The 115343-nt window shown below is 37.6% G+C and carries 107 protein-coding genes, 1 tRNA gene and 1 riboswitch (2 of these 109 running past the window's edge); of the genes, 53 read left to right on the plus strand and 55 right to left on the minus strand.

The genetic code is table 11. The features are described 5' to 3' along the window. On the plus strand, window positions 1–21 hold the 3' portion of the coding sequence (locus tag ABS768_RS08035; RefSeq protein ID WP_408074449.1) for a bifunctional alpha,alpha-trehalose-phosphate synthase (UDP-forming)/trehalose-phosphatase. It extends 2169 nt beyond the left edge of the window; only the last 21 of its 2190 coding nucleotides appear in the window; the start codon falls outside the window, past its left edge; its stop codon occupies window positions 19–21. 96 nt (window positions 22–117) lie between these two features. Continuing rightward, complete coding sequence (locus tag ABS768_RS08040; protein WP_408074450.1) at window positions 118–939, plus strand: alpha/beta hydrolase; 822 nt, start codon at window positions 118–120, stop codon at window positions 937–939. A 69-nt stretch (window positions 940–1008) separates the two neighbouring features. Here the strand turns inward: ABS768_RS08040 and sucC are convergent, their stop codons facing one another. Continuing rightward, window positions 1009–2202, minus strand: a complete 1194-nt coding sequence (gene sucC, locus ABS768_RS08045) for an ADP-forming succinate--CoA ligase subunit beta (protein ID WP_330443090.1) — start codon at window positions 2200–2202, stop codon at window positions 1009–1011. Between the two features lie 148 nt (window positions 2203–2350). On the opposite strand from sucC, the gene ABS768_RS08050 reads away from it, so the two are divergent. The 7 genes from ABS768_RS08050 (at window position 2351) to ABS768_RS08080 (ending at window position 7971) form a co-directional block, all read left to right on the plus strand. Beyond that, on the plus strand, window positions 2351–2635 hold the full coding sequence (locus ABS768_RS08050; RefSeq protein WP_408074451.1) for a hypothetical protein: 285 nt from the start codon (window positions 2351–2353) through the stop codon (window positions 2633–2635). Between the two features lie 414 nt (window positions 2636–3049). Continuing rightward, window positions 3050–4276, plus strand: a complete 1227-nt coding sequence (gene lysA, locus ABS768_RS08055; RefSeq protein WP_408074452.1) for a diaminopimelate decarboxylase — start codon at window positions 3050–3052, stop codon at window positions 4274–4276. Between the two features lie 106 nt (window positions 4277–4382). Continuing rightward, window positions 4383–4661: a hypothetical protein gene (locus ABS768_RS08060; protein WP_408074453.1), complete on the plus strand. Its 279-nt coding sequence runs from the start codon at window positions 4383–4385 to the stop codon at window positions 4659–4661. 183 nt (window positions 4662–4844) lie between these two features. Next, window positions 4845–6260, plus strand: a complete 1416-nt coding sequence (locus ABS768_RS08065; RefSeq protein WP_408074454.1) for an alkaline phosphatase — start codon at window positions 4845–4847, stop codon at window positions 6258–6260. Window positions 6261–6446: 186 nt separating this feature from the next. Further along, window positions 6447–6914, plus strand: a complete 468-nt coding sequence (locus ABS768_RS08070; RefSeq protein ID WP_408074455.1) for a hypothetical protein — start codon at window positions 6447–6449, stop codon at window positions 6912–6914. After that, complete coding sequence (locus tag ABS768_RS08075) at window positions 6911–7534, plus strand: YiiX family permuted papain-like enzyme (RefSeq protein WP_408074456.1); 624 nt, start codon at window positions 6911–6913, stop codon at window positions 7532–7534. The genes ABS768_RS08070 and ABS768_RS08075 overlap by 4 nt, the downstream gene beginning before the upstream one ends. A 2-nt stretch (window positions 7535–7536) precedes the next feature. Beyond that, window positions 7537–7971 (plus strand): hypothetical protein, encoded by a 435-nt coding sequence (locus ABS768_RS08080; RefSeq protein WP_408074457.1) that lies wholly within the window; start codon window positions 7537–7539, stop codon window positions 7969–7971. Window positions 7972–7990: 19 nt separating this feature from the next. Here the strand turns inward: ABS768_RS08080 and ABS768_RS08085 are convergent, their stop codons facing one another. From ABS768_RS08085 to ABS768_RS08105, 4 genes are read right to left on the minus strand one after another with little or no spacing between them, the layout of a single operon-like run. Next, window positions 7991–8929: an NAD(P)H-dependent flavin oxidoreductase gene (locus ABS768_RS08085; protein ID WP_408074458.1), complete on the minus strand. Its 939-nt coding sequence runs from the start codon at window positions 8927–8929 to the stop codon at window positions 7991–7993. Between the two features lie 30 nt (window positions 8930–8959). Then, window positions 8960–9454: a DUF6438 domain-containing protein gene (locus ABS768_RS17885; protein ID WP_456264635.1), complete on the minus strand. Its 495-nt coding sequence runs from the start codon at window positions 9452–9454 to the stop codon at window positions 8960–8962. Further along, the gene (locus tag ABS768_RS08100; protein ID WP_408074589.1) at window positions 9381–9896 is read right to left on the minus strand and encodes a hypothetical protein; all 516 of its coding nucleotides are present in this window, start codon (window positions 9894–9896) and stop codon (window positions 9381–9383) included. Before ABS768_RS08100 ends, ABS768_RS17885 begins: the two co-directional genes overlap by 74 nt. 10 nt (window positions 9897–9906) lie before the next feature. Beyond that, window positions 9907–11514, minus strand: a complete 1608-nt coding sequence (locus ABS768_RS08105; protein ID WP_408074459.1) for a S8 family serine peptidase — start codon at window positions 11512–11514, stop codon at window positions 9907–9909. Between the two features lie 152 nt (window positions 11515–11666). Between ABS768_RS08105 and ABS768_RS08110 the strand changes: the two genes are divergently transcribed. The 4 genes from ABS768_RS08110 (at window position 11667) to ABS768_RS08125 (ending at window position 16157) form a co-directional block, all read left to right on the plus strand. Beyond that, complete coding sequence (locus tag ABS768_RS08110) at window positions 11667–12527, plus strand: EamA family transporter (RefSeq protein ID WP_408074460.1); 861 nt, start codon at window positions 11667–11669, stop codon at window positions 12525–12527. 119 nt (window positions 12528–12646) lie between these two features. Continuing rightward, a riboswitch (SAM riboswitch) is annotated at window positions 12647–12756 on the plus strand. Between the two features lie 149 nt (window positions 12757–12905). Then, window positions 12906–14084: a trans-sulfuration enzyme family protein gene (locus tag ABS768_RS08115; RefSeq protein WP_408074461.1), complete on the plus strand. Its 1179-nt coding sequence runs from the start codon at window positions 12906–12908 to the stop codon at window positions 14082–14084. A gap of 30 nt (window positions 14085–14114) precedes the next feature. After that, entirely contained in the window at window positions 14115–15353 is a 1239-nt protein-coding gene (locus ABS768_RS08120) for a homoserine dehydrogenase (RefSeq protein WP_408074462.1), read from the plus strand. A 213-nt stretch (window positions 15354–15566) separates the two neighbouring features. After that, a complete protein-coding gene (locus ABS768_RS08125) occupies window positions 15567–16157 on the plus strand; it encodes an LURP-one-related/scramblase family protein (RefSeq protein WP_408074463.1) in 591 nt (196 codons plus the stop codon). A 41-nt stretch (window positions 16158–16198) separates the two neighbouring features. Here ABS768_RS08125 and ABS768_RS08130 read toward each other — a convergent pair whose 3' ends face one another. After that, a complete protein-coding gene (locus tag ABS768_RS08130; protein WP_408074464.1) occupies window positions 16199–16801 on the minus strand; it encodes a DUF1684 domain-containing protein in 603 nt (200 codons plus the stop codon). A gap of 113 nt (window positions 16802–16914) precedes the next feature. On the opposite strand from ABS768_RS08130, the gene ABS768_RS08135 reads away from it, so the two are divergent. The 6 genes from ABS768_RS08135 (at window position 16915) to ABS768_RS08160 (ending at window position 24341) form a co-directional block, all read left to right on the plus strand. Further along, the gene (locus ABS768_RS08135) at window positions 16915–18138 is read left to right on the plus strand and encodes an MDR family MFS transporter (RefSeq protein ID WP_408074465.1); all 1224 of its coding nucleotides are present in this window, start codon (window positions 16915–16917) and stop codon (window positions 18136–18138) included. A 118-nt stretch (window positions 18139–18256) separates the two neighbouring features. After that, on the plus strand, window positions 18257–18616 hold the full coding sequence (locus tag ABS768_RS08140; protein WP_035132235.1) for a BlaI/MecI/CopY family transcriptional regulator: 360 nt from the start codon (window positions 18257–18259) through the stop codon (window positions 18614–18616). Window position 18617: 1 nt separating this feature from the next. Then, window positions 18618–19892 (plus strand): M56 family metallopeptidase, encoded by a 1275-nt coding sequence (locus tag ABS768_RS08145; RefSeq protein WP_408074466.1) that lies wholly within the window; start codon window positions 18618–18620, stop codon window positions 19890–19892. Between the two features lie 35 nt (window positions 19893–19927). Continuing rightward, window positions 19928–22021, plus strand: a complete 2094-nt coding sequence (locus tag ABS768_RS08150; RefSeq protein WP_408074467.1) for a M56 family metallopeptidase — start codon at window positions 19928–19930, stop codon at window positions 22019–22021. A 94-nt stretch (window positions 22022–22115) separates the two neighbouring features. Next, complete coding sequence (locus tag ABS768_RS08155) at window positions 22116–24104, plus strand: M56 family metallopeptidase (protein ID WP_408074468.1); 1989 nt, start codon at window positions 22116–22118, stop codon at window positions 24102–24104. Window positions 24105–24200: 96 nt separating this feature from the next. After that, window positions 24201–24341 carry a hypothetical protein gene (locus ABS768_RS08160; protein WP_035131948.1) on the plus strand — a complete coding sequence of 47 codons (141 nt, stop codon included), beginning with the start codon at window positions 24201–24203 and terminating at the stop codon, window positions 24339–24341. Here the strand turns inward: ABS768_RS08160 and ABS768_RS08165 are convergent. Continuing rightward, a complete protein-coding gene (locus tag ABS768_RS08165; protein ID WP_408074469.1) occupies window positions 24338–24850 on the minus strand; it encodes an adenine phosphoribosyltransferase in 513 nt (170 codons plus the stop codon). The genes ABS768_RS08160 and ABS768_RS08165 overlap by 4 nt on opposite strands. A gap of 115 nt (window positions 24851–24965) precedes the next feature. Here ABS768_RS08165 and ABS768_RS08170 point away from each other — a divergent pair. After that, window positions 24966–25039 (plus strand) — tRNA-Arg (locus ABS768_RS08170). A gap of 36 nt (window positions 25040–25075) precedes the next feature. Here the strand turns inward: ABS768_RS08170 and ABS768_RS08175 are convergent. After that, the gene (locus tag ABS768_RS08175) at window positions 25076–26098 is read right to left on the minus strand and encodes an LLM class flavin-dependent oxidoreductase (protein WP_408074470.1); all 1023 of its coding nucleotides are present in this window, start codon (window positions 26096–26098) and stop codon (window positions 25076–25078) included. Between the two features lie 69 nt (window positions 26099–26167). Then, complete coding sequence (locus ABS768_RS08180; protein WP_408074471.1) at window positions 26168–26521, minus strand: winged helix-turn-helix transcriptional regulator; 354 nt, start codon at window positions 26519–26521, stop codon at window positions 26168–26170. Window positions 26522–26625: 104 nt separating this feature from the next. On the opposite strand from ABS768_RS08180, the gene ABS768_RS08185 reads away from it, so the two are divergent. Then, window positions 26626–27369, plus strand: a complete 744-nt coding sequence (locus tag ABS768_RS08185) for an SDR family oxidoreductase (RefSeq protein WP_408074472.1) — start codon at window positions 26626–26628, stop codon at window positions 27367–27369. A gap of 81 nt (window positions 27370–27450) precedes the next feature. On the opposite strand, the gene ABS768_RS08190 is transcribed toward ABS768_RS08185, so the two are convergent. From ABS768_RS08190 to ABS768_RS08235, 10 genes are all read right to left on the minus strand, one after another. Continuing rightward, window positions 27451–28611: a hypothetical protein gene (locus ABS768_RS08190; RefSeq protein WP_408074473.1), complete on the minus strand. Its 1161-nt coding sequence runs from the start codon at window positions 28609–28611 to the stop codon at window positions 27451–27453. 21 nt (window positions 28612–28632) lie between these two features. Beyond that, on the minus strand, window positions 28633–30150 hold the full coding sequence (locus ABS768_RS08195) for a carboxypeptidase-like regulatory domain-containing protein (RefSeq protein ID WP_408074474.1): 1518 nt from the start codon (window positions 30148–30150) through the stop codon (window positions 28633–28635). Window positions 30151–30281: 131 nt separating this feature from the next. After that, a complete protein-coding gene (locus tag ABS768_RS08200; protein WP_408074475.1) occupies window positions 30282–33299 on the minus strand; it encodes a BspA family leucine-rich repeat surface protein in 3018 nt (1005 codons plus the stop codon). Between the two features lie 123 nt (window positions 33300–33422). Beyond that, window positions 33423–34865 (minus strand): sodium:solute symporter family protein, encoded by a 1443-nt coding sequence (locus tag ABS768_RS08205; RefSeq protein WP_408074476.1) that lies wholly within the window; start codon window positions 34863–34865, stop codon window positions 33423–33425. Between the two features lie 340 nt (window positions 34866–35205). Further along, window positions 35206–36273, minus strand: a complete 1068-nt coding sequence (locus tag ABS768_RS08210) for a DUF481 domain-containing protein (RefSeq protein ID WP_408074477.1) — start codon at window positions 36271–36273, stop codon at window positions 35206–35208. A gap of 32 nt (window positions 36274–36305) precedes the next feature. After that, window positions 36306–37256 carry a DUF6515 family protein gene (locus tag ABS768_RS08215; RefSeq protein WP_408074478.1) on the minus strand — a complete coding sequence of 317 codons (951 nt, stop codon included), beginning with the start codon at window positions 37254–37256 and terminating at the stop codon, window positions 36306–36308. Window positions 37257–37276: 20 nt separating this feature from the next. Further along, window positions 37277–38005, minus strand: coding sequence for a DUF2092 domain-containing protein (locus ABS768_RS08220; RefSeq protein WP_408074479.1), 729 nt, complete (start codon window positions 38003–38005; stop codon window positions 37277–37279). A 128-nt stretch (window positions 38006–38133) separates the two neighbouring features. After that, the gene (locus ABS768_RS08225) at window positions 38134–38589 is read right to left on the minus strand and encodes a DoxX family protein (protein WP_408074480.1); all 456 of its coding nucleotides are present in this window, start codon (window positions 38587–38589) and stop codon (window positions 38134–38136) included. Window positions 38590–38654: 65 nt separating this feature from the next. After that, the gene (locus tag ABS768_RS08230; RefSeq protein WP_408074481.1) at window positions 38655–39236 is read right to left on the minus strand and encodes a Crp/Fnr family transcriptional regulator; all 582 of its coding nucleotides are present in this window, start codon (window positions 39234–39236) and stop codon (window positions 38655–38657) included. Window positions 39237–39267: 31 nt separating this feature from the next. After that, window positions 39268–39708: a hypothetical protein gene (locus tag ABS768_RS08235; protein WP_408074482.1), complete on the minus strand. Its 441-nt coding sequence runs from the start codon at window positions 39706–39708 to the stop codon at window positions 39268–39270. A gap of 123 nt (window positions 39709–39831) precedes the next feature. Here ABS768_RS08235 and ABS768_RS08240 point away from each other — a divergent pair, with 123 nt between their 5' ends. After that, on the plus strand, window positions 39832–40404 hold the full coding sequence (locus tag ABS768_RS08240) for a pentapeptide repeat-containing protein (RefSeq protein WP_408074483.1): 573 nt from the start codon (window positions 39832–39834) through the stop codon (window positions 40402–40404). A gap of 117 nt (window positions 40405–40521) precedes the next feature. Here the strand turns inward: ABS768_RS08240 and ABS768_RS08245 are convergent, their stop codons facing one another. Both ABS768_RS08245 and glyA read right to left on the minus strand, forming a co-directional pair. Further along, window positions 40522–40956, minus strand: coding sequence for a hypothetical protein (locus ABS768_RS08245; protein ID WP_408074484.1), 435 nt, complete (start codon window positions 40954–40956; stop codon window positions 40522–40524). Window positions 40957–41150: 194 nt separating this feature from the next. After that, window positions 41151–42425: a serine hydroxymethyltransferase gene (glyA, locus tag ABS768_RS08250; protein ID WP_408074485.1), complete on the minus strand. Its 1275-nt coding sequence runs from the start codon at window positions 42423–42425 to the stop codon at window positions 41151–41153. A gap of 112 nt (window positions 42426–42537) precedes the next feature. On the opposite strand from glyA, the gene fahA reads away from it, so the two are divergent. From fahA to ABS768_RS08300, 10 genes are all read left to right on the plus strand, one after another. Then, the gene (gene fahA / locus ABS768_RS08255) at window positions 42538–43824 is read left to right on the plus strand and encodes a fumarylacetoacetase (protein WP_408074486.1); all 1287 of its coding nucleotides are present in this window, start codon (window positions 42538–42540) and stop codon (window positions 43822–43824) included. Window positions 43825–44360: 536 nt separating this feature from the next. Beyond that, window positions 44361–44984, plus strand: coding sequence for a GNAT family N-acetyltransferase (locus ABS768_RS08260; RefSeq protein ID WP_408074487.1), 624 nt, complete (start codon window positions 44361–44363; stop codon window positions 44982–44984). Further along, entirely contained in the window at window positions 44984–46177 is a 1194-nt protein-coding gene (locus tag ABS768_RS08265) for an argininosuccinate synthase (protein WP_408074488.1), read from the plus strand. The genes ABS768_RS08260 and ABS768_RS08265 overlap by 1 nt, the downstream gene beginning before the upstream one ends. Continuing rightward, entirely contained in the window at window positions 46170–47147 is a 978-nt protein-coding gene (gene argC, locus ABS768_RS08270; RefSeq protein WP_408074489.1) for an N-acetyl-gamma-glutamyl-phosphate reductase, read from the plus strand. Before ABS768_RS08265 ends, argC begins: the two co-directional genes overlap by 8 nt. Window positions 47148–47170: 23 nt before the next feature. Continuing rightward, on the plus strand, window positions 47171–48304 hold the full coding sequence (locus ABS768_RS08275; protein ID WP_408074490.1) for an aspartate aminotransferase family protein: 1134 nt from the start codon (window positions 47171–47173) through the stop codon (window positions 48302–48304). A gap of 23 nt (window positions 48305–48327) precedes the next feature. Continuing rightward, a complete protein-coding gene (locus ABS768_RS08280) occupies window positions 48328–49278 on the plus strand; it encodes an N-acetylornithine carbamoyltransferase (protein ID WP_408074491.1) in 951 nt (316 codons plus the stop codon). Beyond that, a complete protein-coding gene (gene argB / locus ABS768_RS08285; RefSeq protein WP_408074492.1) occupies window positions 49268–50053 on the plus strand; it encodes an acetylglutamate kinase in 786 nt (261 codons plus the stop codon). The genes ABS768_RS08280 and argB overlap by 11 nt, the downstream gene beginning before the upstream one ends. A gap of 11 nt (window positions 50054–50064) precedes the next feature. Continuing rightward, window positions 50065–51189: a M20 family metallo-hydrolase gene (locus tag ABS768_RS08290; protein ID WP_408074493.1), complete on the plus strand. Its 1125-nt coding sequence runs from the start codon at window positions 50065–50067 to the stop codon at window positions 51187–51189. Further along, the gene (gene argH / locus ABS768_RS08295) at window positions 51189–52469 is read left to right on the plus strand and encodes an argininosuccinate lyase (protein WP_408074494.1); all 1281 of its coding nucleotides are present in this window, start codon (window positions 51189–51191) and stop codon (window positions 52467–52469) included. Before ABS768_RS08290 ends, argH begins: the two co-directional genes overlap by 1 nt. A gap of 299 nt (window positions 52470–52768) precedes the next feature. Next, window positions 52769–53050: a transposase gene (locus tag ABS768_RS08300; RefSeq protein ID WP_408074495.1), complete on the plus strand. Its 282-nt coding sequence runs from the start codon at window positions 52769–52771 to the stop codon at window positions 53048–53050. Between the two features lie 29 nt (window positions 53051–53079). On the opposite strand, the gene ytxJ is transcribed toward ABS768_RS08300, so the two are convergent. Beyond that, window positions 53080–53472: a bacillithiol system redox-active protein YtxJ gene (ytxJ, locus tag ABS768_RS08305; protein WP_408074496.1), complete on the minus strand. Its 393-nt coding sequence runs from the start codon at window positions 53470–53472 to the stop codon at window positions 53080–53082. A gap of 128 nt (window positions 53473–53600) precedes the next feature. Between ytxJ and clpB the strand changes: the two genes are divergently transcribed. Further along, window positions 53601–56198: an ATP-dependent chaperone ClpB gene (gene clpB / locus ABS768_RS08310; protein ID WP_408074497.1), complete on the plus strand. Its 2598-nt coding sequence runs from the start codon at window positions 53601–53603 to the stop codon at window positions 56196–56198. Between the two features lie 74 nt (window positions 56199–56272). Here clpB and can read toward each other — a convergent pair whose 3' ends face one another. The 4 genes from can to ABS768_RS08330 form a co-directional block, all read right to left on the minus strand. Continuing rightward, entirely contained in the window at window positions 56273–56908 is a 636-nt protein-coding gene (gene can, locus ABS768_RS08315) for a carbonate dehydratase (RefSeq protein WP_157481970.1), read from the minus strand. A gap of 40 nt (window positions 56909–56948) precedes the next feature. Further along, on the minus strand, window positions 56949–58544 hold the full coding sequence (locus ABS768_RS08320; RefSeq protein ID WP_408074498.1) for a SulP family inorganic anion transporter: 1596 nt from the start codon (window positions 58542–58544) through the stop codon (window positions 56949–56951). Between the two features lie 100 nt (window positions 58545–58644). Continuing rightward, window positions 58645–58929, minus strand: a complete 285-nt coding sequence (locus ABS768_RS08325) for a hypothetical protein (RefSeq protein ID WP_408074499.1) — start codon at window positions 58927–58929, stop codon at window positions 58645–58647. 58 nt (window positions 58930–58987) lie between these two features. Next, complete coding sequence (locus tag ABS768_RS08330) at window positions 58988–59491, minus strand: Dps family protein (protein WP_408074500.1); 504 nt, start codon at window positions 59489–59491, stop codon at window positions 58988–58990. Between the two features lie 133 nt (window positions 59492–59624). Here ABS768_RS08330 and ABS768_RS08335 point away from each other — a divergent pair, with 133 nt between their 5' ends. Then, window positions 59625–60569: a LysR substrate-binding domain-containing protein gene (locus tag ABS768_RS08335; RefSeq protein WP_408074501.1), complete on the plus strand. Its 945-nt coding sequence runs from the start codon at window positions 59625–59627 to the stop codon at window positions 60567–60569. A 52-nt stretch (window positions 60570–60621) separates the two neighbouring features. Here ABS768_RS08335 and ABS768_RS08340 read toward each other — a convergent pair whose 3' ends face one another. The 4 genes from ABS768_RS08340 to ABS768_RS08355 all read right to left on the minus strand — a co-directional run bounded on the left by ABS768_RS08340 (window position 60622) and on the right by ABS768_RS08355 (window position 62671). Continuing rightward, window positions 60622–60819 (minus strand): hypothetical protein, encoded by a 198-nt coding sequence (locus ABS768_RS08340; protein WP_408074502.1) that lies wholly within the window; start codon window positions 60817–60819, stop codon window positions 60622–60624. Between the two features lie 146 nt (window positions 60820–60965). Next, window positions 60966–61628 carry a tRNA (5-methylaminomethyl-2-thiouridine)(34)-methyltransferase MnmD gene (mnmD, locus tag ABS768_RS08345; protein WP_408074503.1) on the minus strand — a complete coding sequence of 221 codons (663 nt, stop codon included), beginning with the start codon at window positions 61626–61628 and terminating at the stop codon, window positions 60966–60968. Then, complete coding sequence (locus ABS768_RS08350; protein WP_408074504.1) at window positions 61629–62090, minus strand: hypothetical protein; 462 nt, start codon at window positions 62088–62090, stop codon at window positions 61629–61631. Then, window positions 62090–62671, minus strand: coding sequence for a DUF4920 domain-containing protein (locus ABS768_RS08355; RefSeq protein ID WP_408074505.1), 582 nt, complete (start codon window positions 62669–62671; stop codon window positions 62090–62092). Before ABS768_RS08355 ends, ABS768_RS08350 begins: the two co-directional genes overlap by 1 nt. Before the next feature lie 195 nt (window positions 62672–62866). Here ABS768_RS08355 and ABS768_RS08360 point away from each other — a divergent pair, with 195 nt between their 5' ends. After that, the gene (locus ABS768_RS08360; protein WP_408074506.1) at window positions 62867–63925 is read left to right on the plus strand and encodes a branched-chain amino acid aminotransferase; all 1059 of its coding nucleotides are present in this window, start codon (window positions 62867–62869) and stop codon (window positions 63923–63925) included. 93 nt (window positions 63926–64018) lie between these two features. Here the strand turns inward: ABS768_RS08360 and ABS768_RS08365 are convergent, their stop codons facing one another. Then, window positions 64019–64402 (minus strand): pyrophosphohydrolase domain-containing protein, encoded by a 384-nt coding sequence (locus tag ABS768_RS08365; RefSeq protein ID WP_408074507.1) that lies wholly within the window; start codon window positions 64400–64402, stop codon window positions 64019–64021. A 372-nt stretch (window positions 64403–64774) separates the two neighbouring features. On the opposite strand from ABS768_RS08365, the gene ABS768_RS08370 reads away from it, so the two are divergent. The 8 genes from ABS768_RS08370 (at window position 64775) to ABS768_RS08405 (ending at window position 72943) form a co-directional block, all read left to right on the plus strand. Further along, window positions 64775–65320 (plus strand): hypothetical protein, encoded by a 546-nt coding sequence (locus ABS768_RS08370; protein WP_408074508.1) that lies wholly within the window; start codon window positions 64775–64777, stop codon window positions 65318–65320. Between the two features lie 40 nt (window positions 65321–65360). After that, complete coding sequence (locus ABS768_RS08375; protein ID WP_408074509.1) at window positions 65361–67103, plus strand: tetratricopeptide repeat-containing sensor histidine kinase; 1743 nt, start codon at window positions 65361–65363, stop codon at window positions 67101–67103. Beyond that, entirely contained in the window at window positions 67100–67714 is a 615-nt protein-coding gene (locus ABS768_RS08380; protein ID WP_330443024.1) for a response regulator transcription factor, read from the plus strand. The genes ABS768_RS08375 and ABS768_RS08380 overlap by 4 nt, the downstream gene beginning before the upstream one ends. A gap of 133 nt (window positions 67715–67847) precedes the next feature. Continuing rightward, complete coding sequence (locus tag ABS768_RS08385; protein WP_408074510.1) at window positions 67848–68162, plus strand: hypothetical protein; 315 nt, start codon at window positions 67848–67850, stop codon at window positions 68160–68162. A gap of 176 nt (window positions 68163–68338) precedes the next feature. Continuing rightward, window positions 68339–68935 (plus strand): penicillin-binding protein activator LpoB, encoded by a 597-nt coding sequence (locus ABS768_RS08390; protein ID WP_408074511.1) that lies wholly within the window; start codon window positions 68339–68341, stop codon window positions 68933–68935. Between the two features lie 31 nt (window positions 68936–68966). After that, entirely contained in the window at window positions 68967–71198 is a 2232-nt protein-coding gene (locus ABS768_RS08395) for a COG3014 family protein (protein ID WP_408074512.1), read from the plus strand. Between the two features lie 12 nt (window positions 71199–71210). Further along, window positions 71211–71588 (plus strand): hypothetical protein, encoded by a 378-nt coding sequence (locus tag ABS768_RS08400; RefSeq protein WP_408074513.1) that lies wholly within the window; start codon window positions 71211–71213, stop codon window positions 71586–71588. A 128-nt stretch (window positions 71589–71716) separates the two neighbouring features. After that, window positions 71717–72943 (plus strand): GyrI-like domain-containing protein, encoded by a 1227-nt coding sequence (locus ABS768_RS08405; protein WP_408074514.1) that lies wholly within the window; start codon window positions 71717–71719, stop codon window positions 72941–72943. A gap of 76 nt (window positions 72944–73019) precedes the next feature. Here the strand turns inward: ABS768_RS08405 and ABS768_RS08410 are convergent, their stop codons facing one another. The 12 genes from ABS768_RS08410 to guaA all read right to left on the minus strand — a co-directional run bounded on the left by ABS768_RS08410 (window position 73020) and on the right by guaA (window position 85785). Next, window positions 73020–73736, minus strand: coding sequence for a tRNA threonylcarbamoyladenosine dehydratase (locus ABS768_RS08410; RefSeq protein ID WP_035131872.1), 717 nt, complete (start codon window positions 73734–73736; stop codon window positions 73020–73022). After that, entirely contained in the window at window positions 73729–74373 is a 645-nt protein-coding gene (locus ABS768_RS08415) for a TatD family hydrolase (RefSeq protein ID WP_408074515.1), read from the minus strand. Before ABS768_RS08415 ends, ABS768_RS08410 begins: the two co-directional genes overlap by 8 nt. 3 nt (window positions 74374–74376) lie before the next feature. Continuing rightward, complete coding sequence (locus ABS768_RS08420) at window positions 74377–74877, minus strand: hypothetical protein (RefSeq protein ID WP_408074516.1); 501 nt, start codon at window positions 74875–74877, stop codon at window positions 74377–74379. An 81-nt stretch (window positions 74878–74958) separates the two neighbouring features. Further along, a complete protein-coding gene (mnmA, locus tag ABS768_RS08425) occupies window positions 74959–76146 on the minus strand; it encodes a tRNA 2-thiouridine(34) synthase MnmA (RefSeq protein WP_408074517.1) in 1188 nt (395 codons plus the stop codon). A gap of 51 nt (window positions 76147–76197) precedes the next feature. Beyond that, complete coding sequence (locus tag ABS768_RS08430) at window positions 76198–76896, minus strand: toxin-antitoxin system YwqK family antitoxin (RefSeq protein ID WP_408074518.1); 699 nt, start codon at window positions 76894–76896, stop codon at window positions 76198–76200. Between the two features lie 105 nt (window positions 76897–77001). Next, window positions 77002–78906, minus strand: coding sequence for a membrane protein insertase YidC (gene yidC / locus ABS768_RS08435; protein ID WP_408074519.1), 1905 nt, complete (start codon window positions 78904–78906; stop codon window positions 77002–77004). A gap of 58 nt (window positions 78907–78964) precedes the next feature. Continuing rightward, window positions 78965–80578 carry a CTP synthase gene (locus ABS768_RS08440; protein ID WP_408074520.1) on the minus strand — a complete coding sequence of 538 codons (1614 nt, stop codon included), beginning with the start codon at window positions 80576–80578 and terminating at the stop codon, window positions 78965–78967. A gap of 180 nt (window positions 80579–80758) precedes the next feature. After that, window positions 80759–80989: a DUF3820 family protein gene (locus ABS768_RS08445; protein ID WP_157481995.1), complete on the minus strand. Its 231-nt coding sequence runs from the start codon at window positions 80987–80989 to the stop codon at window positions 80759–80761. A gap of 215 nt (window positions 80990–81204) precedes the next feature. Next, a complete protein-coding gene (locus ABS768_RS08450) occupies window positions 81205–81603 on the minus strand; it encodes an OsmC family protein (RefSeq protein ID WP_408074521.1) in 399 nt (132 codons plus the stop codon). 2 nt (window positions 81604–81605) lie between these two features. Then, window positions 81606–83537 (minus strand): LysM peptidoglycan-binding domain-containing protein, encoded by a 1932-nt coding sequence (locus ABS768_RS08455; RefSeq protein ID WP_408074522.1) that lies wholly within the window; start codon window positions 83535–83537, stop codon window positions 81606–81608. Between the two features lie 121 nt (window positions 83538–83658). After that, window positions 83659–84096, minus strand: coding sequence for a hypothetical protein (locus ABS768_RS08460; protein ID WP_408074523.1), 438 nt, complete (start codon window positions 84094–84096; stop codon window positions 83659–83661). A 159-nt stretch (window positions 84097–84255) separates the two neighbouring features. Continuing rightward, window positions 84256–85785 (minus strand): glutamine-hydrolyzing GMP synthase, encoded by a 1530-nt coding sequence (gene guaA, locus ABS768_RS08465; protein ID WP_408074524.1) that lies wholly within the window; start codon window positions 85783–85785, stop codon window positions 84256–84258. Between the two features lie 298 nt (window positions 85786–86083). Here guaA and ABS768_RS08470 point away from each other — a divergent pair, with 298 nt between their 5' ends. From ABS768_RS08470 to ABS768_RS08495, 6 genes are all read left to right on the plus strand, one after another. Beyond that, complete coding sequence (locus ABS768_RS08470) at window positions 86084–86854, plus strand: glycine-rich domain-containing protein (RefSeq protein WP_408074525.1); 771 nt, start codon at window positions 86084–86086, stop codon at window positions 86852–86854. Window positions 86855–86921: 67 nt separating this feature from the next. Next, complete coding sequence (locus tag ABS768_RS08475; RefSeq protein ID WP_408074526.1) at window positions 86922–87596, plus strand: DUF4919 domain-containing protein; 675 nt, start codon at window positions 86922–86924, stop codon at window positions 87594–87596. 11 nt (window positions 87597–87607) lie between these two features. Further along, on the plus strand, window positions 87608–88081 hold the full coding sequence (locus ABS768_RS08480) for an SRPBCC family protein (RefSeq protein WP_408074527.1): 474 nt from the start codon (window positions 87608–87610) through the stop codon (window positions 88079–88081). Between the two features lie 141 nt (window positions 88082–88222). Beyond that, window positions 88223–89233, plus strand: a complete 1011-nt coding sequence (locus ABS768_RS08485; protein WP_408074528.1) for a DHH family phosphoesterase — start codon at window positions 88223–88225, stop codon at window positions 89231–89233. A gap of 10 nt (window positions 89234–89243) precedes the next feature. After that, on the plus strand, window positions 89244–89801 hold the full coding sequence (gene gldI / locus ABS768_RS08490; RefSeq protein ID WP_408074529.1) for a gliding motility-associated peptidyl-prolyl isomerase GldI: 558 nt from the start codon (window positions 89244–89246) through the stop codon (window positions 89799–89801). 13 nt (window positions 89802–89814) lie between these two features. After that, on the plus strand, window positions 89815–90924 hold the full coding sequence (locus ABS768_RS08495) for a peptidylprolyl isomerase (protein ID WP_408074530.1): 1110 nt from the start codon (window positions 89815–89817) through the stop codon (window positions 90922–90924). A 63-nt stretch (window positions 90925–90987) separates the two neighbouring features. On the opposite strand, the gene ABS768_RS08500 is transcribed toward ABS768_RS08495, so the two are convergent. Then, window positions 90988–91419 carry a hypothetical protein gene (locus tag ABS768_RS08500; protein ID WP_408074531.1) on the minus strand — a complete coding sequence of 144 codons (432 nt, stop codon included), beginning with the start codon at window positions 91417–91419 and terminating at the stop codon, window positions 90988–90990. A gap of 182 nt (window positions 91420–91601) precedes the next feature. Between ABS768_RS08500 and ABS768_RS08505 the strand changes: the two genes are divergently transcribed. Continuing rightward, complete coding sequence (locus ABS768_RS08505) at window positions 91602–95156, plus strand: choice-of-anchor Q domain-containing protein (RefSeq protein WP_408074532.1); 3555 nt, start codon at window positions 91602–91604, stop codon at window positions 95154–95156. Between the two features lie 174 nt (window positions 95157–95330). On the opposite strand, the gene ABS768_RS08510 is transcribed toward ABS768_RS08505, so the two are convergent. The 6 genes from ABS768_RS08510 to ABS768_RS08535 form a co-directional block, all read right to left on the minus strand. Continuing rightward, window positions 95331–96062, minus strand: coding sequence for a YqjF family protein (locus tag ABS768_RS08510; protein WP_408074533.1), 732 nt, complete (start codon window positions 96060–96062; stop codon window positions 95331–95333). Between the two features lie 180 nt (window positions 96063–96242). Continuing rightward, the gene (locus ABS768_RS08515) at window positions 96243–97421 is read right to left on the minus strand and encodes an AIR synthase related protein (RefSeq protein ID WP_035136023.1); all 1179 of its coding nucleotides are present in this window, start codon (window positions 97419–97421) and stop codon (window positions 96243–96245) included. A gap of 492 nt (window positions 97422–97913) precedes the next feature. Continuing rightward, entirely contained in the window at window positions 97914–98810 is an 897-nt protein-coding gene (locus ABS768_RS08520) for an OmpA family protein (RefSeq protein ID WP_408074534.1), read from the minus strand. Window positions 98811–98864: 54 nt separating this feature from the next. Then, entirely contained in the window at window positions 98865–99647 is a 783-nt protein-coding gene (locus ABS768_RS08525) for an OmpA family protein (protein ID WP_408074535.1), read from the minus strand. A gap of 2 nt (window positions 99648–99649) precedes the next feature. Continuing rightward, on the minus strand, window positions 99650–100438 hold the full coding sequence (locus tag ABS768_RS08530; protein ID WP_408074536.1) for an OmpA family protein: 789 nt from the start codon (window positions 100436–100438) through the stop codon (window positions 99650–99652). A 95-nt stretch (window positions 100439–100533) separates the two neighbouring features. Further along, window positions 100534–102723: a glutamine synthetase III family protein gene (locus tag ABS768_RS08535; RefSeq protein ID WP_408074537.1), complete on the minus strand. Its 2190-nt coding sequence runs from the start codon at window positions 102721–102723 to the stop codon at window positions 100534–100536. A 356-nt stretch (window positions 102724–103079) separates the two neighbouring features. Here ABS768_RS08535 and ABS768_RS08540 point away from each other — a divergent pair, with 356 nt between their 5' ends. Both ABS768_RS08540 and ABS768_RS08545 read left to right on the plus strand, forming a co-directional pair. Beyond that, on the plus strand, window positions 103080–103340 hold the full coding sequence (locus ABS768_RS08540) for a hypothetical protein (RefSeq protein WP_408074538.1): 261 nt from the start codon (window positions 103080–103082) through the stop codon (window positions 103338–103340). Between the two features lie 114 nt (window positions 103341–103454). After that, window positions 103455–105806, plus strand: coding sequence for a glycosyltransferase (locus ABS768_RS08545; RefSeq protein ID WP_408074539.1), 2352 nt, complete (start codon window positions 103455–103457; stop codon window positions 105804–105806). Between the two features lie 69 nt (window positions 105807–105875). On the opposite strand, the gene ABS768_RS08550 is transcribed toward ABS768_RS08545, so the two are convergent. Both ABS768_RS08550 and ABS768_RS08555 read right to left on the minus strand, forming a co-directional pair. Beyond that, a complete protein-coding gene (locus ABS768_RS08550; protein WP_408074540.1) occupies window positions 105876–107603 on the minus strand; it encodes a T9SS type A sorting domain-containing protein in 1728 nt (575 codons plus the stop codon). Between the two features lie 107 nt (window positions 107604–107710). Beyond that, entirely contained in the window at window positions 107711–108244 is a 534-nt protein-coding gene (locus ABS768_RS08555; RefSeq protein ID WP_408074541.1) for a hypothetical protein, read from the minus strand. Between the two features lie 105 nt (window positions 108245–108349). On the opposite strand from ABS768_RS08555, the gene ABS768_RS08560 reads away from it, so the two are divergent. Continuing rightward, window positions 108350–108901 (plus strand): DUF1543 domain-containing protein, encoded by a 552-nt coding sequence (locus ABS768_RS08560; protein ID WP_408074542.1) that lies wholly within the window; start codon window positions 108350–108352, stop codon window positions 108899–108901. Between the two features lies 1 nt (window position 108902). On the opposite strand, the gene ABS768_RS08565 is transcribed toward ABS768_RS08560, so the two are convergent. The 3 genes from ABS768_RS08565 to ABS768_RS08575 form a co-directional block, all read right to left on the minus strand. Continuing rightward, on the minus strand, window positions 108903–110696 hold the full coding sequence (locus ABS768_RS08565) for a tetratricopeptide repeat-containing sensor histidine kinase (protein ID WP_408074543.1): 1794 nt from the start codon (window positions 110694–110696) through the stop codon (window positions 108903–108905). A 378-nt stretch (window positions 110697–111074) separates the two neighbouring features. Further along, window positions 111075–112994, minus strand: a complete 1920-nt coding sequence (locus ABS768_RS08570; RefSeq protein WP_408074544.1) for an AAA family ATPase — start codon at window positions 112992–112994, stop codon at window positions 111075–111077. Between the two features lie 105 nt (window positions 112995–113099). Next, a protein-coding gene (locus tag ABS768_RS08575) for a methylmalonyl-CoA mutase family protein (RefSeq protein ID WP_408074545.1) crosses the window boundary here: on the minus strand, window positions 113100–115343 show its 3' portion. It continues 1185 nt past the right edge of the window; 2244 of the gene's 3429 nt are visible here — the last part of the coding sequence; its start codon lies off the right edge, out of view — the gene reads right to left on this strand; the stop codon is at window positions 113100–113102.

The raw sequence follows: 115343 nt of genomic DNA on the forward strand, positions 1-115343 counted from the left end.
AATGCTGTAAAATTAAAATAGTCACAATAAAAGAAGTAAGATATAATCCCGGCTTTACGTCGGGATTTTTTTATATTTGGACTAGCCATCTTTTAATAATATCTAACATCATTTTCAATGAAAAAACAACTTTTCTTCTTTCTGTTTTTACTTACTGTTACAGTGAGTAAAGCACAAACAGAATACGTTACCAAAACCAACATTCAATATTACGACCAGGCAACAAACAAGTCAGATTCCTATATCGCCGAACGTTGTGTACTGGACATATACTTTCCTAAAGATACCAAGAACTTTGCTACTATAGTATGGTTTCATGGTGGAGGGATAACTCAGGGGAATAAAGAAATACCTGAATACCTTAAAAACAAAGGGTATTGCATTGTTGGGGTTAACTATCGCTTAAGCCCTAATGTAAAAGCGCCTGCTTATATTGAGGATAGCGCTGCTGCAGTAGCATGGGTATACAACAATATTGAAAAATATGGCGGAGACCCATCACTTGTTTTCCTATCGGGTCACTCTGCCGGAGGTTATTTAGTAAGCATGGTTGGATTGGACCAGAAGTACCTTGCGAAATATGATATCGATTCTAACAGAATCGCCGGACTTATTCCGTTTAGCGGGCAGTGTATTACTCACTTTACCGTAAGAAAAGAAAGGGGCATTCCTGAAAAGCAACCGTTTGTAGACGAGTATGCACCATTGTTCCATGTACGAGCCGATGCTCCTCCGTTACTTTTAATTACGGGCGACAGGGAAATGGAAATGCTGGGACGCTATGAGGAAAATGCCTATATGGCACGAATGATGAAAATAGCAGGCCATAAAGATACCCGCCTTTATGAACTGGAAGGTTATGGACACAATATGACAGAACCTGCTTTCCCTCTACTGGTTAAGGAAGTTAACCGAATTATAGAACTTAAAAAGAAATAAAGGGTAACAAATAAAAAATCCCTCGCATTGCGAGGGATTTTTATATATAAAACCTATTGGTTTATCTTATTAGCTTAAAGCATTTTTAACCTGATCTGCAGCTTCCTGGAATAGGGTAGCAGAAAGGATTGGCATACCTGAGTTATCAATAAGTTCTTTAGCGATATCTGCATTAGTACCCTGTAAACGTACAATGATAGGCACATTGATAGAGTCACCCATGTTTTTGTAAGCGTCAACAACACCCTGAGCTACACGGTCACAACGAACGATACCACCAAAGATGTTGATAAGGATAGCTTTTACGTTTGGATCACGAAGGATGATACGGAAAGCAGTCTCAACACGTTTAGCATCTGCAGTACCACCTACGTCAAGGAAGTTAGCCGGCTCAAAACCTGCATACTTAATAAGGTCCATAGTAGCCATTGCAAGACCAGCACCGTTTACCATACAACCTACAGTACCGTCAAGGTCAACATAGTTAAGTCCTACTTCTTTCGCTTCAACCTCAATTGGATTTTCTTCGCGAACGTCACGCATATCTGCATATTCTTTTTGTCTGTAAAGTGCGTTGTCATCAAGAACAACTTTAGCATCTACAGCAAGAATTTTGTTATCTGAAGTTTTAAGTACAGGGTTGATTTCAAAAAGAGATGAATCACTTTGTACATAAGCAGTATAAAGAGAGTCAACAAATTTCACCATTTCTTTGAATGCATTACCTGAAAGACCAAGGTTAAACGCAATTCTTCTTGCCTGGAATCCCTGTAAGCCTACTGCAGGATCAATTTCTTCAGTAAAGATAAGGTGAGGAGTTTTTTCTGCAACCTCTTCGATATCCATACCACCTTCAGTAGAATACATAATCATGTTACGTCCTTTACCTCTGTTTAGAAGTACAGACATATAGAACTCTGAAGTTTCACTTTCTCCGGGATAGTAAACATCTTCAGCGATAAGTACCTTATGAACTTTTTTACCTGTTGGAGGAGTTTGAGGTGTGATAAGGTCCATACCTATAATCTGTCCTGCAATCTCTTCTACCTGCTGAAGGTTTTTTGCAAGCTTAACACCACCACCTTTACCGCGGCCACCTGCGTGGATCTGTGCTTTTACCACATACCATTCTGTTCCGGTTTCAGCAGTTATTTCTTTAGCGGCAGCAACAGCCTCCACAGCATTGTTAGCTACAATACCGCGCTGTACACGTACGCCGTGGCTTGCCAGTATTTGTTTTCCCTGATATTCGTGTAAATTCATAATTAATGCATTTATCTTATTAAAAGTGGAACAAAAATAGAAAATTCAATCCAATGACCGAAAGTATTTTTAATTTTTTATCCAATCCTTAATACTGGGTCACGCAACCCTTTTTAGGTTTAATCATCTAATAGTAAAACCATTGCCTATGAAAACCATAAAATTACTATTATTACTAGGTATTACAGGGTTAACATTAAGCTGTAATAACGACGACGACAATAGTCCTGTTGATAACAGTTTTTACGACAGTTGGTCACTTGTTAAAGTAAGCGGCGGATTTGCCGGAACCAATGAAGAGTTCGAACCGGGAACCATTGTTTGGCACTTTAATGAGAATGGTACGGTTACCGTTACTAATAATAATACTGATGAGGAGGCCAATGATTATTTTGAATCAGGCAATTACAGCTTTCAGTTTATGGTTACCTAATCTACTACATTTGGGTGTGAAACATCACTTATTATTAATGATAATGATATGGGGTGCTTTACTATGCAAAACAACACTATTACTCTTGATGAGACATATATAGACGGCTATCTGGCAACGTTAGTAAGGCAATAAACCCCACCTCTATTTAATCAGAATCATATTTTATGTAGTTAACCAAAATATCATTTTTAATTGTTACCCAGTTCCGGGCAAATCCATAAGCTACTATACGTCACTGCCGCTTAAAGGATGAGCCCGGTATTTTTTTACCGTGATTTAAATCGTTATAGCAAAATATAAAAGTTATATTTTTAACTTTTTGTTATATTTTGTTAGTATACTCTAATTAATTGACTGGAATTGAATTTGTAAATAATTTTGCTACCGAAACAAGTATATCCAAGAAAAAGAATGGAAGCAAATAATTTATTACAGTTAGCCGAAGAGTTTGGGAGTCCTTTATATGTGTATGACGGCGCTAAAATCCAAACGCAGTATTATCGTTTAGAAAATGCATTTTCAAAGGTAAAAAATTTAAGAATCAATTACGCCGTAAAAGCGTTATCAAACATCTCTATATTAAAATTGCTTAAACAGATGGGCTCCGGCCTTGATACCGTTTCCATACAGGAAGTGCAACTCGGTATTATGGCCGGCTTTACGCCCGAAAGCATTATTTACACCCCTAACGGTGTATCTATGGAAGAGATTGAAGAAGTAGCTGCCCTGGGCGTACAAATAAATATAGACAACCTGTCCATACTGGAACAGTTTGGCGCAAAACACCCTAATACACCGGTATGTATCCGTATCAACCCTCACGTAATGGCGGGTGGTAACAGTAACATATCTGTAGGGCATATAGACAGTAAATTTGGTATTTCAATACACCAAATGCCTCACCTTTTAAGGATTGTGGAAAATACAGGTATGAACATTAACGGTATACACATGCATACCGGATCTGACATACTTGATATTGAAGTATTCCTTTATGCTGCAGAGATACTGTTTAAAGCAGCACTTAACTTTAAAAACCTTGAGTTCCTTGATTTTGGAAGCGGGTTTAAAGTACCTTACAAAAAAGATGATATTCAAACCAATGTAGAAGAACTTGGTAAAAAACTGAGCAAGCGTTTCAACGCTTTCTGTCAGGAATATGGTAAAGACCTTACCCTTGCTTTCGAACCGGGTAAATTCCTGGTAAGCGAAGCAGGCTACTTCCTTGCAAAAGTAAACGTGGTAAAACAAACCACCTCTACTGTATTTGCAGGGATTGACACAGGTTTTAACCACCTTATACGCCCTATGTTCTACGGTTCGCACCATCACATTGAAAATATAAGTAACCCTAAAGGAAAAGACCGTTTTTATTCGGTTGTAGGATATATATGTGAAACCGATACGTTTGCAAGTAACAGAAAGATTGCTGAAATAAAAGAAGGCGATGTGCTTTGTTTCAGGAATTCGGGGGCATACTGCTTCTCTATGGCTTCAAATTACAACTCAAGGGTTCGTCCGGCAGAGGTATTATGGTATGAAGGAAAAGGCCACCTTATCAGAAAAAGAGAAACTTTTGAAGATATAATCCGTAATCAGGTAGTTATGGATTTCAAAAACGAACCTATTACGGTTTAGTTAGGTTATATATACTTGTTATTGTTTCAGGGCCGGGGCTGTAAAGCTTCGGTCTTTTGTTTTTTAAAGGTGGTTTTTTATATATTTGAAATACAAACCTTGACTAATGAAGCCACATCTTAAAACAATAATAAAAGGTACCCTATTATCCATTCTCGTTTTCTTTTCGATTTCATTTATTATAATATTACCTCAACTCAATCCTTTATCTGAAACCAACGGGTTTAATATCAAAATAGGATTTCCCTTTGTGTACTACTATCAGTTTTGGGCAGGGCATGATTTTTTGAACTGGGAATGGAAAATAAGAAACCTTATATTAGACTGTCTTATTACATGGGTAACCGTTACCGGAATTTATTATTTCATTAAAAAAGGTAATTAAGTTTAACCAGACCAAAATGTTAAACCTAATTCTGTTCCTAAAAACTTATGTAACTTTGTCAGGCAGTTACTTAAACTTTACTACAGTTTTCCTTAAAGTTTAAATAACATTGCTCTTTAACCCCTTATTGGTATAGTTGTGTAAATTTGGCAGATTCCTATTTACGATTAACAAAATAAAAAAATGAACAGGAGAAAATTTTTCAGGAACGGCTCGCTTTTCACCATAGGCACTGCTGTCCTTAATCCTTTTGAAGGTACTGCACAGGTACTTGACATCAATAATTTAGATAAAAACAAAAAGGCTAAAAACATTATATTCATGGTTAGTGACGGTATGAGTACCGGTACGCTAAACATGGCCGATTTATACCTTAACCGCAAAAACGGTAAAGGATCAAACTGGTTACAGCTTTATAAAGACCAGCGCATTAGCAGGGCACTTATGGATACGGCTTCGGCCAGTTCTATTGTGACCGACTCTGCTGCGGCTAGTTCATCGTGGGGTGGAGGTGCAAGGGTAAACAACGGTTCCCTTAACGTAGGCCCTAACGGAGAAAGAAATATGCCTATATGGCAAAAGTTCAAAAAGGCAGGTAAAATGGCGGGCTGTGTTACTACAGTGCCAATTACACACGCTACTCCGGCAGGATTTTGTGTAAACAGCGACAGCCGTAACGCACAGGCCGAAATTGCAGAAGAGTACCTAAAACTGGGCTTTGATGTAATGATGGGTGGTGGTAATAATTACTTTAGTGCCGATAAAAGAAAAGATAAAAAAGACATTTATGCCGATTATAAAGCTAAAGGATGGCAGGTTGCCCGTACCCGTAGCGAAATGATGGCTGCAGGCAATGACAAACCAATATTAGGTGTTTTTGCTGATGACGGACTTCCATATACTATAGACCGCAGAAGCAGTAAAGAACTTACCGACAACACTCCTACCCTTGCTGAAATGGCTCAAAAAGCTATAGACCGCATGAAGGGACACAAAAACGGATTTGTACTTCAAATTGAAGCCGGTAAGGTAGACTGGGGTGCACACGCTAACGATATTGGTGCGCTTTTATACGACCAGACTGCTTTTGACGATGCTATTAAAGCTGTGATTGATTTTGCCGAAAAAGATGGTAACACCCTTGTTGTTATCACTACAGATCATGGTAATGCCAACCCGGGTATTATTTACGGTAAAGAAGCAAACAGTAACTTTGACAGCATCCAGAACTATACCCAGACAAACGAATGGATACTTAACAGCATTCACAGTGACTCAAGTGTAGACCAAGTGAGGGAAATAATAAAACATGCCAACGGCAGGACTATCTCTCAGGAAGAGGCTAAAACCATACTGGGCTATTATAACGGACTTGAAAAAGAAGACGGACTATACAACTACAAACACTTACCGTTCAAGGCTTTTGCAGAGATGCAAAAAGAACACAACTCTGTTGGATGGATTAGCATGAATCACTCTGCCGATTATGTGGAGCTGGCAATGTTTGGTCCGGGTAGTGAGTTGCTTAAACCGTTTGTTAAAAATATCGACCTGCATTACCTTATGCTGGAAGCAGCCGAAGTGGAAAACAAATTCTAGCACGGCACAAAACTATATTTAAAAAGAGGTTGTCTCAAATGTCATTTTGAGCGAAACGAAGTGGAGTCGAAAAATCTGCTGAAAAACAGAGATTCTTCCTTCGTCAGAATGACACTATTCCTGTAAAGGATTAATTTGAGACAACCTCTTTTTTTATATATTGCAGCATTGTAAACAACCACACCAATGAATAAATATCTTAAAGAAATACTATGGTTAATTATTTTATTAGTACCATGTGTGTTTCTCTACTCTTCTACAGATTCAACAATAGATATAAATGTGGGCGATACTTATTTTGTAATGGATCGTTTTTCACTAATTTTCCTTTTTATTGCGATACCGGGATTTCTTATTTACGGAATAAGAACCTTAATCAATAAATTCAGGGACAAGTTTATAAATATTGTATTTATATTATTTACTATACTAGTTGCCTTACTATGGATTGAAGCAATTATTATAAATGATAAACTTAGTTCATCAGGCGGATGGACTTTATACCCTCCTCTTAGTGCTCAACCTAAAAAAATTGAACACGAAGAATATTATTTTATAGCTAACCATACGATTATGATTACCTTAGAAGTAATACTAATTGTAATAGCATTATTCACTGCTTACAAAACAGGTAAAAACAAAAAATTATCATGAAAAAACTTTTCCTGTTACTGTTGATTTTTGTTTTAATCAGTTGTAAAAATGAGACTAATAGCTCCCCTGTTAATACAACTGAATTACATAATGGCGACATTATCTTTCAAACCTCATTATCGTCACAAAGCCAGGCAATACAACTGGCTACAAAATCAATTTACTCTCACTGTGGTATAATCTATAAGGATAACGGAGCCTTTTATGTGTTTGAAGCCATACAACCTGTACAAAAAACACCTTTAAACAAATGGATAGCCAGAGGTAAGGATAATTTTTACATTGTAAAAAGATTAAAGGAATTTAAGGACGGACTCCCAGAAGAGAAGTTAACGCTTATGAAAACAGCCGGAGAGACAATGAACGGAAAAAACTACGATCTTTACTTTGAATGGAGTGATGACAGGATTTACTGTTCTGAACTGATTTGGAAAATATACAAAAAGGCTGGAGTGGAACTTAGTGCTCCCGAAGAATTAAAAGATTTTGACCTTACCAACCCAGCGGTAAAACAGAAACTAAAAGAACGCTATGGAAGCAACATACCATTGCATGAAAAGGTAGTTTCACCCACCGCATTGTTTAACAGTAGCTTATTATATACTGTAAATACCAATTAAGAATGAGAAAAACAGTTATAACTACATTAATTTTATTTTTGGTGACATTTAGCCTCTTTTTTGTATGGGTAGCCCTTACCCCTGCTGATTTTGCCATGAGTGTAATTCCGGGATGGCATACAACCATATTACCTCCTCATTTTTTCCTTTCGTTTTTTATAACACCCTGGTTGCTGTTCACAGCATTAATTTACCTGTGGGCTTTTATAAAAAAATGGCCGCTTAACAGGCTATTGATCATAATCCATGTACTACTCAGCATTCCGCTACTTATAGTGTTTTTATATAAAACCGATGTAGACCTTAACTTATCTGCTGAAAATACGGCTTTAGTTTTTAAAGCTTTTTTCCTGGCTACAGTTGCCTTTGTTATAGCACAGATATTTTTTATGCTACAGCTTATTACAACCTATAAAAAATTAAAAGCCCGACACTAACTGCCGGGCTTTTATATTCTTATAGACTTACAGCTTCCTGTTTTGCCTTTTTAAAATCGGTTATAATTTCCTCTAAAATTGTTGCTGCGGGTTTTACCTCATGTATAAGTCCGGCAATTTGCCCAATTTCAAGTTCACCCTCTTCAAGGTCACCTTCAAACATCCCTTTTTTGGCACGTGCCCTACCCAGTAATGTTTTAAGCTCGTCTACTGTTGGGGCTTTGGTATATAAATCCATCACATCATGGAAAAACTTGTTCTTTATCAGCCTTACCGGAGCAAGTTCCTTAAGGGTAAGATGCGTATCGCCATCCTGTGCATTTACTATTGCCTGCTTGAAGTTATCATGCGACGACGACTCAACCGAAGCTGCAAAACGGCTACCCACCTGTACAGCATCGGCACCAAGTACCATAGCGGCAAGCATACCTCTACCTGTTGCGATACCACCTGCTGCTATAAGCGGAATTTGTAATTTTTCTTTCACCATAGGAATAAGCGTAAATGTAGTAGTCTCTTCCCTACCGTTGTGTCCGCCTGCTTCAAAGCCTTCGGCAACAACAGCATCTACCCCTGCTTCCTGAGCCTTTAGGGCAAACTTTACGCTACTTACTACATGTACCACGGTAATACCGCGCTCTTTTAACCATGCTGTCCATGTTTTAGGATTCCCGGCAGATGTAAATACGATTTTCACCCCCTCATCAACAATGATATTCATTATCTCCTCGATGTTTGGATATAGCATTGGTACATTTACACCAAAAGGTTTATTGGTTGCTTTTTTACATTTTTGTATGTGTTCACGCAGTACCTCTGGGTACATAGACCCCGCTCCAAGAAGGCCAAGCCCTCCTGCATTACTTACTGCACTTGCCAGTTTATAGCCACTGGCCCAAATCATTCCTGCCTGTATTACAGGGTATTCTATATTAAATAATTGAGTTATTCTGTTCATGTAAAATGAATATTTTTTTAAACTTTAAAACTACAAATTTTCAGACAAACGGCTTAAAAAATCGAACTTCTCTCTTACATCCATATTTATCATTACATCTGTACTGTTAGTATCTATATTAAACTTTTTTGCAATATCAGCAGGAACCTCAAACTCTTTCATATCATGCAACTGTCCTATTCTTATTAAAGGGAGGTAAGCCCACGCTAACTCATTAGGCCCCTGAGCCCCACAATCCCTAACAGTCTTTACTATTTTATTGTTTTTTATAAAATAAATACAAACACACTGCATACCATCTGTTACGTTATGTGCATAAGACTCCTCCAAGTTCATGTAATCTGCCCTTTTGAACCTTTCCTGAATACGGTTAAACCCTTCCTTACTAATTTTTGAATTGTTTAGTCCTAAATGTTTTACACTGTACCTGCCGCTAAATAACACATCTCCATTATTTTTTACAAGAAGCGTAACAACAGGACTGATACCAAAACACGGCGATGAATATAAAAAAAACAGCGTCAAAATCAGGAATCGTATCTGTTTTATATGTCTTTTTTACAAAAGTCCCTCCGTACCTATGTGTAGCATCTGTAGCTATTTTAAGTGTATCGGGAGTAAGTTTTTTTACTTTACAAAAACTCCATTTTTGGGTTGCCGGATTAAAAAGCCTCAAGCTGTCGTTTGATAAAGTATATTTAGACTCAGTACCAAAATAAATATAATATGCATTTGACCCGTATTTGGAATTTTCAGCACTTATAAAATGGGGTTTCTCACTATGAAATCCATATTTATCTTCAAAAATACTGTCAGTAAAAAACTCAAAACCTCTATTGTTAGCAAACTGGTTTGTAGTATCTATCGAGCTCCAAGTACCCAAAATAATATTTTGGGGCGTAAGTGTTTTTTCTTTTTGACAGGAAACTGATAAAATTGCAAATAAGAATAGTAAGGCGTATCTCATAAGTAAGGGTTTATTGCTTTATCAGCCTTCCGGTTTTGGATTTATCAGAAGATGACACCACATAGTTATATACTCCAAACGATAAACCACGTAACGATATTACTTGATTAGCAATGACTTCGTGCTGTAAAACAACCTGTCCTAAACTGTTATAAACTGTAACCGAAGCCTCATTCACATCATCCGGAAGAGCTATATAAAATACATCTTTTGTAGGGTTAGGGTATACTACAAAATCTTTTTTGGAAAGCTCCTGTACAGACAGTTCGTTTAATGCCAAAGCAAAATTAGGTATCCCATAACCGTAGTCATAATCCGGATTATCAAACCTGTCTGCTGAGCCCTTTATAAGATCCATAATCTCAGTATTGGTTTTATCAGGTAATGCCTGCCATAAACAGGCTACTAAACCTGCTGTGATAGGACTTGCAAACGATGTCCCGTTACCAAAACTTATCTCACCATCGGTTTTAGAGTAAATAGCAGCCACCCCCATTGCCATAACATCGGGCTTCAGCCTTCCGTCAAACGTTGGGCCTATACTGCTAAAGCTACCTCTTTGCTCTTCATAATTAACCGCACCAACGGTAAGTACATTGGCTGCATCGGCAGGAACCTCAACATAAGGTTTTTCGGTACTGCCTGTATTTCCGGCAGCATTTACACAAATCATACCACGAGTAAAAGCAATATTAGCTCCACGTGTTATAAATGCGGTTTGACCATCAAGGTCATCATACGTATAATCGTAATTGGGATTATCAAAATCATAATACCCCAGTGAGGTATTAATTACATCTACTCCAAGGCTGTCGGCCATTTCGGCTGCCTCTACCCAGTAAGATTCCTCCACAGGATTTTCAGATGTGGTATCTTCCGTTACAAAAAGGTAGTAAGAAGCATCAGGTGCTGTACCTACAAGCGCTCCTTCAACATAACCTCCCATGGTAGAAAGCACAAAGGTTCCGTGCTGATTACCGGTATAAAAGTCATCTGTCCCGGCAACAAAATTATATCCTCCCAAAATACGATTGTTATTCAACAGGTTTTGAAATGGCTGTGCTGTATTAACTCCAGGGAATCCAGAATCCAGTACTGCTATTATCATACCTTCTCCGGTATAGTCCTGCTGATGTAGTACCTGACCGTTAAGCATTTGTATCTGGGTAGTACTCATGCCATAATCAAAATCAGCCTGAACATCCAGTGTCTTGTTTACCTGCTGCTGCCTTGAGGCTATTGCAGGCCTTCCGGGGTTGTTAAGTGATTTATCGGCATACTCTATACTATTAACAAATTCCAGTGAAGTTAGTGCAGTTATATCATTTAGCTCCCCCCTTACATGCAGTGCATTAAGCCATTTTGACTTTGCCATTACCGTTATTCCGGTAGCAGATGTTACTGCATTTATATATTCCTGATGGATGGGAACATCAAGCTCATCAAGCTCAATACCCTGTGCTGTCCTGCGATCTAATGCACGTTGAGATAGCATTTCAAGCGGATTTTCAAAGTAATAATCTGCATCAGGTTTATCGGTAAAATACACCCAGGCATCCTCCTGAGCACTACATACTGCAGTAAATATAAGTAACAGTAATAGGAACTGCTTTTTCATTTTTTTAAAATTTTAACCATTCTTCCTAAAAGAATATACGCCCTGTAGGAGTTTATGGTTTATTCTTAATACGATTTCATAGCGGAATCAAATATACAAAAGATGCCTGCAAAAACTGAAAAGATAGTACTTTTGCCAAAATTCTTTTAACAATGTTATACCTCATTTTAAGTATTATATGCAGCGTTACCGTTGGTGTACTGTTTAAAACTGCAAAAAAATACCCTGTAAACATTAGCCAGATTGTAGCCTGGAACTATGTGTTTGCCGTAGGACTGTGCTATCAGTTTTTTAAACCCGATATGAGTACTGTAGATAGTAATGCCACATGGTATATTTATATTCCGCTAGCGGTACTGCTACCCTCTATATTTATATTTTTGGCACTATCTATTAAGCACATGGGGATTGTAAAAACCGATGCTGCCCAACGTCTGTCACTATTTATACCGATACTGGCAGCCTACTTTATTTTTAAGGAGAGTTTTACTACTTATAAAATTATAGGCCTGCTTGTAGGTTTCCCTGCTATAGCTTTGATACTTTCCAAAAAAGATGATAATAATGCCTCAAAGTGGTTTTATCCGGCTATCGTATTACTGGGGTTTGGCGTTATAGATATACTGTTTAAACAGATAGTCCTGCACAATACCATGCCTTACACCACATCGCTTTTTATAGTATTTTGCGGAGCTTTAGCAGTGGCATGGCTGTATGTATTTTTTAAACTGATTGTGAGTAAAGAAAAACTAGGTCTTATAAATTTGGCTTTCGGTGCACTGGTTGGGATTTTCAACTTCTGTAATATTCTTTTTTACCTAAAAGCGCATAAGGTATTTTCTGAAAATCCGTCGACTGTTTTTGCCGGAATGAATATGGGTGTAATTGTACTGGGCAGCCTTGTGGGGATTTTATTTTTTAAAGAAAAGATGTCAAAACTTAATTATGCGGGACTCATTTTAGCACTTTTTGCAATTATTTTTATAACACTGTCTCAGGTTCAGGCTCACTAAAAGCAAAAAAACACCAAATTCAAATGTTTGATTTTCAGTTAAATAAAAAATATTTTAAATTTTGTTTGGAAATTAAAATGATTGTACTTTAAATTTGCAGCAAGTTCTTTAGAAAATAATTCTTATCCAGAAAGACCGAGGGATTTGACCCTATGACGTCTTGGCAACCTGTTCATTAATTTGAATAAGGTGCCACATTCAACCACATGCAAATGTGGAAAGATAAGTTTAGAAATACGTAGATAATACTTCAATATATTATGTGCCTTTCTGACTTATCGGAAAGGCATTTTTTGTTTATGCACTTTCCGATAGACTGGTTTAGAATGTTTTTTAACAGGATTAAAAAAATTGTCAAATATTCTAAACAGCAAAAAAATGAGAGAGCAAACTTTAATTCTAAACAGCATTCCGGTAGATGAACTAACAGGATCAATCGCTACCCCAATTTACCAAACTTCAACATTTGTACAGGACGCACCGGGCGTTCACAAAGGTTACGACTATTCTCGCAGTAACAACCCTACGCGTAAGGTTCTTGAAGACTGTATTGCAGCACTTGAAAACGGTCACGGTGGTTTTGCTTTTGCAAGCGGACTGGCAGCTATCGACTCGGTTATAAAACTTCTTGAAGCAGGAGACGAGGTTATAGCAGTAGATGATATTTATGGAGGAGCTTTCCGCCTGTTCACTCACGTGTACCAAAAATTCGGGATCAAAATTAACTATGTAGATTCTACAAACGCTCAAAACGTAGCCGATGCGGTAACCGAGAAAACAAAACTCATCTGGATTGAGTCGCCTACAAACCCTACCCTTAAAGTATCGGATATACGTACTATCGCAAAAACAGCAAAAGAAAACAACATACTACTTTGCGTAGATAATACTTTTGCATCGCCGGTTTCTCAAAAACCTATCGATCTGGGTGCAGATATCGTTATTCACAGTGCAACTAAATACATTGCAGGTCACAGTGACCTGATTGCGGGTCTTGTGGTAACTTCTACACAGGAACTAAGCGAGAAAATCAAATTTATACAAAATGCATCGGGTGCTATTTTAGGACCATTTGACAGCTGGTTAGTAATCCGCGGTATTGAAACGCTTACCCTTAGAGTAAGACAACATGCTGAAAACGCTCAGAAAATTGCTGAGTACTTACAGGAAGAAAAACTAATCAAAAATGTTTACTACCCTGGCCTTAAAACACACCACAACCACGAGATTGCTAAAAGTCAGCAAAAATACTTTGGAGGCGTAGTCGCTTTTGACCTTGTAATTGATGATAAAGAACTGGCTTCACAAATAGTATCGGGCACTAAACTGTTTAAACTGGCTGAAAGTCTTGGAGGAATTAAGAGCCTTTGCTGCCTGCCATGTGAAATGACACACAAGTCTATCCCTGCAGAAAAGAGATACAGCTCCGGTGTTACCGATAGCCTTATACGTCTTTCGGTAGGTCTTGAAGATGCTGATGATCTTATTGAAGACTTAAAACAGGCTATTGCTACTGCTGTTAAGGCTAATGCGGATAAAGTTAGCGTAACAGCTTAATTAAACATCTTATAAAAGAAGAAATACAAAATGTCAAGAAAAAATTTAAATATAGGATTATTCGGTTTTGGTTGTGTAGGCTACGGCTTATATGAAGTGTTGGAAAAAACTCCGGGACTGAAAGCAAACATCAAAAACATTTGTGTTAAGGACAAAAACAAAGCTCGTCAAATAAGTGCCGAAAACTTTACCTATGACAAAAACGACATTCTTAACGACGAAGACATCAATGTAGTGGTAGAACTTATAGATGATGCCGATGCTGCTTTTGAAATTGTAGCAGCTGCCCTTAAAAAAGGGAAAGCTGTGGTATCTGCCAACAAAAAGATGGTTGCCGAACATTTTACCGAACTACTGGAACTACAGCGTGAATACAACGTGCCGCTTTTATATGAAGCTGCCTGCTGTGCCAGTATGCCCATAATCAGAAACCTTGAGGAGTACTATGACAACGATCTTTTAGAATCTATAGAAGGGATTGTTAACGGCTCTACCAACTATATACTTACCAAAACTTTTGCAGAAAACCTTTCGTATGAGTCTGCCCTTAAACAGGCTCAGGACAACGGTTATGCCGAAAGTAACCCTATTCTTGACACTGGGGGCTTTGATGCCAAGTACAAATTGCTAATATTATTAGCACATTCATTTGGTTACATTGCAAATCCTAACGACATATATAATATAGGTATAGATAACATTGGCGAACTGGAGCTTAAATATGCCCGTGAAAAAGGACTTAAAATTAAGCTGGTTGCTCAGGCATTCAAAACACCACAGGGTACCCTTTCGGCTTTTGTTATCCCTAAATTCGTAGGTAGCGATGACCGTTTGTTTACTGTAGACGATGTATTTAACGGAGTGCTAACCAAAACCAGCTTTGCCGATACCCATTTCTTTGTGGGGCGTGGTGCAGGTGCACATCCTACAGCCTCTGCTGTGCTGTCAGACATCTCTGCATTAAGCTACGATTACCGTTACGAATACAAAAAAATATACCAGGAAGAAAACCTGTTGCTTAGCAATGAGGTTACGCTTAAGGTACTGCTTCGCCATAAAAAAGAAGAGGCAGAAAGCTTAAAAGAATATTTTGACACTATTGAGGAGTCATATGCAAATCATGATTCCGGATACATAACAGGGAATATTTCCCTTGAAAATGTAAAAGCCCTGCACAGCGATAATCCTGCCGAAAGGTCTTTTATCTTATTAAATATTGAAAAAGAAAAAGAAACTCTTGCTCATGAATCTTTAATCGAAGCTAATTAATTAGTAGTTCTGATTATGTTTAGTTGAAAAGCCGTATCTGTTCCCGATACGGCTTTTCTGATTTAACCCTTTTCTTACCTCAAATAATAAGTTTTTACTTATTTTCGCCACGGCTGTTTTTACAGCAAACCAATCTTAAAGTGGAGTCCGGGAACCACTAAACAAACGGGGCATAATCCTGAAACGCCTTATAAGTAGGGACAATTTATTTTTATGAACTCAAACTTTTTTGAAACAAACAGTTACTTTATCGACGAGAAAGTAAACTTTTTTAAATTTGAAAACTGCTACCGGATTTATAATGAACAGGGAGCAAACATTGGTAGTGTAAAGCAAAAACTAAGTACCGGTCAAAAATTTTTAAGACTATTACTTAAAAAGCCTATGCTACCATTTTTACTGGAAATCAGAGATTCTGAAGACAGGCTTCAGGCATCAATATCAAGAGGGTGGACTTTTTGGATGTCTAAAATAACAATAACCAACCCACACGGTAAAGTAGTAGGAACTGTAAAGCAAAAGTTTAAATTTTTTAAACCTACCTTCAATATTTTTGACGCTTCAGATTCCCAAATCGCAAAAATAAATGGCGACTGGAAAGCCTGGAACTTCCATATTACTGATCCTGGTGAAAACCAAATTGGTGCCATTAACAAAAAATGGAATGGTGCTATGAAAGAAATTTTCACATCGGCAGATAAATACAATGTAACCATACATCCTGAATTTGCTCAAAACGATAACAAAGTAGCTATACTTGCCGGAGCAATTACAATTGATATGGTGCTTAAAGAAAGTAAATAAATACCATAAAAAAATCCTGAGCAATGCTCAGGATTTTTTTATTAATGCTTTTTATACTCCTTTACCCCTGCCTTAATTTCAACCAGTATATCATTTTGTTCCGGCGGTACCGGGCATGAAAAACTATGGTTATAGGCACAGTACGGATTATAGGCTGTATTAAAATCTATAGTAAGCGTATTTCCTGCAGGAATTTTAAGATCTACATACCTGCCTCCTCCATAACTTCCGTTACCCGATGTCAAATCAGTAAACGGCAGGAAAAGATAATCATTATACTCTTCCATTTTCATCATATCCATACTCTGAAAAACGTCCAGCTTTACCTCTTTCCCTTTTAGTGTAAAATGCAGTTCGCCATACTTCCTGTAACGTGGTTTCCTGCTCGTAGTGGTTTGCATATAAAAAGGTTTTTCATTTGGTGTTACAACCAGTTTGGCCTCTACACAAAAATCAGTATCTATAGGATAAAAATCCAGCGATTTAAACGTCTTGATATCTTCTTTAGTAAGCGGAGACTCATCTGGGTTAGCATACTCCTTATTCATCTTTTCCTGAAAAGCCAAGGCGTTTTCCTTTGAGCACTCCTGTGCTTTTGCCATAAAGCTTAGTAGTAATATTCCGTAAATTATTATATTCCTCATTATCTTATTATTGGTTTTATACAAAAGTAACCAATAACTTAAAATATTTTTATCGGGCAGTTAATATTAAGGACTCATTCCTTTGTATATTTGTGCTAAATCATCCCATTTACATGTTTCTTAAAGCCTTTAAGCGCTATATCAATAACTTCAAAGGGTTTTCCCGGGAGATATGGATACTAACGCTAATTACGTTTATTAATCGCGCCGGTACTATGGTACTGCCTTTCCTCTCTAAATACCTTAAAGAAGACCTGTGCTTTTCATACGGTCAGGTAGGTTGGATAATGGTGTGTTTTGGAGTGGGATCTATGCTGGGATCATGGATTGGTGGTAAACTGTCAGACAGGATAGGCTTTTATAAAGTAATGGTATATAGCCTTTTTACAACGGGGCTTTTATTTTTCGGTTTACAGTATGTAACTTCCTTTGTTGGGTTGTGTTTTGCAATGTTTGGTATTATGGTAATTGCCGATACCTTTAGGCCTGCCATGTTTGTATCTCTTAATACCTACGCCAAGCCCGAAAACCGTACACGTGCACTGGCATTGGTAAGGCTTGCCATCAACCTTGGTTTTGCTGCAGGACCTGCCCTGGGCGGACTCATAATCACAAATATTGGCTACAAGGGATTGTTTTGGGCCGATGGGGCTTCGTGTATAATCTCTATATTACTATTCTATATACTGGTTAAGGAGAAGAAAAAAGTAAAAGAACAGGAATCGCTTGTAAAAGAAGATATAACAAAACACGTATCAGTTTTTAACGATGGTACTTTCCTTTTGTTCCTGTTTACCAGTTTTGCAACAGCACTTATATTTTTCCAGATGTTTACTACCCTACCGCTTTACCACGGGGAAGTATACAACCTAACCGAATTTGAAACAGGACTTATTATGTCGTTTAACGGTACTATGGTATTTACCTTAGAGATGCCATTGGTGGGGTATATTGAAAGGAAAAACATATCTAAAATCAAAGTACTTTTATGGGGGTCAGTCTTTTTTGCCCTTGCCTTCTTTACCCTTTTAATTAATGTTTGGATAGGAGTACTCTTATTAAGTGTAATATTCATTACACTTGGAGAGATGCTGTGCTTCCCGTTTGCCAATTCGTTTGCTATGAGCCGTGCTCCCCGTGGTCACGAAGGGCGTTACATGGCACTATATACCATGACATTTAGTGTAGCCCATATATTCAGCTCCAAAGTAGGAATGCTTAATATTTCTTTATTTGGTTATAATACCAACTGGGCTGTTATGGGATTTTTAGGCCTGCTCTCTGCAGGGGCTATTCTACTAGTACAAAAGCGTTTAAAAGAAGAGTCACACGCTTAGCATAAACTTTTAAGGTATCTTTACACAATAAAAAACTATCGTTTTAGTTATATAACTATAAAAATAGTTGGTAAACTAGAAAAATAGTTTTAGCTTTGGATTATTAATTAAAGATGCCATGCAAAAATTAACTAATAAAGAAGAAGAAGTAATGCAGATTTTATGGAAGCTGGAAAAAGCTTTTGTGAAAGATGTACTCTTAGAGGTAAAAGAAAGTAAACCTCATTACAATACCGTTTCCACCATAATAAGAAACCTGGAGGAAAAAGGTTATGTAGATCATATTGCCTATGGTAACACCTACCAGTACTACCCTACTGTATCTAAAGAAGATTACCGCACAGGCTATATGAGTAATGCTATTAAAAACTACTTTAATAACTCATATAAGGGTATGGTATCTTTCTTTGCCAAAGAAGAAAAGATAAGCGCTGAAGAGCTACGCGAAATACTGAAAATGATAGAGAAAGAAGAGTAACATGGAACAGTTTTTTGTATATATGGCCAAAGCTTCAGGATTAATCGCCCTGTTTTATGCTGCGTATCATATTTTTTTACGAAAAGAAACTTTCTTTGTTTCCAACCGCTGGTTTTTACTCTCGGGCTTAGGTACGGCATTAGCACTGCCATTGGTGTTCTTTAAAAAAATTGTCTGGACAAATACTCCCCACTTACAGGAAGTAAATGTTATCGATGCTAATCAGTTACAACAGCTACAGGAAGCCCCATTTGCACTAACAAATTCAATAACCTTTAGCTGGCCTAATCTGGTTTTTGGAGTATACATTGCGGGAGTACTGTTTTTAACCATAAAGCTACTATTTAACATCATACAGTTAAAACAGGTAATTAAAAATCAATCTGTTGTAAAAGAAGGTCAATATACGCTAATAGACACCCAAAAGGTTAATGCACCATTTTCATTCTTTAATTATATAGTATACAACTCGGCCGTTTTGCAACCCAGTGAACTGGAAAGCATCATCTGCCATGAAAAAGTCCACAGCAGGCAATACCACTCGACAGATATGCTTATCGGTCAGTTAACAGCCATATTCTTTTGGTTCAACCCCATTGCATGGCTGTATAAAAGTTCGATCTCTCAAAATCTCGAGTTTATTGCCGATGCTGTTGCTACAAAACAAATAAACGACAGCACGGTTTACCAAAAAACATTACTGAAGGTTACACTTCAGTTACAATACATATCAATCACTAATAATTTTTATCAATCACTAATTAAAAAACGAATCGTTATGATGAACAAAAACAAATCCCGAAAAGCAAATGCAGTTAAATACTCATTAGTAATCCCTGCACTTGCAGCATTCATGCTACTTTTTCAGGTAAAAACCATTGCACAAAGTAAAGCTGTAAACAACGTTAGCAGCATTACGACTACTATACCGGCTACAGAAGCAGCTAAGGTTTTAATTTATGACATGTATGGTAAACAATGGTATGCCAACCAAACTGACGGTCAAAATAACATAACCGTTATTATTGATGGACGCAAAGTAAAAAACAACGATACAAACCTTAAACAAGGTATAGATATCGTAGCAGTAAATGTTTTAAAAGAAAAAAACACATTAGAGATAACTACTAAAAAAGCCAGTAAAAATGAAGCTTCGGGAAAAAGCTTCACTATTACTATAGACACTATGCCTGAGCTTAAATTTATGAGCTTTAACAAGTATAACGTAGAGCAACTAAAAAGCCTGGTTACACAGGAACTTAAAGAATTAAAATAAGAAACTCCCTAAAGTAAAATCCAAACAGGAATAACATGGAACAGTTTTTTACATATATGATAAAGGCTTCGGGATTAATCGCCCTGTTTTATGCCGCCTACCATATTTTTTTACGAAAAGAAACTTTCTTTGTTTCCAACCGCTGGTTTTTACTCTCGGGTTTAGGTACGGCATTAGCACTGCCATTTGTGTTCTTTAAAAAAGTTGTTTGGATAGACCCCGTCCCGCAACAGGAAGTACAAGTAATAGATGTTAGCCAGTTATTACAACTACAGGATAAAACACAACAGCTAGCACCTTCCTCTGTAAGCTTTAGCTTGCCTAATGTTATTTTGGGAATATATATGGCGGCTGTATCATTTTTAATCATAAGATTATTGTTGAATTTTTTATCGCTAAGACGGATAATAAAAAACCAGACCATAATAAAAGAAGGCCGGTACAAACTTATTGATACACCACGGGTAAATGCACCGTTCTCCTTCTTTAATTATATAGTATACAATTCGGCAGTATTGCAACCTAACGAACTGGAAAGCATTATTTCCCATGAAAAAGTCCACAGCAGGCAATACCATTCGGCAGATATGCTTATCGGTCAGTTAACAGCCATATTCTTTTGGTTCAATCCTTTTGCCTGGCTGTATAAAAGTTCGATTTCTCAAAATCTTGAGTTTATTGCCGATGCTGTTGCCACAAAACAAATAAGCGACAGCATGGCTTATCAAAAAACAATGCTGAAAATTACGCTTCAGCCGGAATACATATCAATCACCAATCATTTTTATCAATCACTAATCAAAAAACGAATCGTTATGTTAAACAAAAAGAAATCAGGAAAGGTAAACAGCTGGAAATATACTATAGTACTCCCTGTACTTATAGCCTTTATGATGCTATTCCAGATAAGGGTTATTGCACAGGAAAAAAGTACCGATAAGGCTGTGGAAGAAGTAAGCTATGAAAAGTTTAAAATGGCTCTTGAAATTACAAAAGATGCCACAGATAAAGAACTTGAAAAGGTAAAAGACCTGTTTAAAAAAGAGTTTGATGCAGAAGTTACCTTTAGCAACATAACCCGAAACAGTAACAATGAGATTACCGCAATTAAGGTTACAGTTAATAATGGTAGTCAGTCAAAAGTATACCAAACAAATAGCACGCAGCCTATAAACCGCTTTGAAATTGCTATAGAGAGTGACGAAAACACCGGCAATAAAATTGCGTTTAACACGCTGCCTGTAAACGATCAATACCAAAACTATGTTAACAGCTACTATCAGGACGAACCCGATATGATGGTTCCGCCTGCTCCTCCGGCACCACCTGCCCCTATAGCTCCAAATTCAATGATTGCTCCACCTGCCCCACCTGCTGCTCCGGGAATAAGTTATGGTAATCCTTCTTCACAAAACGGACTACAAATTATAAACAGTACCAATAAAGATGTACTGGTTATAGTAAACGGTGTAAAACAGCAAAAAGGCAGCACAGTAACCATACCACAGGGGCAAATTGTTAGTAATATAAATGTTATTACCGGCAAAGAAGCTAAAAAGAAATACGGGAGGGAAGCTAAAGACGGCGTACTGGAAGTAACTACACAAACAGGCGGAAGCTATGTTGTAAAAATGCCAAAAGGGGTTATACTGGACATGGACATGATTCAGGATTTCAACATAGACCCTATTAGCATGATGGATATTGAAGCTGTTGCCCAACTTGACGGCGAAATGGCCAAACGAGTAGAAGAACAGATGAAGCGCGTTGAGGAAATGAGTGAAGCTAACAGAAGTAGAATGAAAGTCGAAATTGAGAGAGGCATTGTTCAGCTACAAAGAGGTGAAGCTCAAATGGCCCGTGACAAAGAGAGGATTGAAAGAAGAATGATTCAAATAGAGGAAAGAAAAGAAGAACTAAAAGAAAGGCTTGAAAACCGTAGGGAACGCATTATAGAGAGAAATGGTGACATTGATAAAATGAAAGCTGAACAAAGAAAACAGATAGCGGAGGAAAGAAAGCAAATGCAGGAAATAAGAAAAGAAATGGAAGAATCCCGCAAAGAGATACAGGAAGCCAGAAAACTAATGCAGGAAGAACTCGAGAAAATAAATAATGAAAAAGAATAAATCTTTATTGTTAAAGTTAGTTAAGCAACAGTAATGATGGGGAATACAGTTTAGCTCTGTATTCCCTAAAAAACCAATCTAAAAAAAGACTGCCATGGAGAACCTTACCATCTATATGCTGAAAGCATCAGGGATAATTGCATTATTCTATATTGCCTATATACTGTTTTTAAAAAAAGAAACCTTTTTTACAGCTAACAGGTGGTTTTTACTCTCCGGACTCTTTACTGCTGTATTTTTACCCTTGCTTACCATTACAAAAACGGTAACTGTAGAGCGTACTTATACTCCTTCTCAAATACTATTAACTCCAACAGAAAATTATACCCCAGCAGTAGTCGAAGAAACTTTTAACATTAACTGGTATTATGTACTGGCAGGAATATATATACTCATATCAACCATATTGCTAATTCGTTTAGTGATAGATTTATTCAGGATAAAAACGATAATAAAAGGCAGCAACGGCAAAAAGGAAAAACAATATACCATTATAGATACCACTGGTATTACACTACCCTTCTCCTTTTTCAGCTATATTGTTTATAATTCGAGTGCAGTTAAACAAGACGAATTAAACAATATCCTGAAACACGAAAAGGTACACAGTAGCCAGAAACATTCGGCAGATATTATAATAGGTCAGTTGTTTAGCATACTATTTTGGTTTAATCCGTTTATGTGGTTGTACAAAAAAACAATATCACAAAACCTTGAGTTTATTGCCGATGCCGAAGCCTGTAAACAGGTGGCCGATAGGAAAACTTATCAGAAAACACTACTTAAATTTACTCTAAATGAGGAATATATGGGAATAACCAATCATTTTTATCAACCATTAATCAAAAAACGTATCATGATGTTAAACACGCCTTCATCTAAAAAAATAAATACATTTAAGTATGCCTTCATATTACCATTTATGTTTGCCTTTGTTTTTCTTTTCCAGATAAAAACAGAAGCCCAAATCAAAGAAACAGAAAACCAAACTGTTCAACCCGAATCGCAAAACAAGATTCATGCATTAGAAATAACTAAAAATACTAGTGATGAAACCCTTAAGGAAGGAATCAAAAAACTGGAAAAAGCTACCGGATGTACTTTTACATTGAATGCACTCGACAGAAATGACAACGGCGAAATTTCCAATATAGCTTTAACTATTACCGGAGCGGCTAACGTTAAGTCATGGAGTACTTCAAAGAATACGGGGCTAGATCCTTTTTTACTTACTGTTGAGAAAAATGACAAAGGGGAATATTTTGTTGAAATGGAAAAAATACACTACGGTTCTGCCGGTGAAACTCAAATAGGTATCCCTCAACAACACAATAGCCCTAAAACCGGTAAAAATGCCGTTATTATAAATACAGCAACCGATACCGTAAGCCAAAACGGAGTGCGTAAATTTACTTACTATACTACAACTGTAGACACTGCTTTTTACGACAGGAATACCTCACAAGATATAAATACATCAATATCCCAAAGAGTAAGTGACAACCAAACGGGGAGAATACGTAAATATATTACCGTACAACAAACCGAAACTAACCATAATATGGTTAATGCACATGATGCCTTAATATTTATTGATGGTAAAGAAGCTACCACCGAAATGGTTAAAAATCTTAAGCACGACAACATTGCAGCAATAAATGTAAGTAAGGATATAGATAAAAATATAGCCAAATATGGTGAAAAGGGCCGAAATGGCGTTATTATGGTTACTACCACTAAAGAGAAACCTAAAACAGTGACTATTACTACATCAGGCACGGAGGAAGAATCTAACATTAATGCAATTTCGAAAGAACAGCAAAACAGTGCATTAGTGGTAATTAATAAAAATGCAAGTGATAAAACTCTTGAGGACTACAAAGATGTACTACAAAGAATGGGAGTAACCGTAAAGTATAAAACAGTAAGAAGAAATAAGGCAGGTGAAATTGTTAAACTGAAAGTAAGTATTACCGACGATAAGAAAGAGACTTCAAAATCGCTAACATGTCAGGATTCAAACGGTATATCAAACATTGCCATAGGTAAACAAAACGGTGAAGTAAAAGCATTTATTCAATAAGAAACCACACAAAAAGAGAAATCATATATTTTACTTAAAAGACTGTCAATCAAAACAGTCTTTTTTTATATTTGATACAACCAAAATCAGCTCACCATGTTTAAACTACTGGCAAAACTCAACAAATGGCTGTTACCCAATTACAGCAAACAACAACTTGATCTCAGCAAAGCTACCAAGTTTCAAAAAGCAATAATTGCCTGGAAATACTACGTTACCATACACGCACTGGATTAATATACCAATGGCGAATAAATATCATATTTGCTTATTTTATTCCTCCCGTTAAGGAACGACAGTTCCATCAAAAAGTTACACTGTACAATTTCGCCCCCCAGTTTTTCTACCAGTTCGCAAACCGCTGCAGCAGTACCTCCTGTAGCCAGTACGTCATCATGTATAAGCACCCTGTCCCCTTTCTTAATTCCGTCAACATGCACTTCAAGGGTATCCATACCATATTCCAACTCATAAGATGACGAAATGGTTTCATAAGGCAGCTTGTTAGGCTTTCTTACAGGTACAAACCCTGCATTAAGCTCATAAGCCAGTAAAGTAGCAAAAAAGAAACCACGACTCTCCACCCCTATTACCTTATCAATGTTTTTATCTTTAAGGCTGTTTAGTAATAATTGCACGCATTCCTTAACCGCATTGGGGTTTCCTAAAAGCGGAGTTATATCTTTAAACCCTATTCCCGGTTTCGGAAAATCCTGAATGTCACGTATATAGTTTTCTAATGCCATTTTTTTTCAATTTTATATTCATTTGGGTTTGCAAGTTAATCAATAATCCCTATATTTGCACCCGCAAAGAACGATAAGCCAATTGCTTTATTTTTGGCACATCGGGAAGCAAAAAGGCCTCGTGGCGCAACTGAATAGCGCATCTGATTACGGCTCAGAAGGTTACAGGTTTGAATCCTGTCGAGGTCACAAAAAAAGCCCATACATTGTATGGGCTTTTTTATTTTATACTATTACTTTATTTCGCTCGTCCATTATCTCAGACAATATCTCATAAGATTTAACCCTGTCATTATAGTCATAAAAGTTAGACACAACCATAAGTTCATCCACTCCTGTTTCATTAAGGAACTTATCTACCTGTTTTGCAACGGCTTCTTTCCTTCCTACAAAAGAGTATTTAAGCATTTCACGTACCGCTGGGTTATGCTGAATCATCATCAGTTCATCTGTCATTTCCATTGGTGGCTGTAATGGTTCCCTTTTCCCTGTAAGTATTCCTAAAAACATCCTGATTAGTGAAGTAAAGTTTCTTTCGGCTTCATCATCGGTATCGGCTGCAATTACATTAACTCCTGCAAGAGTGTAAGGTTTATCGAGGTATTCAGATGGTTGGAACTCTTTCCTGTAAATATGCAGTGCTTCTTCCAGCAGACCTGTAGCAAAATGACTTGCAAAAGCATACGGCAGACCCATTTTTGCAGCAAGATGTGCACTATCCAAGCTGGAGCCTAAAATATACAACGGTACATTAACCCCTTCGGCTACAACAGCACGCACCTGCTCCCACTCACTCTCTGTTGAGAAATACTGTTGTATTTTCTCTATTTCAGACGGGAAACTATTAACCGACTGCATTCTGTCACTCCTAATGGCATGAGCCGTTACCTGGTCGGTACCCGGTGCTCTTCCTAACCCTAAGTCAATACGGTTAGGGTACAGCCTGCCCAGTGTACCAAACTGTTCTGCTACAATAAGCGGTGAATGGTTAGGCAGCATAATACCACCCGAACCTACCCGTATCGTTTTAGTATTTCCTGCTATATGCCCTATTAGTATTGAAGTGGCAACACTGGCTACATGTACCATATTATGGTGTTCTGCCAGCCATAGCCTTTTGTACCCCATTTCTTCGGCTTTTTGTGCCAAAGCAACACTGTTTTTAAATGTTTGTTCTATAGTAACCCCTTTCGATACAATGGCTAGTTCAAGTATCGAATAGGCAATTTTTTTATTTATTGTTTCCATAATTTATCATGCATCTCTGCAACTATTCTTTTTAATATCGTTTTGACTCAACATTCTTAGTGAGCTTAACTAAACAATATTACTTTCTCCAATTATTACCTGCCTGTGTTTTGCCCCCCATGCAGCAAGGTCATGAATAAGGCTTTTAAGGGACTGCCCATAATCTGTAAGGTTGTATTGTACCGATATTGGTTGGGTATCTAAAACAGTACGTTTAACAAGCTTATTTAGTTCCAACTCCTTTAACTCCTTACTTAATTGCTTGTTAGATATACCGTTAAGATCATTCAGTATATCTGAAAAGCGCCTTTTATTGTAATAACACATGGTAGATATAATGGATATTTTCCATTTCCCTCCTAACACATCCATAGTATCGTGAATGGCCATGATTTCTTTTTTGTGGCAAATATTTTCTGTCATAAGTTACCTGGTTACTCTAAAGTTACTGTTACTTTTAGTTACAAAGTTACAATAATAAATTAATACAGTTTACTTTTGTACTGTTAATAATTAAAAATCAAAAAATGAGTTTAGTAAACAAGAACGTAGTAATAACCGGCGGAAGTACCGGGATAGGTTTAGCAACTGCAAAAGCATTTATCAATGCAGGAGCAAACGTACTAATAACAAGCAGAAGTGCCGAGAACCTGCAGAAGGCTTCGGACGAAATCAATAACCCCAATTTAAAGACTTTAGTGTCAGACACCTCAAACCTTGAGGGTATCTCGGTTTTAGAAAAGTTTGTTGCAGAAAGCGGCAAGAAACTGGATGTACTTTATTTAAATGCAGCAATTGCCACATTCGGACCAATTGCAGAAACAACCGAGGCCGATTTTGATGCACAGTTTAACACTAATGTAAAAGGGCATTATTTTACATTACAGAAATTAATGCCACATCTGGCAAATGGTTCATCTGTTATATTTACTTCATCAATAGTAGCAACAGCAGCCTGTATAGGAACCAGTGTATATTCTGCTACAAAAGGAGCTATCAACAAAATTGCCCAAATTGCAGCAAACGAACTGGCTGAAAGAAAAATACGCGTGAACCTTGTTAGTCCGGGGCCAATACAAACTCCGGGGCTTGACAGTGTGGCAAATGCCGAAGCTAAAGAAAACCTGGCAGGATCTACCGCACTGCAACGATTAGGTAATGCCGACGAAATTGCAAAAACTGTAGTATTCTTATCTTCTGATGATGCCAGTTTTATAAGTGGTACAGAGATTACTGTTGACGGTGGTGCTATTACATATATGCTGAAATAATAACGCATTTAATTTCACAAAAATAAAGCCCATATATTGTATGGGCTTTACTTTATACTGATATGATATTCTTTTATAATTCTAAGAACGCACAAAAGCCTTGAGTTTAAATTTTATATCCTTTACTTCGTTTCCCTGTTTTATTTTAAGAAGTAAATTATCATTAACTTTAAGCGAATCCAAAAACTCATCAAGATCAATATCTTTAACAGGAATATTGTTTACCTGCAGGACCAAGTCATTCATTCTAATTCCTTTTCTGTAAGGTTCGGTATCTGTAACAATACCACTTACAATCCAATATTCACCTTTGTTTAAAAAAGAGATACCACGAAATAGTTTGTTGTCGTTTTTATTGAAGTTTTTATTAGGCTTTACCCATACTTTTTCCTTTTGATGATCAAAAATTATATTAAAATCATCCAGCAAATCGTTACCTATAACCCCCATGTAATCAGGGCTTGCTAACATTCCAAGAGAGTCTCTTGAAACTGTTGCAATAATGTTCTTAATTTTAAAATTACCTAATTCGACAGCTTTGAGAGGTAAAAAACATCCTTTTGTGTCGCCCCCGAAACCTCCTTTAGCTAAAACCTCTTTTTTATCAGTCGCATTATAAACCCCATCGGTCATATATACATGACTATTCAAAATAGTTTGGGTACAACCGGTATCAAGCAGAAACTTTCCCTTAATCTTTTTTTTATTTTTAAGCGTTATTGTTAAAGGAATATAAATACGATTGTCTTTAAACTCTGCATCTACAGGTTTATAACCTTTAACCGAATCGGTAAATATGATTTTTTGTGAAACATAATCTAACATATATGGCTTTTGCTCAAAAGTATTAAGCCCCGAGATACCATCTACCGGTTCACCTAACAAACCTTTAAAATCGTACATTATTGTTAAAGTAGCATAACGATATTCATTATTAGCAAATTCAAAATCAATAGTATCGGTTATTACCTGACCTGTTGATGTTGAATTACCTATGCCTTCTATTTTAATATCTTTAGTTGAAGTACCAAGACCGTTTTCTTGAAAAAAAAGAGAATCAACGCATATTCCATATACTCCTGTATCAAATATAAAATTACCGTATACTTTATCCTGCACCTTAACATCAAGGTACAAGTGACCATTGTATCTAAGAGGTATTGAGTTTGAAGATACTACTTTTTTTGAGCAGGAAACAAGAAAGAAAAATGATAAAAAAGAAAAGAAAAAATATTTATTCATAACTCGGTTGATGTAAAATAATTACTGTGTAACATTTTTAAATTGTTTCATCTCTTCAAGAGGTTCTATCGATGTAAATTCCTTCCATATATCCGGACTGTAACCATCTACCGTTTCATATTCAAAATCCTTTTCTTCAAGAGCATCAAACTCTGCTTCGGTTATAGCCGATTTTGATACAAAACAAAACTCCTGCCTGTTTAAAACATTCATTTCAACCTTTACCTCAAATTCAATTTTTTCCTTGCCTCCGTTAGTTATCTCAATAAACTTTAAAGGTCTGTTAATGTAAACATATTCTCCCGATTCTTTTGAAGCGTATTTTAGGTAATAACCTCCTTCTTCACTTTCTTTAAAAACAAGGGTACCCCTACTTACATTTTCAAGCTGTTTTATACCTAAAATAAACTTTAGGTTTATCCCACCAAGTTTCCTGCCATCGGCAAGCCCATAATCAGCTCTTATTACTGCATAATCCTTTTCGGCTATATATAAGGTTCCGTTATATTTGGCACGGCGTTTTCCCGGCCTGAATTTTATTATAAATACCCTTCCGTTATCTCCGTCTTCTGTTACTCCGACAAAACTGTACTTATATATCTCATTATTCTTTACAAAATCAAGATTACTACTGTACTGCAAGCTGCTTCCCGACCTGAAAATACTAATCTCTGAGGTTACATCCTTCAGGTTATTTTTCTCTTTCGTAACATCATCAGTATCAAAACTATTATGGGAAACAATCGTATCACGAGTACCAAACCATCCGCTTTTTATTCTGTAATACTTTTCGGGATCAAGGTGGGTAAATAAAATTTTTGCTCCGGTTTCCAGCATATCGTTTAATGATATAGGGTTGCTGTTATCCCTTAGTTTTACTGCTTTTATAACCTGATCTCTGGTAAGAAACCCTATTTTACCCTTTACCATTTTTTTTGTCATATAATGGTCAATAAGTACATCGGCAAATTCTTTGGGTGGATTCGCTTTAATTGTAGATATAAACGTCTCCAGCTCTTTATTAGCCTCTTTAATCTCCTCTTTACTGTATTTGGTAGACTGGCTTATTTTAGCTTCAGCCTTTGCTGGGGTTATTGCAGCCGAACTTCTGTAAAAAAATGTTGTTTTATTATTACTGCCGTAAAATTTATAATTGTTTTTTAAATTATTTTTAACCGATGCCATAATACTGTCGGCATTCATACTGGCTTTAGATATATAAACCGTTTCCAGTTTAAACGCACCGGGTTTTAACCTCACAGTACCATCATTGTTTTTTAAATCTCTAACTGTTAAATACTGTGTGTAATACCCTAAGAAGGAAACAGTAAGCATAGTCGCATCATCTGCATTTTTTTCAGGAACAGTAAATCCGCCCTCGGTATTACTCATTATGCTATTGGAATCGTTTATCTGTACATCGGCAAAAGAGAGTGGTGCACCTGTTTCTGAATCTATAATCCTGCCCGAAACACTTTGGGCTACAGCAACCTGAAATCCTACAAGGCATAACAGGGCTGTTAATGCATTTTTCATCATTTTAATTAAGTGTGGTTTGTTAATTGGTTTTCGCTTAAACTAACGCTGTACAAAGAGTTTTTGTTGTAGGCATTTAATAAAAAAGCTCCTGATTTCTTCAGAAGCTTTTTATTTTATCTATTTAAATACTTTTATTTTTTTACAAGTCTATAATCTGCCTTACCACTATTAGTTTGTACTGTAACCAGATAGATTCCCGAACTTAAGTCAGAGATATCCATACTCTCAAGGTTCTGGTTAAACGACACTAATTCACGTCCCTCTAAGTTGTATATAACAACTTCTTCTGGTAACACATTGTTTTCTGCCTTAATATAAAGAACATCATTAGCCGGATTTGGATATAGTACTAAACTTTTGTTTAGAATATTATCGCTAATACCAAGCAACTCTATTATTTGTGTAGTAACACTATTGGTTACGATAGGCAGGTTATAATCAAAATAAATATTCACTTCATTACTATGAATAATATCGCCTACCTCAAGTCCGGCAACAGGTTTTATCTTGTAAGCGATAAAACCGTTACTTCCTGCTTCATCTTCCCCCTCAAAAGGCAGATTTATATTTTCAAAAATAAATTCAACATGGTTATCATCAGTTATTTCTATTCTGTAATCATGACTTGAACTTACAGGTCTAAACGTACTCCAGTCTACATCGTCACTAAGCATATCTTCAACTCTTATGTTTATTGCACTTGCTGTCCCTGTATTTTGGAACCTGATGATATAATCCAGATATTCTGTAGCCTGTTCAATGTAAATCTCACTACCCTGAACCACTTTCTTATCATTAGGATCAAAAGAGTTAACTACTATCTGTTCAAATCCAAAAGTATTATCCTGCGGAGTGTAATCATTTTCATTTGGAGTTACCGTAGCGGTAAAGTTTAATATATCATCCCCGTTAACCGTAGGAGGTGTAAATGTTTCCATAGTAATATCAATTACCCTGCTTTCAAAAGGCTGGAAATCACTTAAGTCGAAAGTTAATACGTTATCTGAATTTGATGATGCAGCAGGAACAGCACTAACAAAAGACTGCATTGCATCATCATAAGTAAAGCTTACTGTTACTGCAGGAATGGATTGTATCCCTAAATTTTCAATAACCAACTGATATTCTGCTTCAAATCCGGGGCGGGCTTCGTTTACAGGTAATATTAAAACACTTAAGTCTTCAATAACCTCATTTGAACTCACGCAGAAACCAATTTCTTCTGTATTACCAAACCCCGTAAAGCTTACTACAGATGTTTCAGGTACTATGGTATAGTAATCCGGTACTCCAAGTACTTCTACTTCATATGTTGTTTCTGCATAAGTTTTAAGCTCATAACTCCCGTCAATTTCTACTGTTGTAGCATAACTAAACACATCATTATTAGCCCTAACTAAAAAATTAGCCATTGCAGTATCATTACTGTCACAGCCATTATTATCTTCATCAAATAAAACAGTTCCGTTTATAGTATTCCCCTGACATTCTTCACCTAAAGCATCTTCAAAAATCATCCATCCTAAATCATTTATAAGATAATCTCTAACATCCGTATCACAATAATAAAGATCATGTGATGTTAAAAACTGATTTTCTATCTGTAATTGAGCAAACTTATACAGTAAAGCATCATAATTTTCTGTACTAATGGCTGTACTGGAAACTAAACCATAAAAATTAAAAGCCACACTTGTAAAATCCCAAGCGGAAAGATCCTGATTAAATGAAGATGCTTGTGTAAACATACCTGAAAAATCTACAACGTTCGAAACATCCCAATTATTTAATGGTTGGTCAAATGAACTGGAAACATAAAACATATAAGCCATATTAGTAACACTAGAAACGTCCCAGTTATTTAATGGCTGATTAAATGAAGTTGCAAAATAAAACATTTCTTCCATAGTAGTAACATTGGAAACATCCCAGTTTTCAAGTGGCTGATTAAATAAATTTGCAGTTTTAAACATAAAAGACATATCTGTAACACTAGATACGTCCCAGCTATTTAATGGCTGATTAAACATATCACAGCTCAAAAACATGTTAGACATATTAGTAACATTAGATACATCCCAATTATCTATTGACTGATTGAAATTAGTACCTCTAAACATAAAAGACATATCCGTTACATTAGAAACATCCCAGTTATCTAATGGCTGATCAAATGCTGTATTATATTCAAACATATGAGACATACTTATAACATTAGAAACATCCCAATTGTTTAATGGTTGGTTAAACGAACCATTCCTAAACATATTAGACATATTTGTAACACTGGACACATCCCAGTTGTTTAATGATTGATTAAATGGACAAGCTGCAAACATAAAAGACATATCTGTAACACCAGATACGTCCCAGCTATTTAATTGCTGATTAAACATATTACAGCTCCAAAACATATTAGACATATCTGCTACATTAGAAACATCCCAGTTATCTAATGGCTGATTAAATGTAACGCAGCCGTTAAACATGTCTTTCATAGTAGTGACACCAGAAACATCCCAGTTATTTAAAGGAGAATTAAAATAGATTACACCAGAAAACATTCCTTCCATATTAGTAACATTAGATACGTCCCAAGTATCAAAAAGAATACTGGAAAAAGAAGCTTCTCTGAACATATTTTTCATATTGATTATATTAGAAACATCCCAGTTATCCAAATCAAGAATACCAAAACTAATATTAACCCCATAAAACATCCCCTCTGTACTTGTTACCTGGCTCAAATTTGGTGCATCTGTAGCAGATAAATTAAAACCAACACAACCATTAAAGGTATTTTCCATACTAGTCCAAGGTATATCCCCCCATTGCTGTATTTCAATCAGTTTTTCGGCCTCATCAACACTTAACGTTGAAAAATCAAGTCTTCCAAGAGTACCGGATATGGTAACCGTATATGGGTTTAATACCTCTGACTCCTCATAGGTATGAGTACACGGACCTGTTTGATTAGTTAATATTGTTCCATCACCAAAATCAACAGTATAATTATTATTTGCATCATAAACAGCCGGAATAGTTATACTCCAGTTATAAAGTGGTTGCCATACCGTAACAAATGGCTCCTGAGCATAAATAAAAGACGTTAAAAAAAATAAAAGTAAAGTAAGGTAGTTTTTTTTCATAATTTAAAGATTGGTTTATACCTTGCAATATAACACTTTACATATAAGTTTTAACATTTTGACTTACAAAAAAAGTCCCGCTTTATAAGCAGGACTTTTAATCAATTTAAATTCTAATTTATACTACGCTACCACACCTTTTGGCTTATCGGTATATTGTATTAGTACAAATGATATGAACGAAGCGGCGATACCAAAAAAGTTAGCATCAAGCCCCAATGGCAATTTTACCTGGGTGATAATAAGGATTAGTGTTGTAAGTCCGCCCACAACCATAGCCACTACAGCAGCCCTTGCTGATGGCTTTTTGAGTAATAACGTACCCAAAACAGGCACTAATAACCCCGATACCATAAAGGCATACGAGTACAACATTAGTTCCAGTACATTTTGCATATTGGTCGCCAGTATAATGGCTAATGCCCCTATTATTAAAGTAATAATTTGAGAGTATTTTATGTGTCCGAACTTTCTGGTACCTTTAAAGTATTCTAAAATATCGGTAGTAAAGTTACCCGAAGCAGCCATCAAACAGCTATCGGCAGTAGACATAATAGCCGAGAAGTAAGCCGAAAGCATAAGCCCCATCAATCCTACCGGTAATATTGTTCTTAAAAATAATGGTAACCCAAGCTCGGCATCCAGTTGTGTACCGGGTGCATAACCTATGGCAGTAAACAATCCCTGCTCATAACCTACCCTTGCAAAAAGCCCCAGGGCTATTCCCATAAAAGCCATAATAGGCCATTCAAACAAGCCCGCAATAAACCATGCTTTTTTAGCCGTTTTTACATCTCTGCAGGCAAAAATACGTTGGTACAAAGTCATCCCCACAAACCATATAGGTACAATGGTAATAAGCCAGTTAAAAAACTGTACGAATGAAAGGTTGGATAACGACATAAATTCTGCCGGAACGGTTTTACTAATAGCTTCCCATCCGCCTATATAAGCATACCCTACCGGAATACCAATAAATATGAGTCCGCCCATAAGTATTATCCACTGAATGGTATCGGTATAAATTACAGCCTTAATACCTCCTACAGCCGTATAAACTACAGCAATTACCCCCATTATAAGTACTGCCATATTAATGGATACCGAAGGAAATGTTGCCTCTACCAACTTGGCTCCTGCCAATATTTGTGAACTGGTAAAGCCTACATAGCCTATAAGGGAAATAAACCCGGCTATAAGAGCCACTTTACCGTTATAATGATGTGCCAGTGACTGAGGAAATGTAAGGAATTTGTTCTCCCTTGCCACAGGATATATTTTAGGAATTAATAATACTGCACTTAACCATGCCCCCAAGAGTCCTGTAAAAAGCATCCAGCTACCCGATAGCCCCATCATGAAACCAAGACCTCCCAAGCCTATGGAGAAACCTCCGCCTACATCGGTCGCTACTACCGAAAGTCCTATATGACCTGCCGACATGTTTCTGCCTCCTACATAATAATCATCTTTAGATTTGTTACGCCCCATAAAATAGAAGCCAACACCCAGCATTACTATCAGGTAAACTATAAATATTATTAAATCAACAATGTGTATTTCCATTATTTAAAAAAATTTTAGCGTATTTATACATGAGGATATATACATATTCCCATTATTAGTTTTACTTATATATGCTAATAGCCTTTTTTGTAATAAGCCCCAATTACCACACAGATACTAAATTTTGGTAATACAGATAAGGGCTGAAAGGCATGAAGAATGCGATATGCAATTCTAAAAAGCGATTGAATGTCAGCAAATATAATAATTTAGGCTCGCCTAAAAAAATATAACCCAAAACTCCCCATAGTAAAGCCTCCTGCAGTTTGTTTTTAAAACGGGTTATAAAAAAACAATCCCCTGCTTATAGACAGGGGATTGTTAAAAAAACTAACACAAATTATAGTTCCCAGCCAAATGTAGCCTGGAGAACATAATCTTCCTTGTTGGCACCTTCCGGCGGCCTTCTGTCGTAATTATATGTAAACCCGAATTTAATAAAAAACTCAAGAGGCAAATCATATTTCAGGTCGAGTTTTATATCACTCCTAACCCTGTGTTTCTCTGTTAAACTGGGATAAACCACTGCATTGGTTAACAGGCTGAAATCTTTAATATCAAACATATTAAGCTCAATGCCACTAAATGCCTCGGCACTATTCCTGTCAGAATTCAGTATAGGTTCATACCTCTCATTATTCCACGCAACACCTATTACTCCGCCAAAGTACAGCTTGTTAGTATGTACAAAATATTTACCAAAACCCAGTTTGGTAGTTAGCCTCAAATCCAACTGCTGCTCATCGTTTTGAAGCAGTTCACCCGAAAGGTTTAGAAAATAATCGCGTTTTAAAAATACCCTTAGTCCAAGGCTGGCGTCTGTTCGGCTAATATCATTACTATTATCCTGCTTTGTTTTGATAGCATTATAACTCCCCTGCATACTCCAGTAGTTTGCCGTATAACCTAAGGTACTCCTCATAGTAAACTGCTTGAAGTTGTTACTCTGAGTTAGGTTTACCCCTATAGATAAAGAGGCATCAAGCCTGGAAATAAAGCCCTGTTTAATGGATTTCACATACACAATATCATGTACCGATGTATAGATGTATTTCTTTTCGGTTACATCATACAACACTACCCTGCCCCCGTTTATAGAGTCGGTTTGCAGCATACTGTTTAACCTGTCTCCGTTCCTGAGGGTTATAAGAAATGTTTGCTTACTGTTCAGTTGCTTAATATCAAGCCATTTGACATTAAAATCACTATCACTGTAGTCTGTTTCAATAATAAGGACACCTTTGTCCATCTCTTTAATCTCTCCGATAAGCCTATCCTTATTTTTAAGGATAATGGTATCGTTCTTCTGGGCGTGAGCATTAAAACAACAACATAGGCATACCACCCAGAAAAGGGTAATATGAAAACGTGGGGTTATATTGCTAAGCCAATTTTTAGTGTGGGTCATCAGCTTAAATTATGTGGGGTATAAATATAAGATTATTCTTGCTTTACTTCTACTACTTCATACATGTTCTTTCCGTCAACCTGTACCGGTTGGTAGTAGGTCTCACCATATTTTACATAGGTTTGGTCGCCAACTCTGGTTTCTTCTGCTCCTTCGGGCAGGTTTTCGACAACAGTTCCGGCTGTAGGGGGCACAACCGTATAACCTCCGTCTGACTTTTCATAATAGGTACCTCCGTAGTAATAATTATTTGTGGTTTCGTTAACCGTTACTGTTTGAGACCCTTCGGGTAATACCTTTATGGTTGCTCCTACAGGTGCCTGTACTACAGTATAACCTCCGTTGCTTTCTACATAATAAACTCCCTGGTCATAGTGGTATTTTTGATTCTCTATAGATATTATTATTGCAGTAGTGGCTAGGCTTGCAACAAAATATCCCCAAGGATGCCATACAGGTCCCCAGTAAAACGGACGGAACGGATGGTAATAATAGGGATGATAACAATAAAAACCTCTGCCTCCGTATCGATAAGGGGGCCTTGTATAAGCTACTCTGTTTGATCTTACAACAGTATGCATGCTATTATCAATATTAATATTCACATCACCTCTTTTGTTGTTAGAAACATTTACCTTATTATGTCCGCCTCTGCTTGGTGTGGTATGGTGATTAGAAGTAGAATTCCTGTTGTTTGATTTTCTACTTCCTCCATTTATAGTAGGTCTTGAATTATTATGAGACGGAGCCTGCCTTGTATTTTGTTGTCTGGATGGGACTTGCCTTGTAGCCTGCTTTGTTCTTGAAGGAGCCTGTCGCGAAGGGGCTTGCCTTGCTGGTGCACTTCTGTGTGCTGGTGCAGCTCTTCCGTTCCCTCCTCTATGAGGCAAACGCTGTGCAATGCTTTCAACAGGAAGCATTAACACACAAGCTAAAAAAGCACCCAGTAAATATCGTATTGGTAATTTATTAGTCGTTTCCATAAGTAAGGATTTTAGGTTGGTTACTCATCTTGCATTGGTAAAATAGCAATCTGGCCGGCATCGGGAGGCGGAATAAAATCAAAAAGCACATCGGGCAAATCAGGATTAAGATTCCATTCAGAAAAAGTGGCGTTGTACTGAGGGGTGCCTTCCCGGTCCTTGTAAGTAATGGAAAACTTTATAGGGAGTGTATAGGCATCATTAGATACCCATACCTGAAAATTCATCTTATCATTATCTGCCATTAAATGGAAACATTCTTTCCCGTTAATATACTTACTGCCCAGGTAAACAAACACAGGGAAGTTTTCGAGTATATCATCGGTTATGGCAGGAAAGAAAAAATCGGCTGCAGGAAATTCAATCCCGTAGTCGTTATGAATTTTTTCTATGGCTGTTAGTGTAGAATCGGGAGCAGCAATAACCGAATAGTTATTCTCCCTGTAGGAATAGTAAACCAAATGTTCACCATTATACCAATACCCTTTGTGGGATTTGTCTCCCCTTGCCTGAACCAAAAGCCGGTCTGGCCCTTTTAGGTATACCTGGTATGAAGTAAATCTTTTTTCCAGTCCGTACTGTCCTGTTTCATCCATCGAGGCTTCCATCTTAAAACTGCAGGAAGTCAAGTCACCAATCACATCGCTCATCCTATCTGTAACAAGAACGGCTATCGAATCCACTTTTGTGTTTTGAGCAAACATTACAAAAGGGATAAATAATGCTAAAAGCAGGTATTTATTTATCATGGTTTGGGTTTGAAATTCCTATTAAATATACTTATTTATTAAGCATTTAACACAAATACCTATACGTTTAACAAAATTTTAAACAGAATTAAAACAAATAATAAATCAAACCATTCGTAATCAAAATACTACATTTTCCTTATAGAAAACACATAAACCCATACAATTAAAAATACCTGTAACGGAACCCTAAACCACAAATAAGTTATGCCTTTACCAGTATAATTTGCCTCCATTAGGTTTACATTATGCAGGGATGCATAAATATTTGCCGGAAGTATAAGAATGAAAAACAGTATTATAATAATACCCGTAGTTTTCCTGTAGGCAGGAAATAATAAAAGTACACCAAATATAAACTCTGCCACTCCTGTTATGTATACTAAAGCCTCCCTGTAAGGCACTACTGAAGGGAGCATCATCGCCATTCCTTTAGTAAACAAAAAGTGTCCTACACCTGTAAAGCACAACATACAACACATAGCCAGATTACCGCTAAAGCGCCATTTAAAATCTCTTTTGGTAAGCTTACTTATCAGGATACCGGCAATAAAAGTCGTAAAAAGTACTATTAATACATCCATATAACTGTCCGTTTTTTGATTAATACAAAATTGGGACTGTTATAGATGATAAAAAATGATGTATGTTAGTTTCGTGCGTATTGTTTTCTAATCCTACTAAGGCTTTCGGGTTGTATCCCTAAATAGGAAGAAAGATGCTTTACAGAAATAGCAGCCACAAGCTCAGGGTTTCTTTCCATAAGTCTTACATAGCGCTCTTCCGCAGTTAGTGAAAGTAATTCCATTTCCTTTTCAAGCCTGTGAGCATACTGCATCTCTGCCATTTTCCTACCTACCGTGGCACCATGAAATGATTTTTGGTAAAACATTTCTAAATCCCTGTAAGGTATAACTACCACTTCGGCATCTTCTAAAAGCTCAATAGTAACTATACTTGCCGCACCAGTTATAAGGGAATAAAAGGCCGTAACAAATTCACCCGAAAAGTGAAAAGCCACAGTAAACTCCTTCCCTTCTTTTAAAAAGTAGTTACGGGTTGTTCCTTTTTCCAAAAAGTAAATATAGTGTTCCAGTTCTCCTTCCTTAATTAAGGTATCTCCTTTTTTATAGGTTTTGTAGGTAAGTATTTGGGCAAACATATCCCAGTCTGCCTCAGGTAACTGGTGCAGACTGAAAACGGTTTGTTGTAGTTTTTTAAGAGAATCCATATTTCCCGATTAGGGAACCTAAGATACATATTTATCTTACTTTGTAGGCATTCATTACGTTAACCTCATAACTGTTCTTATCTAAAAACAGTTGCAGTGTAGAACCATCGGGAGAGAACCATGCCATATTAACCCTTGCTTTACCTTTCATTATAAGTTCATTTAAATCTTTAGAACTTTTATTTGCTGTTCCTTCAGCACCAACACTTTTGTAAACATCAGGTCTTCCTACATCAAGATCATTTTCAATAAGCATACGCTGTACTAAAGCTACTGCCTGGTCAAGTCCCTGTTCGGTTTGTTCAAATTTCATGGTCGCATCAAAGGTATTCCCTATTCTTAACCACTTATTATAATCTGCTTTAGCAGATGAATAATCTCCTTTAACACTAAGTCCGCTGGCACCAAAAGTTTGAGACTGCATCGTTAATGCTCCTAATAAAAAAATGAATGTTACTACAATCTTTTTCATGTTTTTAGTTTTAATTATTTATTAGTTCCTACTAAGTTAGCTAATCTAACATTCATTTTGTTTTAACAAAATCACAAAATAAGCCCCGTTAATAGTTAACTTGCCGCCTTTAATACAAAAAATATGTCTGCAAACTATATACTCGACACACAAATAAACAATACAGTATTTGGCCCTGATGATATTATGTACAAGGATTACGAACGCTGTACTTTTACTAACTGCGACTTCACACAGTGTAATTACCTTGGGGTAGCATTTACCGACTGCGAATTTGTAAACTGTAACTTTACCGAAGCAAAAATCAACTATGTATCATTTAGGGATGTGATGTTTACAGGATGTAACTTTACAGGAGTAAATTTTGCCATGGTAGACACCCTGCTCTTTAAATTTGAATTTAAAAAATGTATACTGGATTATACCAAGTTTTATACCCTTAAAATGAGGGGAACGGTATTTACCGGATGCCAGATTATAGCATCTGACTTTATGAATGCCGATATTACCGACGTAATATTTGATAATTGTAACCTTCACAAAACCGTATTTCTGGATACAATTGCCAATAAAACCGATTTTTCAACCAGTTACAACTACACTATCGATCCCGAAAAGAATAAACTTAAAAAGGCAATATTTTCAGAGTCAGGACTTAAGGGGTTACTAACGAAACACGAAATAATAATTAAATAAAATAAAGCAGATTTTTGTAGTGTTAATCGAATTTTAGCAATACATTTGCCGCTCATTGCTGGTCATGTTATGGGCCAACAATTTAAAGACCCAGGGGCTTCCACCCACGGGTCTTTTTTATTTATAGGCATTTAAAACATTAACCTCATAGTTACACGCACCCAACAAAAGCTGTAATACTGATCCGTCGTCAAGCACCCACCCCTCATTAATACGGGAATTTCCTGCCTGTACCGAGTAATGAATTTTATCCGGATTCTTACGGTCTAAATCCTTTCCTTCAAAACTGTTAAAAATATCAGGGTTCTCAATAAAGCGTCCGTTCTCATTAAGCATTCTGTTTACCATTGCTAATGCTTTTGTTATGCCTTCGGGAGTCTGGTTAAAGCGCATTGTAATATTTGCTGTAGTTCCCTGCCGTAACCAAACATCATAAATAAGCATGTTAATATCATAAGTACCGTTTACCTTTAGTTCAGACCTGCCAAAACTCTGGGCATTGGCAGCAGCTATTGTAAAAAGTAGTAATAAAAGTGTGTAATACTTCCTCATAACTTATTGGTTTTGATTAACATTAAGTTTTTTTCCATTATAAAATTAAGAAGTTTTTATACAGGAAAGTATTGCAAAACATTTTATTTAAGTAAGCCTAATGTAAAACTTGAAATTAATCGATAAAATGCATTTATATAAAAACAAAAATCCCTCCTATAGGAGGGATTTTATATATACTATATAGTGTTTGATTAGTAAACAAAAATAGGTCTTTCACCCATCATACCGTTTACTTCATCGGCTACTTCTTCAATAATTTCTTCATTAGTAAAGTTAGTGATAACCTTATCAATAAGAGCAACAACAGTTTCCATATCAGCCTCTACTAAACCACGTGTTGTGATTGCAGCCGTACCCACGCGGATACCCGATGTTACAAACGGAGACTTATCGTCAAACGGAACCATGTTCTTGTTAACAGTGATCTCAGCTTTTACTAAAGCATTTTCTGCCTCTTTACCTGTAATGTTTTTGTTTCTAAGGTCAATAAGCATCATGTGGTTATCTGTACCTCCCGAGATAATGTCATATCCTCTCTTAACAAAAGCTTCGGCCATAGCCTGAGCATTTTTCTGTACCTGTAGTGTATAACGGAAGAACTCATCACTTAAAGCCTCACCAAAAGCAACAGCTTTAGCAGCGATAATGTGCTCTAACGGACCACCTTGGTTACCTGGGAATACAGCAGCATCAAGTAAAGAAGACATCATTCTTATTTCACCTTTAGGTGTTTTGATACCCCAAGGGTTTTCAAAATCTTTACCCATTAATATCATACCACCTCTTGGCCCTCTAAGGGTTTTGTGAGTTGTAGTAGTAACAACGTGACAGTGAGGAATTGGATCACTTAAAAGACCTTTAGCAATAAGTCCTGCAGGGTGAGAAATATCGGCAAGAAGTAAAGCACCTACGCTGTCGGCAATTTCCCTAAAGCGTTTAAAGTCCATATCACGAGAGTAGGCAGAAGCACCTGCAATAATCATTTTAGGTTGTTCCTGTGTAGCTATCTCCTGAATTTTATCGTAATTAAGTCTTCCGGTTTCTTTTTCCACACCATAAAACACAGGTTGGTATAACCTACCCGAAAAGTTTACGGGAGAACCGTGAGTAAGGTGACCTCCATGAGAAAGATCGAAACCTAATATTTTATCACCCGGTTTAAGGCAAGCGTGGAAAACAGAAGCATTAGCCTGAGAACCAGAGTGTGGCTGTACGTTTGCATACTCAGCACCAAACAAGGTTTTCGCCCTGTCAATGGCAATTTGCTCGATAACATCTACTACCTCACATCCGCCATAATATCTCCTTCCCGGATAACCTTCGGCATATTTATTAGTAAGTACAGAACCCGCTGCTTCCATTACCTGGTCGCTCACAAAGTTTTCTGATGCAATAAGTTCCAGTCCGTTAATCTGCCTGTCTTGTTCTTCAAGGATCAGGTCGAAAATTTGTTCGTCGCGTAGCATTTTATATTTTTTCGTTAATTTGCCGTCAAAAATACAAAAAATCGTTTGTCAAAACGATATAGCAAAGTATATTTGATAATTGAATAACAAAATCATACACAAACAAAGTAATATGACATTAACAGCAAACGACCCTTCCAGAAAATCGTGGCTTAATGTACCCGAAAACAGCGATTTCCCTATACAGAATATTCCTTTTGGCGTTTTTATCACTAAAGACGACGTAATTACTATAGGAACAAGAATAGGAGACTACGCAATAGACCTTGGTGCACTGCAACAGTTAAACTATTTTGAAGGCATAGAGCTTACAGACGATATGTTCATGCAGGATACCCTTAACGACTTCATATCAGACGGTAAAAAAACCTGGCGTTTGGTAAGGAATCGCATTGCGGATATTTTCGACATTAACAACCCTAAACTTAGGGACAACGAGAAACACAGGGAAGTAGTAATATTTGACATTAAGGATGTGGAAATGCAGCTTCCGGTACTTATTGGTGATTATACCGATTTTTACTCAAGCCGCGAGCATGCTACAAACGTAGGTAAAATGTTCCGTGATCCGGATAACGCCCTTTTACCAAACTGGCTGCACATTCCGGTAGGTTACCACGGTAGGAGCTCTACCATTGTACCATCGGGTATACCGGTACACCGTCCTAACGGGCAAACACTTCCTCCGGGAGAAACCCAACCGGTATTTGGTCCTTCAAAAAGGGTTGACTTTGAGCTTGAAATGGCTTTCATCACTACAGATGCCAACATAATGGGAGAACCAATCCCGGTAAATGAAACAGAAGACCACATTTTTGGTATGGTACTGTTTAACGACTGGAGTGCACGTGATATTCAAAAATGGGAATATGTGCCATTAGGCCCGTTCCTTGCTAAGAACTTTGCATCATCAATGTCTCCCTGGATTGTAACACTGGATGCGCTTGAGCCATTCCGTACAGCAGGGCCGGAGCAAAATGACCCTAAGCCATTAGAGTACCTTCAGCAAACAGGAGAGCACGCTTTTGATATTAAGTTACAGGTAGGTTTAGCTCCTGAAAACGGAGAAGAAACCATTATATGTAACTCTAACTTTAAGTACATGTACTGGAGTATGTCTCAGCAACTGGCTCACCATACTGTAAACGGTTGCCGTGTTAACTCTGGTGACCTAATGGGTAGCGGTACTATTTCGGGACCAACACCAGACAGTTTCGGGTCTATGCTGGAGCTTACATGGGGTGGACAAAATCCACTTAAATTAAGTAATGGAGAAGAACGTAAATTTATTGAAGACGGAGATACCGTAATTATGCGAGGCTACTGTCAAAACGATGATATCAGAATCGGGTTTGGTGAGGTAAGCAGCAAATTATTGCCGCCTTTCAGCAAAAAATAATACTTAAAGCCCCTCGTTTGAGGGGCTTTTTTATACTACTCCACTATTTTTTTAGCTTAAAAAAATTAATATTTAAAAATTTTGACCTCAAAAAAATTTAAAATATTAAATCAAAATCCGATTTTTCCTTTTTTTAGTTAAAAATACAGGCTTACATAAAATTTAACAGCCATCGTTTAATTTAAGTTATAAATTTGCAACGATGAATAAAAATAGATTTAATACTAAACTCCCTAAAAATCAAACAGCTATCCGGCTTAACTACCGGGTTGTGCGGTTGGTATAACTATACCTGCCACATACTGGGTGTACTTTATTTAGTATTAATTTTATTTTAACGGAATTGAAAACACTATCTGTTTTTTTAAGGCCTGCAGTAAAAGGCCATTCTTTTATATCTAATCCTAATTCTTTAGAGAATCGACGACGATTCAGGCCGTAAGGTCTGCAATATCACTATGGTCCGGTCCGTCCGGTTCCGTTTTACCCTGTTTATTTTATTGATCATATATTAATTTATTTCTATTAGTACTGAAATGAATGTATCTATTGTAATAGCTCACGAAGAGCACTACAAATTTGCAGAAGAAATTTGTGAAACCATCAACGCTTCTGCCGTACAAAGAGGTACGGGTATTGCCCGAAGAACCCCTGAGTATGTTATGAAGAAAATGGAGAACCGCGATGCTGTGGTAGCAACCGTAAACGGAAGGTTTGCAGGCTTCTGCTATATAGAAAGCTGGTCTCACGGCAAGTTTGTGGCTAACTCAGGCCTTATAGTGCATCCTGATTACAGGGCGCTGGGCCTTGCAAAAAAAATAAAGGAAAAAGTATTCAAATACTCTCAGGAAAAATATCCGGGAGCAAAAATATTTGGTATCACCACAGGGCTGGCCGTTATGAAAATCAATTCTGATTTGGGCTACAAGCCGGTGCCTTTTAGTGAACTTACAGATGATCCAAGCTTTTGGAACGGATGCCGTGGCTGTTCAAACTTCGATATACTGGAGCGCAAAGAGTACAAAATGTGCCTTTGTACCGGTATGCTGTATGACCCCGCCAAAAAGAAAACAGAAGAAAAATACACGTTTAACAAAAAAGTGCTGCTAAGGCTTAAAAATATAAAGCTGGCACTTTTCCTTAAAAAAGAAAAAGTATAATGAAAAAAGTAGTTTTAGCCTACAGCGGCGGTCTTGATACCTCTTACTGCCTTAAGTACCTAAAAAACGAACTGGGGTATGAAGTGCATACCATACTTATAAACACAGGCGGTTTTACGCCTGAAGAATTAAACGGTATAGAAACAAGGGCTTACGAACTGGGAAGTGCTCACCACGTAAACCTTGATATTATTGATAAATATTACGAAAAAGCAATTAAGTACCTTGTATTTGGCAACGTGCTTAAAAACAATACCTACCCGCTTTCTGTTAGTGCCGAAAGGGTTTTCCAGGCACTGGAAACGGTTAAATATGCAAAAAGCGTAGGTGCCGAAGCCATTGCTCACGGCAGTACTGGGGCAGGTAACGACCAAATCCGTTTTGATATCGTATTCCAAACCATAGCTCCGGAAATGACTATCATTACCCCTATACGTGACCTTAAACTTACGCGTCAGGAAGAAGTGGCTTACCTACAGGAAAACGGTGTGGAGTACAGCTGGGAAAAAGCACAGTACTCTATTAACAAGGGGATATGGGGTACCAGCGTAGGTGGTAAGGAAACCCTAACCTCATCACAACCGTTACCGGAAGAAGCCTACCCTTCTCCTTTAACAAAAACACAACCTGAAAAAGTTGTGCTTCACTTTGAAAAAGGAGAACTTACAGGTATCAATAACAAATTTGATAAGCCTTCGGTTAATATCCAGAAACTTGAAGCACTGGCTTCTGCCTTTGCCATAGGCAGGGATATACACGTGGGCGACACCATTATAGGCATTAAAGGACGTGTAGGTTTTGAGGCGGCGGCTCCGCTTATCATAATCAAGGCGCACCACCTTTTGGAAAAACACGTGCTGGGCAAATGGCAGCTGTACTGGAAAGAGCAACTGGGCAACTGGTACGGAATGCTTTTCCATGAAGGACAATACCTTGATCCGGTAATGAGAAATGTGGAAGTGTTTTTAGAGGACACTCAAAAAACGGTAACAGGTACAGTAACGGTAAGCCTTAAACCGTATCACTTTACCCTTGATGGAATTGAGTCGGCTCACGATTTGATGAACACCAAATTCGGGCAGTATGGTGAAGTGAACAACGTCTGGACATCAGATGATGCCAAAGGCTTCATTAAGATATTAGGGAACGCACAAAACATTTATGCACAGGTAAACGGAGAAAGCTATGATTAACATTGGTATTATAGGCGGATCAGGCTACACGGCAGGCGAACTGTTACGACTGCTGGTACATCATCCGCAGGCGAACATTGATTTTGTTTACAGCACAACAAACGCGGGCAGTCCGATATCAATTGTGCATCAGGACCTGTTTGGCGACCTTGAACTTAACTTTACCGATATGGTTAACCCGAATGTAGATGTGGTTTTCCTTTGCCTGGGACATGGTAAGTCAATCGCTTTTCTGAAAGCCAATACCTTTTCAGAAAGTACTAGGATAATTGATCTAGGAAACGATTTCCGTTTAGAGAAAGATGCTGCTTTTAATGGTAAAAGCTTTGTTTACGGCCTTCCGGAACTGAATAAGTATAACATTAAACAGGCACAGTACATTGCCAATCCGGGGTGTTTTGCCACAGCAATACAGTTGGCCTTATTACCACTTGCCGCAAACAGGCTGCTAAACAATGCGGTACATATCAATGCTACCACAGGAAGTACGGGTGCGGGAGTACAGCCATCGGCTACTTCACACCACCCCTGGCGTATTGGTAATATGTCGCATTATAAGGCTTTTGAGCATCAGCATATGGGAGAAATCATTCAAAGCCTTGAGCATCTGCAAAATGGTTTTGATCAGGAAGTAGTATTCATACCAAACCGTGGCGATTTTACCCGTGGGATATTTACCACATTATATACGAAAGTGAACAAAAGCTTAGATGAGGTTACAGCACTGTATAAAAACTATTACAGTAACGAACCTTTTGTTAGGGTAACTAACGATAGTATTCATCTGAAACTGGCGGTGCAAACTAACAAATGCTTTATAAGCCTGGAGCAAAAAGGCGATTACCTTTTAATCACATCGGTAATAGATAACCTGATAAAAGGCGCTTCGGGACAGGCAATACAAAACATGAACCTGATGTTCGGGTTGGATGAAACCACCGGACTACAGCTTAAGGCTACAGGTTTTTAATTAATTCTAAAAAGTAACATACAATGAGCTTATTCAATGTATACCCTATATATAATATAACTCCGGTAAAGGCGCTGGGGGCAAAAGTTTGGGACGATAAAGGACAGGAATACCTTGATTTTTACGGAGGTCACGGAGTTATCTCTGCCGGGCATTCACACCCGGTATACGTAAAGGCTGTGAGTGAGCAGGTAGCTAAACTGGGCTTTTATTCCAACTCTATCGAAAATCCGTTACAGGAAGAACTGGGTAAAAAACTGGTAAACTTTTCGGATTATCCTGATTATAGCCTTTTCCTGTGCAACTCGGGTGCCGAGGCTAACGAGAATGCCCTTAAACTGGCATCGTTCCATAACGGTAAAAAGAAAGTTATTGCTTTTGATAAGGCTTTCCACGGACGTACCTCTGCCGCAGTAGCCGCTACAGATAACCCATCGATAGTTGCACCACTCAATGCAGGGCACGAAGTGGTTTTCCTTCAGCTTAACGATGAGGAAGCGTTAAAAAAAGAACTGGATAAAGGAGATGTTTGCTGTGTTATTATAGAAGGGATTCAGGGTGTAGGCGGACTGGACGAGGGCACTACCCTTTTCTTTAAGGCTATAGAGAAAGCCTGCAACAATAATGATGTGGTACTCATACTGGATGAAATACAGAGTGGCTACGGGCGTTCGGGTAAATTCTTTGCACACCAGTACCACAACATAAAGCCTGATATCATTACAATGGCAAAAGGTATGGGTAACGGATTCCCTATTGGCGGTATCCTTATCTCACCTAAGTTTAAGGCTTCATTCGGTTTACTGGGAACCACTTTTGGCGGTAACCACCTTGCCTGTGCAGCCGCAACTGCGGTGCTTGATGTTATAGAACAGGAAAACCTTATAGACAATGTTAATGATATGAGTGCCTATTTTAAGGAACAGGCTGCCCTTATACCACAGGTTAAAAAAATCAAAGGACGCGGACTCATGCTGGGGCTTGAGTTTGATTTTGAGATAAACGAATTACGGAAAAAACTGATTTATAACGAGTTTATATTCACCGGTAGTGCATCACAAAAAAACCTGCTGCGCATACTACCGCCACTGTCTATAAACGAGGAGGACGTTGACCGCTTTTTTATCGGTCTTAAAAATGCATTAAAGGATTTATAAGTTATTTTTCAATTAATTACAAAATGAAACACTTCACTTCGGTAGACGACATTCAGGATCTTAACGAACTGATTGCGTTAGCTAAAAACATAAAGGAGGCACCATTTGCCAACAAAAAAACAGGAGAAAACAAAACCCTGGGACTATTGTTTTTCAATCCTAGCCTACGTACCAGGCTCAGCACACAAAGGGCTGCCCTTAACCTTGGGATGGATGCCATTGTGATGAACCTTAATACCGAAGGCTGGGCACTGGAGTTTGAAGACGACGTAGTAATGGATGGTAACAAGGCCGAACATATTAAAGAAGCCGCACAGGTTGTATCGCAATACTGTGATATTATTGCAGTAAGAAGCTTCCCTACCCTTACCGATAAGGAAAAAGATGAGGAAGAACAGGTAATCTCTGCATTTAAAAAATATGCATCCGTTCCGGTAATAAGCCTTGAAGGCGCTACCGAACACCCTTTACAGGCTGTTGCCGATGCCCTGACAATAGAGGAATACAAAACCGTAAAAAGGCCAAAAGTAGTACTTACATGGGCACCACACCCTAAAGCGCTGCCGCATGCTGTGCCTAACTCTTTCGTTAAGGTAATGAAAAAGGCCGACGTTGATTTTGTTATCACGCATCCCGAAGGTTATGAGCTTAACCCTGAATTTACCAAAGGGGTTACCATTACACACAATCAGGATGAGGCGTTTGCCGATGCCGACTTTATCTATGCAAAGAACTGGAGCAACTATATTGATTACGGGCAAATAACCTGTAAAGATCCGTCGTGGACCGTAACAGCCGATAAGATGAAGCTTACCAACAATGCTAAGTTTATGCATTGCCTTCCGGTAAGGAGAAATATGATTGTTACTGATGAGGTACTGGATAGTGAAACATCTATCGTGATAGCTCAAGCCAATAACAGAACCTATGCCGCACAGGCAATACTAACCAAAATACTGGAACATGGAGAATAAGCCAAAACTTACCGTTGTAAAAATAGGCGGCAATGTGATTGACAGTAAAACTGCCCTAAAGGCATTCCTAAACGATTTTGCAGCACTAAACGGTTACAAAATACTGGTACACGGCGGAGGCAAAATAGCAACCAAAACAGCTGAAGGTTTAGGTATAATCCCAGTTTTTCATGAAGGCAGGAGAATTACCGATACACCAATGCTGGATGTGGCGGTTATGACTTATGCTGGGCTTATCAATAAAGATATAACAGCACAGTTACAGGCGTTGCAAAACAATGCTTTAGGCTTTACAGGAGCAGATGGTAACATGATCCTTTCCGAAAAAAGGAAGAATGTAGCTATAGATTTTGGCTGGGTAGGCGATATTGTTTCGGTAAACCATGAACTGGTTAAGGTATTATTACAGCAAAATGTGGTTCCGGTATTTTGTGCCATTACGCACAATGGTAACGGGCAACTGCTTAACACCAATGCCGATACCATTGCCAGTGCACTTGCTGTTGCCTGCAGTAAAGACTTTGACGTAAATCTGCTGTATTGCTTTGAGAAAAAAGGTGTACTTAGCAATGCCGATGATAACGATTCGGTTATAAAAAAACTTACTTTTAGTAAATACAGCCAGTTACGTGAAGAAAAAGTAATCCATTCGGGTATGCTCCCCAAATTGGAAAACTGCTATGATGCCCTTAATAAAGGAGTGTCGGCAGTATATATAGGCAGTCCCAAAATGATAAAAAAGGGAGATACACCCTATACACAGGTAGCTCTCTAAAAATAAAACTTATGAGTTTAAAAACAATCCATACCCTAACCGAAGAAGCAATATCACTGCTAAAATCACTTATTGCCACTCCGTCTTTTTCATCGGAAGAAGAGAATACGGCAAAACTGATTGAGGCATGGTTTGATAATAACAGTATCCCTTTTAAACGGGAGAACAATAATATATGGGCTTTCAATAAGCATTTTACCGAAGGTAAGCCTACCCTGCTGCTTAACTCTCACCATGACACAGTAAAGCCCAATCAGGCTTATACTTTAGATCCGTTTGAGGCTATTGAGCAGGATGGCAAACTGTTTGGACTGGGTAGTAATGATGCCGGCGGGTGCCTGGTATCATTAATCGCTACCTTCACCTATTTTTATGAGGCCGAAAATCTGCCTTATAATATTGTAATGGTTGCCTCGGCAGAAGAAGAAAGCAGCGGTCCTAACGGATTGAACAGTGTATTGAGACATTTACCCAAACTGGATTGTGCCATAGTGGGCGAGCCTACCGAAATGCAACTTGCTATAGCCGAAAAAGGATTACTGGTACTGGACGTAACCATAACCGGAACACCGGGACATGCTGCGCACCCTAACGATGATATGGCTATTTATAACACATTAAGGGTTATTGAGTGGTTTAAGGATTATACGTTTGAAAAGGTATCTGAAGTGTTGGGTCCGGTTAAAATAACGGTTACCCAAATCAATGCAGGAAAACAACATAACGTGGTTCCGGCAGAGTGTAATTTGGTTGTGGATGTAAGGGTAAACGACTGTTATACCAACCTTGAAGTGCTGGAAACTATAAAATTGGGTATTGAAAATGGTAAGGTAACAGTAAAACCAAGGTCACTGCACCTCAACTCATCATCTATCGCAAAAGAGCATGCTCTTGTACAGGCGGGGGTAGCACTGGGCAGAACTACGTATGGTTCTCCTACCCTTTCAGACCAGTCCGTACTAAGCTGCCAGTCGTTAAAACTGGGACCGGGATTATCGCTGCGTTCACACTCGGCAGATGAGTTTATTTATATCAATGAAATTAAAGAAGGAGTTGAACTGTATATAAAAATACTTTCCCAATTTCTTAATTATACTACCAAAACGGCTGATGAGGCCAAATTAAAACAACAATAATGAAACTTTGGGATAAAGGCATACCAACAGATAAGAAAACCGACATATTCACCGTAGGCAACGACCGCGAACTGGATCTTGTACTGGCAGAATATGATGTTATCGGGTCTATGGCACATGCCAAAATGCTTGGAAAAACGGAACTATTAAACGATAAAGAAGTAAGCGAACTACTTACCGGACTGGAAGAAATACTGGCAGACATTAAAGCCGGAAACTTTGTGATAGAAGACAGCTTTGAAGATGTACACAGCAAAGTAGAATACCTGCTTACCGAAAAGGTGGGTGATGCCGGAAAAAAAATACACACGGCACGTTCCCGTAACGATCAGGTTCTTACTGATGTTCACTTATACCTGAAAGCTGAACTTACCATCATAAAACAACAGGTAAAGGAACTTTTTGACCTGCTTATGGCTATGGCAAATGAGTATCAAAATGTACTGTTACCGGGGTATACACATTTACAGGTAGCTATGCCGTCATCATTTGGGATGTGGTTTTCTGCTTATGCCGAAAGCCTTATTGACGACGTTGTTATGCTGAATGCCGCTCTTACCGTAACCGACCAGAATCCGTTAGGTTCGGCGGCAGGGTACGGAAGCTCTTTCCCTATAGACAGGACTTTCACCACAAACGAACTGGGATTTTCGACATTAAAATACAATTCGGTAGCTGCACAAATGAACCGTGGCAAAACCGAAAAAACTACTGCCTTTGCACTGGCATCGGTAGCTGGTACATTATCAAAACTGGCTATGGACATTTGCCTGTACCTAAGTCAGAATTTCAATTTCATAAGTCTGCCACAGCACTTAACCACAGGGTCGAGCATTATGCCGCATAAAAAGAACCCTGATATTTTTGAGCTTATACGTGGTAAGTGTAACAAAATACAGGCACTGCCCTATGAGCTTACCCTTATAACCAATAATTTACCTAGTGGTTACCACAGGGAATTTCAGTTGCTTAAAGAGGGACTTTTTCCTGCCTTACAAACATTGAAATCCTGCCTTGAAATGGCACATTATTCCATTAAGGAAATTAAGGTTAACCACAATATACTGGATGACAAGAAATACTATTACCTGTTTACGGTAGATGCTCTTAACGAACTGGTAGCTCAGGGTATACCTTTTAGGGATGCCTATAAAATGGTAGGAGAACAGGTAGAGAACGGTACGTTTGTTTCTCCTAAAGCCACAAAACACTCTCATGAGGGTAGCATTAACAACCTGTGTCTGGCTGAGATTGCACAAAAAATGGAAAATATAATTTAATTATTTATTCCCTAACGGGAAACATTACGTTGTAACATCCTATTCTCTACCAATATAAAATCCCTAACGGGATCTAGAAATTAGCTTGTAATAATTTTATTAAAACCTATATGGATTTGTAATCTAGTATAAAACTCGTATTAAATCTTATTCTATTAAATAAATGTTTAGATGATGTTCTATATACAAATTATTTAATCCCTTTAGGGATTTTATCTCGGTAGAAATTTATATTATGATATTTTTTTCCCGCTAGGGAATAAATAGATTTGTTATGTTTGTAGTAAACACCTTACCTCATGGCAAATACCTACACTCAAATACATTTACAATTTGTTTTTGCAGTTAAACACAGAACTTCTCTAATTTCTCCTGTCTGGAAAAAAGAACTCTATCTTTATATTTCTGGTATTGTAGAAAATAACGGACACAAACTTTTAGCCATTAACGGCATGCCCGATCATATCCACAAACAGGAAGAGCATCATAAAAAGCAATCTTTTAAGGAAGAATACCTTGAATTCCTTAAAAAGTTTGACGTTGATTATGATGAAAAATACATATTTCGGGAGCCCGCATAATATCTCCTTATTATTTTTTTAATTTTCAACTACACTATCCCCTTTACCACACCGGCATCAATAGCACCGTGAGATGTATCATATACCGCCACACCTTCTTTAATAAGTATAATTTGTGGTGACTGATGCATCACATCAAAACGATCAGCAATTTCATTAGATATATCCCTGTGAGATAGCAGGTCTAAAAAATACGGTTTAGCCTTGCTGGCATCAATGGCATACTCCTGTTCAAACTGCTTTAAAGCCATTCGGCTAACGGCACATCGTGTACTGTGTTTAAATATAATAACAGGAATTTGGTGTGACTCCTCCTCTATCTCGTCCAACTGTTTTATTTCTGTTAAATCGTTCCACATTTCTGAACCAGAACCGCTAACTTTACTGTTAGAATCGCCGAATATCTTATCAAAAAAACTCATAATCGTCATGTTTTCAGACACTTTGTCTGTTTAAAAGTTATTTTTTACAGCAAAAACAGACATTTCGTCAGATTTTACTTATTGGAATATAAATTGAATTAAGCATATCAAATTTAAACAATTCGAACATGAACTTTAATAATTATACAATAAAATCTCAGGAAGCCATACAAAGAGCACAGCAAATTGCTCAGGGTTATGGTCATCAGCAAATTGAAAACGAGCACATTATAAAGGCTATTCTTGAAGTAGACGAAAATGTAACTCCGTTTTTACTTAAAAAACTTAACGTTAATGTACAGCTGTTCCAGCAAATACTGGACAGCACCCTGCAAAGCTTCCCTAAAGTATCGGGAGGTGAAATGTCGTTATCCCGCGATGCGGCATCAGCATTAACAGAGGCATCAAACATTGCCCGTAAAATGAACGACGAGTTCGTTTCCATAGAGCACCTGTTACTGGCCATTTTTAACTCAAAAAGTAAAGTAGCCCAAATATTAAAAGATCAGGGAGTTACCGAAAAAGGCCTTAAAGCGGCTATTGAAGAACTTCGTAAAGGAGAAAGAGTAACATCGGCCAGTGCCGAAGAAACCTATAACTCACTAAACAAATATGCCAAAAACCTTAATCAGTTGGCTAACGATGGTAAACTGGATCCGGTAATTGGTCGTGATGAGGAAATACGCCGTGTGCTGCAAATCCTTTCGAGACGAACAAAAAACAACCCAATGCTGGTGGGTGAACCGGGTGTGGGTAAAACCGCTATTGCCGAAGGTTTGGCACACCGTATTATTCAGGGAGACGTACCCGAAAACCTTAAAAACAAAATTGTTTACTCACTGGACATGGGTGCCCTTATTGCAGGTGCAAAATACAAAGGTGAGTTTGAGGAAAGACTTAAATCGGTTGTGAAAGAAGTAACTTCTGCCGAAGGTGATATCGTACTGTTTATAGATGAGATTCATACCCTTGTGGGTGCCGGTGGTGGTGAAGGTGCTATGGATGCAGCTAACATCCTGAAACCTGCCCTTGCCCGTGGTGAACTAAGGGCCATAGGTGCCACTACGCTTGATGAGTACCAAAAATACTTTGAAAAAGACAAAGCACTGGAACGTCGTTTCCAAAAGGTATTGGTAGATGAACCTGATACCGAAAGTGCCATTTCCATACTACGTGGTATTAAGGAAAAATATGAAACCCATCATCAGGTACGTATTAAAGATGACGCTATTATAGCTGCAGTTGAACTTTCACAACGCTATATTACCAACCGTTTTCTACCCGATAAGGCTATCGACCTTATGGATGAAGCAGCATCAAAACTGCGTATGGAAATCAATTCCAAACCCGAAGAGCTGGATGTACTGGACCGTAAAATAATGCAGCTTGAAATTGAGATTGAGGCCATTAAACGTGAAAACGATGAAACAAAACTTAAATCGTTAGGACTGGAACTGGCTAACCTTAAGGAAGAACGCAACGAGATATATGCCCGATGGAAAAGCGAAAAGGATATTGTAGACAACATTCAGGCTACAAAAACAGAAGTGGAAAACTTTAAACTGGAAGCCGAACGTGCCGAACGTGAAGGTGACTACGGTAAAGTAGCCGAGCTTCGTTATGGTAAAATCAAAGAGGCTCAGGAGAAACTGGACGAAATGGAGAAACAGCTTCAGGAAAGCCAAAAAGGAAACAGCCTTATAAAAGAGGAAGTTACCAACGAGGATATTGCCGAAGTTGTTGCCAAATGGACGGGTATACCTGTAACCAAAATGCTACAGAGTGAGCGCGAAAAACTACTCCATTTGGAAGAAGAGCTGCACAAACGTGTTGTGGGGCAGGAAGAGGCTATACAAGCTGTGAGTGATGCCGTAAGACGTAGCCGAGCCGGGTTACAGGACCAAAAGAAACCTATTGGTTCGTTCCTGTTCCTTGGTACAACGGGTGTGGGTAAAACTGAGCTTGCCAAAGCGCTTGCCTCCTACCTGTTTGATGATGAAAATGCAATGACGCGTATTGACATGAGCGAATATCAGGAACGTCACAGTGTGAGCAGACTTGTAGGTGCGCCTCCGGGATATGTGGGGTATGATGAGGGAGGACAGCTTACCGAAGCCGTAAGAAGAAAACCATATAGTGTGGTACTGCTTGACGAAATTGAGAAAGCCCACCCTGATACCTTTAACATACTGCTACAGGTGCTTGATGAAGGTCGTTTAACGGATAATAAAGGCCGCTTAGCCGACTTTAGGAATACCATTATCATAATGACTTCTAACATGGGTAGCGGAATTATACAGGAAAAATTCGATAACCTTAAAGGCAGTATTGAAGCAGCTACCGAAGCGGCTAAAACCGAAGTGCTTGGATTGCTGAAACAAACCGTAAGACCGGAGTTTATAAACCGTATTGATGATATTGTGATGTTCACTCCTCTTACACAGGATAACATTAGGGAGATTGTAAGCCTTCAGCTTAAATCGGTTACCAAACTGTTGTCTAAGCAAAACATTACTCTCGATGCTACTCCGGAAGCTATTGATTACCTTGCCAAAAGAGGTTATGACCCTGATTTTGGGGCGCGTCCGGTAAAACGTGTAATACAAAAAGAAGTGATGAACGAACTGTCTAAAGAAATTCTTAGCGGTAAGATTATAACCGATAGTATTATACTACTGGATAGTTTTGACGGCAATTTGGTTTTCAGGAACCAGATTCCCGAATAAGGATAGTGAATAAGAATAATAGTAGTAAATATAAAAATGAAAAGGGACGCTTAACAGCATCCCTTTTTTTATTGTTAAAGGCTAAGGCGATATACCTTATCCAAATCATTGTTATCGCTTACGTTAACCCCAAGGTCTTTTACAATCCCCGAGCCTACTCCATATACCCATCCGTGAAGGTGAAGCGACTGTCCGTTTTTCCATGCACCCTGTACGATAGATGTTTTGGCAAGGTCATACACCTGCTCTTTTACGTTTATCTCTACAAAGGTGTTAAAACGATCATCTTCATTTACTATCGAATCAAGATATGTTTTATGATGACGGTAAACATCCTTAATATGCCTAATCCAGTTATCAATTAACCCTATCGAAGCATTACCCATAGCAGCCTTTACACCACCACAACCATAATGTCCGCATACAATAACGTGCTTTACTTTAAGTACGTTAACAGCATAATCCAGTACGCTAAGCATGTTCATATCAGAGTGAACAACCATATTGGCAATATTACGGTGTACAAACACCTCACCCGGCTGCGCCCCTACAATCTCATTTGCAGGTACACGGCTGTCACTGCATCCTATCCATAACAACGGTGGTGACTGTCCCTCGGCAAGCCTTGCAAAATATTCAGGATCGTTGTCAATTTTGCTCTCAACCCACTTTTTGTTATTCTCTAACAGTTGTTTATAAAACTCGCTCATATTTATTTCAGTAAATTATATTCTTTAAACTTAGTTGTTTTTATTGTTCCTTTTTAGTGTGTTCGAAAAAAACATGTTCGGTATCATCCAAATCATAGGCATCCTTAAAGCCTACCAGTTGTACCTGTATGTTATTTTCTTTGGCACGTATATTTGTAAATTCTTTGATAAGATCCTGTACATCATGGGCTATATACACCGTGTCTGATGCATTTATAACTACTTTTGAATTTTCAGGAATATCATTTAAGGTAGATTTTATCGCTGCCTTGTTAAGGAAAGACACTTCCTGTGCAAGTTCAATATGAATTACATCGCCTTCCTCATACGCTTCTTTCCTAAAATGGTAAGCCCTTTGCAGGTTTCCTTTAAGTACGAATATAATGCTTATAACCATACCAAGTGCTACACCTTTTAAAAGGTCGATCGCCACAACGGCAATAAGTGTAGCCACAAATGGTACAAGCTGGTATTTCCCTTTTTTCCAGAAAAGTTTCAGCTTAGCAGGGTTTGCCAGTTTATAACCTATAAGCAACAGTACAGCTGCCAGTGTAGCAAGCGGAATTCTGTTTAGTACAAAAGGAATGGCTAGTACACATATCAGTAATAAAAATCCGTGAATCACTGCCGACATTTTGGTTTTTGCTCCCGAGCTGGCATTGGCAGAGGAACGTACCACTACTGATGTTATAGGTAGTCCGCCAATAAACCCGCTTACCATATTACCTATACCCTGAGCCTTAAGTTCCCTGTTAGTATCGGTATAACGTTTCTGTACGTCCATCCTGTCGGAGGCCTCAATACAAAGCAGTGTCTCTACCGATGCTACTACGGCAATGGTAGCTGCCGATATCCAAACATCCGGATTTGTAATAACAGAAAAATCAGGGGTGATTATAAAACCGGCTATATCGCTAAAAGACTCCGGCACCGGTAAAGTAACCAAGTGCTCACTGCTTAAAGCGAAATGACTTCCCGTTCTTGTAAAAATCTCGTTAAGTAGTATACCGGTAATTACCGCCACAAGGGCTCCCGGTAACAGTTTCAGTTTTTTTAGCGCAGGTACTCTCTCCCATACAATTAGTATAAGCAGGGATATAATGGTAATGATAACTGCACCACCCTCAAAACGCTGAATAATATCGGGGATATCCGAGAAAGGATTACCTCCGTCCAGCCTGAAAAGCGATTCGTTACCGTCATAGCTTTTATCATACCCAACAGCATGTTCCATTTGTTTGATAATGATAATAACCCCAATACCCGCAAGCATACCCTCTATCACATTGGCAGGGATATAATTGGAAATACTACCTGCTTTTAAGAAGCCCAGTGCAAGCTGAATTACCCCGGAAAGGAATACAGCAAGCAAAAACGCCTCAAAAGAGCCAAGGGTAGCAATGGCTGTTAATACTATGGCGATAAGCCCGGCAGCTGGCCCAGATACACTTATATGTGAATTACTAAGGAAACCTATTACAATACCACCTACCACACCGGCAATAATACCAGATAAAGGTGGCGCACCAGAAGCCAGTGCAATACCAAGACATAGCGGTAAAGCCACTAAAAAAACAACAAGACCTGAAGGAAAATCAGACTTAAAATTGGCAAAAAGATTATTCTTTTTTGTCATAACCGATAAAATATAATACAATTAATATAGTATTAAACACCTGCAATAGGCAGACATCCCATTTAAAACCAGCTATATAAAAATAGCGGCAGCAATTGAATTATACTCTCTCGGGAGGTGGAGAAAAAATATCTCCAAAGGCATTATCAAGCCTAAGGAGATATTTTGAATTTATAACTTTAGATTTTTTTTCAACTATAATAAGAGGCATTTCGAACTCTAATTCGGGTCCGGCTTTAATCTCTTTTATTTCTTTGTGAATTTCTTCCTCATTAAGGCTGTATACCATAGAAATATCCGTATCATCTTCCAGAAGGCTTATAACCGTAGGGGTTGCCAGGAATGACAGAAAAAGGAATATTACTATTTTTACAAGAAATTTCACATTGCTAAAATAGCGAATATATTTTAAACGGTTCTAAATAAGTTTTTAATTCCGTATGTTAAATTTCTTCTTCGCTCCAAGCTTTCATCATCCAGATGGTTTTCTCCTGCTCGGTAATAAAATCACTCATCATAGAGTTGGTACCCTCATCATTAATTTTATCACTTTCATCCAGTATCACCCTTTCTATCTTTAACAAATCACTTAGGGAAGTCATAATAAGCTGTACGGCATCTACATCTTTAGAAACATTTTTACCTACTTCAAGTCTGTTATTTTTAATATAATCTTCAAAAGTATGTAAAGGTGTTCCTCCCAGTGTAAGTACCCTTTCTGCTATCATATCTATTTTTAGCTGGGCATCATTATAAAGTTCTTCAAATTTTACGTGTAGGTCAAAAAAACGTTTACCGCGAATATTCCAGTGTATACCTCTCAGGTTTTGGTAATATATCTGGAAGTTGGATAAAAGTATATTCAACTCTGCTGCAATAACTTCAGTTTCTTTTACCGGTAAACCCAATATGTTCGTGGCTTCTGTTTTCTCTTTTTTCGTTTTCATGTTTTACTTTTTATATTATTTATTAGGTTATCTACTCTCTCAAAGTTACAGAAAATAACCTTAAAAAAATATAAGCGTTATCGATGATTTTTATAATTTTATCATAAAAATCTATACTTAACACTTTTTAATAATGACCATAACTCAACTGCACTATGTATTGGCTGTAGCCGAATACAAAAACTTTACACTTGCTGCCGAAAAATGCTTTGTAACCCAGCCCACCCTGAGTATGCAAATACAAAAACTGGAGGAAGAACTGGACGTACAAATTTTTGACAGGGGTAAAAAGCCTATTCAGCTAACAGATGTGGGTCAGCAAATTGTAACACAGGCAAGGAGCATCGTTAATGAGTCCAACCGTATTAAGGATATAGTAGATCAACAAAAGGGTTACATAGGCGGAGACTTTAAAATAGGCATTATACCAACGGTTATGCCTACCCTGCTACCTATGTTTATTACCAATTTTACCAACAAATACCCTAAGGTAAACCTTATTATTGAGGAACGTACCACTGAGGAAATTATAAAAATGCTTAAAAGTGGCCAGCTTGATGCGGCAATAGCAGCTACCCCACTTAGTGAGGAAAGTATTAAGGAAGTAGTATTATACTACGAGCCTTTTGTAGCTTACATACCCGAAAACAACCCGGCGTTTAGTAAAAAAGAATTTAGCGTTAAAGACCTTGAAGACAATCTAAACAATATACTGCTGTTACAGGATGGGCATTGTTTCCGTAATAATGTACTTAACATTTGTAAAGCGGCATCACTGCCACAACACAACCGTTTTCACCTTGAAAGCGGTAGCTTTGAGACTATGGTTAAACTGGCAGATGAAGGTTTAGGGATGACATTACTACCTTATTTACATACTGTAGACATGAGTGAAAAGGCAAAAACAAAATTACGTCATTTTATAGAGCCAAGACCATCAAGGGAAGTGAGTTTAATATACTCCAAAAAGGAACTTAAACTGCACCTTATAGAAGCATTGCGCACTACCATAACAGGGGTTGTTAGGGGTGCTATTGCTTTCCATAATGTAGAGATTACCTCTCCGCTTCATAAATAATTACAAAGCGGTCATAAAAATAAAAAAGGAGCCTTGTGGACTCCTTTAATTTTTATTGTTCTACATATATAAGACAAGCTTTTAATTCAGGCTTTTCAGTCGTAAAATTATTAAGCCAGTCTACAAGCTGTTCCACTTCATATGGTAATAACAGCTTAATTGCTTTTTCTACTTCCTTACAAAACAATTTTGGGTCAAAACTTACGCTTTCCAAAACTGTTTTTGTGTAAGCAAACATACTTCTGGGCATAATTAAAAATATGAATAATATTGTGTTAAATGGTTAGTGCTTCTATTAGAATGCATGTAAAGATAATAATAAAAATGACATATCGATGAAAATTAACTATATCGATTGCGTTAAAATTTTTATTAACTCAAAGTTTTAACATAAAATTAATATTTAAAAGCCCTTAGCATTTCTCTTTTTCCGGGTGGTCCGGGAAGTTTTTCTGTGGTAAAACCCGCTTCCTGCATCGCTTTTTTAATACTTGTTCTGCACGCATAGGTTACCAGTACGCTATTGGGTTTTAAAGCCTTATACATTTTGGAAAAAATTTCGGCAGTCCACAGTTCAGGCTGGGCATGAAAACCAAAAGCATCAAAGTAGACAATATCATACATTTCGACATCTTCTATCTCACTAAAAAACTGTTTTCTTTTTAGTAAAGTAAACTTATCATTTATTTCAACCGGCTCTTCCCATTGGGCAGTGTGCATAGCCTCAAAAACGTCACTGTGTTGCTTCGCTTCAAGCTGCTCTACATAGTTAAGCAGTTTTACTTCCTCCGCTTCTACCGGATAAGCCTCTACCCCTGTGTAGTTAATTTGCTGCCCTGTTTTAACCGACTCCAAATAGGATATAAAGGCATTAAGCCCTGTACCGAAGCCTATCTCTAAAACATAAACAGGCCGATCCTGTAGTAAGGTCAGCCCGTTTTGTATAAAAACATGATACGCCTCACGGATAGCTCCAAATTTAGAGTGGTAACTTTCCTTCATATCGGGAAGATGTATCGTTACCGATCCGTCCTGCGTTTGTATAATTTCTCTTTTCAATTACCTGATGTATAATTTTTTAATCCTTGGTATAGGTCCGCCACATTTGGACTCGTGACAGCTAAGGCAAGAGGTTACCCCCTCGTTAAATCGTTCCTTAACATTAACCGTATCAATATAAATACGTTTTTGTGCCTCGATATACTGTTTGGCATGCTCTTCAAAAAACAAGTCACGGTCTGACTCATCAGTCATCATTGCCGAATGTATCCTTAAAAAATGTTTTGGGAAAGCCCCTATGGTATCCCCTTTTATAATACGTTCCCTTAGCCTCATATTGTCAACATACATCTGTTCCATCAAAGCTGCCATAGGAGACATTTCATACATCTCAAATTCCTTTTCGGCCTTAGCTTCCTTTACAGGAACTTCAGCTTCAGTAGCAGTTTCTTTGGGCGTTTTGTCGTTACATGATGCCAGTATTAAAAAGGCCAATAATACCGGTAATAACTTCTTCCCCATTATTTAGTGATTAAAACACCGTCGGCCATAAAGCCATATTTTACTTCAGGTTCAGTGATTTTAGCAATCTCAGCTTCAGATTTACCTCCGTCTTTAGCATAGTGCTTTAACTGCTCTACAGAAATTTCACTAACAAAAGCCTTACCACTTACAACAGCGTCCTGCCCTGCTGCATTTAACGGCACAAAGAATGCATAATCTTTAAACTTTACAAAAGATTCGTTTTCCTCCTCAAGTCCTAACGACATCCAGCAGCCTTTCTTTTGGCAAACGTCGTTAATATGCGCACGGAACTTTACATTAACTGTATCTCCCGGCTTAAGACTCTTATACTTCTCAAACATTTCTTTGTTGCTTAATGCCTGGCTGGCATCAATCTCATCGCCAAAAGATGCATATAAACCATCGTTTGCTGTAGCATCAACATGTAAAGCCTCCTCATCTTCGTTAATAGAGTCGGTATTAATGTTTATTGCTCCGTTTTCAGTTTCAACAACTGTGTCTTCTGATTCAACATTTGTATTGTTTTTACAGGCTGTAAGTGCCAAAAGTAATGACACTGCAAATAATGATTTTTTCATTTTTTTAGCGAATTATGTTTAGTGTATGCAAATTTATACAGAAAATTATAAAGGCTGCAAAAAGCTATGTATTATTTATTTTTCTAACATCCAATATTTTACACGGGTTTCTCTGCGTATTTTTTAACAAATTCTGCTTTTTTGACTTTTTTTAGTAAATTTGCAGGAACACTACTATTATAACTAATCTAATAAATGAACGAAAACGACATTACAGTAAACCTTGCCCCGGGTTCTAAAATTGATTTAGTTGATTTTGAGAATCTTACTTTCGGCAACGTGTTTACCGACCATATGCTTATTTGTGACTACAAAAACGGTGTATGGGAAAAACCTGTTATCAAACCTTATGAGCCTTTTTTAATAGATCCGTCTGCAAAAGTATTCCATTACGGTCAGGCCATTTTTGAAGGCATGAAAGCCTATAAAGATGAGAATGACGACGTATGGTTATTCCGCCCGGATCAAAATTATGAGCGTTTTAATAAGTCGGCGACAAGGCTTGCAATGCCCGAAGTACCTGAAGAAGTATTTATAGGCGGACTTAAAAAGCTTGTAGAGATTGAAAAGGCATGGGTAAAAAAAGGTAAGGGTAACTCGCTTTATATTCGTCCGTTCATGATAGCAACAGGACCTGGTGTTCTAGCTGCTCCTGCTGTTTTTTACCGATTCATGATTATACTTTCTCCTGCAAAATCATACTATTCAGGAGAGGTTAAAGTACTTATAGCCGAACATTTTAGCCGTGCTGCTAATGGTGGTATTGGTGCTGCAAAAGCAGCAGGTAACTATTCGGCACAGTTCTACCCTACTAAGCTGGCTAACGAACAGGGGTACCAACAGGTAATATGGACTGACGATGCTACTCATACCAAGCTGGAAGAAGCAGGTACAATGAACGTATTCTTCAGGATAAATGATACCCTTTATACCGCACCGACGAGCGAAAGAATTCTTGATGGTGTTACCAGAAAAAGCCTTATTGAGGTTGCAAAAAGAGAAGGTATTAATGTAGAGGTTCGCCCGGTACTTGTTAGTGAACTTATAGAAGCTGCCGAAAATGGCACTCTGCAGGAAGTATTTGGCGCAGGTACAGCCGCTGTAGTAAACCCTATAGTAGGTTTTAGTTACAAAGAGAAATACTACGAGTTACCAAAACAGGAAAACTCTGTAGCATTATTTCTTAAAGAGAAATTAAATAACATACAGTACAAACTTGCCGAAGATACTTTTGGCTGGACTGTAAAAATATAATTGCCTTTAAACAGGTATGAAAAAGCCTCAGCAAATGCTGAGGCTTTTTATTTATTTTATGCTTAGTGTGCTGTATAACTTCTAAACTGAATACTACTTAAGTATTTCTTCAAAGTTTGGTTTAAAGTAGTTAGGCCCTTTCATTACCTTACCGTCTTCACGGTAAATAGGCTTACCATCCTCACCCAGTTTACTCATATTACTTCGCTGAATCTCATCAAAAACCTCTTCAATTTTATATTGCAGTCCGTGTTCAATAATAGTTCCGCATAAAATATAAAGCATATCGCCCAGAGCATCGGCAATTTCGGTAAGATCGTTATTTTGTACAGCCTCAAGGTATTCCTCATTCTCCTCTTTCATCAGGTTAAACCTTAGCATATTTACAGCTTCTCCTAAATCGGCTTTTGGCTGTTCACTTATTCCTAATCCAAAAGCACTGTGAAACTCCTTTACGGCATCTAATTGTTTTTTCATGATAATCGTATTTTAAGTTTTAAAAGTATAGAAAATTAAACAGGCTTATTGTAGCTTTGCAAAAAAGATTTCAACATGTTTAGTACAGGCCAATTGTATTTTGCTGCATTTTTCGTTGTAGTGTTTGTAGCAGTCATGATATACGTTTACAGGAAAGACCTTAAACTTCACAAAAAATATTATAAAGGAAGTTACTGGATACTAATAGCTTTCCTTGCATTTATAGCAATTTTATTCTGCATTAAGTATTTTGTAAAAGAATAATCTTACTAAAATTGTTAAAAAATTAAAATTAAAATCCCCTCTAATGGGGATTTTTTTATTACCTTTTGTGTTACAATTTTGTAAACCAACCTTTTAAAACAAAAAATTATGGAAGACCTGAAAAAAACATTGACCGATCCGCTTACTTATACAATCGCGGAAAATGAAGGAAGTTTTAATAATACAAAACTTAATCTTAATATTTCATTACCTACAAATGATTTTGATGTTTACGCTGGATATGATATCTCTAAAGAGGTAGATGGAGAATATAAAAATGCTGTTATGCTTTTTATAAAAAGTGAGGCAAGCAGAGTTAGAAAACTTCCTCAAACCACATCAGGAAAACAGTATATTGAATTTGATCGGAATCTACTAATTCAATACAATCCCAATTGTAAATTAGATAACACAAAAGAAACTTGCCTTGTAATTATTTTTCATGAATACGACCCTACTGCCCAAAGCATTATAAATGATGTAACAGAGCACTACAGTAAGCTTAAAGACTCACTTTCATTGGTACAAAATGGCCCGTACAGTAATAATTTTGATAAGTCTGACGAAAAAATAGAAAAAGGCATTCCAGAATGGATATATACTAACCCAAGAAAGCTGGGGATGAGCCTTATAAAAAAGAGTATTAATGTTTAGTAATTTGATAACTAAAAAAGTATATATAATCCTCAAATATATGCTCATAGTATTACCTATGAGCATATGTTATTCACAGGATCTTTCTCAAATTGAAAAAAAAATTTATAATAATAAAGAATTAGCATTACAAGAGCTAAATAAGCTGGACACAAGTATTTTTTCAGATAATGATAAAGCTAAATATTTTTATTTAAAAGGGGAAATATACGACTTAAAAAACTTTGAAGACAAAGCATTTCAAAACTATATAATATCAAAAAAATTATATCAAAAAATTGATAGTATTGAAAAGGCGGTAAAAATCAATTTAAAACTGGCTAACATAATAAAATATCAAAAAAACAATTCTAAAATAAGTTATCAAAAATATCTCGATGAATACGTTGACTATTTTAAAAACAGCAGTGATTCTCTAAAGTATGCAAAAGCACTTGCAGACATTGCTACTTTTAAATTGGACAATGAAGAAGATGAAGAAAGTTTTAAATACTTTAAAACTGCTCTCTCAATCAATCAAGATATTAAAAATAAAAAATTAGCTTCTTTAATAAATACAAATCTGGCCGTTATATATAATGAATACCTAAATAAACCTGACTCTGCTCTATATTATTTAAATAATGACATCCCCTATCTTAATGAAATAAATGATTATTATGGTTTATCAATAAACTACACCAACCAAGCGGCATCTTATTATTACAAAAACAATCACCAAAAAGCCATTGAACTACTCAATAAAGCAAATAGTTTACCTATAAAAAACTATATAAAAGGAACAAAAGCCTCTATTAATTATTTTCTCTCCGTAAATTATTACGAATTAGGAGACTATAAAAAGGCCTACGAAAGCTATTTGACACATCAAACTTATCAGGATAGCATAAACGAAGAAAAACAAAACATCGCCATAAATGATATCCAAACGAAGTACCAAACACGAGAAACTGAACTAAAAAATGAAGTATTAACTGCCGAAGTAAAGACAGGTAAAATTTTGGTATATATATTTATAGGGCTTCTTATAGCCAGCTTAGTTATAGGATTCCTCATTATTAAAAATGCCCGCAGGCGCGTATATATTTCCAAACAGGAAAAACTTATAGAGCAGCAAAAACTGGAAAAAGCATTAAAGGAGTTTGAGCTTAACAGTATTGACCTTATGCTTGAAGGGCAGGAAAAAGAACGTGAGCGTATCGCAAACGACCTTCATGACAACCTTGGCAGTATGCTGGCTACACTTAAAATGAATTTTGAACACCTTCGTATGCGTAAAAATGAAATACGTGAAGAGGAAGACAAACTATACGACCGCACAGACCAGCTTATAGAAGATGCCTATCAAAAGGTCAGAACCATTGCCCATGCTAAAAATGCCGGTGTATTTGCTAACGAAGGTCTTATACCTGCTATAAGGAAAATGGCCGGAAAAATATCAATCCCGGGCACTTTAACCATTGAGGTTCTGGCAGTTGGTTTTAATAAAAGATTGGAAAATAAAATTGAAATTGCTATCTTTCGGATGGTTCAGGAGCTGAGTACCAACATTATAAAGCATTCTAAAGCAACAGAAGCTTCTATTCAGCTTACCAACCATGACGACAATATCAATATCATAATAGAAGATAATGGTGTGGGCTTTAAAAGTACTACAGCACCATCTTCAAACGGAATGGGCTTAAATACCATTACTAAAAAAGTTGAACAACTTGGCGGCACCTTTACTATAGATTCCACTCCGGGTAAGGGCACTACCATAATAATAGACTTACCAATATGATACGATTAGCTATTGCAGAAGACCATCAGTCGCTTATAGACGGTATCAGGATTTTTCTTGAATACGAAGACGACATTAAAGTTGTGGGTGAAGCTAACGACGGCGAAAGGCTGTTGGAAATTGTACGTTCCAAAAAACCCGATATTGTACTTACTGATATACGAATGCCGAAAACCGACGGCATTGCAGCTACAAAAGAAATAAAAAAGGAATTTCCAAACTGTAAGGTTATCGCCTTTAGCATGTTTGAACAGGAAGAAGCCGTTAGCCAAATGACTCAGGCAGGTGTAGATGGTTATATTATGAAAAATTCTTCCCTAAAAGTAGTTTTAGCAGCCATTAGAGCGGTTATGAAAGGGGAAACTTTTTTTGATGATTCTATAAAAGCGGCCACTCCAAAAAAAGATGAAGGCGATGTACCTTTAAGCAAACGTGAAAAGGAAATTGTCAACCTTGTAGGACAGGGAAAAACATCGCAGGAAATCGCCGACCTCCTTTTTATTGGAAAAACAACAGTAGACACCCATAGAAAGAACATACTTAAAAAATTAAGCCTGCATGGTAAAAGCGAACTCCTTCGCTACTCCATGGAACGGAAATATGATTTTTAGTTTTGGTAGAATTAACAAATCATTTTGATTTTTTTTGTAGTAAAATACCCAGCAATGGGTATTTTTTTGCTTTACCCCAAAACGGAACTTTGTAATAAATAATTTAAAGTACTATCCTTAAAATCAATTTATTATGAAGACAATCAAAACAATCATGATGTTATGTATGCTACTAACTTTACCTGTGGCATTTGTATCTTGTGAAGAAGAAGAAACTACAGAGGTAAGCGGTAATGACGTGTGTCTGGATCAACTGGAAATACTGGCAGACATTCTGTATGAAAAAACCCTTGTTTTCAGTAACAATGCAACACCTTCTACCTGTAGTGCCGTTAGGACTGCTGCCCTAAATCTTATTAATGCTGCCGAAGACTGTGGTTACGGTTACCTGTATCAGGAACAGGCTCAGTTCTGGATTGATTACGACTGCAGTATTTTTAACGATTAATTACAAAAAATAATCACCTAAAAAACAAACAATTAATTAGATTAATATAAGCTAAATACCTTTTCGGGTATTCAGCTTCCAAAAAACTGGCATCAATGTTGTAAAGAGGTTTTAGTATTATTTTAACAAGAACCTTTTTTAAACTATTTTTGAATTATTAATCAAACCGAATAATTATGAAAACTTCTTACAAATTTATTTTAGCTTTTGTTTTAGGATTAGCCCTAACCAGTTGTGCTTCTAAAGTTCAACGTGTAAATGAGGACAGTGTTATAGACCTAAGCGGAAGATGGAACGATACCGACTCAAGACTAACTGCAGAGGAAATCACTGCCGAACTAATGTCACACTCTTGGTACAGTACTTATGCTGCCGAAAACTCAGGTAAAAAACCTGTTATTATTGTTGGTATGATTACTAATAAATCACACGAGCATATTGCTACCGAAACTTTCTCTAAAGACATTGAAAAAGAAATCATCAACTCAGGTAGAATGAAACTTGTTCAGGGTGGCCCTATGAGAGAAGAGATCAGAGCTGAAAGAGCCGATCAGCAAAACTATTCATCTCAGTCTACCATGAAAAAATTCGGACTTGAAAACGGTGCCGATTTCATGCTTCAGGGAACAATAAACTCTATTGTAGATCAAAAGTCTAAAGAAAAAACTGTTTATTACCAAATTGACCTTGAGCTTACTAACATCCAGACTAACGATAAAGTATGGATTGGTGACAAAAAGATTAAAAAATACATTGGTAAGAAAAACATGTAATTTTTGTTTTAATACCAAATAAACAACCAACATGAAAGCAACCAAAAACATACTTAAAATGCCCGCAAAACTGGCATTACTGCTGTTATTGATTGCCTTTCAATCCTGTAGTACCTATAACACCAAAACCGCAGATATTGAAAGCGATTTATTTAATGGTGATTTTAATAAAGCCATAAAAGGCATCGATAATAATAAATTCCTTAAAAAAGACAGAAACAGGCTTTTATACCTGCTGGAAAAAGGAAAAGTAGAACATCTTAGCGGAAATTATGAGGTAAGTAATGCCCTTTTTGAAGAAGCTTACATCATGATTGAAGACAGGATGACCAAAACCAATGCAGGACAGGCCATAGCTGCGAAATTTACCAATCCTATGGCCGAACCCTACAAGGGTGAGGATTTTGAAAAGGTAATTATTCACTATTACAAAGCCCTTAACTATTTTCATTTAGGACAACCTGCCGAAGCTCTGGTGGAGGCAAAAAGGATTAACATTAAGCTATATGAACTGAATGAGAAGTATAAGGAAAATAAAAACAAGTATAGTGAAGATGCCTTCTCTCAAATCCTACAGGGTATACTTTACGAAAGCACAGACGATATAAACAATGCCTTTATTGCTTACAGGAATGCCGAAGAAATTTATGCCCGTAACGGTGACCAGTACTTTGATGTACCTACTCCTCTTCAGTTAAAAAAAGACCTGCTAAGGACTTCAAAACTGATGGGGTTTAGGGAAGATTATGAAAAGTACAGTAATAAGTTCAAACTTACAGATGATGCTGCCACTAAAGCAACAGGAGAAGCGATAGTATTTTGGGAAAACGGGTTTGGCCCGGCTAAAGATCAAATCGTGATTACTGCCAGCGGTACTGATGGTTTCTTTTACGGCACCTATTATGACGGAGCCACACAGGAAGAGATATTTATACCTATACCTGTAGGCTTTGATTTAGGTAGTGTAAATGCAATAGCCATTCCTAAGTACAGGGAAAGAGGTACTTATTACAGTAATGCGGCCATAGTTGTAAACAATCAGGATGTTCCTTTTAACTTAGCCGAAGACATTTATCCTATTGCCAAACAGTGCCTTAAAGACAGAATGCTGCGTGAAATCATAGATCTTGTTGCCCGTTTTGCTACAAAAAAAGCAGCAAGTGCCGGTTTAGGCGCGTTGGGTAAAGAACTTTTTGGTGATACCGCCGGAGATCTTATCAAACTGGGAGGCGATGTTGCCGGAGCAGCTACCGAACAAGCCGATACCCGTAACTGGCAAACATTGCCGGCTACCATTAGCTACATTCGCGTACCGTTACATGAAGGCGAAAACAAATTCCTAATCAAAAAGCAGGGACCTCAGGGTATAGATACCGATACAATTTATATTCCGTATAAAAAAGGTCTGCAAATAGTTAATTATTTTGATTTTGGAAGAACACAGCTTATGCCTGTCGCAAATAATAATGCTACAGCAGCAGCTCCGAAAGCAACAGCTCCGAAAAAAGAGGCTACTCCTGGTATGTCATCGGGGCTTACGGCACAAAACTCGTCTGACTTAAAGGTTAAAAAACCGCTTACCATTCCGGCAGAAAAAAAAGCATTTAATCCGGCACCGAGCCATGTAACGGTAAAATCGGTTATTGATAATTACATTGCTGCTTCAGGCGGTGAAGATAGAATAAGGGGCATAAAAACCCTTATGTCGAGAACAACTACGTCCAGTGAATACAATGGTACTACCACAAAAATTGAAGTAGTTTCCAAAATGACAAGTCAAAACGATATGCTTATTCAAAGCTATACAGACGGTAAACTTACTTATACCCTGGTAATCAATGATAACGGAGGGTATATGAAGATGCCTGATTTGGAACCTACCGAACTGGACAAAACCATGTATGAGTCTATTAAAAACGGAAATACACTTAGAGATAATTACTCTGTTCCGTTAAAAGACCCAAATGCAAGGCTGGAAGGCATAGGTTTTGTAGGTAAAAAGGAAGCCTACGTTATTAGCTACAAAGATGCCAAAACCAATGCCGACATGCTAAACTATTATGATGTCGAATCAGGCCTTCTTGTGGCTAGCTCGGCAACAATAGGAACAGTAAGCAGTACCTCATATTTTTCTGATTACAGAAAAGTAAACGGTCTAACATTCCCTTTTAAAACCAAAACGGTAACACCTACAGGTAACAACGAGGTGATAACCGCAGAGATAAAGGTTAACGAAGGGGTTAACGCGACAGATTTCCAATAAAAAACATTGCTCATGAAAAAGTTTATACTACTCGCATTTTTCTTTTTTACCTTAAACACCGCTTTTGCCCAAACCGATAACGGATGGCAAGCCTGGCAAAAAACAAGCTGTTACTCAAAAATTGAGTTCCGCTTAAAATATGACGGAAAAAACGGAGAGCAGCACCACTGGAAAGTGCAGTTTAAAAACAATTACAATAATCTTATATCATTTAACTATACGGTTACAGATAAGATACAACAGTACACATTAACCACTCACAGGAAAACGCTTAACGCAGGCAAACAAAGCGAAGAAATAGATTTGTTTACCGGCCTGGAGGATATTTACATCCTTGTAGACAAAGTGAGTATGACACCTTATCCCGAGAACTTTATAGAATGTGAATAAGACATAAAAAAGTTATAAAAAACTCCGTTAAACGGAGTTTTTTGCTTTTTAGTACTTAAACTTAACAGTTATTTGCTTTCTTACAGGAAATTTATACATTTACGTAAAATAAGAAAGTCACCGCCTATATGAAAATTGTTAAGTATCTATTCCTTCTCTTGTTGCTGGCATCAATAGCAGGAACTGTATTCATAGCTACCCAAAACGGTAAATATGATGTTACTGAACAGCTAACCATAAAAGCCCCAAAAGACATGGTTTACAACTTTGTAGGAAATTTAAAAAACTGGGAAAACTCAGGAATTCTTACAAAAGACACTACTGCTGTCTATACTTTCTCTGACACAACAATTGGCAAAGGCGCCTATGCCAACTGGACTACAGGCAGTGTAAAAAACCTTGTTACCTCCCCTAACGATTCTATAACGCAAACTTCTGTACTAAACGACAGGGAGGTTGAAGTACACTGGACATTTAAGGATACATTAACCGAAACTACTAAAGTTAACCTTAGAATGAAAGGGCAGCTTAGCTTTATGGAAAAGGCTTATGCCATACTTAAGGGCGGAACCGATAAAAAGGTAGCTAACCTAATTAACCACAGCCTTAAAAGGGTTAACTACATGCTTGTTAACCGTGTCAACTTTTTTGAAATAAAGGTAGATGGTGTTATGATAAAAGAAGGAACTTATTATATAGCCGACTCCACCAGTTGCAAAATATCTGAAATGCAACAGAAGATGCCGGACATGTTTGCCAGGGTAAACAAATTTGTTACAGATAATAACATCGCAACAAACGGCAAACCTTTTACATACTATTATACTTTTGACGAAGCTAAAGACAGTACGGCGTTCATGACCTGTATTCCGCTTGAAGATGAAATACTGATGTCTGAAGGCAGTGAATTCAGAGCTGGAAAAATAAAGCGTTTCAATGCGCTTAAAACAACTTTAAAAGGAGACTACAGGCATCTTAAAAAAGCTTGGGATGCTGCCTTTAAAAACATAAAGAAAAATAAACTGGAAGAAAATTTTGAACTTCCGTACCTTGAAGTATATACTAAAGGCCCTGCCGATACTAAGGACACTGCCGAATGGATTACTGATATTTATATCCCAATAGGTGCTTCTTTACCTGAGGATGAGGCTACGCAGGCTAACGACAGTACCGAAACAGTAACAGAAACACCAAGAGTTTCAAAACCCCGCACGGTAAGAAAGAAAACTCCAACGGTTACCCCTATAAGTACACAGCCCGTTAGCGTACAACCTACTATAGCCTTACCTAAAAAAGATACAACATCTAAAAAGAAACCCGTACAGGATACCACAAACCAGTCGGGATTAAAATAAATACCCTTTTACAAAAAGGGTGCTAACCCTATCTTAACTAACATTACAAACAAAAAATCCCCTTAACGGGGATTTTTTAATGCTTTAGTATATACTTTACAACGGTTTCTGCTGCATGAAGCCCAAACAGGGCAGGCATCCAGCTATTTGTCCCGAAAAATGACTTCTTGAAGTTTTTACCATCGGTCATTTTAAGGCTTGTCTGATCCGGTTCTTCTGTAGAGAAAACTGCCTTTACACCTTTTGTAATACCTTCTTTCTTTAAACGTTTCCTTATGTTTTTGGCAAGCGGGCAATATTCGGTTTTACTGATGTCGGCTACCTTTACCTTAGAGGCAAGGTATTTCCCTCCTGCTCCCATATTGCTAATAATTTTTACCTTCTTCCTTTTTGCTGCAATAATAAGGTTAAGTTTTGGGGTAACACTGTCTATACAATCCAGAACATAATCAAACTCGGGTGTTACAAGTTCAAAAGCTCTTTCGGGAGAAAGGAACTCCTCTATCCTGGTAAGGTTAAGCTCAGGGTTAATATCCATAAGCCTGTCGCCTACTATCTGTACTTTTGGCTTTCCTACAGTAGAGTGCAGTGCCGGCAACTGACGGTTAATATTTGTAATATCTACAGTATCACCATCAACAATTGTCATGTTACCTACTCCTGCCCTGGCAAGAAACTCGGCTGCAAACGATCCTACTCCACCAAGTCCCACAACCATTACCTTTGCGTTTTTTAATCTATCAAGCCCTTCTTTTTTAAACAAGAGCTCTGCTCTCTCGGTCCATTCAGCCATTCTTAAAAACGGTTTTAAAATTATTGCTTACTATATTCTTTAATTCTTTTAAATCTATATTTTTTGCTGTTGCAGCCTTTTCATATACCAGTTCCAGTCCTTCTTCAATGGTATCTGTCTCCATAAAAAGCCTGTCATTAGGTACTGTAGCAAATACAGCCGAAAGCTCGGGATTACGCAACAGGTACTTACCAAACGAAATATAAAAACCATTGTCCAGTAGTTGTTTTGCTACCTGAGCATTTTTGGAAAACCCGTGTATTATCATGGGTACCTCCATTTTTAACTGCTTTTTAATGGCTATTGCTTCCTGATAAGCGGCAACGCAGTGCAAAATTAAGGGTTTTTGATGTTTTTTTGCTAACAGAAGTTGTTTTTCAAATACTTCCTGCTGCACATTTAAAGGTATTTCAATGCGTTTATCCAGTCCGCACTCCCCAAGGGCAAGGCAGTTATCCGTTGCCAACCTATGGTCAATTATAGCTAAATGTTCCTCCAGCCTCTCTAAATCTATATACCAGGGATGTATACCTGTAGAGAAATAAGGTACATCTGTTTCCTCATACGGGTAGCGGTTTACCACTTCAAATATGCTGCTATTAGCCGTGTAGTTATGGGTGTGCAGGTTGTATAGCATTGATCAAGTTTTAATTATTTCACCTGTTTTCTTATTTAGGATAAAATCTTTCCAGCCCCCAGGAGGATCTAACTCAGCCTGAACCATTATCCTTTGAGCAGTAAAGTCTTTTATCATTACACCATCAACGGCTAAAGAATTACTTTGCCAAAGCAATTTACCTGATTTCTCTATACAATATAAAAATTCCATATCACTGACATAAAATCTTTGTTCATGAAAATGTAAACTGCTAAAATATCCTTTTAAAGGAATTACTAACAAAGTAGTTTTATCAATTTTATTATACAGATAAAAATTATCCTGATATCCTACTGCAATAAGATTTTCGGTAACAACAACCTCTTTGAAAGGACCTACGAAATACCTAAATCTAATCTCGAAAACTTCATCATTAATAACTAAATATTCAGTATTAGAAAACTTTAAAGATTCTTCTCCTGAAATTAGAACAGGTTGTTTGTTGAAGTCTCTAGGCACAGAGGGCTGAAAGTTATAATCCATTTAACAAATATACATTTTACAGCAATAAAAAACCCAACACTTATAAGCATTGGGTTTATATAAAAAATACGATAATCTTTATTATGAAATAACGCCCGAACCAATAAGTTCGTCATCAATATACCAGGCTGCAAACTGCCCTTCGGTAATGGCCGACTGTGGTTCATCAAAAGCAATGTACATTCCGTTATCAAACATATGCAGGGTTGCTTTTTGTAACGGCTGGCGGTAACGTATTCTAACCATTACTTCCATGGTTTCACCATCTTTTAAAGTAAGGTCTTCACGCACCCAGTGTACCTCATTACCCTGTATGGATAATGCTTTCCTGAACAGTCCCGGGTGGGTGTGCCCCTGCCCGGTATAAATAGCATTACTCGCCACATCAGTAGCTATAATAAACAAAGGCTCTTTTGTACCACCTACATTAAGGCCTTTACGCTGCCCTATAGTATAGTAATGCGCTCCCTGATGCTTTCCTACCACTTTACCCATTTCAGGCTTGTAGTCTATGTTTTTAGCTTCAAAAACCAGTTGGTCTTTTACGCTATCAAATACCGGTTTGTCTACATTATAAGTATCCTGTGTGGCATCAATTTCATAAATAAGTCCTTCTTTAGGCTGAAGCTGCTGCTGAAGAAACTCCGGCAGGCGAACCTTACCTATAAAACAAAGCCCCTGAGAGTCTTTTTTCTCTGCTGTAACCAAATCCATCTTTGCAGCGATTTCACGTACCTGCGGCTTGGTTAATTCGCCTATTGGGAATAAAGCTTTACCAAGTTGCTCCTGTGAAAGCTGACATAAAAAGTACGACTGGTCCTTATTACCGTCTACACCTTCCAAAAGCTGATACACTTCGTTACCGTCTTTCTCAATAGTACCTTTACGGCAATAGTGTCCTGTTGCCACATAGTCTGCACCCAGGCTAAGGGCAATTTTCATGAACACGTCAAACTTAATCTCACGGTTACATAACACGTCGGGGTTTGGAGTCCTTCCCTGCTCATATTCATTGAACATATAGTCAACTATACGTTCCTTATATTGTTCGCTAAGGTCTACCGTTTGAAAAGGTATACCCAGTTTTTCGGCTACAAGCAAAGCATCATTGCTGTCTTCCAGCCACGGACATTCGTTAGAGATGGTAACCGAATCATCGTGCCAGTTTTTCATAAACAGGCCTATTACCTCATACCCCTGCTCCTGCAACAGGTATGCCGCAACACTCGAATCCACTCCGCCCGAAAGCCCAACTACTACTCGTTTCATTTTTAATTCCTTTCCTGAAAAAATTTCTGCAAAAGTACTACAAAATATTCATTAGTCCCTTGTTACCTCCTTAGGCATTAACATGAACTCCTTTTTTAACAGTTTCTTATTTTCATAATACTCCCAGTAACCATACTTATATCCTTTTACAAATTCGCCTTTAGACGATACATTTCCAAATTTATCATAGAATACTGCCTGCCCGTTAAGCTTCCCGTTTTTATAGTGGGAATCTTCCAGTACAGTACCTTTTTCGTTATATTTTTTATAGATACCATTAAGTACCCCATCCTTATATTCCTTTTCTTCGGCAAGCTCACCTTTAGCAAAAAATACTTTTACCATACCGTTTAGCTTCCCTTTAGAGTAATGCTCTAATAACATTACAGTTTTTCCGTCAGGATGATATGTTTTCCATTCGCCTTCACGAAGTCTGTTTACCTCTTTACCTTCACTTACCTTATTTCCTTTCTGGTCAATAAACGTAGTATAACTAACGCCATTACCCTCTGAGAAATCTCTTGTAGCAATAAGCGAGCCTTTTTGAGTATCATCAAAAAACTTGAACACCCCGGTTTCTTTACCATGATTAAAAGTACCTTCATAACGTGGTCTTCCGGTAGCATCATAAGTGCCTTTCCACACACCGTGTCGTTTACCGTTACTGTCAAACTTATTGATATCATCCTTGTTTTGAGCTGTAAGCCCTAAGGTCATAAAAAGAGTAATAAGTACTGCAAAGTATCTCATAATAGTATTTACGTTTTTATATCTAAACTTAAATTGTACTGTTTTTAGTATTACAAACTGTGAGCCAATTTATTAAAAAAAGCACTCCGAAGAGTGCTTTACAGTTTATCTTTTATTTTGCTGCTGCTTTTTTTGCTGCTCCTGCGCCTGTTCCATCATTTCCTGCATTTTCTTTTGGAAACGTCCCTGCTTTTTAGGCTTGGTTTTGTTTTCCTGAATTTTTGCATGGATTTTATCTTCATTCACAATGTAGTTCTTAATCACAAACATAATACCTATGGTAATAGTGTTTGAAATGAAGTAATATAAACTCAATCCTGATGCATAGTTGTTAAAGAATATAAGCATCATTACAGGAGATATATAAATCATTACCTTCATCATTTTGCTCATATCAGGCATACCTTCCTGTGGTGGTGCCGACATACTTTGATCTCCGGTAGTCATTTTCATATAGAAGAAAATAGCAATAGAAGCAAGTATTGGGAATAAGCTCACGTGATCTCCGTATAAAGGAATACGGAACGGTAAGTGATAAACAGAGTCATAAGAAGAAAGGTCATCTGCCCAAAGGAAACTTTTTTGTCTTAAATCAAAATAAGACGGGAAGAACTGGAATAAGGCATAGAACACAGGTATTTGCATTAATGCCGGCAAACAACCTGCCATTGGATTTACACCCGCCTTATTATAAAGCTTCATGGTCTCCTGTTGCTTTTTCATTGGGTCTTTCTTGTACTTCTCGTTTATCTCCTGTATTTCAGGACGAATAACTTTCATCTTAGCCTGTGACAGGTAAGACTTGTATGTTACCGGAGACATTACCAACCTTACAAGAATAGTGAATACAATAATACCTATACCGTATGGAAGGAATAAAGAAAGGAAACCAAATACCTTGATAAATATATAACGGTTAATCCAACCGAATATACCCCATCCTAAAGGAATTACTTCGTCAAGGTTTCTGTCATAGCTATTTAATATCTTATAATCTGCAGGACCATAGTACCAGTCCATGTTATAGCTAAGTTCGCCACCATCAAATTCAAGAGGCATTTTTGCTGTAAACTGCTTAGTATAAAGTGTATCTACCTCTTCATCATGAACAAGATTTTCAGATGCAAGATCGGCAGTTTTAAACGCCTTATCTGTTAAAAGTATAGAGGTAAACAGGTGTTGTTTAAAAGCAATGTAAGTAACATTATCTGCTTTTTCACTATCGTTACTACCTACACTAAGATCATCATCTTTACCATCTTCATATTCGTAAACAACATGAGTATATCTATTTTCATAAGAGATACTTTTTTCGTTTCTGTAAGTTTTAAGCTTCCACTCTAAGTCAATAGGGTTAGAAGTATCAAGTACCTGAGATAAACCTTGCGTACGGATAGAGAAATCTACCATGTATTGACCCGGTGTCATTTCATAACGGTATTCAAGGTAAGCGTTAGCTCCTGCTTTTAAACGCATGGTCAAAACCTGATTCTCGCCATTTTTAGTGAGTACAGGCTCAAAGTACATATCTCTTGTGTTAAGGATACGGTTATCTTTGGTTTTGAATTGTAGATTAAAATCGGCATTATTATTCTTGATGATTTTAACCATCTCACCGGAATCTTTGCTGAATTGCTCAAATCCAAGCGGAGTAGCCACGGAAATGTAACCACCTTTATTAGAAACCTCAAGTAATAGCTTGTCGTTTTTAAGCTCAGTCACACCATCTTTAGCAGAAGGTAGTGATGCACTGTAAGCAAATGCCCCAAGAGCATCTCTAAGACCTGCCTGTTTTACAGAATCGGTAACTGTTGAATCCTGCTCTGTAACTACAGCTGTTTTTTCGTCTGCAAGTTTAGCTTGCTTTTCCTGCTCTACTTTTTCCTTTTCGGCTTTCTCTTTATCAAGCTCTTCCTGTGTAGGAACCTGATTGTATAACATCCAGCCTAAAAGCACAGCGATTAGGGCAAAACCTATGGCCGATCTGTAATCTAATTTTTTTTCTTCCATCTAATTAATTTGTTACACCTTAAAGTGTATCCTTTTGCAAGGAATATAATTATCTAAATTATTCGCTTTTTTTCTTAACCGCAGCCTTCACAAAACTTACGAAAAGCGGGTGCGGGTTAGCTACCGTACTCTTATACTCAGGGTGGTATTGCACCCCAATGAAGAACGGGTGATCTTTAAGCTCAATCACCTCTACAAGTCCGGTATCTGGGTTAACACCCGATGTTACCAGTCCTGCTTCCTGCATTTCGTTTAGGTATTTACCATTAAATTCATAACGGTGACGGTGACGCTCTAATATGTCTGCTTTATTGTATACGCTATAAGCAAGAGTATCTTCGGTTAAGTGACATTTCCATGCACCAAGACGCATAGTACCACCCATATCGGTAATATTCTTTTGCTCTTCCATAATGTTGATTACAGGATAAGGTGTGCTTTCATTCATCTCGGTAGAGTTAGCATCTTTCCATCCCAGTACATTACGTGCAAATTCTATAACTGCCATTTGCATACCTAAACATATACCAAAGAAAGGTATTTTGTTCTCTCTGGCAAAACGAACAGTTTCTATTTTACCTTCAATACCTCTTCCTCCAAATCCCGGAGCAACAAGAATACCGTCTAAACCAGAAAGTTTTTTGGCTGCAGTTTGCTCATCAAGGTATTCAGAATGGATACTGATAACATTTACTTTAGTCTCATTAACAGCACCGGCATGTATAAACGCCTCAAGGATTGATTTGTATGAATCCTGAAGTTCCACATACTTACCTACAAGACCAATATTAACGGTATGTTTAGGGTTTTTAAGCTTGAAAAGGAATTCGTTCCATTGTTTTAAGTCGGGATTGTTTTTCTCGGCAAGGTCAAGCTTTTTAAGGGCTACCCTGTCTAATCCTTCCTCCAGCATAAGGTTTGGAACATCATATATCGTAGAAGCATCTATAGACTGTATAACAGCTTCTTTTTTCACATTACAGAAAAGTGCCAGCTTTTGTCTTAAGTCAGACGAAAGCTCATGCTCTGTACGGCAAACAAGTATATCGGCTTTAATACCGCTCTCCATTAATGTTTTAACAGAGTGCTGTGTAGGTTTGGTTTTAAGTTCTCCGGCAGCAGCAAGGTATGGTACAAGTGTTAGGTGAATAACAATACCATTATTTTCACCAAGTTCCCAAACCAACTGTCTAACCGACTCAATATACGGTAGTGATTCAATATCACCTACAGTACCACCTATCTCGGTAATAACAATATCATAATCACCCGTTTTACCAAGTTGCTGCATGCGCTCCTTGATTTCGTTAGTGATATGGGGTACAACCTGTACAGTTTTACCTAAAAACTCCCCTCTTCTCTCTTTTTCAATAACCGAAAGGTACACCCTACCGGTAGTAACATTGTTAGCCTGAGAAGTAGGAACATTTAAAAATCGTTCATAGTGCCCAAGGTCAAGATCAGTTTCAGCTCCGTCATCTGTAACATAACATTCACCGTGCTCATATGGATTAAGCGTTCCCGGGTCTACGTTAATATATGGGTCAAATTTCTGGATGGCTGTCCTGTAGCCTCTTGCCTGCAATAATTTTGCTAAAGAAGCCGCTATGATTCCTTTACCTAAAGAAGAACTTACACCTCCTGTAACAAAAATATACTTCGTTTGATTCATTGTACTGTTGTTGTGCTGTTGCTGTTGTAAAAAACGTGGCAAAAATAAGCAATTTTATCCGATAATATGTAATCTGTAAATGAGGTTATTTGAAAATTTCAAAATACCAATACCCAAAGTCTGAAAAACAGCTTTATTTTTCAGTAATTCAGGGTGTTTATTTAACATATTTTCAATTTTTCACGGCTTTGGATACTGATTCCTGATGTTCCTTATCATCCCCTCAAGCCCGTTAAGTTTAAGCTCATAAACCAACTGTAGTTGTTTCCCTAACTGTCCGGCAGGAAACCCTTTATTATGATACCAAACCACATAATGTTCGGGCAAATCAATAAGGTAACGCCCTTCATATTTACCAAAAGGCATTTTTGCATGTGCTAATTTTATTAGCAACTCCCTTTGCTCATCCATAAATAGTACTGTAAACAGCAAAGGTAATAACCAAAAGCCACCCTTAAAACAAAAAAGCACTCTTTATCAAGAGTGCTTTACTTAACCAAGTGTACACGTGAATGAAACACTTTGCATAAACCAAAGGGATTTAAAAAAACTTTCTGACTCAAATATACCCTGGCTATAAAACAAAAAAAATACCCAATGAAGGGTATTTTATATTTAAAACCGGATTACCAGTTAAAGGTTATATCTCTTTCAATATCGGGGTGCAGGCTGTAATGAACCGGGCAATGCATCGCTGCCCTTTCCAGTATTATCCTCGCTTTCTCATCGGCATCACTTTTAAGATTAAAAACAACTTTAATTTTAGAGATTCTTCTCGGGTCGGCAGCCATGGTTTTTGTCACCTCTGCAACAGAACCCCGCATACTAACCCCCATATCTCTGGCTTTTATACCCATAATGGTAAACATACAGGTTGCTAAAGCATTTGCAACGGTATCGGTAGGTGAAAAAGCCTCACCTTTACCATTATTGTCAAGCGGAGCATCGGATATAATCTCACTACCCGACTGTAAATGAACAGATGATGTTCTTAAATCTCCTAAATAAGTTACTTTAGATGTCATAATTACTCTGCGTGTTTAATACTTAAATCTTCATCATAATGCAGGATGTATACCCCGTTATTATAATTACCTCCGTTAAGCGTCCTGTAAGCAAATTTGTTTTCTACCTGCTCTGATGATTTTGTTACTACTGTTTCCCCAAAACTTTCAGGCTGGAACAAACGTAAAATAACATCAAAAGTTACATCAAAACCTCTGGTAGCAAACTGATTTGGCGAAACTCCGTTTTTCTCCTTAAACTTCTTGATAAACAAATGTTTTTCCTGAGTATCGGTATCATTGGTTATAGAAGCATACTGCATTTTTAGCTGCGTTAACAGGTTTAACGGAACCTCCTCGTTATCCAACACCTCGGTTCTTTCAAAAACAGCCAGTTGTATTTTATACTCCTCTTTTATTTTCATAAGTACCCTTACCGTGTTAGACACTTTTCCGGCACTTTCGGTATCTAGTAATATATAGTTAATCCCTACAGGATCAAGTAGCGGTTTAAGTAGCTCCTCGGTCACCATTTGGTCAGTAATTTTCGCTCCGGCATAGTTGTTTTTTATAAACTGTTTTGAACTTAGTTTTTTCTCATCAACAACCGCTATAAGGTTAGCATTTTTACTTTTAATAAAATTAAGCATCGCTATCCTTACCACATCCGGACTTGGAACCGACTGATACAGGTTTTCAATTGGCCTACCTACCTCTTTAGAAAGTGGTGATATCACAGGGACATTCATTAATGTTTGTGCCGCCCTTTCTACATTATTTTGAAAAAACGGACCAATAACTGCATTAACCCCAATAAGATCACCTTTAAGTCTATCTACAGCAGAAGAGTTTTTAGACTCCTGTGAATCCAGTATCTTAACCTTAATAGGCAATCCTAAAGTTTTAGCCGAATCGATAGCTATTAAAGCGCCTGCATAAAAATCAAGAGTCATATTAAGGAATTTATCAGTCCTTACACGCTCTGTCTCTTCCACATTACTTTGATCTTTCACCAAGTTGAAAGGCAACAATAGCGCAAGTTGTTTTACTCCCTGTACCTCAAGCGAATCGACAAGACTAACAACTCCGGGTGCTTTTTTTCCGGTAACAAAACCTCCTGTTTTAACTGCAGGAAACTTTAAAACCATACCTTCCCTAAGACCGCCCTCTTTAAGTTCCGGGTTTAATTCTTCTATTTTCTCTTTTGTTAATCCTGTTGTTTTAGTAAGATTGTACATTGTTTCCTTTGCAGGAACAGTATACATTGTAAATTGAGGTTCATCCTGCTTTAACTGTGCGCCGGGCCCTATTTCTTTAGCCAGTACCGATGCTTTATCCAGCTTAAGCTTATATCCTAACGGAAGTACCTCTTTAACCTCTGGATTAAGTTCTTCCAAAAGTTGCTGAGTCATGCCATATTGTTTAGCTATAGAGTATTTTGTTTCACCAGCTTCAACGGTATGATACATATAACTTGGTGCGTCTTTTTTCTCAAACACTTTTTCTGCCCTTTCGGCCTGTGCCTCAACACCACTCCCTTTTACCGGAATAATAACTTTTTGGCCTATTTTTAACCCATCGGTCAGTTCCGGGTTTGCAGCAATAAGCTCCTGCTCTGTAACATTATACTGCTTTGTAAGCCCATACATTGTTTCCTTAGCCTTTACCTCATGTATAGGATTAGAAATTCTTGTGGCTTTCTCTGTAACAGGCACAGCAGCAGTTTCCGGCTTAACTTTACCGGCAGCAGGTATAAGCAATACCGCACCTTCGCTAATACCATTTTGGGAATCAGGATTTAGCCTGAAAATATCATATGGGGTAACTTTATATTTTTTTGCAATCTCGGTCACTGTTTCTCCCTTGGCCACCTGATGCTTTTTGTATTTACCCTGCGCAAAAGCAGAACCGGATAACAACACGAGTGAAAAAAATAAAATTACAAAATGCTTCATATTCAAGTTTTGGTTTATACTATTTGTTTAAGTTGGTGCAAATTTAATTTATGTATTGAGTGCTGTACAGTATTTTTATTATAAATTTCAGTTAAAAATAAGTGTATAGCCTATACTATCCTTATTCTTCAGTATCGGTAGTAAGGTGTTTCTTTTTTCTTTTTGGCGTAGGCACCTGTATTGGTCCTCCGCGCTCTTTTTCAAGCTTTTCTTTAAAAGCATCAAGATCTTTTTTCTGGGATTTATGCAATGGGATTTTCAATACACCTCCACCTGTTTTAGCATCATATCCGCTAATTGCCCATTCATTATATTTATAAATTTCCTTAGGGTCTACCATATACTTTCTTGATATCATAATCATTCTTTCACCCGGAAGAATTTTATGGTCAATAAAAAACGCATCAGGATCTTCCTCCTCATACATATCATCTTCATCGGTCATCTCTACGGTATCATCATCGTTGTCGTAATTTTGGTCGTCACCATAGTTATTTTGTGCCATAACAGCAGAAAAAGAAAAGGTGGTGAACAATACCAATAATAAAAGTTTTTTCATGGCTTGTAGTTTTTTAGTCAAATTAGTCGCTCTAAAATTAAACGTTTTTTTGGTCAAATTATTAAATCCATTTAACAATTTACCAAAACCCTGCCACAAATAAAAAAATAAGCCTTTGCGGTTGCAAAGGCTTATTTAAAATATAAATCAGATGATATATTATTCCCATTCTATAGTGGCTGGTGGCTTCGAGCTAATATCATAAACAACTCTGTTTACACCTTTCACTTTATTTATAATCTCATTAGAAACTTTCATAAGGAAATCATAAGGTAGATGAACCCAGTCGGCAGTCATACCATCGGTAGATTCTACCGCTCTAAGAGCAACAACTTTTTCATACGTTCTTTCATCCCCCATTACACCTACGCTGTTTACAGGCAATAGTATTGCACCTGCCTGCCATACCTGATTATAAAGTCCGTGATCTTTAAGTCCCTGGATAAAGATATGATCTACTTCCTGAAGTATACGTACTTTTTCCGGAGTAATATCTCCAAGAATCCTGATTGAAAGACCAGGCCCCGGGAAAGGGTGTCTTCCTAAAAGTTCAGGATCTATACCTAAAGTAGCACCTACTCTTCTTACCTCATCTTTAAACAGCATTCTTAAAGGCTCAACAACCTGAAGCTTCATAAAATCAGGTAACCCACCTACGTTGTGGTGTGATTTGATTGTTGCAGAAGGTCCTTTTACAGAAACCGACTCAATAACATCAGGGTAAATAGTTCCCTGAGCAAGCCATTTCACATCGGTAAGTAAGTGTGCCTCATCATCAAATACCTCGATAAATACACGACCAATGGTTTTACGCTTAGTTTCAGGATCTTCAACCCCTGCAAGTTCACTAAGGAATCTTTCAGAAGCATCAACTCCTTTAACATTAAGCCCCATATCTTTATACTGGTGAAGTACGCTTTCAAATTCATCTTTACGCAGTAATCCGTTATTTACGAATATACAGTAAAGGTTTTGGCCAATAGCCTTATTTAAAAGTACAGCAGCCACAGTAGAGTCTACCCCTCCTGAAAGCCCCAATACTACTTTATCATTTTGGATTTTTACTTTTAGCTCTTCAACGATATCCTCAACAAAAGTATCCGGTGTAAAGTTTTGAGGCACCTCTGCGATTTTCACAAGGAAGTTTTCAAGCATTTGCTTACCGTCTGTAGAGTGGTATACCTCTGGGTGATACTGGATAGCATAAGTAGTTTCGCCTTCTATTTTGTAGGCTGCATTTTCCACATCCTTAGTACTTGCAATTCTCACTCCGTTTGTTGGCAATTGCTTAATGGTGTCACTATGGCTCATCCATACCTGGCTACCTGCACTAACACCTTCAAGGAAAGGCTCATCTTCCTTAATATAAGAAAGGTTTGCACGACCGTATTCACGAATGTTACTTGGCGCTACCTCTCCTCCGTGGAAATGAGCAAGGTACTGTGCTCCATAACAAACTGCTAATAAAGGCAGTTTACCACGAATTTCAGAAAGGTCTGGATGCGGTGCATCTTCTGCCCTTACTGAGAATGGACTACCAGAAAGTATTACGGCTTTGTAAGACGATAAATCACCCGGCGGGTTGTTGTAAGGGAAAATTTCGCAAAAGATATTTAACTCGCGAACTCTCCTCGCAATAAGCTGTGTGTATTGCGATCCGAAATCTAGAATAAGTACATTGTGTTGCATGCGCAAAAGTAATTCAATATTTTGAAACTGAAAAATGAGTTTTTATGTTTTTTAATTTGATTATTTTTTAGCAGGTTTATCAGTAAATATGCACTATTAACAACTAAAATCAGCGGTAGTTTTCATCAAACAAAAAGTTATTTTGCCTTATTGATTTATCTAAAATGTAATTAATTTAAAAATCAGCCATACAAAAACAACTAAAAACGGCAGATTACATTTTAATAACAGAAGAAAAAAAATCAAATTCTGTATTTTAATCTGCTTTTTATATTTTTAGCGAAATTTATTTTTTTAAATGACTGCACCTCAAAAAGACTTATGGGATAAAATCTCAAATTTCAGGCTGGATGATCCAGATGCTTCCTTTACATTTTCGGCACGACTTGCCAGAGAAAACGGCTGGACAAAAGAATACACCAACAGGGTTATTGAAGAATACCGAAAATTTATCTTTCTATGCTGTGTATCAAAGTCATCGGTAACACCTTCCGATCCGGTAGATCAGGCATGGCACCTGCATTTAACCTATACAAAATCGTACTGGATAGATTTTTGCAAAAACACCCTGCAAAGGGAAATACACCATAACCCTACTAAAGGAGGAAACAGTGAAAGAAAAAAGTTCAACAACAACTATACTGAACTACATACTATATATAAAGATATGTTTGGTAACAATCCGCCACTGGATATATGGCAGGACAATAAAACCCGTTTCACAAAAATTAACTTCCGTAGGGTTAGTATGGATAATTACTGGCTCATAAAAAAACCTCCTCTTTTAAAATTAAAACTTATACAACTGTGCCTTCTTGGTATAGTAGTAGCTATTAGCATTCAGGCTTCAGGCGGTGCCGGCGTTGGTATAGTAATGCTTATAGGATTCCTTATTGCATTATACAGTGCTATTAAAAATGATGGTAACGACAAAGGCAATTCTAACGGCGGCAGCAGCGGATGCAGTACATGGGACAACTTTGACAGTGGCTGTAGCTCACATGGAGGCAGCGGATGCGGATCGGGTTGCAGTGGCTTTAGCGGATGTGGTGGATGCGGCGGAGATTAATTTTCTAATTATATGTTAAAAATTTGACAATTTTCACTAACTTTAATCAATTCAAAACCAATCCCACATGAAATTCATCTGTTCTCTACTAATACTATTTGTAGCACAATTCTCCTTCTCACAGGATTTTCAGATTGAAAAGCCTGATTTTGAACTTATTGAGAAAAATGTAAAGGACAAAAACTCTCCCCTACACTTTGATAAGCTGTATGCCAAATATATTATGGCCGACAGTACTATGACCATTCAGGAAAGAAGACACCTGTATTTTGGCTATTCTTTTCAGGACGAATATGCTCCTTATGAACGATCTGACGCACAACAGGATTTAAACGAAATTTTGCAAAAAGGGGAAGTTTCCCCTGAAGATTGTGAAAATATACTTGTACTTTCGGCAAAAATATTAAAGATTTATCCTTTTAGTATACGCATGAAAGAATACAGAATATATGCCTACAAGGAGCTCCAAAGGTATGACGAAGCCGAAAAAGAGACTATACAGGCAAACATGATTCTGGATGCAATACTAAGCACAGGAGAAGGTACATCTAAAGAATCAAGTTTTTACGTAATTAATGTAATGAACGAATATGAGCTTTTAAACATACTGGGCTTTGAATATGGCGGCGAACAGCAGCTTGTTGAAGGACTGTATGACTATTTAACGCTAAAAGAGAACTCATATAACATTGACGGACTATACTTTGAAGTTTCCAGGTGCCTTAACTCGTTGAAATTCTAGCATTTTGAATTATGAAGTACACAGTTGAAACAGAAATTGATTTGCCACTAGGGAAAGTTATCGAGCTTTTTGACAATCCGGATAATATGAAATACTGGATGGACGGGCTTGTAAGCTTTGAAAGCATTAGCGGTACACCTGGTCAACCGGGCGCTAAATCGCGACTGATATTTAGAATGGGAAACCGTAACATTGAAATGACGGAAACCATTACTGCAAGAAGACTCCCTGAAGAGTTTACAGGAACTTATGAGGCCAATGGTGTTTACAACGTGGTAAAAAACAGATTCATATCAATACCCGGAAACAAAACCCGTTACATCACTGAAAACTATTTTGAGTTTAAAGGCTTTATGAAAATTATTGCTTTTATAATGCCGGGATCCTTTAAAAGGCAATCCCTTAAATACCTGCTGGATTTTAAAAGTTTTGCAGAAAACGATATTAAAAATCTTAATGTTATCCAGCTAAACGGCACACATTAAGTATAAACCCCATTTAAATAAAAACTCTTTTATCCTTGTAAATAGTAGTCCTCACAATGCATTAAGCTAAGTGGGGATTTTTTTTGAACTCCCCCACCTACAACACTCTAACCATAAAATAAAAAAATGTAAATTCGCATCATGATGACATCCCAAGATATTGCAGAGATTAAGAGTTTATTGGCTTCTCCAAAAAAAATAGCCCTAATACCACACCGTAACCCTGACGGAGATGCTATGGGCTCGAACTTAGGCCTTTACCATTTCCTTAAACTTAAAGGACATGATGTTACTGTTATATCTCCAAACGAATTCCCTGATTTTTTAAACTGGCTCCCGGCTTCAGATACTGTTAAGGTATTTGAAAAGGATAGTGACAACTGTACAGCCATTCTTAAAAATTGTGAAATAATATTTACGCTTGACTTTAATGTACTGAGCCGTACCGGAGACATGATGGAAGCTGCACTAAAAGAACTTACCGCTCCGTTTATCATGATAGATCACCACCAAAAACCAGGTGATTATGCCAAGTATATGTTTAGTGAACCTAATTATGGCTCTACCTGCGAAATGGTATACCACTTTATTAATGCTTTAGGCGAAGGTTCTCTTATTGACAAGACAATAGCAACCTGCCTTTATACAGGTATAGTAACCGATTCGGGTTCGTTTAGGTATCCTTTAACAACAGGTACTACACACCGCATTGTGGCAGAGTTTATTGATAAAGGTGTAGACAACAGCGAAATTCACAGTTTACTGTACGATAACCATTCGCACAACCGTTTGCAAATTTTGGCAAGGGCTTTGCATAACATGAAAGTGTTACCGGAATATAAAACATCTTACACTTATCTTAGTCAGGAGGAGCTTAACAGCTTAGGCCATACTAAAGGTGATACCGAAGGAATTGTAAACTACGGGCTTAGCATGAAAGACATCAATTTCACAGCCATGTTTACCGAGAATAAGGAAGAAGGGATTATAAAAATATCGTTCCGTTCTAAGGATGGTTTTGACGTTAATCAGTATGCACGTGAGCATTTTAACGGCGGAGGACACATTAATGCTGCAGGTGGAAAATCAAACGAGAATCTGGAAGCAACATTACAAAAATTTATTGCTACATTAGCAAACATTAAAATATAGACAGATTATAATGACGAAGAAAATTATATGGCCAGTAGCCTTAATGACACTTCTTATAGCAGGTTGTTCACAACAGCAGGCAAGAGTACCTGTGTCACACAGCTCTGGCTCTTTCATGCAGCAGTCCATAGAACGCAATAAGACACTCATTGCCAATGAGGAATTAGTTATAGACTCTATTATAAAAAACAATCCTCAACACAAATATCACGCTGCTGATAAGGGCTATTGGTACCGTTATGATATAGAAAACACTACCGATACCATTACTCCAAAACGTGGCGATATTGCTTATTATTCTTATGATATTAAGGATATAAACGGTAATGTGATTTACACCGAAGAAGAACTGAAACCTCAGGTTTATTATGTAGACAAGGAGGATATAATGGCAGGGCTTCGATATGGTATCAAATTAATGAACAAAGGGGAAAAAGTTACTTTCCTGTTCCCTTCAAACCTTGGCTATGGCTATCGTGGTGACCTAAATAAAATAGGAACAAACAAACCATTAATGTGTACCGTTACCCTAAACGATATAAAAGCCGACGAGACATCAAAAAATTAATCTAAATCTATAAATGAGACCAATGACAAGTTTATTCTTAAGCATTGTTGCTTTAATGTTTTCCTGTAAAAACACCGACGCCCCAAGTTATGACGTTACTAAGCTTGAAGACGGGCTATATGCCGAAATAGAAACCAATAAAGGTAATATCCTGCTACAACTTGAATACGAAAAAACACCTCTAACTGTAGCTAACTTTGTATTGCTTGCCGAAGGCGATAACGATATGGTAGTAGGTGATCTAAAAGGAAAACCTTTTTATGACGGTTTGAAGTTTCACCGCGTTATAAAAAACTTTATGATTCAAACCGGAGATCCTAAAGGAGATGGTTCTGGCGGACCGGGCTACAAATTTCCTGATGAGATTACCGATTTAAAACATACGGGACCAGGTATACTATCTATGGCTAATGCCGGACCTAACACAAACGGAAGTCAATTTTTTATTACTCACAAAGCTACTCCTCACCTTGACGGCATCCATACTGTTTTTGGACACGTGGTTGAAGGACAGGATGTGGTAAACAAAATTGAAAACAACGATATAATGATTAGCGTTAAAATTATCCGTGTAGGTAAAGCCGCTAAGAAATTTAAAGCCGAAAAAGTTTTCAAAGAGTACTACGAAAAAGCAAACAAAGAACTGAAAGATAAAGCAGAAGCTATTGAAAAGGCTAAAGCAGATCAGGCAGCACTTATCAACGAAGTAAAAACTTCGGGGACTAAAACAGCATCAGGACTTATGTACAAAATATTAGAAAAAGGTTCCGGAGGCAAGCCAATACCGGGAACTGAAGTATATATTGAGTATGCCGGATTCTTTCAAAACGGAACTGTATTTGATACAAGTGACCCTGAAACAGCGAAGAAATTCGGTACATACATTCAGCAAAGAGATATGCAGGGTGGCTATATGCCAATCCCTTTTAAAGTAGGTAAAAAAACAGGCATGATACCTGGTTTTATCGAAGCTATAGAACAGTTAAACATAGGCGATAAACTTATCGCTTATATCCCTGCTCACCTTGCTTATGGTGAAAGAGGTGCAGGTCGTTTAATTCCGCCAAATACTGATCTTGCATTTGAAATTAAAATGCTCGACAAAAAACCGGAAAGAAAATAATCCCAACAGGATAAAATAAAAAAAGGACATCTTATTAAGATGTCCTTTTTTATTTATTACAAACTAGAATTTCCAGTCAAATTCATCATTTTTATCAAAAACAGCACCTAGTTCGAGGGTGTCTACCTCGTCAAACTCTACCTGAAAAATAACCCAGTTATCCTCATTAAAATAATTGTCGGTTATATCAAACGGTTCTTTTTCAAACGAGGTTATCTTGTTTTCTTTTAACACAGCAGCAACATCTCCCCACTTCTGCCCTATTATTTTTTTAGAGAACAGTTCCAAATCAGGGTTTGGTGATATTATATACCCAAGCCTAAAATCTTCGTCACTGTAAAACGTAAGCCTGAACTTCTCTTTATTATATACATATATAATATTCTCCTCATCGTCTTTATATTCCCTGTCGGGCTCGCCGTAAATAGCCTTTACATCCTGCTGTTTCATACCAAACAGCAATTTATCTACTCCGGTTCTTAAGTTTACTTTCATTTTGAGTATAGTTTAATTTTTATTAAAGGTAATAATACATTTTGAATGTTTGAGATGAAATTTTTATCATCATATCAATTCACAAAATAAATATTTAAGAATTATTTAACTATAAAGATAAAAAACCAACAAACAATTTACACCGTAATTAACAGTAATACGAACCAGAAACTTTTTATAACATGAAGAAGAATTTTACATTCACGGTGTTTTTAGCGGTTTGCCTTCTCTTTGGCTTTTCAGTCAATGCTCAGGTTACTGTAACAAACTCAAACGATAGTGGCATGGGGTCATTACGTCAGGCCGTTTTAGATGCCTCTGCGGGGAGCACTATTACATTTGCCCTTACAACTAATGGAAACACAATTACGCTTAACAGCGAAATAGCCATTGATAAAGAACTTATTATTAACGGTAACGGAGACGATGCTACAATTATTAGCGGAGGCGACAGCAACAGGATATTCAACATATCGGGGGCTACACAGGTTACTATCAATAACATATCATTTACGGGAGGTGCCGCATCAGATAATGGTGGGGCACTTTTTATATCGGATACCGATGTCCTTATTAACAACAGTGCTTTTACCAACAATACTGCCAGCGGAGCAACAGCAGGCATGGGTGGTGGTGCTATTTATGTTATGGGCGACAGCGATGTTACCATTAACGCTTCTTCCCTAACCGAAAACGAAGCCGATGGCATGGCTGGTAGCGGTGGTGCTATTTTGGTAGGTACAGGCAGTAACCTTACTGTTAACGACTGCGTTATTACAGGTAACATGTCAGGACGCGCCGGTGGTGGTATCGAAGGAAATTCGGGAGCAGGAACAATGATAACCTTAACAGATGTTACCCTTAATAATAATACTACAGCATCAAGCCCCGGTAATGGTGGCGGACTGCACATTACTGGTGCAGGTGATACCATGATTACAGGCGGTACGGTAAACAACAATACAGCATCTGCTGAAGGTGGCGGACTTTGGAACGGTAGTGGTACCATGACGGTAGAAGGAACAGTTATAAGCGGTAATACTGCAAGTGGAGATGGTGCAGACCAAGGTGGTGGTGGTATATACAACCTTAGTGGTACACTGAATGTAAATGCCGAAACGGTTATAAGCAATAATACTGCCGATGGTGCTTCCGGTAGTGGCGGTGGTATCCTTAACGATGCAGGTGCTACACTGGTAGTGACCGAAGCAGAGATAATCGGAAACGTATCAAACCGTGCAGGTGGTGGTATTGAAGATAATTCCGGTATGATGGGATCGGTAACATTAACTGATGTGATGATTACCAACAATACAACAAATAACTCTCCGGGTAACGGTGGCGGACTACACGTTACAGGTATGGGAATGATTACTATAAGTGGTGGTGAAGTTTCAGGAAACATGGCTGGTGCCGAAGGTGGTGGACTATGGAACGGAACAGGAACAATGAACATTGACGGAACCGTTATTAGTGGTAATACTGCAAGCGGTAACGATGCCGACCAAGGTGGTGGCGGAATTTACAACCTTAACGGCGGTACACTTGTTATTGCCAATGCTACAATTAGTAATAATACTGCCGACGGTGCTTCCGGTAGTGGTGGTGGTATTCTTAATGATGTAGGTTCGCAGCTTACTATTACTGATAGCGAAATATCAGGAAACGTATCAAACCGTGCAGGCGGTGGTATTGAAGACAATTCCGGAATGATGGGATCGGTAACATTAACTGATGTGATGATTAATAACAACACTACAAATAACTCTCCTGGTAACGGTGGCGGACTACACGTTACAGGTATGGGAATGATTACTATTAGCGGTGGTGAAGTTTCAGGAAACATGGCAGGATCTGAAGGTGGCGGACTATGGAACGGAACAGGAACAATGAACATTGACGGAACCGTTATTAACGGTAATACTGCAAGCGGTGATGGTGCCGACCAAGGTGGTGGTGGTATATACAACCTTAACGGCGGTACACTTGTTATTGCCAATGCTACAATTAGTAATAATACTGCCGACGGTACTCTTGGTAGCGGTGGTGGTATACTTAATGATGTAGGTTCGCAGCTTACTGTTACTGATAGCGAAATATCAGGCAATACAGCGGTAAGAGCCGGTGGTGGTATTGAGGACAATTCGGGTACAAGCACTATTATGCTGACTAATGTAATGCTAACAGGAAACTCGGTTTCAGGACCTCCGGGTAACGGTGGTGGTTTACACATTACAGGTTCGGGTAGTGCTACTATAACAGGTGGTATGGTGAGTAATAACTATGCAGGACTTCAAGGTGGCGGATTATGGAACGGAAGCGGTACCATGACCATTACCGATGTTACCATACAAAACAATGAAGCAGCAGGTGGCGCAGCTACTGATGGCGGAGGCGGTGTGTTTAATGTTAGTGGTATGGTAAGTATATCAGGCAGCACAATTACAGGTAACACAGCTACAGGTCTAAGCGGTAGCGGCGGAGGTATATTCAGTTCTAACGGTACTGTGAATATTGATGACACTATGATCACCCTAAACAGCGCTAACCGTGCAGGTGGTGGTATTGAAATAGTTGACGGTACTTTAATGATAAGCGCATCTGCACTTAATGAAAACGATGTTAACGGTACAGCCGGAACCCCTAACCCCGGTAACGGAGGTGCACTACACATTAGCGGAGCTACTATGTTTGATATTAGCGAAAGTACTGTGAGTGCCAATATAGCAGCCCGTGAGGGTGGCGGACTATGGAACCAAAACGGTAGTACCATGACGGTTACCAATGTAACAATTAGCGATAATATTGCTGCGGGAGTTGCTGCCGATGATGGTGGCGGAGGAATTTTTAACAATGGTGGCACACTAAGCGTTAGTAATTCTACCATTTCGGGTAACAGCGCTACGGGTCTGCTTGGTCAGGGTGGTGGTATCCATATTAATGCAGGGTCGGCAATGGTAGTTAAAACCACCATTTCAGGAAACACGGCTCTTACCAACGGTGGCGGTATTTATAACAATGCCGAACTTATGATAAACGCCAACACCATCACATTGAACGCGGCTACAGTAAGCGGTGGTGGTATTTCAAACAATTCCATGATGTCGCCTACTGTTACCAATACCATACTGGCAGGTAATCTTGCAATTGTGACAGGAGCCGATGTATATGCCGAAGGCGAAATGGTAACTTCTATGGGTTATAACCTTATAGGTATTGCAGATGCAGAAGCTTATGTAAGCGCCGAAACCGATATTACGGGATCATTAATTACTCCGCTTGAAGTAGAGCTGCTTGCACTGGCAGATAATGGCGGAAGCACTTTTACCCACAAACTGGGATGCCCGAGTGCGGCAGCCGATATGGGTGACCCTGACGATAACTCTCAGGATCAGGCAGGACAGGATGTATTTAACGGACGTCGTGATATAGGAGCATACGAGTCTCAGGAGGCTTGTTCACTTGACACCGAAGATTTTGCAGCAAGCGCTGTAAGGAGTATAGTGTACCCTAACCCTTCTGACAACGGGGTATTTAATATTGAACTGGCACAAAACCACGGAGATAATGCGGGTGTAGCCATATACGATTTAGGAACGGGAAAACTTGTTATGGAAATGAAAGCCGATGCTATGGCAACTGCCTTAAATATGGAGGAGTTAGCGTCGGGTACTTATGTGATGCAAATTGTAAGCGACTTTGCAACCGAAACACATAAAATTGTAATAAGGAGGTAATTTAGTGTAATATATCTTTATTGGATTGGCAGAAAAGGGCAGCACATTGGCTGCCCTTTTCATTTATGTTTTATCATTTTGACGTTAGGAAAAATCTCTTATTAAATTCTTAGAGATTCTTTATTCCGCTTCGTTACATTGAGAATGACAATTTTGAGAAAGCCCTTTCCTTTTTTATACTTCGGTAGTTTCTATTTTTAATTTCTTCCCTTTTTTCACCATAATATCAGATCCCTCTGCAAGGTAAACCGATACCGGTTTGGCATCTTTTAAAAAGGCAAACTCACTGCCGTATACTTTGGTAAAATCAACATCAATCTCATAATCCCTTACCGGATAAATCTGCCAGCGTGGGTGTGCCACCTCATATTCCGATGTTACCGTATCATTCACTTTGGTATATCCCCAAAAATGTTCGGTAATAAATTCCTCCTCACTATCAGGAACTATATCTACAGGCTGTTTATCGGCAGTAACACGTATACTGTTCCATTCGTCTTTCTTCCAGCCGTATTCCACCATTAATGAATCATCGCGTTCTATCCAGTTGTGGCGTGTAGGCAGGGTTTCATAGTTTTCCTTATACAACATGTTTGCCACAAGGGTAAGCGCAGGGCGCGGAACAATTTCCTTAATAAACACCACTCCCCTTTTATAGCCTTCGGTATCCTTATACTTCACGTAAAAGCGAAGGTTGATTTCCTCAAAATTGATATGAAAAGGGATTTTAAGCTTCAGTACTTTAGTATCTACAAACATAAAACCTATAAGGCTTACATAGCAGGTACCGTTCCACTGGTCGAGTTCGGTATTAAACGGTACATAAGGCTCCAGTACTTTTGGGTCAACGGCATAGTTAATCATAACCAGTTTACGCCATTGTGCATTAAGGAATGTTTTTTTCATTGGTTGGTAAGGTTTATTTACTGTAAATGTTTGAGATTGCTCGATTTCGCTATCACTTCACTCGCAATGAAATTTCATTTCGACCGAAACGAAATGGAGTGGAGTGAAGAAATCTCAAAAAACAATTAAGCCCTAATATAATAAATAAAAAAATCCGCCTCAAAAGGCGGATTCAATATTTTAGTATTTAAACGTTCCGTATTCGCTGGTAATGGTAAGCTCTTTCTTATCAGAAGCTTCTACCCTTCCCACTATTTGTGCGTCTACATTAAACGATTTTGAAATAGCAATGATATCTTCGGCAATTTCCTGCGGAACATAAAGCTCCATACGGTGACCACAGTTAAACACCTGGTACATTTCTTTCCAGTCGGTACCGCTTTGCTCCTGTATCAGTTTGAATAATGGAGGCACAGGGAACAGGTTATCTTTAATCACATGTACATTGTCTACAAAGTGAAGCACTTTAGTTTGTGCACCACCACTGCAGTGTACCATACCGTGAATATCCTGTGGTGTATATTTGTCTAATATGCTTTTAATGATTGGCGCATACGTACGTGTAGGCGACAGTACCAGCTTACCGGCATCTATAGGGCTGTTTTCAACCGCATCGGTAAGTTTTGTTTTTCCTGAATAAACAAGTTCTGAAGGAACGGCAGCATCATAGCTTTCAGGATATTTTTGAGCCAGGTAGTTATCAAACACATCATGACGTGCAGAGGTAAGTCCGTTACTACCCATACCGCCATTGTATTCTTTTTCGTAAGAAGCCTGACCGAAAGAAGCAAGCCCCACGATAACATCACCCGCCTGAATGTTTGCGTTATCTACAACATCCTTACGTTTTATACGCGCAGTTACGGTAGAATCTACGATTATGGTACGCACAAGGTCGCCCACATCGGCAGTTTCGCCACCTGTAGAGTGGATGGTAACACCAAATTTCCCTAACTCCTCAATAAGTTCTTCGGTACCGTTTATGATAGCCGAGATTACCTCACCCGGAACAAGGTTTTTGTTACGGCCTATGGTTGATGACAGCATGATATTATCGGCAGCACCTACACAAAGCAGGTCGTCAATATTCATGATAAGGGCATCCTGAGCGATACCTTTCCATACCGAAATATCTCCCGTTTCTTTCCAGTACATGTAAGCCAGTGACGATTTTGTACCGGCACCATCGGCATGCATTATAAGGCAGTAATCCTCATCGTTAGTAAGATAATCGGGTACGATTTTACAGAAAGCTTTTGGGAATAAGCCTTTATCTATGTTTTTAATAGCGTTATGAACATCTTCCTTAGAAGCCGAAACTCCCCTCAGGCTATAGCGTTTGCTGTTATCAGAACTCATGAAATAGGGTTTGTATTACTGTGTGCAAAGATAGTTTTAATTTGCTAATGTGGCAATTGTTTAATTTAGCAATTAACTATCGTTCTGTCATTCTGAGTGAAGCGATAGCGAAACCGAGGAATCCCTGTAATGAGATTGATTCGTTACTCGTAATGACAAGGCCTAAACTGAAAGAGCCTTGTTTTTTGCATCAGAATAAAACAAAAGATTCCTCACTACACTGCGTTACGTATCGGAATGACAACACGCTATGTCATTTCGACCAGCGGGAGAAATCTCAGAGATTGCTTCGTTCCCCGCAATGACAGTAAATAGAATGAGTACTTTATATATCAGATAAAAATTAGATTCCTCACTACACTGCGTTGCGTATCGGAATGACAACACGTTATGTCATTTCGACCAGCGGGAGAAATCTCAAAGATTGCTTCGTTCCTCGCAATGACAGAAAAAACCATTTAAAATTTAAAATTCATCATTTAAAATAGAGGTTTACTCGTTTTCCACAACCAAAATCTCCACACGGCGGTTAGCGGCGCGTTCCTCCTCGTTGTTTTCCGGTAACGGGTAAAGGGGTTGAGAAGTACCAAGCCCTTCAAACGACAGTCGGCTTTTAGACACCCCATACTGTTGCAGGAACATAAATATCGCCTTTGCCCTTTTGGTACTCAAATCACGTGGGTCGCCTTCCATACAGCAAATATGTCCCTGTATCTTGATTTTAAGTTTTGGGTGCAGTCGCATTACCTCAAGCAGTTCAAAAAGCCTTGGGCGTGACTCCTGAGTAATAGCAAAAGTATTCTCATAAAAATTAAGGTTCTTTATCGCCAGGTGTTCACCCGGTTTTGCCGTACCTACCTTTTTCATAAACACGGTGTCGAGTACTATCTCATCCATCGTACCGTTGGGGTTACGCAGTACGATTTTCTCGGTATATACAATCGGTTTTGGTTCGGGTTCAGGAGCAGGTTCTTCCTTTATCCCCAGTATTTCGTTCTCTAAATGTAACTGATCTTTACGGATGTAAAATATATCTACCCTACGGTTTTTAGACTTATCTGCCTCCTGTTTGTGAAGCTCACCAAAACTGCGGGTTTTAAAGTCGTCACGTATTTTTATATTCCCTTTTATCAGGCTGTACACATAGTCTACCCTGTTTTGAGCAAGTGTATCGTTAAACTGTGTGCTACCATCTTCATCAGTATAACCGTCTATCGCCACTACTTTAGATTCCTTGTTTGCCGACATCCACGCCTTAAAGATTCGCATTTGGTCGGAAGCCGGATCTATCTCATATTTATTGGAATCAAAATAAAGGGTGTATTGCTTTTGGGCAACAGCCGGCAGTGCCAATAGTAAAAATATAATGAATAAAACGGGTCTTTTCATCCTTATGTAGTATGGTATTTTTACGAAAATAAGGTTTTATTTATTACAAAAAAGTTAATTCTCTATAATCTCTATCTCTACACGCCTGTTGGCATTGCGCTCGTCTTCATTTTTTTCAGGTAAAGGGTAAACCGGATTATTACTTGAAAAACCCTTATATTTTAATCTACTCCCGTCTATTCCGTTATAGAGTAAATATTCATACACCGCTTTTGCCCTGTAGTAAGAAATACGCCCCTCATCTGTTGGCTGACAACATATATGTCCCTGTATCTCTATTTTCAGTTTTGGTCTTTTCTGCATAATAACGAGCAGTTCTTTTAAAACCGGTTTTGATTTAGGCACTACAATATCACTGTTATTATAAAAATAAAGATTAGGCAGTTTTAGCTTATCCCCCACTTTAGAGCGGTCTACTTTTTTAGCCAATTCAGTATCAAGAGGCTCGATGACTTCCTCAACCGTTTCGGGCACTTCATAGTATATCTCCACCTTACGGTTTTTTGCCTGTTCGTTATCCTGTTCAAACTGTTCACCAAAACCTTTAATCTCAAAATTTTCCGCAAAGGCTATGTCATTTTGTTTTAATCGGTTTACAATATCATTTGCCCTTCTAAGCGACAAATCCCTGTTATACGGCACACTGCCTGCTTTATCGGCATAGCCGTATACTTTAAACACAATTGCATCTTTATTTTGTTGTAGCCATGCATCAAAACTACTTACAGATGAGCTGTTTGGTTCATCAATATCTAAATCAAAATAAACGGTATGCTTCTCCTGAGCCTCAACAAGAGTAAAAATCAATAATATTAGTAAGGTAAAAATACGCTTCATAATTAATTCGCCATTATTTTAATTTCAACTCTTCTGTTTGTAACTCGTTCTTTTTCATTCCTCTCAGGTATACTGTATATTGGAGAAGTTGCTCCATAATCTTTATATGAAATTCTGGAATGGGCAATACCATTATTATTTAAATAGCTGTAAACGGCCTTTGCCCTATCTGAAGACACCGGATGTGTTACTTTCTTTTCACAACATATATGTCCCTGAATTTCTATTTTAAGATTGGGATGGCTTTTCATAATAGCCAATAACTCTTCCAGAACCGGTATTGATTCCGGTAAAAAGTGGGCTGAACCACCGTAAAAATTTAAATTTTCTAATCTCAGTTTATCACCTACTTTAGACTTTTCTACTTTTTGGGCAAACACGGTCTTTTTCGGCTCAGGTTTAGGAATATCAGCTTCCGCAACAGGCAATTCATAGTACACTTCTACCCTACGGTTTTCAGAATTGTTATTATCCTGTTCAAATTCCTCGCCAAAACCTTTAATCTCAAAATCTTCCGCAAAGGCTATATTGTTTTGCTTTAACCGATTTACAATATCATTTACACGACGTAAGGATAAGTCTTTATTATAAGTTACACTGCCTACACTATCGGTATAGCCGTAAACTTTAATTATAACTGCATTTTTGTTTTGCTGTAACCATGTATCAAATTCATTTACAGATGAGCTGTTTGGCTTATCAATATCTAAATCAAAATAAACGCTATGCCTTTGTTGGGCTTGGGTTAAGGTAAAAACTGTAAGTAATAAAAAGGTATAAAGGTGCTTCATTAGGTAAGGATTTATACTAAAAACGCAAACTCTTACTTTTTAGTACAAAAAAAGCCCCGCTATTGTGGGGCTTCTTTGATTTATATAAGCTTGTATTATCTTGTAAATAATAACTCTCTGTATTTAGTAAGTGTCCAAAGCTCATCGTCAACAAGAAGCTCCAGTTTGTCACAGTGCTTTCTTATAACATCAAAAAATGGTTTTACTTTATTACAGTAAGCAGCAGCCTGCTCTTCTGCAGTTTCAAGTGCATTTGCTTTTTTACGCTCTTCAGTCATTTCTTCAACTTTAGAGTTAATGCCTGAAATATGCTCAGAGATTTCTTTGATAAGAATGATTTGCTCTTTACCTATTTCCTCAAACTTGTTACCGAATATCTCTTTAAGACCTTTTACGTTCTCGATAAGGATATTTTGGTAACGGATAGCTGTTGGGATTACGTGGTTACGGGCAATATCTCCAAGTACGCGTCCTTCAATCTGGATTTTCTTAGCATACTCTTCAAGTTCGATTTCGTAACGTGCTTCAACCTCAACGTGGTTCATTACGTTAAGCTCTTCAAATAGAGCAAGTGCCTCTTTAGATACTCTTGCTTTAAGTGCTTCCGGAGTAGTTTTGTTATTGCTTAGTCCGCGTTTCGCAGCCTCTACTTCCCACTCATCGCTGTAACCGTCACCTTCAAAAAGAATGTTTTTGGTTTCTTTGATGTACTCTCTTAACACGTTAAAGATAGCATCATCTTTCTTCATTTTCTTAGAGTCGATAAGCGCATCAACCTCTTTTTTGAAGTCTTTAAGCTGCTTAGCAACGATAGCGTTAAGAACTGTCATTGAGTTAGCACAGTTAGAATTAGAACCTACTGCTCTAAACTCAAATTTATTACCTGTAAAGGCAAACGGAGAAGTTCTGTTTCTGTCTGTATTATCAAGCAATACATCCGGAATTTTACCTACTACGTTAAGTTTAAGATCTGTTTTCTCTTGCGGAGAAAGCTTACCGTTAGATACACCTTCAAGCTCCTCAAGAACTTTTGTAAGCTGCTGACCGATGAATACAGAGATAATTGCAGGAGGTGCCTCGTTAGCTCCAAGTCTGTGATCGTTTGACGCAGATGCGATAGAAGCTCTTAGCAATTGCTCGTTTTTGTAAACAGCCTTAATAGTGTTAATGAAGAATGTAAGGAATTGCAGGTTACTCATTGGTGTTTTACCGGGACCTAAAAGGTTTATTCCTGTATCTGTAGCAAGCGACCAGTTGTTGTGCTTACCACTACCGTTAACTCCCATGAATGGTTTTTCGTGGAAAAGCACTTTAAAGTCATGACGTTCTGCAACTTTCTGCATTACATCCATTAGTAAAGAGTTGTGGTCTACAGCAAGGTTAGTTTCTTCAAATATAGGAGCAAGCTCAAACTGGTTTGGAGCTACCTCGTTGTGACGAGTTTTTACAGGTATACCTAAAAGCATACACTCGTTCTCAAGATCTCTCATATAGTTAAGAACTCTTGTAGGGATAGAACCGAAATAGTGATCCTCTAACTGCTGTCCTTTAGCAGAAGTATGTCCTAAAAGTGTACGTCCTGTAAGTGTAATATCCGGTCTTGATGCGGCAAGGGCTTTATCAATAAGGAAATATTCCTGCTCCCACCCTAGGGTTGGAGTTACTTTCTTTACGTTTTTATCAAAGTAACGGCACACATCTGTAGCAGCTTCGTCTACAGCGTTAAGTGCGCGTAATAATGGTGCTTTGTAATCCAGCGCCTCACCTGTGTAAGATACAAACACAGTTGGGATACATAATGTAGTACCAAAAATGAATGCCGGAGATGTTGGGTCCCATGCAGTATAACCACGAGCCTCAAACGTGTTACGAATACCACCGTTAGGGAAACTTGATGCATCCGGCTCCTGTTGTACAAGCTGAGTACCAGCAAATTTTTCGATTGGGTCACTACCGTCAAAAGATGTTTCAAAGAAAGCATCGTGCTTTTCTGCAGTAGTACCTGTTAATGGCTGGAACCAGTGAGTATAGTGAGTTACACCTTTAGAAAGAGCCCACTCTTTCATACCCATAGCTACATAATCAGCCAGTTTTCTTTCAATTTTTGTTCCATACTGTACAGCTCCTTTTACTGCCTGGTATGCTTCAGACGTTAAAAATTGACGCATTGCTTTGTCGTTAAACACATTGCTGCCGAAAATAGCAGACTTACGGTCCAGCTCTTCTACTTTAACCGGCTTTCTGCCCGCGGTTTCTTTTAAGGCCTGAAAACGAATTGTTGACATGAAACTAAATTTTTAAGTTATTAATGATATTAAAATCGATGCAAATATATGAATTTTTGAATTAAAAAATTAAGACACCCCTATTTTTTAGGGGGTGTAAATCTTAAATTTTATCAACTACACAAAAACAACCCCTAAAATAAAAATACCACCTCCTAAATTTCGTATTTACACAACATTTAATTAACTTTATATTGAATTTTTCTCAAAGAATTTCTTACATCCGTTAACTAAATTATAAAATACTCAAAGTATTGTTAATTATGTTAAATATTCCATAAGCAAAACTCTACTTCAAGCGAGAATGTGGTAATTTTAGGCTATTCAAATTTTAATAACCTAAATATATAAAAAAAATGAACAGGAAAATTGTAGTAGGAGTTACAGCAGGTGCAGTGGCCTTAGCAGGAGCAGCTTTATATTTTGCAAAAAGAAGAAATGACAGGAAAAAATTTGAAGCAAACGCCGCAGAAGCAAAAGAGAATTTTAAAGGCAAACTAAACGAACTGCAGCGTAAAGCCGGTAAAGAACTTAAAAGTGCCGAAAACGATGCCAAACAGGCCGTGAACAGCGCTAAAGAAAGAGCAAATGACTGGGTAAGCAATGCTCAGGCATAGAGTTAAGGAATCCCTTATAATTCATAAACACTCGAAAACCGGTTATAAATAATTTATAACCGGTTTTTAAATCTATTTAATTAAAAAGCTAAACCCACATAAAAAAACCGTGTCATGAAAAACAGGAAAAATGCAGGAGACAAATACAAACCCCTGATTATAGAACAAGTGGTAAAGGATAACGACATTAACCGTTTGTTACCTGAAATTACAGTAATAACCACTTACCCTCCAAGACAGTGCGGTATAGCAACCTATTCTGAAGATCTTATCAAAGCTCTTAACAACCAGTATGTGGATTCTTTTTCCATAAAGATATGTGCACTGGAAAACAAAAATGAAAAACACACTTATACCAATCCGGATGTAAAATACACACTGGATACCTCTCAACCGGAATCGTATACCAAACTGGCAAAAACCCTTAATGAGGATGCCAATGTAAAAATAGTAATGATACAGCATGAGTTTGGACTATTCGTCGAAACAAACGATGCTTTCAATACATTTATAGACGAAATTGAAAAACCACTTACTGTGGTATTCCATACGGTACTACCTAACCCAAACGAGGCTTTTAAAGCCAATGTCCAGCATATACTTAACCGCGTGGATTCGCTTATTGTAATGACTAACAACGCTGCCGACATACTGGTGCGTGATTATATAATAGACCGTAACCTTATTACGGTTATCCCACACGGTACCCACCTGGTGCCTCACAGGGAGAAAAACGAACTGAAAGAAAAATACGGTTTTAAAGGAAAAACCATACTTTCTACCTTCGGGCTGCTTAGTTCCGGTAAAAGTATAGAGACAACACTGGAAGCCCTGCCGGAAGTAGTAGCACAAAATCCTGATGTGCTTTTCCTTATTATAGGCAAAACCCATCCTACCGTGTTTTTACACGAAGGTGAAAGCTACCGTAACAGCCTTATCCAAAAGATAAACGAACTAAACCTACAGGATAACGTTACTTTTATTAATAAATATGTACCGTTAAACGAACTGTTGGAATATTTACAGATGACCGATATTTATCTGTTTACTTCTAAAGATCCTAATCAGGCGGTAAGTGGTACTTTCTCTTACGCGCTAAGTTGCGGATGCGCCATTGTATCTACACCTATACCACACGCACAGGAAGTTCTTGCAGGCGAAACCGGTATTACATTTGATTTTGGTGACTCTAATCAGTTAGCCAAATCTATTAACAGACTGCTGGAAAATGATACCCTGCGCCAAACCATGATACTTAACGGGCTGCACAAAATAATTCATACCGCATGGGAAAACTCAGCCGTAGATCATGCCCATTTAATACAGAAAACTATGGGAAACGGAATGAAACTCCAGTACAGAAATCCCAAAGTAAACCTGAATCATATTAAGAATATGACTACTGATTTCGGGATGCTTCAGTTTTCTAAACTAAACAAACCCGACCCTAATTCGGGATACACACTGGACGATAATGCCCGTGCCCTTATAGCAATGTGTCAGCACTACAAACAGTATAGAGATGATAGTGTACTTCAATACATTAATACCTATCTAAGTTTTATTGAGTATTGCCAAAGTAAGGACGGACGTTTTTTTAACTATGTAGATATTGATAAAAAGATTACCGCCCAAAACAATAACGAGAATTTGGAAGACTCTTCGGGCAGAGCCATGTGGGCGCTAGGTTACCTTATATCTATAGCCAATATTTTACCGGAAGAACTGGGTGAACGTGCCGAAGCAGCCTTTCATCGTTCGTTATCACTTACCAAAAACATTTACTCTACCAGAGCAATGGCTTTTGTAATTAAGGGTTTGTATTATTATAACAGACGTGTTAAAGACGAAGATACTCTTATATATATAAAACTGTTTGCCGACAGGATGGTACAAATGTACAGACATGAAAACGAAGATAACTGGCAATGGTTTGAAAGCTACCTAACCTATGCTAACAGTTTATTGCCCGAAGCCCTGTTGCTTTGTTATACCATTACAGGCGATGAAACCTATCGTGATATAGCACGCAAAACTTTTGATTTTTTGCTTGATGTGATTTTTGATGATCATTCCATTAAAGTAATATCAAATGATGGCTGGCACTTTAAAGGGGAAGAAAAAAACCGCTATGGAGAACAGCCTATTGATGTTGCCTATACCATACTTGCACTACGTAAGTTTCACGATATATTTAAAGACGAAAAATATCTTTCAAAAATGGAAATGGCCTTTAACTGGTTTTTGGGCAACAACCATTTACAGCAAATTATATACAACCCATGTACCGGAGGTTGTTTTGACGGACTTGAACAACACAATGTAAATCTTAACCAGGGAGCCGAATCAAGCATTAGCTACCTTATGGCAAGACTTACCATTACAAGATACTTTGGTAATCCTAATGAGGTGTACTTTAGGAGAAAACTAAAAAATATTATTACGCGCCATTTAGAGAAATTCTAATTCCGTTTTTTTATAAACACTGAAGCAGGCCATTGGCCTGCTTCTTTTTATATTGTTATGTATACCAAATTATTTTTTTATAAACTGTTTTTTAACTTCACCATGCTCATCTTGTAGCTTTAACATATAGACACCACTTTGTAAGCTCGAAATATCTATTTGAAGAGTATTATTATTTACATAATTAATATTAAAACCTGAAACTATTCTCCCTGTCATATCAAAAATAATAATCTCTTTATTTAGGAAGTCATTTTTAGATTCTGCGTATAATATTGAAGTAGAAGGATTAGGAAAAAGAGTAACCGTATTCTCTTCTTCACTCAAATCTATATTTTTCATAGCTAACCTACCACTTGCAACTGAAATCACAATCTCATTACTGTAACTAGTTTCATTAGTTACGTTATTATGCACCATTCTTCTATAACGTTTAGGGTATTCACCTACCCTGGTTCTAACAGGAATAGCTGGTGGCGTATAATTTTTAGAAGTAGCTCCTGCTATGTCTCCCCAACTTCCTCTACCATAAATTTGCCATGCATACGTATAAGACCCAAACAAGTAGTTCCCTGTTAAAGTAGCAACATTAGATCCATTAGGCAATGCCTGACTACAACATATAACATTATTTATATTACCAATATTTCGAGGTTCAACTCTAAGAACATTACTATCCTGAAATGCCCCTTTAAAAACTGTACGCCTAAAAAATTCTGTTGTTTCAGTCAATGCAATCAATACTGATTCTGTCGGAGCTGTAGTAACTACCCATTGCCCTCCTAAACTTCTTTTATACCATAAATACATGTTAGCATAACCAAATATAGACTCCGATAAGTCGTCAGACATATAGGTAACTCTTGTCCTTGGTCCGGTTATCCCTTTAGGGTATAAAGAGTTTTCGTTACTGTACATAAAATAAATATCTGTATCACCAAAATCTACCGCCTTAAATCTAAGACCTTTACTTCCCGATACCCTTGTACTTGTACCAACAAAATAAAGAAATTTTATACCATAATTATTTTTAAACTCATTTTCGCTAATCCAAATCGAAGGTAAATCTCCAGTTACACTATCAATCACTAAGGGACAAGGACTTTCCGGTATAGACGCGTAATTATCTTCTTTCCTATTAATGTGAAAATTATCTGTTTTCATAATTAGATACCTAAATTTATTTCCACAAATAGTCCTTGGGCTTGACTTTATAGTATATTGTACTCCAAAATTGACTCCATTATGATTTCTATTCATAAAAACTTTATCGCTTTTAACCCTATCACCTGTATCAGGATAATAAACCTCACTTATATCAAAAGGCTTTCTTTGAGGTTGAGGCGGCTCATAAATATCAATTATTTCGATATCTGAAGTTCTGTACTTGTTACCATTATTATTTTCATATTCAGCATAAAGAACACGACCTTCAGTACTCTCGAAGTAACGTATATCTAACCAAAACTCAATTTCATTTTCAGGGCTTATATACTTCCCGTCTGAGTTAGGGAAAGCGTCAAATACCGGAGATGCGTATCCTATATAAAAAGGATCAGTAGTTTCAGAATCTTTTATGTAAATATAAAGATTCCCAAATACATTATCAAAGCTATTATTTGTTGTCTCCAATCTTACATTTAGACGAACAAAAATTTCAGCTCTATTATTAAAATTAATCTTGTCTACCTCCTGATTACCAACTCTTAGTTCATCAATTTTGACTGTAACCTGAGAAAAGGAATGAAATGAAAAAATTAAAAAGGAAAAAAAGAAAATTTTCTTGAAAAAAATCATAGATGTGGTTTTTTAAAATATTTTTAACAAACATACACCTACATTGCTTATAAAGCAAAAAAAGAGACTTAAAAGCCTCTTTTTTTAACATATTATCTATATTGCAATTATTTTTTATTTAGAGCACGAATATTAGAATCATCAATATTAAACTCTTTGATTACGTTGTTATAATCTGTAAGGTCAATTCTTGCAGAGTTATCAAAACCTGGTATAATCACTACCCTGAATACCTGATTTTGTAAAAAGTTCGGATTAGTACCTAAATCATAGTTTGCTCCCATGTAGAAAACAATATCATCAACAGTAAAATCAAAATCAAACTCTACATAATCACCATTATCATAATAAAGCGTTTTGGGAATCATTTCCCAAATATCATTACCATTATTTGGATCTACACCTTTTAAACGATATACCAAAACCATATCAGCAGGAAATAGAGGGTCAGGATTCAAATCATAATATGATGTATAGTAACCTGTATCGGCATCAAATGAGAATGTTGCCTGGTTTACCTCAAATACCTCAGCTTCAAAATAATTATCTGTATTGTTATACACCACATCCGGATCGTCATCAACACACGACGATAATGTAAAGAGGCTCACTACGCTTAAAAGTAAAAATATCTTTTTCATAATGTTAAAAGTTTTATTGTTTATAAAGGTATTTCCAAAAACTGAACCAAAAAATATTTTCACAGGAAAATTCATGAAAAAAATTTTAAATACCTTTGTATCAGTATGGAGCAAAAATTACGATTATTCAAGGTATTACTGGGCTGCACGCCTAATGGCCGTTTAACTGAACAACATGATATTTTTTTTGGAATAGGCACCTCAATTGAGTCCCTTATTCCTGATATGTATACTTTTTGGCCCGATGGCGGAAGGCTGCATGTAGACTCCTGGAGAGAGGTTACACACGTTGGCGAATATGAGATCTCTATAACACAAAAGCAGGAAAACACCAATACCGAAAAACTGTTTTTTATAAACCTTGGCGGATATAAACCGGGCGATTTTGAAGAGTATCATTATAAAACCCTTATAGTGGCTCAAACTATGGGGGAGGCTGTAAAAGCAGTTAAACAAACGACCTTTTATAAACATTGTGGTTTTAAAGGTGCCGAATCGCACGTGGACGACAAATATGCACTTGATATTGATGATGCTTATAATGTAGCCGACATACTTTTACCTAAGTATAAAGAACTATATAGCTTTGCTATTAAAAAAACAGCCCATCCTGTAGAAGATGAGCTGCATATAGGGTATTTAAAGTTAAATGTATAAACTACATTTTCTTCATTGATTTCCTGATTTGTTTATTGATAGGGATAATCATTTTAACCATAGTACCCCAACCCTGCTCGGCATCTACTTTCATAATACCACCAATGCTCACAATGTGGTTTTCCATTGTTTTTTTGCTGGCATCGTTACGATCGGTACCTGCACCGTTATCCTTAATAGATACCATTAGCCTTGTGCCCGAGAACGACATCCCAAAGAATACTTTTGATGCCTGAGGGTCTTCGGCAATAGCCTCAAGGCTTTCCTTAATAGCTGCTGTTAACTCACGCTGACTCTCCTTTACAATCGTATTTGTAGAAGGCTTATCGGGCATTGAGAACAATACCTCAACCGGACTATCCTTAAAGTAATCGGTTACATATTCTTGAGTATTGGTAATATAATTAGAAAGCGTGGTAGACCTTGGCGTTAATAACCAAACAAGATCCCTGATGTTTTCCTCTAGTTTTTTAGTAGTATCCTGCATGGCTTCACCACTACTCTTAATAGTAGGCATACCATGAGTTTTCTCTACTATAGATTCACTAAGGTAGTTGATTTTAGAAAGTTTGGAATCAAGATCAGAATGTATATCCTGAACCATACGAAGGCGTTCCTGCCTTTCGGTTTCATGGTTCATTCTTTCCTCTCTTAACTTCTCCTTAAGCTGTTGTTTTCTTTTCCAAAACCACCCTATAACTAATAATACTATTATAGAGCATACCCCTATAATTATGATACGTGTACGCTTTGTCGCTTCATATTCTGCACGGCTAATACTATCTCCTGAGGAAACAGCTTCCTGCTCCCCTCCGTCAGTACCAAGTAGTCTTGATTCGTTCTCATCACGCTGCTTTATGTACTTTGACTGTAGCGTTTTTAATGCCTGTGCATGCTTTGCATTTACCAAACTATCCTTTTTCTGTTCGTACAGTTTGTGGTAACGAATAGATTCAGGATATTGCTTAAGTTTCTCGTAAGCAATTGCCATACCAAGACACGACGAAATTATAACCTCATTATCTTTTATTGACGAAGCATCAAGATAAGCCTGTTCGTAAAGGCGTAATGACTCACTGTAATCGTCGTTAAGTGCATGTACCTTTCCAAGATCGCTAAGTGTAGCTGCAACATTTTTCCTGTCGTCAAGTCCGGCAAAATAGCCCAGTGCCTCCTTGTAGTTTAATATCGACTGTACATAATCGGTTTTCTTTCTGTAAGCATTACCCATTTTGCTTAGGGTATGACCTGCCTCACTGTTTTTACCTCTTGCACGGTAAATGGCAAGCGCCCTGCTGTAAGCATCAAGCGCAGGCTCCGGCTTATCCTGAAGTTCATATACTTCACCAAGTTCCACAAGAACCTCGGCTTCAAGAACCTCATTATTTAACTGCTTAGCTTCTTTAATGGCGTAAGTGTAGTACTGAACCGAAAGACCATAATCTTGCTCTTCAGCGTATAGTTCTCCTAATTCTTTTGATGCTTTGATAATAGCGTTTCCGTCCTTAAGTGTTTTTGCATGGCTTAAGGATAGTAAATAGTTCTTAGTAGCCAGTTTTGGCTGATCGGCTTTGTGATAAGCTTCTCCTAAACCTGCATATGCTTTAATAAGAGTTACTTTATCTTCAGATTCTGCTGCTAAAGAAACACTTTGTTTGAGAGACTCCACCGCCTCCACATATTGGTTTTGGGAATTTTGTTTCATTCCCTGATTTAGGAAATAGTCGGCATTCTCTTCCTGTGCGTGACATAAGAGTCCGAGCAATAGCACTAAAATCGGTAGGGTTTTCTTCATTAAAATTTTTGATTGGGCTTAGCAAAAATAGAAAATATCTTAGTGCAATATAAACAAAATGTTAATTTATAACGTATTCTTAAAATACTTTTATTTTGAAGCCAAATTATTTTTCTAAGAAATTTCTCCCATATAACTATAAATAAATAGAATTATTCTTACATTTATTTTACGGTTTTCCATAAAAACACTTGTAAACCAGTAGATTAATAATTTATATAAAAAACATGATTATTTTATTTGTAGAATTATTCGTAAGAAAAATTAAAATATTTAATTACCACAGTATTTATAACTATAAAAAACAGAACGATTTTAAATTAGGAAAAGTAAATAGTATTGTAATAAAAAAGTACTCCTGAATAGGAGGACTTTTTTTTAATTCATACTATCAATTATAAACTTATAAACATCTTCAGTAAGTTGTTTTATTTCATCACTTTCCTGTAAATCTTCCCAATCAAAATCAGCCTCTAAAACATACTTACTTAAATCACTTTTAGGAATCAGCGTTCCAAATACACCTTCATTCTCCTTATATACTTTGTTCAAAACATTAACACCATCAATCTTTCCTATTTCCTTATCAATCTTATTTAAAAATACACCTATATACTCTTTCTTATAGTCATTTGAGTTTACAATTTTAAGTGCTTCACTAATCTTATTTTGTATCTCTTCTCTATGTTCAGATAAAAGCTTTTTATTACAGAAGTTAATCAAAATCTTCTCCCAAATCTTATTAATCAAGAGATTTTCGATTTCTCTAACTTCCCAAATAACTCGTGGCTTAAGGTTATTAGTTGCCAAGTCTTCCAAATTTTTTAACCTAATACCTTTTTTGGTACTCTTTTTAGCATTATCAGAATCAGCCAAAAGGAAAATTTTATTACTCAACGCTAAAGCATTAATTTCTTTATTTATTACCTCTTCATCTTCTTTGTCAATTTCATTTTCAAACAAATAATGTTCAATATTAGAACCTGCATATTCAAAAAAAGCATAATCAATATCCTCTTTCAGCGATTTATATTTCTCATCTTCATTTTTAGCCAAATAATCAATATACGATTTTAGGAAAGCTTTTATATAATTCCTATCAGACACTCCTTCAACCCATATACTACAATTTGCAAGAAAAACCGATGAATTATTAACCCCTAAATGTTTTAAAATTTCGTTATCCCCTCTATTTACATTTTTTATTATAAATTGATTGTCTTTACCCTTTTCTACCTGTTTAGGTGCAAAGGAATAAATAGATACATTATCTTTTTCAAGAGTCAAATCCAAAAAATGGTTGGAATGAGTACTTATTATGTATGTAAGCCTTTTATTAACTAATTCTTTATTAGTTGATATTTGTTCTAAAAATAATCTCTGCATACCCGGATGCAGGTTCAATTCAGGTTCATCAATAAAGAAAAAAGAGTTATCCTCAGCCATAAATATTTTATACATTAATATAATTAATGCCTGTATACCATCTCCTAAATGATGTAACTCCCTCGTATTTTCTTCATTTCCAACATGAATCAATATTAATTCTGAATCTGTTTTTCCCTTTTTACTCTCACCTTTATTAAATTTTGCTACAATATCTATTTGCTTTCCGTCAAAAAAATTTACACTTAAAAACTTTTCAAATGATTCAAACCTGTTTCTTACATTTTTTTCAGCATTCCTGCTATTTAACACTTGTTCATATAAATCCATCCCAGTAAAAATATCTATCTTTTTATCCAAAGAATAGTTCTTTCTTATTGTTTCTAAATAGACATCCTCATCTAATCGGGTATAAGTACTATTAATTTGACGTGGGTCTAGCATTCTCTCATGAACTGCGGTATAGAGCGAATGAGCTGTTCTTAGAGTTGGTATAAAAAATTTCTTTACACCTGATTTTGTATATATCCTTTCTTGCAATACATCAAATCTATTTTTGAACGTATTAATATTAAAATAGCGATTACTGTCTATTTTTTTTTTATTATTTATAAAAACTTGATAAAATTTTGAAAAAGACAATTCTTCTAAGTTTCCATTTCTATAAGGACTATTATTATGATCTACAACAACCTGATTATATTTTTCAAGAATATCTGTATTAACTAGAATAATTTTTTCTTCTTTCAATAATTCTCTCATAAACCTACTTTTACCACTATTATTAGCTCCAACAATAATATTTATAGTATTAAAGTTCGGTAAGTACACTATAGGTTCAGTTTCATCATTTAAATAATAGTCCTTAAACTGTTCAGAGTTTTCAAATATCAAATGGTAAGGTTGTTTCATATTAATTATATAAAGGTTTAGCCCAAATTTAACAAAAAAAGCCTCCCTTATCAGGAGGCTTCTCTTTAAATATTTCGATCTTAAATTTTTAAATCTAAGTGACAATTACATATTCCTGCGGTACTGACCACCTACCTCAAACAGAGCAGCAGTAATTTGTCCAAGCGAACAAACCTTGGCAGCTTCCATAAGGCATTCAAATATGTTTTGGTTTTGTATAGCAGCTTCCTGTACAATAGCAAGCTGTTCCTTAACCTTTTGTGCATTACCTTCGTGTAGGTTTTCAAGAGTCTGGATTTGGAATTGTTTCTCCTCTTCTGTTGCACGTATAACCTCTGCAGGAACAACCGTAGGCGAACCTTTAGAGCTCAGGAAGGTATTTACCCCAATAATAGGAAACTCTCCTGTATGCTTAAGAGTTTCGTAATACAAACTCTCTTCCTGAATTTTAGAACGCTGATACATGGTTTCCATAGCCCCAAGTACACCACCCCTTTCGGTAATACGGTCAAACTCGGTAAGTACAGCTTCCTCCACAAGGTCGGTAAGTTCCTCAATAATAAACGATCCCTGTATAGGGTTTTCGTTTTTAGCCAGTCCAAGTTCTTTATTGATAATAAGCTGAATTGCCATTGCACGACGCACACTCTCTTCGGTAGGCGTTGTAATAGCCTCGTCATAAGCATTTGTATGCAGTGAGTTACAGTTATCATAAATAGCATACAGCGCCTGTAGTGTTGTACGGATATCGTTAAAGTCAATTTCCTGCGCGTGTAGTGAACGACCCGATGTTTGAATGTGGTACTTAAGCATTTGAGCACGCTCGTTAGCACCATATTTGTTTTTAAGTGCCTTAGCCCAAATTCTTCTTGCAACACGACCAATAACCGCATATTCAGGGTCAATACCGTTAGAGAAGAAGAACGATAGGTTAGGACCGAAATCGTTAATATTCATACCACGGCTCAGGTAGTACTCCACATACGTGAATCCGTTAGCAAGGGTAAACGCCAACTGAGTGATTGGGTTTGCACCTGCCTCGGCAATGTGGTATCCTGAAATAGAAACCGAATAGAAGTTCCTTACATTTTTCTGGATAAAGTACTCCTGTACATCACCCATTAAACGAAGGGCAAACTCGGTAGAGAAGATACAGGTGTTTTGCGCCTGATCTTCCTTAAGAATATCGGCCTGTACCGTACCACGCACTTGCGACAGGGTACGTACTTTAATATCGTTATACACATCGGCAGGAAGTACCTGGTCTCCGGTTACACCCAAAAGCATAAGTCCAAGTCCGTCGTTACCTTCCGGTAATTTGCCATTGTAACGAGGCCTTTCCACGCCTTTTTCTTTGTATATCTTGTTTATCTTATCGTCAACCTCTTTTTCAAGTCCGTTTTCCTTGATGTAAAGCTCACACTGTTGGTCGATAGCCGCATTCATAAAGAAACCTAACAGCATTGGTGCCGGACCGTTAATTGTCATACTCACCGATGTCATTGGGTGGGCAAGGTTAAAGCCCGAATACAGTTTCTTAGCATCATCAAGACAGCAGATAGATACACCCGCATTACCAATTTTACCGTAAATATCCGGACGGTGATCCGGGTCATTACCATAAAGGGTAACACTGTCAAACGCTGTAGATAAACGTTTTGCAGGCATACCAAGACTCACATAGTGGAAACGCCTGTTGGTACGCTCAGGTCCGCCCTCTCCGGCAAACATACGGGTTGGGTCTTCCCCTTCCCTCTTAAACGGATACAGTCCCGAAGTATACGGGAATTCTCCCGGCACGTTTTCCTGCAGGCACCATCTTAAAATATCACCCCATGCCTGGTATTTAGGCAGGGCAACCTTTGGTATCTGCGAATGCGAAAGCGACTCGGTATGTGTTTGTATTTTTATTTCCTTATCCCTTACCTTAAAGGTATAAACAGGATTTTTGTATTTGTTTACTTTTTCGTCCCATGTAAGTATAACCTCCCAGTTGTATGGGTCAAGGTTCATTTTTACACGATCAAACTCTTTTACAAGTAAGTCTAGGAATTGTTTTTTATCGGCATCATTTGTAGCTACCGATGTTTCCTCAATACCTGCCTTATTTATCTCGGGAGTTTTACCGCTTACGGTCTCAATAGTTTTGAAAATACCGTATAGTTTTTGAGCTACATCCTGCTGTGTAGCTGCTGTTTCGTCATAACCACGGTTATTTTCTGCAATCTCGCTAAGGTAACGTGTTCTGTTTGGCGGAATTACAAAAATCTTTTCGCTCATCTCACGGGTAATCTCAAAGGTCGATTTCAGTTCCGATTCTGTTTTCTCCACAATCTTATCCATAATCGA

The sequence above is a fragment of the Flavobacterium rhizophilum genome (assembly GCF_046000485.1).
GTDB lineage: Bacteria > Bacteroidota > Bacteroidia > Flavobacteriales > Flavobacteriaceae > Flavobacterium > Flavobacterium rhizophilum.

Excerpts from the sequence above, each read along its gene's own strand:
- ABS768_RS08040 (WP_408074450.1), top strand. The coding sequence starts at position 118 with ATGAAAAAACAACTTTTCTTCTTTCTGTTTTTACTTACTGTTACAGTG.
- sucC (WP_330443090.1), bottom strand. The coding sequence starts at position 2,202 with ATGAATTTACACGAATATCAGGGAAAACAAATACTGGCAAGCCACGGC.
- ABS768_RS08050 (WP_408074451.1), top strand. The coding sequence starts at position 2,351 with ATGAAAACCATAAAATTACTATTATTACTAGGTATTACAGGGTTAACA.
- lysA (WP_408074452.1), top strand. The coding sequence starts at position 3,050 with ATGGAAGCAAATAATTTATTACAGTTAGCCGAAGAGTTTGGGAGTCCT.
- ABS768_RS08060 (WP_408074453.1), top strand. The coding sequence starts at position 4,383 with ATGAAGCCACATCTTAAAACAATAATAAAAGGTACCCTATTATCCATT.
- ABS768_RS08065 (WP_408074454.1), top strand. The coding sequence starts at position 4,845 with ATGAACAGGAGAAAATTTTTCAGGAACGGCTCGCTTTTCACCATAGGC.
- ABS768_RS08070 (WP_408074455.1), top strand. The coding sequence starts at position 6,447 with ATGAATAAATATCTTAAAGAAATACTATGGTTAATTATTTTATTAGTA.
- ABS768_RS08075 (WP_408074456.1), top strand. The coding sequence starts at position 6,911 with ATGAAAAAACTTTTCCTGTTACTGTTGATTTTTGTTTTAATCAGTTGT.
- ABS768_RS08080 (WP_408074457.1), top strand. The coding sequence starts at position 7,537 with ATGAGAAAAACAGTTATAACTACATTAATTTTATTTTTGGTGACATTT.
- ABS768_RS08085 (WP_408074458.1), bottom strand. The coding sequence starts at position 8,929 with ATGAACAGAATAACTCAATTATTTAATATAGAATACCCTGTAATACAG.
- ABS768_RS08100 (WP_408074589.1), bottom strand. The coding sequence starts at position 9,896 with ATGAGATACGCCTTACTATTCTTATTTGCAATTTTATCAGTTTCCTGT.
- ABS768_RS08105 (WP_408074459.1), bottom strand. The coding sequence starts at position 11,514 with ATGAAAAAGCAGTTCCTATTACTGTTACTTATATTTACTGCAGTATGT.
- ABS768_RS08110 (WP_408074460.1), top strand. The coding sequence starts at position 11,667 with ATGTTATACCTCATTTTAAGTATTATATGCAGCGTTACCGTTGGTGTA.
- ABS768_RS08115 (WP_408074461.1), top strand. The coding sequence starts at position 12,906 with ATGAGAGAGCAAACTTTAATTCTAAACAGCATTCCGGTAGATGAACTA.
- ABS768_RS08120 (WP_408074462.1), top strand. The coding sequence starts at position 14,115 with ATGTCAAGAAAAAATTTAAATATAGGATTATTCGGTTTTGGTTGTGTA.
- ABS768_RS08125 (WP_408074463.1), top strand. The coding sequence starts at position 15,567 with ATGAACTCAAACTTTTTTGAAACAAACAGTTACTTTATCGACGAGAAA.
- ABS768_RS08130 (WP_408074464.1), bottom strand. The coding sequence starts at position 16,801 with ATGAGGAATATAATAATTTACGGAATATTACTACTAAGCTTTATGGCA.
- ABS768_RS08135 (WP_408074465.1), top strand. The coding sequence starts at position 16,915 with ATGTTTCTTAAAGCCTTTAAGCGCTATATCAATAACTTCAAAGGGTTT.
- ABS768_RS08140 (WP_035132235.1), top strand. The coding sequence starts at position 18,257 with ATGCAAAAATTAACTAATAAAGAAGAAGAAGTAATGCAGATTTTATGG.
- ABS768_RS08145 (WP_408074466.1), top strand. The coding sequence starts at position 18,618 with ATGGAACAGTTTTTTGTATATATGGCCAAAGCTTCAGGATTAATCGCC.
- ABS768_RS08150 (WP_408074467.1), top strand. The coding sequence starts at position 19,928 with ATGGAACAGTTTTTTACATATATGATAAAGGCTTCGGGATTAATCGCC.
- ABS768_RS08155 (WP_408074468.1), top strand. The coding sequence starts at position 22,116 with ATGGAGAACCTTACCATCTATATGCTGAAAGCATCAGGGATAATTGCA.
- ABS768_RS08160 (WP_035131948.1), top strand. The coding sequence starts at position 24,201 with ATGTTTAAACTACTGGCAAAACTCAACAAATGGCTGTTACCCAATTAC.
- ABS768_RS08165 (WP_408074469.1), bottom strand. The coding sequence starts at position 24,850 with ATGGCATTAGAAAACTATATACGTGACATTCAGGATTTTCCGAAACCG.
- ABS768_RS08175 (WP_408074470.1), bottom strand. The coding sequence starts at position 26,098 with ATGGAAACAATAAATAAAAAAATTGCCTATTCGATACTTGAACTAGCC.
- ABS768_RS08180 (WP_408074471.1), bottom strand. The coding sequence starts at position 26,521 with ATGACAGAAAATATTTGCCACAAAAAAGAAATCATGGCCATTCACGAT.
- ABS768_RS08185 (WP_408074472.1), top strand. The coding sequence starts at position 26,626 with ATGAGTTTAGTAAACAAGAACGTAGTAATAACCGGCGGAAGTACCGGG.
- ABS768_RS08190 (WP_408074473.1), bottom strand. The coding sequence starts at position 28,611 with ATGAATAAATATTTTTTCTTTTCTTTTTTATCATTTTTCTTTCTTGTT.
- ABS768_RS08195 (WP_408074474.1), bottom strand. The coding sequence starts at position 30,150 with ATGATGAAAAATGCATTAACAGCCCTGTTATGCCTTGTAGGATTTCAG.
- ABS768_RS08200 (WP_408074475.1), bottom strand. The coding sequence starts at position 33,299 with ATGAAAAAAAACTACCTTACTTTACTTTTATTTTTTTTAACGTCTTTT.
- ABS768_RS08205 (WP_408074476.1), bottom strand. The coding sequence starts at position 34,865 with ATGGAAATACACATTGTTGATTTAATAATATTTATAGTTTACCTGATA.
- ABS768_RS08210 (WP_408074477.1), bottom strand. The coding sequence starts at position 36,273 with ATGACCCACACTAAAAATTGGCTTAGCAATATAACCCCACGTTTTCAT.
- ABS768_RS08215 (WP_408074478.1), bottom strand. The coding sequence starts at position 37,256 with ATGGAAACGACTAATAAATTACCAATACGATATTTACTGGGTGCTTTT.
- ABS768_RS08220 (WP_408074479.1), bottom strand. The coding sequence starts at position 38,005 with ATGATAAATAAATACCTGCTTTTAGCATTATTTATCCCTTTTGTAATG.
- ABS768_RS08225 (WP_408074480.1), bottom strand. The coding sequence starts at position 38,589 with ATGGATGTATTAATAGTACTTTTTACGACTTTTATTGCCGGTATCCTG.
- ABS768_RS08230 (WP_408074481.1), bottom strand. The coding sequence starts at position 39,236 with ATGGATTCTCTTAAAAAACTACAACAAACCGTTTTCAGTCTGCACCAG.
- ABS768_RS08235 (WP_408074482.1), bottom strand. The coding sequence starts at position 39,708 with ATGAAAAAGATTGTAGTAACATTCATTTTTTTATTAGGAGCATTAACG.
- ABS768_RS08240 (WP_408074483.1), top strand. The coding sequence starts at position 39,832 with ATGTCTGCAAACTATATACTCGACACACAAATAAACAATACAGTATTT.
- ABS768_RS08245 (WP_408074484.1), bottom strand. The coding sequence starts at position 40,956 with ATGAGGAAGTATTACACACTTTTATTACTACTTTTTACAATAGCTGCT.
- glyA (WP_408074485.1), bottom strand. The coding sequence starts at position 42,425 with ATGCTACGCGACGAACAAATTTTCGACCTGATCCTTGAAGAACAAGAC.
- fahA (WP_408074486.1), top strand. The coding sequence starts at position 42,538 with ATGACATTAACAGCAAACGACCCTTCCAGAAAATCGTGGCTTAATGTA.
- ABS768_RS08260 (WP_408074487.1), top strand. The coding sequence starts at position 44,361 with ATGAATGTATCTATTGTAATAGCTCACGAAGAGCACTACAAATTTGCA.
- ABS768_RS08265 (WP_408074488.1), top strand. The coding sequence starts at position 44,984 with ATGAAAAAAGTAGTTTTAGCCTACAGCGGCGGTCTTGATACCTCTTAC.
- argC (WP_408074489.1), top strand. The coding sequence starts at position 46,170 with ATGATTAACATTGGTATTATAGGCGGATCAGGCTACACGGCAGGCGAA.
- ABS768_RS08275 (WP_408074490.1), top strand. The coding sequence starts at position 47,171 with ATGAGCTTATTCAATGTATACCCTATATATAATATAACTCCGGTAAAG.
- ABS768_RS08280 (WP_408074491.1), top strand. The coding sequence starts at position 48,328 with ATGAAACACTTCACTTCGGTAGACGACATTCAGGATCTTAACGAACTG.
- argB (WP_408074492.1), top strand. The coding sequence starts at position 49,268 with ATGGAGAATAAGCCAAAACTTACCGTTGTAAAAATAGGCGGCAATGTG.
- ABS768_RS08290 (WP_408074493.1), top strand. The coding sequence starts at position 50,065 with ATGAGTTTAAAAACAATCCATACCCTAACCGAAGAAGCAATATCACTG.
- argH (WP_408074494.1), top strand. The coding sequence starts at position 51,189 with ATGAAACTTTGGGATAAAGGCATACCAACAGATAAGAAAACCGACATA.
- ABS768_RS08300 (WP_408074495.1), top strand. The coding sequence starts at position 52,769 with ATGGCAAATACCTACACTCAAATACATTTACAATTTGTTTTTGCAGTT.
- ytxJ (WP_408074496.1), bottom strand. The coding sequence starts at position 53,472 with ATGAGTTTTTTTGATAAGATATTCGGCGATTCTAACAGTAAAGTTAGC.
- clpB (WP_408074497.1), top strand. The coding sequence starts at position 53,601 with ATGAACTTTAATAATTATACAATAAAATCTCAGGAAGCCATACAAAGA.
- can (WP_157481970.1), bottom strand. The coding sequence starts at position 56,908 with ATGAGCGAGTTTTATAAACAACTGTTAGAGAATAACAAAAAGTGGGTT.
- ABS768_RS08320 (WP_408074498.1), bottom strand. The coding sequence starts at position 58,544 with ATGACAAAAAAGAATAATCTTTTTGCCAATTTTAAGTCTGATTTTCCT.
- ABS768_RS08330 (WP_408074500.1), bottom strand. The coding sequence starts at position 59,491 with ATGAAAACGAAAAAAGAGAAAACAGAAGCCACGAACATATTGGGTTTA.
- ABS768_RS08335 (WP_408074501.1), top strand. The coding sequence starts at position 59,625 with ATGACCATAACTCAACTGCACTATGTATTGGCTGTAGCCGAATACAAA.
- ABS768_RS08340 (WP_408074502.1), bottom strand. The coding sequence starts at position 60,819 with ATGCCCAGAAGTATGTTTGCTTACACAAAAACAGTTTTGGAAAGCGTA.
- ABS768_RS08350 (WP_408074504.1), bottom strand. The coding sequence starts at position 62,090 with ATGGGGAAGAAGTTATTACCGGTATTATTGGCCTTTTTAATACTGGCA.
- ABS768_RS08355 (WP_408074505.1), bottom strand. The coding sequence starts at position 62,671 with ATGAAAAAATCATTATTTGCAGTGTCATTACTTTTGGCACTTACAGCC.
- ABS768_RS08360 (WP_408074506.1), top strand. The coding sequence starts at position 62,867 with ATGAACGAAAACGACATTACAGTAAACCTTGCCCCGGGTTCTAAAATT.
- ABS768_RS08365 (WP_408074507.1), bottom strand. The coding sequence starts at position 64,402 with ATGAAAAAACAATTAGATGCCGTAAAGGAGTTTCACAGTGCTTTTGGA.
- ABS768_RS08370 (WP_408074508.1), top strand. The coding sequence starts at position 64,775 with ATGGAAGACCTGAAAAAAACATTGACCGATCCGCTTACTTATACAATC.
- ABS768_RS08375 (WP_408074509.1), top strand. The coding sequence starts at position 65,361 with ATGCTCATAGTATTACCTATGAGCATATGTTATTCACAGGATCTTTCT.
- ABS768_RS08380 (WP_330443024.1), top strand. The coding sequence starts at position 67,100 with ATGATACGATTAGCTATTGCAGAAGACCATCAGTCGCTTATAGACGGT.
- ABS768_RS08385 (WP_408074510.1), top strand. The coding sequence starts at position 67,848 with ATGAAGACAATCAAAACAATCATGATGTTATGTATGCTACTAACTTTA.
- ABS768_RS08390 (WP_408074511.1), top strand. The coding sequence starts at position 68,339 with ATGAAAACTTCTTACAAATTTATTTTAGCTTTTGTTTTAGGATTAGCC.
- ABS768_RS08395 (WP_408074512.1), top strand. The coding sequence starts at position 68,967 with ATGAAAGCAACCAAAAACATACTTAAAATGCCCGCAAAACTGGCATTA.
- ABS768_RS08400 (WP_408074513.1), top strand. The coding sequence starts at position 71,211 with ATGAAAAAGTTTATACTACTCGCATTTTTCTTTTTTACCTTAAACACC.
- ABS768_RS08405 (WP_408074514.1), top strand. The coding sequence starts at position 71,717 with ATGAAAATTGTTAAGTATCTATTCCTTCTCTTGTTGCTGGCATCAATA.
- ABS768_RS08410 (WP_035131872.1), bottom strand. The coding sequence starts at position 73,736 with ATGGCTGAATGGACCGAGAGAGCAGAGCTCTTGTTTAAAAAAGAAGGG.
- ABS768_RS08415 (WP_408074515.1), bottom strand. The coding sequence starts at position 74,373 with ATGCTATACAACCTGCACACCCATAACTACACGGCTAATAGCAGCATA.
- ABS768_RS08420 (WP_408074516.1), bottom strand. The coding sequence starts at position 74,877 with ATGGATTATAACTTTCAGCCCTCTGTGCCTAGAGACTTCAACAAACAA.
- mnmA (WP_408074517.1), bottom strand. The coding sequence starts at position 76,146 with ATGAAACGAGTAGTAGTTGGGCTTTCGGGCGGAGTGGATTCGAGTGTT.
- ABS768_RS08430 (WP_408074518.1), bottom strand. The coding sequence starts at position 76,896 with ATGAGATACTTTGCAGTACTTATTACTCTTTTTATGACCTTAGGGCTT.
- yidC (WP_408074519.1), bottom strand. The coding sequence starts at position 78,906 with ATGGAAGAAAAAAAATTAGATTACAGATCGGCCATAGGTTTTGCCCTA.
- ABS768_RS08440 (WP_408074520.1), bottom strand. The coding sequence starts at position 80,578 with ATGAATCAAACGAAGTATATTTTTGTTACAGGAGGTGTAAGTTCTTCT.
- ABS768_RS08445 (WP_157481995.1), bottom strand. The coding sequence starts at position 80,989 with ATGGATGAGCAAAGGGAGTTGCTAATAAAATTAGCACATGCAAAAATG.
- ABS768_RS08450 (WP_408074521.1), bottom strand. The coding sequence starts at position 81,603 with ATGACATCTAAAGTAACTTATTTAGGAGATTTAAGAACATCATCTGTT.
- ABS768_RS08455 (WP_408074522.1), bottom strand. The coding sequence starts at position 83,537 with ATGAAGCATTTTGTAATTTTATTTTTTTCACTCGTGTTGTTATCCGGT.
- ABS768_RS08460 (WP_408074523.1), bottom strand. The coding sequence starts at position 84,096 with ATGAAAAAACTTTTATTATTGGTATTGTTCACCACCTTTTCTTTTTCT.
- guaA (WP_408074524.1), bottom strand. The coding sequence starts at position 85,785 with ATGCAACACAATGTACTTATTCTAGATTTCGGATCGCAATACACACAG.
- ABS768_RS08470 (WP_408074525.1), top strand. The coding sequence starts at position 86,084 with ATGACTGCACCTCAAAAAGACTTATGGGATAAAATCTCAAATTTCAGG.
- ABS768_RS08475 (WP_408074526.1), top strand. The coding sequence starts at position 86,922 with ATGAAATTCATCTGTTCTCTACTAATACTATTTGTAGCACAATTCTCC.
- ABS768_RS08480 (WP_408074527.1), top strand. The coding sequence starts at position 87,608 with ATGAAGTACACAGTTGAAACAGAAATTGATTTGCCACTAGGGAAAGTT.
- ABS768_RS08485 (WP_408074528.1), top strand. The coding sequence starts at position 88,223 with ATGATGACATCCCAAGATATTGCAGAGATTAAGAGTTTATTGGCTTCT.
- gldI (WP_408074529.1), top strand. The coding sequence starts at position 89,244 with ATGACGAAGAAAATTATATGGCCAGTAGCCTTAATGACACTTCTTATA.
- ABS768_RS08495 (WP_408074530.1), top strand. The coding sequence starts at position 89,815 with ATGAGACCAATGACAAGTTTATTCTTAAGCATTGTTGCTTTAATGTTT.
- ABS768_RS08500 (WP_408074531.1), bottom strand. The coding sequence starts at position 91,419 with ATGAAAGTAAACTTAAGAACCGGAGTAGATAAATTGCTGTTTGGTATG.
- ABS768_RS08505 (WP_408074532.1), top strand. The coding sequence starts at position 91,602 with ATGAAGAAGAATTTTACATTCACGGTGTTTTTAGCGGTTTGCCTTCTC.
- ABS768_RS08510 (WP_408074533.1), bottom strand. The coding sequence starts at position 96,062 with ATGAAAAAAACATTCCTTAATGCACAATGGCGTAAACTGGTTATGATT.
- ABS768_RS08515 (WP_035136023.1), bottom strand. The coding sequence starts at position 97,421 with ATGAGTTCTGATAACAGCAAACGCTATAGCCTGAGGGGAGTTTCGGCT.
- ABS768_RS08520 (WP_408074534.1), bottom strand. The coding sequence starts at position 98,810 with ATGAAAAGACCCGTTTTATTCATTATATTTTTACTATTGGCACTGCCG.
- ABS768_RS08525 (WP_408074535.1), bottom strand. The coding sequence starts at position 99,647 with ATGAAGCGTATTTTTACCTTACTAATATTATTGATTTTTACTCTTGTT.
- ABS768_RS08530 (WP_408074536.1), bottom strand. The coding sequence starts at position 100,438 with ATGAAGCACCTTTATACCTTTTTATTACTTACAGTTTTTACCTTAACC.
- ABS768_RS08535 (WP_408074537.1), bottom strand. The coding sequence starts at position 102,723 with ATGTCAACAATTCGTTTTCAGGCCTTAAAAGAAACCGCGGGCAGAAAG.
- ABS768_RS08540 (WP_408074538.1), top strand. The coding sequence starts at position 103,080 with ATGAACAGGAAAATTGTAGTAGGAGTTACAGCAGGTGCAGTGGCCTTA.
- ABS768_RS08545 (WP_408074539.1), top strand. The coding sequence starts at position 103,455 with ATGAAAAACAGGAAAAATGCAGGAGACAAATACAAACCCCTGATTATA.
- ABS768_RS08550 (WP_408074540.1), bottom strand. The coding sequence starts at position 107,603 with ATGATTTTTTTCAAGAAAATTTTCTTTTTTTCCTTTTTAATTTTTTCA.
- ABS768_RS08555 (WP_408074541.1), bottom strand. The coding sequence starts at position 108,244 with ATGAAAAAGATATTTTTACTTTTAAGCGTAGTGAGCCTCTTTACATTA.
- ABS768_RS08560 (WP_408074542.1), top strand. The coding sequence starts at position 108,350 with ATGGAGCAAAAATTACGATTATTCAAGGTATTACTGGGCTGCACGCCT.
- ABS768_RS08565 (WP_408074543.1), bottom strand. The coding sequence starts at position 110,696 with ATGAAGAAAACCCTACCGATTTTAGTGCTATTGCTCGGACTCTTATGT.
- ABS768_RS08570 (WP_408074544.1), bottom strand. The coding sequence starts at position 112,994 with ATGAAACAACCTTACCATTTGATATTTGAAAACTCTGAACAGTTTAAG.